The following is a 112,781-nucleotide window of genomic DNA, read 5'->3' on the forward strand; positions in this document are numbered from 1 at the left end:
TGCGGGCGAAGGGCGCCTATTTTCGCTCGATCAACGACCCGATCGACACTTCGAGCGCCCAAGGCATGCTGATGACCCAGATGCTAGGCGCCTTTGCCGAATTCGAACGCGCCCTTATCCGAGAACGCACGCGGGCAGGGCTTGCCGCGGCGATGGCGAGGGGCGCCAAGCCCGGCAATCCCAAGATGCGCGCGCGCGATCCGGCGGCAATCGCTGATATTGGCTACGCGCACAAAGAGCGCTATCTGCACGCCTTAATCGATGATCGCCACCGTTGGCTGCCGACCGTAGAGCGCCTGCGACCACATCTTCCCTGGTCGATAGTCTTGCGCCAGATCCGCGCGATAAAGCCCCCCGTGCGCTCATTTAGTGAGCGTACGCTGGTGAAGGCCTGCAGGGCTCTGGTCAAAGTCGGTTATGCCGACGATGTAATCCTCCAGTCCGCGCCGCGGCTGCCACCGGATACCCGCGTCGCGCGCCTGGTGGCGGACAGGTTGAAGACCTATCCGGAATCGTCTCTGCGCGACCTTGCGGGCTGGCTCAGCAAAGACTTGCGCGAACCTACGCCACGCGGCGGCATACACTGGTCGGCCGAGGGCGTGCGGCGTGTTCTGGAACGGGCGAGGGGGCTTGGGCTTCTCGTAGATCGCGAGGCGTCTTCGGACCCGTGTCTGATCACCTAATGGAGCGCGATAATGTGCCGCGTCTTGTGGGGCGCGGCACAAGGCGCGGCACTTAGAAGCTGAAGTGGTGCGCCGTGCGCTCTGCGGCGACCGGATTGTTCAGTCGGAGTGGAGTTTTAAGCCCGTTAGGCCAAAAAGGAAGCTCGGGCCTGGCTGTTGCCTGACAGCTTTGGGCGGACCCTATCAAGCAGCCGAGCGGCCTTCAGGCCGCTGCTGGCTTGTGCCGACGAGCAGCTAGGCCAGCAGTCCAACCGGCCCACACTGTGAGCCCACCGACGATCGTCGCGACAGCCAGCACCGGCAGCGAAGGCAGTTTTCCAAGCCCGACAAATACCGTCTGTCAAACACTGCTCTCCCCCAGGGTCTCGACCAGGACGGCCTGGGCGACCATCGCCATGCCGACGATGAAGAACGGCCGCCCGTAACGTGGTGCCGTCGCGTAGAGGCACGCCGCGGCAACAAGCCCCCCAAGCTCTGCAGCACGCACAGTCCACGCGAAGTGAGCGGGGTCGAACGACGTGAAAGGCGGGGCCAGATGCCCGAGCAGCCGTTCGATAATGGGCTCGACGAGGGGCAGGGCTGTCGCGAGCATATAGCGGGCGTGCAGCTGCACTTTGCGCCTTTCTTTCAGCGCGAAATAGAAGAGGACCATCAGAAGGATGGGTGTCGCGGCATCCAATATACCCAGGCGTCCGCCGTTGATCTGGTAGAAAGGGTCTGACGGCGTGTTGCGCGCCATGCTCAAAAGGACAGCGACGCTCCCCGCGAGAAAAAGCGGAAACAGAAACAAACTCACGATCCCGAAAATCCGGTGCGCACCGCGTCGCTGATGATGAATGGTCCAGCTCTGGAGCGCCAGCAGCAACATCCAGGCGGTGGCCGTTACTCCATGAAGATGAAGTTCTGTCCGCGCGGTCCGCAAAACAGCGAAGTAGGTTGGCCAGAATGCCACGACTGTGGCGCGCACCATTGCCAGGACGAGATAATGGGCGCGGCGAAGCGGCATCCGATGATCCTGACAGACAGTAATTTCGCGGCGCCCCTTCCGTAGGGACCGCGTGGGTCCTTAGCAATTGCGCAATCCGCCGAGCGGCATTTCGTTGGCTGGAACCGGCAACGACTTCCTCGACGACCGAGCGCCCGGATTGGCTGCGAGCGCTGCCGATCACAGGTCAGGCATTGACGACGAAGTTCTGTAAGAAAGTGTGTCCCCCAATCGAAACCGTGACGGGCCCATTGATAAACTCGATCTGAGGCCTAGCTTTGGGATGCGTACCGGGCCCCTCTGGCGAGAATGTCTCGTGATGTCGGACGTATCGAACTCAGGGGCCGTCTCAATCATACTCCCTGAGCTCGATCCATTGTTTGGAAAGAGGAGTATGTTGTGATCTTGTCTTTGCTTGCCTTGGCAACCGCTTCCGCTGCCCCCTTCGCTGATCAGGTTCATCGGACCAGCGTGGATCATCAAGGAAGATCCCTGGATGTGACCTATCGGGCCGATGCCAAGGTATCTACCCGCCAGATCGGCATGTCCGCGGGAACACGACCCACCACGGAACGCTGCCTCTGGGCCGCCCGGGTGGCCGTCGTTCGCGATGTGGCAGGTACCAAGGGCGCATCTTTGAGTCATCGCCTGGATGCCGATCAAATGATCCGGGGCAGCCATTTTGGCAAATGCTCGGAGAATAGGGCGCAGGTTGCGTCATTAATTGCGCGTCGCAGTGATGAGGTGAAAGCTCATCTTGCGGAAGTTGCGCGAGAGGATGCACCTCAGTTGGCGAACGTTATCAGCTCAGCCAAGCATTTCGCAGCCAACTAGACGCGGATTATAATAGGTAGCAGGGAGCCCGGCGCGTGGGTCGCGTCGGGGCCCATCTGATGAATATCTGAGTTGTACGCCGTCCGCTGAGCAGCACGACAGCGAAGGCGGCACCGCAGTTTGCATTGCGAAGCGAGCGGGTCGACCTTAGCCCTTCAGGTGCTGCTCGACAGCGTCCGCGCCGTTTCCGACAGCCTTCACGGCCGCTTCCAGCGTTTCCTTGCTGACACCAAACTTGCCGGTCCAGTAATCGACCTCATAATCCTCTCCGAGCGCGATACGCGCCCGGTCCTGGGGCCCGCGAGCGTCCTTGTCGTCTGCCATTGCTCATCTCCTTCGTCGGTGGCCTAGGTCCGCAACGCCGGGGGGACGATGCGGTTGCCGCGATCGGTGAGACGCGGGGCGTCGCTCGGCGAGCCGAGTCCGCGGCGCGCTGGAACGAGTCCGCCGCTCACGCACTTTGGTCTCCATGAAGAACAACGGCCCTCCATCATGGCGCGCGTGAGCTCAGCGCCAGGGAAAGCGGCTTCAATCAGCCGCGCGCCGCCTTTCCGCCCTGTGCAACTCGCAACGCTGGTCGACACCGTTCCCACCGGCAACCGCTGGCTGCACGAGATGAAGTATGACGGCTACCGTGTGCTGCTGAGCGTCGGCGGGGGCGAGGCCGTTGCCTATACCCGCTCGGGACTCGACTGGTCGGAGAAGTTTAGCGGACTGGTTGTCGACGCCCTGAAGCTGAAGGTCTCCTCCGCGCTCATCGACGGCGAGGCGGTCGTGCTCGATGCCGACGGCCGCTCGAGTTTCCAGGCTTTGCAAAACGCGCTCAAAGGGGCGCCGGCTTCGATCGATTATTTCGCGTTCGACCTGCTGGAGCTCGACGGCGAGGATCTAACCCAGCTGCCGCTCACCGAGCGCAAGGCGAAGCTCGCGAAGATCCTGCCCAAGGGCAAGTCGCGGTTGCGCTATTCGGATAACATTGCCGGCAATGGCGAGAAGTTGCTCAACCAGTTCTGCGCGGCGGGCCTCGAAGGGGTCATCTCGAAGCGGGCCGACGGCCGCTATGTAAGCTCGCGATCGGGCGGCTGGCTGAAGACCAAATGCATCAAGCGGCAGGAGTTCGTCGTGGTCGGCTGGACCCCTTCAGACAAGTCGCGGTTATTCCGATCGCTGATCCTGGGTGTCCACGAGGACGGCGTCCTGCGCTATGCCGGCAAGGTCGGCACCGGCTTCGATACCCAGGAGATTATCGACCTGATGGCGGTGATGGCGCCGCTCGAGCAGGAAGCGCCGGCCGTCAAGGCGCCGCGCGCAGAGGTGCGCGGCGCGCACTGGCTGCGGCCCAAGCTGGTCGCAGAAATCGCGTTTACTGAAATGACAAACGAAGGGACCCTCCGGCATCCGTCCTTTCTGGGCCTACGCGAAGACAAGAAGCCCGAGGCTGTGGTCGTCGAGACCGAGGCGCCGGTTGGGGCGGTGGCGGCCGAGACGTCGTCGATCAAGATCACCAACCGCGACCGTGTCATTTTTCCCGAGGGGAAGCTTACCAAGGGTCAACTGGCCGACTATTATTCGCAGGCCGCCCCGATCATGCTGCCCTGGATCGGGTCTCGGCCGATCAGCCTCGTGCGCTGCCCGCAAGGCCGGGCCAAGAAATGCTTCTTCCAGAAGCATGACGCGGGCAGTTTTGGCGACGCTGTCCGGCATGTCGCCATTCGCGGGAAGGACGGGCATGACGAGCCCTATCTCTATGTCGATACCGCGGACGGCCTGCTCACCTGCGTACAGATGGGCACGATCGAGTTCCATGGCTGGGGCGCCAGGATCGAGGAAGTCGAGAAGGCCGACAGGCTGGTCTTCGATCTTGATCCCGACGAGGGTCTGGATTTCGAGAATGTGCGCAGCGCCGCCTTCCACTTTCGCGAGATCCTGCAGTCGATCGGGCTTGAGACCTTCCCGATGGTGACCGGCGGCAAGGGCGTCCATGTGATCGCGCCACTGGTCCCGCAAGCGGAGTGGCCGGAGGTGAAAGATTTTGCGCATCGGTTGGCCCAGGCGGTTGCCCAGAGCGACCCTGAGCATTTCACGGCCGCGCTGCCGAAAGCGCAGCGCAAGGGCCGCATCTTTGTCGACTATCTTCGCAACCAGCGCGGTGCGACGGCGGTCATGCCCTATGGGGTCCGCGCGCGCGAAAGCGCGCCGGTCGCCGTACCCATCACATGGAAGGAAATGGAGACGATCGACAAGCCCTCGCACTGGACCATTCGGGATGGCACCGAACTGGTGAAGCGGGCCGGCTCCAAGGCGCTCAGCGGTTGGGGCCGCGCCGACCAGACCCTGCCTGACCTGTGAAGATCGCCACCTATAATGTGAACGGCGTCAATGGCCGGCTGCCGGTGCTGCTGCGCTGGCTTGAGGAAGCGCAGCCTGATGTGGTCGTGCTCCAGGAATTGAAGGCGCCGCAGGAGAAGTTTCCGGAAAGTGCGATCCGCGATCTTGGCTTTGATGTCATCTGGCACGGCCAGAAGTCGTGGAACGGCGTTGCGCTGCTCAGCCGCGTCGGCGAAATCCACGAGACGCGGCGGGGGCTTCCGGGCGACCCCGACCCGAGCCAGAGCCGCTATATCGAGGCGGCGGTCAACGGCATCCTGATCGGCGGGCTTTATTTGCCCAACGGCAATCCGCGGCCCGGCCCCAAATTCGACTACAAGCTGCGCTGGTTCGACCGGCTGGTCGAGCACGCGGCTGGGTTGCTGGAGAGCGGACTGCCGGTGATGCTGGCGGGCGACTTCAATGTCATGCCGACCGATCTCGACGTCTACAAGCCGGAGCGCTGGCTCGACGACGCGCTGTTCGCACCCGAAGTAAGGGCGGCCTATTTCCGGCTGCTGGATCAGGGCTGGACCGACGCGCTGCGCACGCTGCACCCGGGCGAGGTCATCTACACCTTCTGGGACTATTTCCGGAACGCCTATGGCCGCAATGCGGGCCTGCGCATCGATCACCTGCTGCTCAGCCCCCCGCTTGCCGACCGGTTGCTCGATGCTCAGGTCGATCGCCATGTGCGGGGCTGGGAAAAGACCAGCGACCATGCCCCGGTCTGGATCGAACTGGCCGACAAGCCAAAGCGCAAGCGAGTCCCCAAGGCGAAAATATGATGGAGATCGAAAGCTTCCTGCTCGGCGAGAATGACTGGGTGCCGAACAATGCGCGGTTGCCGGTTGTCATCTATCGCGCCGCGCTGGACGGCGAGGGCGAAGACCTGGCCGGCCGGTTCGAGGCCTTGTTCGAGGACCATGGTTGGCCGCCGGATTGGCGCGACGACATATTCGACTATCACCACTATCATTCGACCGCGCACGAGGTTTTGGGTGTGTTCGCAGGGAAGGCGAGCCTCGAGCTTGGCGGGCCAGACGGGCACAAGGTGTCCGTCGCAGCCGGCGATGCGCTCATGCTGCCGACCGGTACCGGCCACCGCGCGATTCATGCGAGCCAGGATTTCGAGGTTGTCGGCGCCTATCCGCGGGGACAGGGCTGGGACATCTGCCGCGAAGCGCCCGACGATGCGGCACGCGCGGATGGAGGCGCTTCCTGATCCGAAGCAATACCCCGTTACCGGCGAGACGGGGGCAAGGACTGGCGCCTGATCATGACAGGCGCATAGGAGGATCGAGTCTTGCTCTTGGACAGTGCGAACCAGAGTCCGGCCTGGGTGGGGAACGCGAACCCGTGCTGGACGCTTCAGCGGTTATGAAAACACAAGAGGATGGGCCGGCTGACACCGGCGAGGCAGGAACGATCGTCGATGCGCAGGAAGCCGCGGAAAATGCGGGTCTCGTCTACGTAACCGACGACAGCCCGGGAATCGTCCGCCAGCCCTACCGCGGCAAGTTTCGATATCGCGATGCCCGGGGCAACGTCGTGACGGACGAAAAAACTCTGAAGCGAATTGCTTCGCTCGCCATCCCCCCGGCCTATACCGATGTCTGGATCTGCCCCAAGGCAAACGGGCACATCCAGGCGACCGGCCGTGACGCAAAGGGCCGCAAGCAGTATCGTTGCCATCCGCGTTTCCGCGAGGTACGCGACAGCACCAAGTACGAGCACATGCTGGACTTCGCAAAGGCCCTTCCTGGCGTGCGCGAGCGCATCGATGCCGATCTCAAGAAGCGCGGGCTACCGGGGGTGACTACACGAAAGTGACGTATCTGCACGCTAAGGGCGAACGGATGACGAACATTACGCGGCGAGCAGGGAACTGACGGTGCGAAGCGGTCGCAAGGCATCCGGATCGGGGCGATCATCGACATTCCAGCTATAGTCGCCAGTCAGCGAGATATGCTCCCACCCCAAAGGTGCGATATGGCGCGTGATCTCGTCAGGCGTGCCGATGTCCGCCAGCGCCATTTCGAGATAGCGGGTGTTCCACAGGATGATGGCGGCCACGAGCAGGTTGAGGCCGGATGCGCGATAGGTCTGGTTCTCGAACCGCCGATCGCGCAGTTCGCCGAGCTGGTTGAAGAAGAGCGCGCGGGCGAGCGCGTTGCGGGCCTCGCCCTTGTTGAGTCCGGCCTGGGTGCGGCGTCGCAGGTCAATGTCGCGCAGCCAGTCGAGCATGAAGATCGAGCGTTCGAGGCGACCAAGCTCGCGCAGCGCGAGGGCCAGTCCGTTCTGTCGCGGATAGGCGGACAGCCGGCGCAGCATGGCCGAAGCAGTGACGGTGCCGGTGCGGATCGACGTGACGAACCGCAACAGCTCGTCCCAATGGGCACCGACATGGGCCATAGCGATCGGATCGCCCGTCATCCCGGCCAGCAGCGATCCGGCTTCCTGACCCGGCAGCAGGTGCAGGCGCCGGTCCTTGATGTCGCGCAGACGCGGCGCGAAACGGTAGCCGAAGAAGGGCATGAGCCCAAATACATGGTCTGATGCCCCGCCCGTATCGGTGTAGTGCTCCTCGATCGTGAGGCCGGTCTGGTGATAGAGCAAGCCATCCAGAACATAGGGCGCTTCGCCGGCGGTCGCCGCGATCACCCGGCTTGCGAAGGGATCATATCGATCCGAGACATGCGTGTAGAAGGCGACACCCGGTTCGTTGCCGCTGCGCGCGTTGATGTCACCGATTGCGGCCCCGCGACCGCCGGCATGAAACTGTTGCCCGTCGCTCGACGAGGTGGTGCCGTCTCCCCAGAGTGCGGCGAGCGGCATGGTACGATGGGCATCGATCAGCCGCGCTAACGCCGCACCATAGGCTGCCTCGCTGATATGCCAGTCGTGAAGATGGGCGAGTTGACGCAGACTTGCGCCCCGGCAGGTTTCCGCCATGCGGGTGAGGCCGAGATTGATCCCATCGGCGAGGATGACGGTGAGCAGGGCATTGCGATCGTCGGCCTCCCGGCCCGAACGCCGGTGGATGAAGCACTCGCTGAACCCGGTCCAGGCATCGACCTCAAGCAGAAGATCGGTGATCTTCACGCGGGGCAGCCGATCATAGGCGGCGCGACGTGCAACCTCGGTTGCGGGAGGCGTCACCGCCTTCAACGGCGAGATGAGAAGGCCGTTTTCGTCGAGCCGCACCTGGGGCAGCTCGCCCTGTCGAGCGAGGATTGTCACCTGTTCGATCGCCGTGGCGAGTCTGGTGCGCCTTTCCTCGATATGGCGCTCGAAGTCAGTTTCGATGGCGAGCGGCAGCGGCCCCTTCTCGCGAAGCGCCGCAAAGGTGGCTGGCGGGATGAGATAGCTGTCGAAATCGCGGAACTGGCGGCTTCCCGAGACCCATATGTCTCCGGCTCGCAATCGCTCGCGTAGCTGCGACAAGACACATAGCTCATAGGCGGCCCGATCGACGATGCCATCCCGCAGGACGAACGGCCGCCATGCGGACGGCACAAAGCGCAGGGGCACGCGATCAGGCAGGCGTCGTTTGCCGGTCCGGTACAGTTCCGCGATAATTGCCAGCGCCGAGAGAAGTCCCTGCACCGCACCGGCGCCGCGAAATTCGAATGCGTTGAGAAAAGCACCGGCAAAGAGCTTCACCGTGCGATGCCGCTCGATCAATTCAGCGGTGCGATCGACGGTTTCCGGTCGCCCAAGCACTTCCGCTTGCTCGACCGCCACGGCGAAGCGCTGCCAGTCCAGAGCATCAATCTGCGCCAGCGAATCCACGCCTTTGGTGCGCGCGTCGATGAGGATACGGCAAGACCCGGTGAGTGTCCGAAGATGGCCCTGCAACTCCCGCACCGTCTTGAGGGCTTTATCGCGGGTCCGGTTCTCGGCGCGGCGCACCATGCTGCCCAACAGCTTGTCGAACATCATCAGGGTCGCGTCGGTCAGGCTTTCCTCAAGGCGTATGCCGGTTGCCGCAAGCGTCGCGTGTCGGCGCAGGGCATTGAGTTCGCCAAGGTGCTGGGGCGTAATGCGGCTGCCCTCGTCCGCCAGCCTGTCAAAAGTCGAAGCCGGGATCATGTCGGCGCGAGCGCGATCGAGGCACAGCGCGCGGATGGAGGCAAGCCGTTCGATCAGCCGCAGAATGTTGCGCGCTGCCGGCGACTGTGGCGCATTGCGCAGCCAGGATAGCCATGTCGTGGCTTGCCCCGTGCGTCGGGCCAGCAGATCGTCCAGACCCTGTAGCGTGTCGGGCTGCAGGCCATTCGTGAGCACTTCATAAGTAAGCTGCTCGGCTTGCTGACGAGCCCGCCGCAGCACAGCTTCGAGAAGCGACGGGGAAGGCAGGAGGATCTGTCGACGCCGGAGTTCGTCGACAATGACCCCTGCCATCTGACCCGGGTGGACGATGGTCTGCGCGATCGGGATCGCGAAGGCCACGATTTCCCGAAACGCGGGGCGATCGAAAGCCCTGAACCCGTGCGATCGTCGGATATCGACGAGATGCTCGCGGCGCGTCTGGTCCCGATGAGCATAGTCCGCGAAAGCTTCCGGCGAAACACCGAGTTGCTGGCCCACATAGGCGAGCACCGGGGCGGGCGGGAGTTCGCCCGCTTCAAGCGCGCGGCCAGGCCATCTCATGTAGAGCAGCAGCATCGCGAAGCCGAGCCGGGTGGCTTCGCCGCGACGGCGGCCGACAATTTCCAGGTCGTCGCCGGTCAGCGTATAATGACGCACAATCTCGCGCTCATCGAGCGGCGCGTCATAATGCTCCGCCCAGATTTCCGGGCTCACCAGTCGCCGCCTCGCCAAGCATCATCTCCTTCGCCGCTGCTGTCCGTCAGACGACCGTTGAGCGGTCACCGGGAATGTGTCCGTTTACTCTGGACCTGCAATGGCGATTCGGACAAGGTCACGTAATGATGGGAAAACGGACACAATCGGACAGAACGTGGCGCTGATCGGCTATGCGCGCGTCTCCACGCCGGACCAGAAGCTATCGCTCCAGCATGACGCACTGGAGCGAGCGGGATGCGAACGTGTTTTCGACGATTTGGCCTCCGGTGCCAAGACCGACAGGCCCGGCCTTACCGAAGCACTGGCCTATCTGCGCGCCGGCGATACGCTCGTGGTGTGGAAGCTCGACCGGCTCGGCCGCTCGATGAGCCACCTCATCGAGAAGGTCGGCGAGCTGGCGGCGCGCGGCATCGGGTTTCGCTCGCTTACCGAGAACATTGACACGACTACGCCGGGGGGCATGCTGGTGTTCAACATCTTCGGCTCGCTCGCGCAGTTCGAGCGTGATCTGATCCGCGAACGCACTCAGGCTGGCCTGCGCGCCGCGCGCGAGCGCGGCAGCAAGGGTGGCCGCCGGCCCGTCGTTACTCCCGATAAGCTGCGCAAGGCACGGGCGCATATCGCAGCCGGGCTCACCGTGCGCGAGGCAGCCGCCCGTCTCAAGATCGGAAAAACCGCTCTGTACAAAGCGCTGGAAAGCACATGACACCGCTGCCGATCAGGAACTCGTGGGTGCTGGTTACAGGAGCCTCGACCGGTCTGGGCAAGGCATCCGCCCTCCGTTTGGCGGCATCGTACCAGGCTAAACCCCTGATTGTCGGGCGACGGCTCGACAACTTGCTAGAGCTACAAACTGAAATTGGCGCGCGGTTTGATGTTCCGTGCGAGATCATAGTGGCCGATCAACGCGAAGCCGATGGCAGGGAGAAGATTGCAGCCAGAGTTGCAGAATTGGAAGTAAAAGCGGCTTTGCTCGCTGCCGGACTGACGAGCGCCGGTCCGTTCGATGCTGACCGCGCCAACGCTTATGCCGAGGTGATTGAAACAAACATACTCGGCTTCACGGATTTGCTGGCCCGCCTGGTCGAAATCTTCAGACGGCAACAGTCCGAATCCTCAATAATCGCGGTGTCGAGCCTGGCAGGCGAAACATCCGTACCGTTCCAGGCGGTTTACGGCGCGTCGAAAGCCTATGTGAGTAATCTCATGCGGGCACTTTCCGTCGAGCTTGCCGGGACGGGGGTGAGCGTCGGATCCCTCGCACCAGGGGGCATCGACACCGACATGGCTGCCCTCAGCGATTTGAAGTGGGGGAAGTTGGGTTTGATGGACGTTGATCGGTGCGCGGCCCATGCGGTCCACGCCTTGGTTCATCGACGATCCTTCGCCGTACCGGGGATGGGCAACAGGCTCACATATCTGGCAAGCCGGGCTCTACCTCGATCGTTGGTCAGCCGGCTTGCCGCACTCCCGTACAGGCGTCCGCAATAGGGGGCGTCACATAAAACGGGCACAGATATACGCTAAGGCCTGAGGGCGTCGGGAAACACCTGTTTGTCGTACACCACGTTGATTGACGTGGTCTGGGACTTTGCCGCCATTCTCCGATACGCCCGAGAACGTCCAGCTAGGCCGAAACCCGCCATTTACCAGGCCGTGACGGCCACCTCTACTATGTCCAAGGTTGAGGGACAGTCCGGTTAGTCTCCTGCGGGGCGTCGATCAGCCTGAGCTGCCCTTCATTCACAGTGCTACTCTACGTGACCTCACCGCCAGCTATGCGCCAAACGTTTCGCCGAAGGACAGCACGAGAGGGATGGCTCCGTTTGATCCAGATAGTTTCAAGACACTGCAACGCCCATCAAGTGTCCTGCGCCGTAAGTTACACCTGCCGCTGCTGCGCCAACAATTACCTGCCGCATTGCCGAAAACGTGGGGCTACGGCCGTTGAAGAGACTGGTCACGACGCCAATCGCGGCAAGCGCCAAAACCGTCAGCCCGACACTCAGGGCAACGGCGATTAGGCCTTGGGTGAACAGATAGGGCGCGAGCGGAAATATCGCCCCCAGCGCGAATAGGCCGAACGATGATCCCGCCGCTGTCCACGGATTGCCACCCAATTCATCCGGATCGATGCCCAGTTCTTCGCGCGCCAGCGTGTCGAGCGCCTTGTCCTTGTTTTGCATGATCTGTCCGGCAAAGCTCGTGGCGGCCTCGCGCGGCAGGCCCTTGGCCTGATAGATCAACGCCAGTTCGCGCGCCTCTGCTTCTGGGGTTTCCTCGATTTCCTGTGCTTCGCGCGCCATCTGGTTAGCTGCCAGTTCGCGCGCATTGGTTACCGATAGCCATTCACCCAGGGCCATCGAACAGGCTCCGGAAATCAGCCCGGCAAGACCGGTCAGCAGGATCGTGCGTCCTGACAGCCCGGCACCGGCAACGCCCATGATGAGGCAGAAATTTGATACCAGCCCGTCATTGGCCCCCAGCACGGCGGCACGCAAGGCATTGCCCGAGGCGCCGCGATGCCACTTCTCCGCTTTCGCAATATCGGCTCCGCTGACACCTGTCTCTTTCGATGCAGCGCCAAGCACCGCCTGCACGATCGCGGCATGGCCGCGTTCGGCCGCCATCAGATCGGCGGCGTCGGCTTGTCCGGCATATTTGTTTTGATCAGCAACTTCGGCAGCCGCGATCGTCGGCAGGACAAAGCCTACTCCCACCCACCGCGTGAAAAACATCAGCATCCGGGTGCGGAACGAGAGGCGATGCGGTGTTGCGGCCACGCCGAGCGCGGCTAATCGGTCCCGCCACAGGTCGCCGTGCTCCGTTTCGGTTTGCGCCAACTGGCGATATAGATCGGCCCGCACCGGGTCGGCTTCTGCCTTCGCCAACGCATGGTAGAGCGCCGCACTGTCTCGTTCGTCGTTGAGGTTCGCCTTCAGTCTGGCGATTTCCGATTTGTTAGCAGCCACATGCTCGCTCCTTGTCTCATTATTATTATTCGGCAATGAAGCCACGGCTGTCGACAAAAATCACGCTCCACGACCAATTGCCCGACTCTATTCCCTGCTGGCGGAAAGCTGGGGGTCACGTCACGGCGTACACCGACGTTCCCGGCATTGAATCGGAACGGCGCATTTTAGTCGGGGTATGCCGATAGCGAACGCGGCGTCGTGGGACTTTCCGACCGTTCAAGCGCGGCGTTGCCAACGGCAGCTTCTGCGACAGAACCGGACGATTACGCACCAGGGCCTCTCTGGGGATCAAAGCGGCAGCGGGCGATGGCTCACAACGTCCTTCATGACTAGCGTGGACGAGAGTTTCTGCACGCCTGGCAGTGTGGACAATCGCTCGTCATAAAGGCGCTGGAATGCCGGTAGATCCCGGCTGACGACATGCAGCATATAGTCCGGATCACCGAACAATCGCTGCGCCTGCACGATGTGCGGCACTTCAACTAGCGAGCTCTCGAATGCTTCCAGAGTGCCTCGATCGCTGGTGAGCAAGGTGGCGAAAACAATCGCTGAGAAATTGAGACCAAGCATGCCGGCATCGAGCTCAGCCCTGTAACTCGAGATGACGCCCGACTCTTCCAGCGCCCGGACACGGCGATGGCACGGTGAAAGGCTGAGCCCCACCCGTTCGGCGAGATCGGTAAGCGTCAGGCGACCATCCACCTGGAGCGCAGAAAGAATCTTGCGATCAAAGTCATCCATTGCTAAAAATCTACTCGATCGCCCCCATAATACCAGAACTTAGGAAGCTTTTTTCGACCGCTTTCCGCTATTTCTCCCTACTGGCCCGCCAATCGGCCGAGCCTGAGTTTCACACGAACATCCTGTTGCTCAACCCGGAGAAAGGTCAGCGCCTATGTGGTCCCCTGTGAAACTATCAAAGGCGTGGCGACCATGATGGGAAGTGCGATCATTGCGTTCTGGGGCGTCTCGCTAGCGCTGGTCATGACACCTGGTGCAGACTGGGCTTATGCCATTACTGCGGGGATGCGTGATAAGGCGCTGGCTCCTGCAATTGCCGGTCTGCTGCTTGGTTATGTGGGCATCACTCTCGTGGTTGCGGCCGGCGTTGGATCGCTGGTGGCTGAACACCCGATGGTCCTGACATGTGGAGCGGCATGCAAAATTGGGTCTGACTCATATTCCGTGCAATTCGGATCATGCGGGTGCCATCACCCGGGCCTTGAGCAGATCGATTTTGGCGCGCCCATACATCTGTCGCTTGATTGCTTTCAAGCGGTTGACCTTGCCCTCAACCTGGCCGCTGGACCACGGCGTTGAGATCGCGGCAGCAACGGCATCCCTGTCGGCCTCGACGCCAGCGGCGAATGCCGCAAGCTTGGTCTCGGCCGCCATGGCGATCCATGGATCGAGCCGTGCCTTGTCTTTCGAGCGCATCATCGCGTGGAAGCGGTCGAGAGCCTCGCGTGCGGTGACCAGCGCCGGCACAGCCTTTTCAATTACCGCGTTGATCAGAGCGGTCTGAGCCGAGCCGGTGTCGCGCTCGGTGGTCATGCTGCGCGCTATGGTCCGTGCACTCAGCCCCGCACCGCCGGTGTGGCCGAGTTTCTCGTCGCGACGCCGGCGGGTGGCCCATTCGCTGACCACGCGTAACGAACCTCCAAAACCACATGCTTTCAGCCGCCGCCACAATTCGGCGCCGACCCGGCAACCGGCGTTCCACTCCGCTTCGAGGGTCAGCGACCAAGCATCGAGCGAGTTCTGACGTGCGCGGAAGGTGTCGTGACGCTGACCGCGAAGGATCTTGCGGATAGTCTGGCGCGACACGCCGGTTATGCGTGCCATGGCTTTAATCGGCACGCCTTGCCCGGCCAGATCAATGATCTGGAGGTTGAGTGCCTCGCGCAACTGAGCGCCATTCCACTGGATGCGCTCCGCGCGGGTCAAGGTGGCGGGATCGATCGGCCCCGTCGGCGCCAGCGCACGCCGCAAACATGGCATTTCCGAACGTACTGCAGCCAGGAACGCCGCCGAGGCATTCTCGAACAGATGCCAGCGGTCGGCCACCTGCTGCGCCTGCGGCGCCGCCTCACTGGCGGCTGCGCCATAGCCCGGACCACGGTCCCGACAGATTATCTCTACCTGCGGGTTCTGGCGTAGCCAGGCGATCACTGTGTCGCGCTGGCGATCGGGCAGCAAATCGATGACCTCGCGGCGCTCGAGATCGACCACGATGCTGCCGTAGCTGTGGCCACGGCGCCATGCGAAGTCGTCGATGCCGACGACTCGCGCAGGTGGCGGCGGCATGGCTGCAGGATCACCGCGTCGAAGAACCCGCAGCATTGTATCACGCGACCACGGCACCGACAGACGCGCCATCATCCGCGAACCCGGCCGGCCTCCCAAAGCCACCGCCACCGCACGCACCAGCGCGTCGCAACGCCCCACCCTGCGGCCATATCGGCGGCCAACAGGCGGAGCCAGCGGCTCGCTGAATGTGCGCCGTGGGCAAGGCGTGTGCAGACAACGAAACCGTCGAACCGACAGCCGCAGCCTGACGGTGCTGCCGCTGACCGGCAAATCCGACAGCGTGCGGTCGTATCGGCTGTGGAGTGACTTCGAGGGCATCGCGCAGTCCGGGCAGTTCGCCCCCTCCGCCGCCAATCGGCCCGACATCTCGACAGTCCCGTCGATCACAGTTCGGCTTTCCAAGATCAGACCTGGTAGCCGCAGGCTACTGTCCCATGCTTTCGAGGCCATCGACGTTCACTCCTTGCTGAACCCCGGTGGAGGGGGCCGGACACAGCGCGGAAATGTCAAATTTGCACGGAATTTGAGTCAGACCCAATGTTCAACGCCGATTGACAGCTTTTCACCCTCGATTGGATCGAAAAGCCGGAAGAACGGCGCCGCGCCACACGTGAGCTGAACAAGGGCGAGGCGCAGAACGCCCTCAAGCGGGCGATCTTCTTTCACCGCACCGGTCGGATTCGCGACCATGGGATTCAGGCCCAGGGACACCGGGCAAGCGCCCTCAACCTGGTCGCCGGAGCCATTGTCCTGTGGAACACGACCTACATGGAGGCGGTACTGCACCATCTGGAGCGGCATGGGAAACAGATCCAGCCCGAGTTGCTCCAGCACTTGTCGCCGTTGGGTTGGCAGCACATCAATCTTACGGGCGACTACCTGTGGACGGACGCCAGCACAACGGGCGGAACGCTGCGGCCGCTGCGCCAAAAGATCGGCGTTTCCGATGCCCAAAATGCTTAGCGTATATCTGTGCCCGTTTTATGTGACGCCCCCAATAGCGACACATGTTTGCGGACAGGTTCAGCGCTTATCGAAAGCCTATGCTGGCAGCGGACCCCATTTGTTCGCCCTTAGCGTGCAGATACGTCACTTTCGTGTAGTCACCCCTACCGCGTGAGAAGGTCCTGGCCGCCGTCGTGCATCTGCTCGAGACCACGATGATCCGCATCGGCAACGCGGATTATGCTAAGCAGAACAAGAGTTATGGCCTCACGACCCTCCAGGACCGCCATGTCGCGATTGAGGGCGCTGAGCTCCGATTCAATTTCAAGGGCAAGAGCGGAAAGCAGTGGCGGCTGAAGCTGAAGGATCGGCGCATCGCGAAGATCGTCAAGGCCAGCCAGGATCTGCCCGGACAGCATCTGTTCCAATATGTGGGCGAAGACGGCGCGCAGTACGAAGTCACCTCGAACGATATCAACGCTTATCTTCGGGAGATCTCCGGGACGGACATCACCGCCAAGGATTTCCGCACCTGGAATGGCACGGTGCTCGCCGCCCTGGCGCTTTCCGAATATGAAAAAGTCGACAGCCAGGCTGCGGCGAAACGGAATGTCCGGACCGCAATCGAAGCCGTCGCTTCGCGGCTGGGCAATACGCCCACCGTGTGCCGCAAGTGCTACATTCATCCCGAAGTCTTCGAAAGCTACCTGAGTGACGAATTGGTCCTGGAGGCGCGGGACGCCGTCGAGAAGGAGCTTCGGGAAGACCTGTCCCGGCTCCGTCCGGAAGAAGCTGTCGTGCTGGCGTTCCTCCAGCGTCGGCTCGCCGAAAAGGCAAAGGTTCCGGCCCTGTAGCCATATGATGAATGGCGGGGCGATGGCCCGTCTCGATCTTTCCGTGAGCCCTGAAGGTCCCTCGCACAGATGCTCAGCGTCGGTTGCTTCAGCCGTTCACGATCGTGCCGCCATTGGGATGGAGGACTTGGCCCGACATGTAGCTGGAGTCCTCGCAGGCTAGGAACAGGAAGGCCGGAGCGACCTCATTGGGCTGTCCGGGCCGACCCATCGGGGTGTTTTCGCCAAAATGCTCGAGCTTCTCCGGGCTGGCGCCGCCGCAAGGGTTGAGCGGGGTCCAGATCGGTCCCGGCGCCACTGCGTTGACGCGAATGCCGTCGCTGACGAGGTTCTCGGACAGCGAGCGGGTGAAGGCGGTGATGGCGCCCTTGGTTGAACTGTAGTCGAGCAGCTCCTTTGAACCCTGGTACATGGTGACCGAGGTGCAGTTGATGATGGCCACGCCCTCCTTGAGATGCGGCCGCGCCGCCTGTACGAGGAAAAACATCCCGAAGATGTTGGTCTGGAACGTGCGCCGTAGCTGTTCCTCGGTAATGTCGGTGATGTCCTTGTCGGGATGCTGCTCGCCGGCATTGTTGACCAGGATGTTTTGCCGAACGCGCTGAGCGTCTCGGCGACGATCCGCTCCGAAGTTTCCTGTTCTCCGATATCACCCCGAATGGTGATCGCCTGGCGGCCTTCAGCCTCGACGATGCGCTTCGTCTCGGCGGCGTCGTCATCTTCGCACAGATAAGCGATCGCGATGTCGGCGCCTTCCCGGGCATAGAGAGCCGCCACCGCCCGGCCGATCCCGCTGTCAGCACCGGTTATGATCGCGACCTTGCCCGCGAGGCGATCGGAACCCTTGTAGCGCGGTTGCCACTCTGGCCGCGGATCGAGACCGCTCTCGTGACCCGGAAGCGCATCTTCGTGAATCATCCCCTGGGTATCGCTCATGGACATCTCCTTCTCACAAGAGAACTCGCCCACCGCGGATCGGTTCTTCGCCTTGGCGACGGAGCGAAACATTAGGAGCCCAGGCGCCGGTACAGGATGGAGGAAGCGACCGGCGCGACGACGCGGCGATGAGCCGTCATCGCGAGAAGTCATCCCGGGCAACACCGTTCATAGTCGCGCGTTCTCGTCCCGTGCCTCCAAACAGTCGAGGAGCCCATCTTGCCCGGACGCGCGTCGGGAAGGCAGATCAGCAGGAGATTATCGCATGACCGACATCGTCTTCGTCCACGGCATGTTCCAGAACCCCAAAAGCTGGGAAAACTGGATCCGTATGTTCAGCGACAAGGGGTACAACTGCCACGCCCCGGCCTGGCCGCTGCATGAAGGTGATCCGCGCTCGCTGCGCGATAATCCGCCGCCGGGTCTGGGCGAACTTCGCCTCAAGGATGTCATCGCATCTATCGAGGCTACGGTGCGTGGCCTCGACCGCCCGGTGATGATCGGCCATTCGGTGGGCGGTCTCATTACCCAGATCCTGTTGAGCCGGGGAGCGCTGTCGGCCGGGGTGGCGATCGATTCCGTCGCGCCCAATGCCATGGTCGACTTCGACTGGGGCTTTCTCAAGAACAGCGCGATCATCGCCAACCCGCTGAAGGGTGACGAACCGATCTACATGGATGCCAAGACCTTCCACGGCGCATTCGCCAACAGTTTGAGCGAAGGGGAGGCAGAGCGCGCGTTCGAAGCGACGGCGACGCATGACAGCCGCAATATCCTGCGCGACTGTATGGGCGAGGATGGCCGGATCGATCTCGACGCACCGCACGCGCCCTTGCTGCTGATCGGCGGTGAGGAGGACGAGATCATCCCGGCGCATCTGACCGAGAAGAACCACAGGGCCTATAAGGATGAGGGGAGCGTTGCGGAGTTCGTGTCCTTTCCCGGCCGGAGCCACTTCATCTGCAACGAGCCCGGCTGGGAAGAGGTCGCGCAGACGGCGCTCCAGTTCATCGAGCGCAACGGCGTCCGTGCCGGATCTGGCGCCCGCAGCATTGAACCGATGAGCCCGTCCTGATTTGACGGGGGAGGGGCTGTCTCGTTGAGAACGGCCCCTTCCATTGTCCGACGGTTGCGGAGGGCCGGGCGAGCCCTTCCGCCGATTATCAAGGACGCCCCTTGGTGCCTCTCAGGATAGCCGCGCGATCGTGACCATCCGGACGAGGTCGGACAAGGTCTTTGCCTGCATTTTCATCATGACATTGGCGCGGTAGACCTCGACCGTCCTCGCGCTGATCTCCAGGTCATAGGCGATCGCCTTGTTAGCTTGGCCCGCGACGAGGCCGTCCATGACCTCGCGCTCGCGCGGGCTGAGCGTGGCGATGCGGTCGAGGATGGCCTGCCTTTCCGCGGCGGAGGCGGCATCTCCCGCGGTGCGAGCCAGCGCGTTGCGGATCGCGCTCAGCATGACCTCGTCATCGAACGGCTTCTCGATGAAGTCCGCCACGCCGGCTTTCATCGCCTGGATCGCCAGCGGGACGTCGGCATGACCGGTCACCACGATGACGGGGACACCTGCGCCGGCGAGCTGCAGCTTTTCGGCCAGCTCGATGCCGGTCATCCCGGGCATGCGCACGTCGGTCACGAGGCAGGCGCCGGCGAGGGGCGGCGATGATTTGAGGAAAGCGTCTGCCGAAGCATAGGAGCGCACCCGTATCCCGGCCACATCAAGGAGAAATTCCAGTGAATGCCGGACGCTATCGTCGTCATCGATCACATAAACGATCGGGTCACTCGCCATCGCCTGGCCCTTCCTTGTCCGCCTTGGGCAGCGTGAAGCCGAACACGGCCCCGCCCCCGTCATGAGATTCCGCCCAGATGCGCCCGCCATGGGCCTCGACGATCGTGCGCGAGATCGACAGGCCTACACCCATGCCGGTGCGTTTCGTCGTGATGAACGGCTGAAACAGCCGGTCGGCCACATCGGCCGCGATGCCCGGGCCGGTATCGGCGACCGTCACCCGCGCCATGTCGGCGTCGGCCGGCGCGATGGCGATGGTCAACGCACGTGGCCCCGACCCAGTCCCGGCCATGGCGTCGATGGCATTGCGAACGAGGTTGAGCACCACCTGCTGGATTTGCACCTTGTCCGCGAGCACGAGATCGATCTCTGGGCTGAAGTCATGCTGGATGCGTATCCCATGCTCCTTGGCGCCGACGAGCGCCAGCGCGCTCGCCTCCTCGACAAGCTTCGGCAGGCTTTCGACCGCTCGTTCGGTCTCGCCGCGCGCGACGAAATCGCGCAGCCGGCGGATGATTTCCCCGGCGCGCAGCGCCTCGACGGCAGCGCGGCCGACCGCATCGATAACCCGGTCGTTGCGATCTTCCTCGCGTTCGAGCAGCATCTTGCTGCCCTTGAGATAGTTGGCGATGGCGGAGAGGGGCTGGTTCAGTTCATGGGCGAGGGCCGAGGCCATTTCACCCAGGGCGGTTAGCCGCGAGACGTGAACGAGTTCGCTCTGCAGTTCCTGCAGCCTCGCCTCGGCATGCTGGCGCTCGGTAAGATCGCGGATGAAGCCGGTGAAGAAGCGCTGCCCGTTGGCCTGCACTTCGCCGACAGCGAGTTCGAGCGGAAAGGTCGATCCGTCGCGGCGTTCGCCTACGACGACGCGGCCCTTACCGATGATGCGGCGCTCTCCCGTCTGGTAGTAGCGATCCAGATAGCCATCATGGGCTCCGCGGTAGGGCTCAGGCATCAGGAGCCGCACGTTGCGGCCCGCGATTTCCTGCGCCGTCCAGCCGAACATCCGTTCCGCCGCGGGGCTGAAGTCGCGAATGAGTCCCGCAGCATCGATCACCACCATGGCGTCGGGGACGGTGTCGAGGATCGAGCGCAGATGGGCTTCTCGGCTGGCGAGGCCGGCAGCGGCCTCGTCCGAAGCAAGTCGGGCTCGCTGAAACCACTCGCCCCCTAGCGCGATGGCGAGCCCGATCGCCACGAAGGCCACCGCGGCAATCACGCTGCCTTCCTCGATCGGGCCTGTCAGGTGGTCGCACCACAGGCCGGCGGCTGCGCCGGCCAGCGAAGCCATCGCGCCGACGCGAAGGCCTGACAGGGCGCTTGCAGCAACCACGCCGGGGACGAAGAAGATGAAGGTCGCGCGCGCGCCGAGCTGATCGGCAAACAGGAGCCGTATGGCGAGGCCGCCGGCGATCGCGAGCAGCGCGACGCCCAGGGCAGCGGGCAGGGCGAGCCGCGGCAGGAGCCGGCTTGCACCATTGCGGCGAGCCACCTCCGGTAAGTCCCTTAGGGGCACTGCGGTAGGGACATCATCCAAATTTTCGTCCTTCCTTTCCCCGTCTACATACGGCCCATCAGCGGCGCCCCGTCAATCGCGTCGCCATCGGAGACACGACAATGACTGCACCGTTCATCGATCTGGGCGTTCACCACAAGGCCAGCGGACTCTCCGACAAGGTCGCGCTCGGCTTCACCAAGGTCCTGCGCTGGTGCGCGGACACCTTTTTCGCCCAGCGCTACGGTCACCGGGCCGTCGTGCTCGAGACCGTCGCCGCGGTGCCCGGCATGGTCGGTGCGACGATCAACCACCTCGCCTGCCTGCGCCGCATGTGTGACGACAAGGGCTGGATCAAGACGCTCATGGACGAGGCCGAGAATGAGCGCATGCACCTCATGACCTTCATCGAGATTTCGAAGCCGACCTGGTTCGAGCGGGCCGTGATCATCGGCGTGCAATGGGTGTTCTATGTGTTCTTCTTTGCTCTCTATCTCTTGAGCGCCAAGACCGCTCACCGCGTCGTCGGCTATTTCGAGGAAGAGGCGGTGATCAGCTACACGCACTATCTCGCGGAAATCGACGAGGGCCGCAGCGCCAATGTGCTGGCGCCCGAGATTGCCAAGCGGTATTGGGGGCTGCCCGAGGAAGCCACCTTGCGCGACGTGGTGCTGGTCGTCCGCGCGGACGAGGCGCACCACCGCGACGTCAACCACGGCTTCGCCAATGAACTGGGCGGGTTGCCGGTTGGAGCCGTCGCGCAATGCCCGCCCCACGCCGAGCTCGTCCCGAACTGGAAGAAGGCCGCCTGAGCCTCGGCCTGACTGCGGAAGGACACGACATGGTCTTGGATCGCCCGGTCCTGCTGTTCGAAAGCGATCAGCCCGTCCTGTCCTCCCTGCAGTTCGCCCTGAGCCTCGAAGGGTTCCTGCCCGCAGATGGCAGTGTGCTGGACGCGGACCCTGCGACGGCCGAATGCCTCGTCATCGACCAGCGATATCGCGCCGATGGGATCGGCTTTTTGCAGGAGCTGCGGGACAAGGGCGTCGTCGTACCGGCAATCCTGCTGGCGACCAATCCCTCGCGGGAACTCCGGCGACGGATGAAGCCGCTCGGAGCGGTCCTGATCGAAAAGCCGCTGCTCGGCAACGAGCTCACTGATGCCCTCCTGACCATCATCGCTTCCTCCAAGGCCGCCTGACATGTCTGCTTGCTTTATCGACGAAACCGCCATCGACCTGCTCGTGCCTGCCTTCTGTGCCCGCGTCCGGGCGGATGCGTTGCTCGGGCCGATCTTCGAGAGTGCCATCGACGACTGGCCCCATCATCTGGCGAAGCTGAAGGATTTCTGGTCGTCGGTGATGCTGGCAAGCGGGCGCTACAAGGGCCAGCCGATGCCCGCCCATATCCGTCACGAAACGGCGTTGAGTGAGGAGGCCTTTGCTCGCTGGCTCGCGATCTGGCGAGAGACCACGGACGAACTTCTCGCGCCGGCCGTCGCCAGGGCGTTCCAGGACAAGGCGGGCCGTATCGCCGAAAGCCTTCAGCTGGGAATGCAGTTTCATCGGCAACGGAGCGCCGCATGACTGTCGCGATCCCAGCGAACGCCAAACCGTACAAGCGCACCGCGACCTTTACCGAAACCACCATCCCGGCAGGCCTGCTGGGCGACCATTCGACCAAGGAGGGCACCTGGGGCCTGATCCGGTTGGAAGAGGGCGCGCTTCGCTATGTGGTGACCGACGAGCGCCGGCCGCCTTCGGAGCAGGTCCTCACCGTCGCCGGCGAGCCGGGCGTGGTCGAACCGACCATCCTGCACCATGTGGCGCCGGTGGGGCCGGTTCGCTTCCACGTCGAATTTCTAAGGGTGGATTGATCGCCTGACCGGCACCTCCCCTCGTTCCCAACCTCAATAGCCTATCAAGGAGTTCCCTTATGCGTACAGCCTCACCCGCCGCCATGGAGATCGTCAAGGCTACGGCCCCCGCTCTTGAGAAGCATGGCGTCGAGATCACCACGGCCATGTATGCCCGGCTGCTGCAGGACCCCGAGATCGCCGCCATGTTCGATCGCGCGGCGCAGGAAAGCGGCGAGCAGCCGCGCCGGCTGGCCGGCGCGATCCTGGCCTATGCCAAAAATATCGACAAGCTCCAGAACCTTGGGAGCGCCGTGCAGCGCATGGTCGCCCGGCACGTCGAGACCGGCGTCAGGCCCGAGCATTATCCCCATGTCGCGGCCGCTCTCCTCCCGGCGATCCGTGAAGTTCTGGGCGCCGAAGTCGCCACGGACGACGTGCTGGCTGCCTGGGGCGAAGCCTACTGGATGCTTGCCGACATTCTCATCGCTGCCGAAACGCAGGCTTATGAAGAGGCCAGCGCCGCCTGATCGATAGCTTTGACACGGCCTATCCCGAGGTGACCGGCAGGAGAGCCTTACCACGTTGCGATATCGCGGGCCCTGGCCGCCGCTGTCGGACTCCTGCTGGTGATCCGGATCATACCAGCCAATAGGGCAAGCATCTCCCTATGGGGCCACCAGGGACCTTAAGGCCCGCTCGTGTCAGGTTCCGGAAGCGCCTTGCGTTTTCGTGAGGTCGACTGCGGGCAGGGCGTTCAATTGTTCCTTTGTCATCGTCGTCGAAAGGTCGGTGTCATTGCCCTTGCGAACGACCTGCAATCCGGCCACGGGAACGTGGACGAACTTGTCAGGATGGCTGTCCTCGATCTCGATCAGAAGCTGTGACACCGAGCCGTCCGGGCCGCGCACGAGCGACTTCACGTCTCCGAGTTCCACGCCGTTGCCGCCGACCAGGTCCGCTTCCAGCAATTGGACCTCGGTGAGACCGAGCGCGGCCGGAGTCGGGCCGGCGGCGGCCGCCGCCGCTTCGGCGTCGCGTTCGACCTTGTCCTCGGCGATATCACTGGGGGAATCGGCCCTGTTGCAACCTGTGATAAGGACAGCCGAGCAGGCCAGAGCGAACAAGGCGCGCTTCATTAGTCTTCTCCGGATTTCAAGCTGCCATCGCCATAGAAGGCGCTTGGGGCCTTACGGTTCCCTGATCCGCGGGCCGGCAACGCACCCATTCAGGCGGACGTAGGTGGATGTAAAAGGCGAAATGTTCTATCTTCAGCAGCTTGGGGGGCGAACCGAAAGGAGCGTCGTTTGACCGAGCCTGTTGCAGCCACGATCAGGAAGATCCTCGTGGCGACGGATCTTACCCCGCGATGCGATCGCGCCCTCGACCGCGCCGTCCAGTTGGCGAGGGAGAGCCAGGCCGAACTGGTGGCGGTTCATGTCATGGACGCGGCCGACCAGTCCGGCTCGATGTTCGATCGGCAAGAGCGGTCCTGGCGGCGCGTGCCTGACCCCGCCGAACGGATGCGCTGGCGGTTGCAGCGCGACCTTGCCGAGGCGTTCGAAGGGATCAGGGTCATCGCGGCCCAGGGCGATCCGGCTGAACAGTTGGTTGCCCATGCACGCAGCGAAGCCTGCGATCTCATTGTGACAGGGGCGGCGAGCGCGGAATCGATGGGCCGGATCCTGTTCGGTAGCACCGTCAACCGCGTGGCTCGCGAGGTCGAGCAGCCGATCCTGGTCGTTCACGACCGCGCCTTCCGGCCTTATCGCGAGATCGTCGTGGCGACGGACTTTTCCGATGCGTCGATTGCGGGACTGCAGACTGCCTGGGACCTGTTTCCCCAAGCGGCATTTACGCTATTTCATGCCTATGACGTCCCCAGTGCCGCGCTCGCCGACGCGCGGCAGGACGGGCGCGCGCTTCTGACGATGCAAGAGGACATGATGGCGAAGGTTCGCGCCGATGACCGCCTCGACGCCCGTCTGCGCGGCAAGGTTTCGGTGGTGGCCGATTACGGCGCGCCCGAGGCCCTTCTCCCCGACTATGTTGAGGACCAGCGCGTCGATCTCACGGTCGTCGGCAGCCACGGACATGGCGCCCTGTTCGACGCGCTGATCGGCAGCACGGCCAAGCGTCTGGTCGAAGCGCTCGAGGGCGACCTTCTGATCGTGCGCAATTCTGCGGACGCGTGAGAAAAGGGCCTAGACCATATCCGGCGGGGAGCCAGTCGCGCGCCGCCGTGTTTCACAGGAGGAAAGACCGTCCAAGCCGCGGCAGGGGATATGAAGGGGTGCAATCGGTTTTGATATCAACCAAGCGCGCCTGGCGCCCGGGACAGATCATGATCCGACATCGGCGGCACCAGCGTCGCGCCTTGCGGGAAGGCGAGGGGTTGGTCTCGTGATCAAGCCGCACCTTCTCTACCTGGTGCTCGCCTTGCCGTTTCTCGCGAGCCTGGCCGCAGCCTTTCTACCCTCGGTGACCCGCAATCTGGCTTCGAGCTTGGCAGGGGTCGTCACCCTGCTGGCGATCGGGGCGCTCCTCAGCTTCTATCCGGCCGTGTCGCAAGGGGAGGTGGTGCGCATCGACCAGCCCTGGCTGCCGTCCCTGGGGCTCGATCTGATCCTGCGTCTGGACGGCTTTACCTGGCTGTTCGCGCTGCTGGTCCTCGCGATCGGAGCCTTGGTCGTTCTCTATGCGCGCTATTACATGTCGCCCGGCGATCCGGTGCCGCGCTTCTTCAGCTTCCTGATGGCCTTCATGGGCTCGATGCTGGGCATCGTGTTGTCGGGCAATCTCATCCAGACCATATTCTTCTGGGAGCTCACCAGCCTCTTTTCCTTTCTCCTCATCGGCTATTGGCATCACAATCAGAGCGCGCGCGACGGTGCGCGCATGGCGCTAATAGTGACGGCCACGGGCGGCGTCTGCCTGCTCCTGGGCTTTCTGCTTATCGGGCACATCGCCGGCAGCTATGATCTTGACGTCGTCCTCTCTTCGGGCGGATTAATCCGCGCCCATCCCCTTTATCTTCCCGCGCTCGTGCTGGTGCTGATCGGCGCCTTTACGAAAAGCGCGCAGGTCCCGTTCCACTTCTGGCTGCCACATGCGATGGCGGCGCCCACCCCGGTCTCGGCCTATCTCCATTCCGCGACGATGGTGAAGGCCGGCATCTTCATACTCATCCTGCTCTGGCCGGTGCTGGCCGGCACGCAGGCCTGGTATCTGATCGTCGCGACCACAGGCCTTGCCACATTGCTGGTCGGGGCCTGGGCCGCGATCTTCCAGCATGATCTCAAGGGCCTGCTCGCCTATTCGACCATCAGCCATCTCGGGCTCATCACGCTGCTTCTGGGGCTCGGCAGTCCGCTCGCGGCTGTGGCGGCGATCTTCCACACCGTGAACCACGCGACCTTCAAGGCGTCGCTGTTCATGGCGGCAGGGATCATCGACCATGAGACGGGCACACGCGATCTGCGGCGGCTGAGCGGCCTCTTTCGCTGCATGCCGGTCACCGCGACGCTGGCAATGGTGGCGGCGGCGGCGATGGCCGGTGTGCCGCTGCTCAACGGCTTCCTGTCTAAGGAGATGTTCCTGGCCGAGGCGCTCGGGGCGCATAGCGGCACCGTGCTCGACAAGGCGCTGCCCGTGCTGGCGACGCTCGCCAGCATGTTCAGCGTGCTTTATTCGGTGCGCTTCATCCACCAGACCTTTTTTGGCCCGCTGCCCAGCGGCCTGCCGCACCAGCCTGGCGAGGCGCCCCACTGGATGCGGCTGCCGATCGAGGTGCTTGTGCTGCTCTGCCTGGTCGTGGGCGTCGCGCCTGCCGCGACGATCGGCCCGCTGCTCGGTGACGCTGCTCGCGCCGTGCTGGGCGCGCGCACGCCGGCTTATGACCTTGCGGTCTGGCATGGCTTCACCTTGCCCCTGCTTATGAGCGGGATCGCACTGGCCGGCGGCCTCCTGCTCTACCGGATCTTCGGACGGCGGCTCAACAGCGTCGAAGCGTCCCCGGTCATCGGCCATCTGAAAGGACACCGCCTGTTCGAGCGGACGCTGACCGGTCTCATTCAGGGTGCGCGGTCCGCCTATGGGGCGATCAGCTCGGGCCGGTTGCAGGTGCAACTGCGCCTCCTCATCGTGACCGCGCTCTGTGCCGGCGCCTTGCCGGTCTTCCTCCTGGGTTATAGCGCCGGGACCGCGCCGCGCACGCTTCTGGATCCCATATTCGCTCTGCTCTGGCTGATCGGCGGGGCCGCTGCGATCGGCGCGGCCAACCGCGCGAAGTTCCATCGGCTGGCCGCCCTCGTGATGGTCGGCGTCGCCGGGCTCATGACCTGCGTCAGCTTCATCTGGCTGTCGGCGCCGGACCTGGGACTCACGCAGCTACTGGTCGAGACCGTGACCCTGGTCCTTCTCCTGCTTGGGCTGCGTTGGCTTCCGCTGCGCCGTCCGGACGTCTGGCCGGGCGCGCAGACACCGCTCGCCGTTCGTCTGCGCCGCGGTGGCGACCTGCTGTTGGCAGGCATAGGGGGCGTCGGCATGGCGGCGCTATCCTATGCGATGATGACGCGCGTGCCCCCCGAAGGCGTCGGACGCTTTTTCCTGGAACAGGCCTATCCCGGCGGCGGCGGCAAGAATGTCGTCAACGTCATCCTGGTCGATTTCCGCAGTTTCGACACCCTGGGCGAGATCACGGTGCTGTCGATCGTTGCTGTGACCATTTTCTCGCTGCTGCGTCGGTTCCGGCCCGCTGCGGAAAGCGTCGAAGCGCCTGACCAGCAGAAGGTCCAGAATGCCTTCGACGACGCGGGCTTGGAGCGGGAGCGAGGCGACACGGCGCGCCACTATCTCATGGTCCCTCGGGTCCTCATGGAATGGCTGTTTCYGATAATCGTCACGTTCGCGCTCTATCTCCTGGTGCGCGGCCACGACTGGCCGGGCGGCGGCTTCGCGGCGGGGGTGACCGCTTCGATCGCACTCATCATCCTTTATATGGCGGGCGGCACGCGCTGGGTGGAAGCCCGGCTCAATGTGCAGCCGCTGGTCTGGATCAGCGCGGGCCTGGTTTGCGCGGTAGCGACCGGCGCCGGAGCGCTCCTGTTCGGCGCGCCGTTCCTCACCACCTATTTTCAGTATTTCGAGGTGCCGCTGGCAGGCGCGGTGCCGGTGGCGAGCGCGCTGCTGTTCGACATTGGCGTGTTCATGGTGGTGGTGGGGACGACAGCGCTGATCCTGATCGCGCTTGCCCATCAATCGATCCGCGCGCCGCGGGCGCGTCCCGCGGCCGGGTCTTCGCCCGACGATTCTGCCGAGGGTGAGAGTTGATGGAGGCGGTGCTGGCCCTCGCGATCGGCATCCTCGTTGCCAGCGGCCTGTGGCTGCTGTTTCGTCCGCGCACGTTCCAGGTGGTGCTCGGGCTGTCGCTCCTCTCCTATGCGGTCAATCTCTTCATCCTGGCCGCAGGTCGGCTGCGAACCGACGCACCGCCGATCCTGGACGGCAAGGCCGTCGATGCGGCGCTTTATGTCGATCCCGTGCCCCAGGCCCTGGTGCTGACGGCTATCGTCATTTCGTTCGCCACGACGGCGCTGCTCCTGGTGGTGCTGCTTGCCGCGCGCGGCCTGACCGGAACCGACCATGTCGATGGCGAGGATGAAGAGCCATGAGCGCGGCCCCCCTCTGGCTCCAGCATCTGCCCGTCCTGCTCGTCGTCCTGCCGATCGTGGCCAGCGCGCTGCTGCTGGCGGTGGCCGAGCGGCGACGCAGGCTCAAGCGGGCGATCAGCCTCGTGACGGCTGTCACCATGGTCGCCGTCGCGGGGCTGCTGGTGCTGAGCTGCGATGGACAACTGGGGGGCGGCACCGGGGGGCCGCAGGTCTACCGTCTTGCCGACTGGCCGGCGCCCTTTGGCGTCGTTCTGGTGGCGGACCGCCTTTCGGCCCTGATGGTTCTCCTGACCGATCTCTTGGGAGTGACGGCGCTGGTCTATGCGCTGGCGCGGTGGGACCGCTCGGGTCCGCGTTTCCATGCGCTGTTTCTGCTGCTGCTGGCTGGGATCAACGGCGCCTTCCTGACCGGCGACATCTTCAATCTCTTCGTATTCTTCGAGGTGCTGCTGGCCGCGTCCTATGGCTTGATCTTGCATGGCTCGGGGGAGGAGCGCACGCGGGCGAGCCTTCACTATATCACGATCAATATCGCGACATCGCTGCTGTTCCTGGTCGGGGTCGCGATGATCTACTCAGTGACAGGATCGCTCAACATGGCCGACATCGCGGTGAAGACCCCGCAGGTCGCGCGCGGGGATCTCATGCTGCTCGAGGCGGGCGCCGCGGTGCTGGGCGTCGCCTTTCTCGTCAAGTCGGGCATCTGGCCGCTCAACTTCTGGCTGCCGCGCACCTATGCGGCGGCGGCGCCGCCTGTCGCTGCGGTTTTCGCGATCATGACCAAGGTCGGGGTCTACATCATCCTGCGGCTCAGCTCTTTACTATTCGGCGAAGGGTCGGGCGCGGCGGTGGGCTTTGCCGATCATGCGCTGGTTCTCCTGGGCTTCGCGACGATGCTGTTCGGAACTTTGGGCATTCTGGCGACCCGCCAGTTGACCCGGGTCGCGGGTCACTATGTGCTGGTGTCTTCAGGTACGCTGATCGCGGCGATCGGGCTGGGCGGTCAGGCGCTGGTGGCGGCGCTGCTCTTCTATCTGGTGAGCTCGACGCTCGCGGTGGGCGCGCTCTACCTGCTCATCGAACCGGTGGAGCGCAATGCCGACGAGGAGGATCTGATCGCGGGGATCGCCGAACCCGTATTCGACGACGAATATGTGGGCGCGGTCAGCGAGGAGGCGGACGAGGTCGGGATTATAATCCCGGGCACGATCGCGGTCCTGGGCGGCGCTTTCATCTTCTGCACGCTCCTTCTCGCCGGTCTGCCGCCGCTTTCCGGCTTCATCGCCAAGTTCGCGATCATTTCCGCCCTGTTCGACCAGGACGCCATTTCCCCCTCCGCGTGGACGCTTGCCGGCCTGATCATCCTCTCGGGCCTGGCGACGCTGGTCGCCATGACCCGCGCCGGCATCGATCTTCTCTGGACGCCGGGCGAGGATGCGCCAGCCCGCCTGAGCGTGATCGAGGTTGTCCCGATCGGGCTGCTGCTGGCAATCTGCCTGTCCCTCATGGTCGCGGCGGGTCCGATTTACCGCTATGTCGAGACGACCGCCGGGGGGCTGGGTGCGCCACGTGCCTATATCGAGGCGGTGATGGGATCTCACGCGGGCGCGCCGCGATGATCGGGCGTCTCTTCCCCTATCCGCTTCTGGCGGCGGCAGTTTGTCTCCTGTGGATCCTTCTGAGCGGCGTCTCTGCGGGGCAATGCCTTCTGGCTGCAGCGGCGGCGCTGCTCGTGCCGCAGGTGATGCGGCCTCTCGGGCCAGCGTCGGCCCAGATCCGGTGGGGGAGGGCGGTGCCGCGCCTCGTCGGCCTGGTGCTGCTCGATATCCTGCGCTCCAATCTGGCGGTCGCGCGCATCGTTCTGTTCGGTTCGCGGCGGCGGCGGTCGGGGTTCATTGAAGTGCCGCTCGAACTGCGTAATCCCTATGCGCTTACCACTCTGGCGGTCATCATCACGGCGACGCCCGGCACCATCTGGCTTCAGCATGACCCCGATCGGCAGACAGTCCTCATCCATGTCCTCGACCTGAAGGACGAGGCGGACTGGATCGCGCTCATCAAGGGCCGCTATGAGCGCCTCCTGAAGGAGATTTTCGTTTGAGCCACCTCCTCCTGGGCCTGGCGATCACTGCAGCCCAAATCCTTCTGGGCCTGGCCATGGCCTGCGCAAGCTTCCGGATTCTACGTGGACCGCGCGCGCAGGACCGGGTGCTGGGCCTCGACGCGCTTTATCTGGCCGCAATGCTGCTCTTGCTTACATACGGCATCCAGACCGGACGCACCCTGTTCTTCGAGGCCGCGTTCATTATCGCCTTGCTGGGCTTTGCGGGAACCGTGGCATTGGCGAAATTTCTGATGCGCGGCGAGGTGATCGAATGATCCAGGCGCCTGACCTTCCGCCCTGGGCGGCCTTGATCGTAGGTATCTGCCTGCTGCTCGGCGCGAGTGTCACGCTTATCGGCACGGTCGGCCTCGTGCGGATGAAGACCTTTTATGAGCGCCTCCATCCGCCGACGCTCGGCCCGACGCTGGGCACGGCCTTCATCCTCATGGCGTCCATCACCTGTTTTTCCGCGATGCAGTCCAGGCCCGTTGTGCATGAGATCCTCATTGCGGTGTTCGTGACTTTGACGACGCCGCTGACCCTCATGCTGCTGGCCCGTGCCGCCCTCTATCGTGACCGGCTGGCAGGCGACATGTCCGTGCCGGGCGACGATGACAACGGGCCATCTTCGCCCGCTGTCACGCGGGATGCACAGGGATCGCCTCCTCCAAACTGAGATCGGTCGGCTTTGCAGCGAAGCAGCAACACTGGGCGCCGGAGGTCTGGAAGGCTCGTCAACCGGCCGTTCGATCTTGACCGAGGCAATCGGCAGGAGAGCCTTAACCAAGTTGCGATATCGCGAGTCCATGGCCGTAGCTGTCCGACTTCTCCGCGTTTCTGTGCCACGGCAGTATCTTTGGCCGCTCCTGTCGCTGCTCAGCGTATGCTTCGGTTTCATCTTCCTTCTCATTTTCCTGAGCACTCGTGCCCAGGATGCTCAGCAGCTCGAGCGGGAGCGGCAAGCGCTCGGGGGCGTGTTCGCCACCGCTTCCGCGATGGTACAGCACGATCTGCAGGATTACGCGAAATGGGACGATGCCGTGCGTCACATCGGTTCGAGCTTCGATGCGGCCTGGATGGACGACAATGTCGTGGCCTATCTGGGCCGCACCCAGGGATATTCCGACATCTTCGTGCTCGGTGCGGACGATCGGACCCTTTACAGCTTCAAAGACCGAAAGATCGCCGCGAACACCGCTCACTTGCGTCTTGGCGCCAACTTCGTTCGCTCGATCGCCGAAGTCCGGCGCTTGCCGTCCGAGGGCAGTCCGATCGTCAGCGGCTTCACGCACTCAGGCAACCAGGTCATGGTCTATGCCACGGCCGCCGTGGTGCCCTTGACGGGTAAGATCGCGGCGCCCCGAGGGCCGACCCGCCTTCTGGTCATCGCCCGTCACGTCGACGAGGCGTTTTTGGCGGACCTCACGCGCGAACTCAATGTACATGATGTGCGGCTGACGCTGGGGAACCGGACAGCCGGAATGGACGCCATCGCCATCAAGGGCCGGTCGGGCGAACGGATCGCCTGGCTGGAATGGCGGTCGCATCATCCGGGTGCATCGCTGAGGCAGCATCTGGTGCCGGCGATCCTGGCGGTGGCCTTCGTCGCCTTTGTGGCGGCCGGTCTTATTCTTCGTCGGGGCGGCCAGTCGATCGAGGCGCTGCGCGCAAGCGAACTTATTGCCCGGCATCTGTCGGATCACGATACCTTGACCGAACTGCCCAATCGCCGCGCGTTTGGGGAACGACTGGGCGAGCTTGTCGCGGCAAGGCAAGGACTGGCCCTGCTGTTCCTCGATCTCGACGGGTTCAAGGACGCCAATGACGTCTACGGCCATAGTGCCGGCGATCTTCTGCTCAAGGAAGCCGCTGGTCGCTTGAAAGCCGCGGCGGGCGAAGCTTTTATCGCACGCGCGGGCGGCGACGAGTTTGCCGTTCTCCTGGGATCGCCATCGCCTGGCGTGGCGGCCGCGACATGTGAGGCCATTCTCGAAGCGTTCTCGACGCCGTTCAAGGTTGGCGCCTACAGCATCACAATCGGGACCAGTATCGGCTATTTCGAGAGCGACACATCCTGCGATAGCGCGGAAGAGCTCATTCGCAAGGCGGACGTTGCCATGTATGCCGCCAAGGATGCGGGCAGGAACTGCGCGCGGGTCTACCACCCCTCGCTCGACGAAGGCCATGAAAGGCGCCAGCGGCTCGAGCAGGATCTCAAGCACGCGGTCGAGAACGAAGAGATCTACGTCCGCTATCAGCCGATCGTCGATGCCCAGTCGGGCGAGGTCGTCGCCGTCGAGGCGCTGGCGCGCTGGTCTCATCCCGTCCATGGCGATGTCCCGCCGGACGTGTTCATTCCCATCGCCGAGATCAGCGGGCTGATCAACGCGATCGGCCGCCAGGTGCTTCTCCATGCCTGCCGGGAAATGCGCGAGACCGGGCTCGATCTGGCCGTCAACCTGTCGCCAGCGCAATTCTGGGATGGCAATCTCTACGACGAGGTTCAGCAGGTCCTGGAACGGACCGGGTTTCCTCCCGAGCGGCTTGAGCTGGAAATCACCGAAAGCTTGCTGCTGCGCCGTCCCCAGGTCGCCGCGGCGGTGATCGACCGGCTGCGCTCACTCGGTATCCGCATGGCGCTCGACGACTTTGGCACGGGGTTCGCGAGCATCGCCTATCTACAGCAACTCACGATCGACCGGCTCAAGATCGATAGGTCGTTCCTTGCTCCGCTGGAATCGCAGCCTGACATGCGAGAAGTGCTGATCTCCATCGTCGGCCTGGCGAAGGCCTATCATCTTGAAGTCTGTGCCGAAGGGATCGAGACGCCGGGACAGGCGCAGCTTGCGCGCATCGCGGGTTGCGGCCGCTTGCAAGGTTGGCTGTTCGGGCGTCCGCAAGCCGCGAGCGCGTTCCAGACCGTGGCGTTGCGAGCTTAGGAGCGCGAGGGAAGCGGTCGTCCGGTCAACGACCGCGCCGACCCTGCGGAACGATCATGGCCGAACGACGGGCGAGCAATGGGCCGCCTCGATGCGCCACTGATCGCCCGGCAGCCGGTGCCAGCAGCGCGTATAGGCGAAGGTGCCGCTGAAAGGTTGGGCGTCGTAGGATCCCGACAACTGGACCGTGACGCAGACCACCGCGCTGTCGCCCAGGAGGCGAATGAGGGGTGGCTCGATGGGGTTCAGTTGTTCGATGCGAAGCAGGCCGGACTGGTGAGCGCCGAGATCATCGCCCTTGTCGAGCCGCACGCCGACCTGGTTGGTAAAAATCAGATCGGGGCTGAGCAGGGCATCGAGGGTCGCCACATCGCTGGCGAGCAACGCCGCGCGAAGCCGGCCTTCGGCATGCTCGATCTGCGCGCGGTCGTCCATAAGCAGGCCTGTCCCAAAGTCGTTTGAAAGGGAGGGCGGTCAACGGCCGCCCAGGATCGATCCCAATATGCCGCCGAGTCCGCCGGCTGATGCGGCGCTCCCGGAGGACCCGCCGCTACCGGCGAGCGCACCGGCAATGCTGCCGAGAATGGATTCCAGTCCGCCCTGCTGCCCCCCGGAGCGCTTGGCGAGGTGCCCCGCGACAAGCATCGCGAGGATAGGGAGCATCTTCTTGAGGATCGCGGGATCGAGGCCAGCGGCTTGCGATGCTTTCCCGGCGACCTCCCGGCTGACGTCCTTCGAGCCGAACAGGCTCGCCAGCAGTTGATTGCCAAGGCCGGTGTCAGTGGGGCTGGAGCCGACGACATTATCGATGAGCCCCGAGCCGCCCAGCGCCTGGACCTGGGCCGCTAGACCCGCCGGTTCAACCGGGGCCGCCGTCTTGCCGTTGATACTGCCGATGAGCGAGGGAAGAAGAGCCTGCGCCCCGCGTTCGGCATCTTCGCGTGAAATGCCAAGTTGCTGGGTCAAGGCGTCGAGGCTTCCTTCGGGAAGCAGATCGGCAAGGTTCATGTCACGTCTCCAATTTGCATGTGGGGCGGGGCAGCGTTGCACCAAGGGGTGGGCATCATCGGTCAGGGCGTCAACAGGCTTTCAGCCGCGCCGATACTTGCGTAGCGATGAGGCGGACAGTTCGCCGCAGGCCCGCGGCGCCAAGAGCAAGCGCCGGCCCTGGGATCAAGGGCTACCGCGACGATTTCGACGCGCCCTCGGCCCTCGAGGCTGCCAGCCAATAGAGGACCGCGGCGATAAGCCAGAGGCCGGCGAACAGGGCGCTGAATGTTCCGCCGCGCGCATCAATCTGTGCGCCCATCGCCGCGATGCCTGCCTGGGCAGCGGCAGCCGCGCCATGGGAGATCGCCATGCCCAGCGGTCTGAAGCGCGCCATCGCCGGGCCGATGAAGGCGATGATGGGCACGCCAGCGAAGAGGAGGTTGAAGGGATTGTCTTCCGACCCGATCATGCCGACCGCGAGATTTGCCCAGATCGTCAGGAAAACGGTGAGGACCGATACCACACTCGCCGCGCGGTACCATGGATTGGGCGAGCGCCGGACCAGCCATTCGGCGGCGAGCCCCGTTCCGCCGAGCATGAGGCCCATGACGAGGAAGTCGGTTTCGTCCCAGCGCACCTGCGGGGTGTAGTGCATCGCGATGGCGGGGAGCACGAGGAGGAGCAACGCGAGCCCCCAGGCCGAGATCCGCCACGGGTTGAGCGCCTGCTTGAGCCTGCCATTGTCTGGTGCTGCGTAACTATCGTTCCGATGATCATCCATGATATCGCCTCCATTCGAGATGAGATCATCAGGGTCCCGGAAAGACCGATGAGCGTCATGAGAAGCATATGAGGTTTTGCTGAAAAGTGCCGCCGCGTGGATATCATTTCGGCCAGTTCGTCCTCGATCCCGAGGATCGGCGCCTGCTGCGTGACGGCGTTCCGGTCGACCTCAACGCGCGCTATCTCGACGCACTGGCGCTTCTCGTGCGCAATGCCGGGTCGCTCGTCGGCAAGGACCGTTTTCTAAGTGAAGTCTGGAAAGATGTGCCTGTCACCGACGAGGCGCTGACCCAGTGCATCCGGCTCCTTCGCCAGCGCCTGGGTGACGATGCGAGCCGTCCGCATTTCATCGAGACGGTGCCCAAGCACGGCTACCGCTTCATTGCCGAGGTCAACTGGCGCGAAGGCTCTGCCCCGGCCGAAGACTCGGCCCCCCACACGCTTCACCCGTCGGCCGCGCTCTCGGCGCTCCGCCGAGTAGCGATGATGGCGGGAGCCGGAACGCTGGGTGCTGGGGGCGCCGGATTGATCGGCGGGCTCGCATACGGCTTTATCGCCGCGACGCCGCCGCTCCCAGGCGGAGGCGGCGCCGCGTCCTCCGTCTTCGTGTTGCTCTGGCTCACCCTGGCGGTGGCGCTCGTGGGCGGCGCGGGTGTCAGCCTGGGGATCGCTTGGGCCGAGGCCGCTGGAAAACGCCCATGGCTTACTCTTGGCGGCGCAGTCGGCGGAATGATCGTCGGCGGCGTCGTGAAGTTGCTTGGGATCGACGCGTTCAATCTCTTGTTCGGCCAGTCACCGACAGGGATTACGGGCGGGCTCGAGGGCTTTTTTCTGGGGGCCGGGGTGGGCCTTGGTGCTACCTTGTCCGGCATGGGCGGTTCCGATCGTTCCCTTCGCTCTGTGGCGGCGCGCGCGGCGCTTTGCGGCGGTGCTGCCGGGAGCGTTGTCGTTCTTCTTGGCGGCCACCTCATGGCCGGGAGTTTCGAGCAACTCGTCCAGACATTCCCGCGATCGCGGATCGGCCTCGCGCAGATCGGCGGCCTGTTCGGTGAGCAGGGTCTTGGCCCGGTGGCCGAGGCGGCCTCTGCGTTCGTTGAGGGCGCGCTGTTCGCGGCGGGCGTGGTCGTTGCCATGACGCTGGCGCGCCGTGAGTTGGACAGGCCTGAAGGCCGCTTGGCGTCGTCGTCCGGCCTGGTTGCGAGCCGCAGAGGCGGCGCGCCTCGGTTGGGTTAGAACCCGCCAGCCGGGGCATGGGCAGCGAGCGCCGCCGGCCTCATCGGCGGCTTCACCACCTGGTCGACGTTCAGCCTTGACGCGTACAGCCTGTGGGAACGCGGCGAACAGGCCGCGGCGATAGGCTACGTCCTTGGCAGTCTCGTCCTGTCGTTCACGGTTTTGGCGGTTGTCGTGGTGGCGGCTCGCCGCTTCGGTTGATGCAGATTAGAGGTTGGATTGAGTGTCAGCGATCATTTGCCGGCGGCCCCGACGGTGGCACGGAGCCAGAAGAAAATCGTGCTGCCAGCCCCAACCGAAATCTTGTTTTTGTCCCGACCGCAACAAAATTGGATGAGCGCGGCTATGCCGCGCTGGGCCAATGATACAGGAGCGAGGGCACGACGTTGAGCAGTCCTTATGAGGTCTTGGGGGTATCGCCGACAGCCTCGGCGGATGAAATTCAGAAGGCCTACCGAAAGCGCGCCAAGACCCTCCATCCCGATCTCAATCCTGGCGACCGGACGGCTGAAGACAAGTTCAAGGCCGTCGCGGGAGCCTATGATCTCCTTCGTGATCCCGAAAAGCGGCGTCGCTTCGACGCCGGCGAGATCGACGAGACCGGCGCCGAGCGACCGCCGCAGGGCTATTACCGGGACTATGCCAGCAATGATTACGGCCGATATGCCAATAGCGGCGGCTTTGCGGATTTCGACGAGGACCTGTTCGCCGACTTGTTCCGGCAACGCGGGAGAGGGCAGCCCAATCGGCGCGGCGAGGATCTCCAGTTCCGCCTGGGTCTGACCTTGGCGCAGGCGATCACGGGCGGCGAACAGCGATTGACCCTGCCGGGTGGTGGTACGCTCGACGTCAAGATTCCCGCCGGGGTCGCCGATGGCCAGACATTGCGCCTCAAGGGCAAGGGCGGGATGGGCTTTGGCAGCGGCGGCCCCGGTGACGCCTACATCATGCTCGAGGTTCTGCCCGATCCGCGATTTGCGCAAGAAGGCGACGATCTCGTTCTCGAGGTTCCGATCTCGCTGAGCGAAGCGGTGCTCGGCGGCAAGATCCAGGTCGCGACACCGACGGGCCAGGTGTCGATGACGGTGCCGGCCGGTTCGAACAGCGGCAGCACATTGCGGCTGAAGGGGCAGGGGGCCCCGCGTGCAGGCGGCGGCCGCGGCGACGAACTGGTCAGGCTCAAGATCGTACTGCCCAAGCCGACCGATCCGGAGCTCGAAGCCTTCGTGAAAAGCTGGGAGGCGGGCAGGGCACACAATCCGCGGGAGACAAGCCGATGATCGACCTGGACGACTTCGTGCAGCGCACGGGTATCGCACGGAAGGTTCTGACGACCTGGATCGAGCGCGAATGGCTGGTCGCCGAGCACTCCGGCACGTTGCAGCTCTCGGAAATGGATGCCGCCAGAGCACGGCTCATTCATCAGCTGGAAGGCGATTTCGGGATTAACGACGAAGGCATCGAGATCGTTCTCCACCTGCTCGACCAGATCCATGGCCTACGCCGCGCGCTCGAGACCATGCAGCGAGCAGGACCTGCCGGGCAGGGCAGGGTGACCCGGCGTGGGAGCCGCCTCCGCCAGCGCTACTATCGCCTGGGCAAGCGCCGGCCCTAGTTGGCCAGTCGCCGCCCGCCCTTAGGCGCGAGCAAGATGGGGATTATCGCCAAAGGCACACCAGTGACGCGCCTGGTTCGCGCGCAGTGGGAAAGTCGGCGGAAAGAGCGGGGAAGACTGTGGAACGCCTGTGAAAAAGAACAGGACTCACTGCGATACAATTCGGCGTGTCGTGGAGCATCGGCGACAAATCGCGTGGTCACAAAATCGAAGTTAACGACGAGAGTGGCGCAAATCTGTAAGGGTTCGCTTCTGGAGTAGACAGATGCCTTACAGCTTTTCCCCCGTGTGCGTCGACACGGGCTGCGAGGATGTTCAGGGTCTGCAGGTCTTTCGGGACGATCGCCTGATTGCCCTGTTCGTTCGCCTGGAGTCGGATTGTCACAGTGACCACCAAGGTTGCTGGTTTCTGGAGGCCGGCTTTGGCCGCTGCGCGGCGATGTCCGCCGGACCCTTTGGCAGCGTGTTCGATGCCTTTCGATGGACCGCGGAACAATATGAAGGCCGTCGTATAGGGGACGGGCCCTTGCACAAGCTTGGTATCCTGGCCGAGCAAGTCGCAAACTGCATCCATTAGCGCTCCGAAGCGACCGCAACACCGATCCTGGCTCCGAGGAGACGTGACCGGACACATTTTAGACCGGCGTCGACGGCGGGAGCCTTTAACCCTCGGCATCCCCGTCGCCGCGACCACGTCTCCGCAAGATGATTCCATGGGTATAAATCTTCATTTGTCCGCATTCATAAATCAGAAGTGATGTCTGCGGCATCATATCGCTGCATGCATGTCAGCGGCTCGCTGAAAGGAGCGATCGTGGAAGACGTTGTGATTCTGGCCGGTACGCGAACCGCGATCGGCGACTTTGGTGGTAGCCTGAAGGACGTCGCGCCCTGGCAGCTTGGCCGTATCGTCATTTCCGAGGCGATCGCTCGCGCGGGCATCGCGGCCGAGGACGTCGGCCATGTCGTCATGGGCCAGGTAATCCAGAGCGAGCCGCGCGACGCCTATCTGGCTCGCATCGCGGCGATCGCGTCCGGCATCCCCGACCGGACGCCCGCGCTCACCTTGAACCGGCTGTGCGGCTCGAGCGTGCAGGCGATCATTTCCGCAGCGCAGATGATCGCCCTTGGAGAATGCGAGATTGCTGTGGCCGGGGGCGCGGAGAGCATGAGCCAGTCGCCTTATGTCACCAAGGCAATGCGCTGGGGGCGGCGCTTGGGCGACGTGGTGATGGTCGACGCACTGAGCGCGGTTCTGACCGATCCGTTCGGCGCCGGGCATATGGGGGTCACCGCCGAGAATGTCGCCGAGCGCCACGCGATCAGCCGCGAGGCGCAGGATGCGCTAGCCGCCCAAAGCCATGCCCGAGCGGCCCGGGCGATCGCGGAAGGTCGTTTCAAGTCGCAGATCGTGGCGGTCGAAGTTAGGGAGCGGGGAAAGTCAGGTCGTTCGAAGTCGACGAGCATGTCCGTCAGGACGTGTCCTCCGAAAGTCTGGCATCGCTCAAGCCGATTTTCAAACCGGACAGCGGTACCGTTACGGCCGGAAATGCGAGCGGCATCAACGACGGCGGCGCGGCGGTGATCCTCGCTTCGGAGCGGACGGCGCAGGCACGCGGTTTGCAGCCCATGGGGAGGGTCGTCGCCTGGGGGCATGCGGGCGTCGCGCCGGAAGTCATGGGTCTGGGCCCGGTCGAAGCCGTACCGATCGCGCTAGCCCGTGCCGGGCTAACTCTGGCCGACATGGATGTCATCGAGGCGAATGAAGCCTTCGCCGCCCAAGCCTGCGCCTTGAGCAAATTGCTGGGTTTCGATCCGGAGAAAGTCAATCCCAACGGAAGCGGGATCGGTCTTGGCCATCCGGTGGGCGCGACCGGGGCCATGTTGACGGTAAAGGCGCTCTACGAGCTGACCCGCACCGGCGGCCGCTACGCCCTCGTGACTATGTGCATCGGCGGCGGGCAGGGGATCGCGATGATCATCGAGCGGCTTGGTCCAAGGCTCTCCTGATCCACTCGCTCGGCGGCTCTGTTTGGCAGCGGCAGGCTAGGCATTTGATGGAAAAAGGCCGGCGCGCTTCCCCCCTTAGGCGGAACCGCCCGGAGGGGCGGCGTCTTGCGCGCTCGCGTCAGCCTCTGCGGCGCCGGCCTTCGCGCCTTCTTCAGCGGCTTCGGCCACCGACTTTTCGAACATCTTCTTGAGCACCCAGCCCACCGCGAAAGTGACGGTTGCTGTGACCACTGCCCGTGCGGCGGTCTCCTCGAGCGACCGGATGAATTTCCGGCGCCGGCTCGGGGCCGTGGCGCGTTCGATGATACTGTCAACTGCTTTCATGTCCTGCCTGGCATGTCCTTGTCGGTCGTGGAACGCCCTAGGCCTGGCGGCGCTCCCGGCGCTTATGGATCATGCGCAAGAAAATGACGTCCAGGAGGTCCAAGTAGCTCCCGTCCGCAGGAGGAGTGCGCCTGGCTGCCAGGGTTGTCGTGCCAGTTGCCGACGTTACTTGCCGGTGATCTTGACGCCGATTGTGTCAGCGAGGTCGATGAGCGCTGCGAAGGTGTCGGCATCCGCGACGATGTCGACCGGCGCTTCGATATGGCTGAACGGCGCGGCGGGCAGACGGTCCTCGAAGAGAATAAGGGCGCGCGCGCTATCATCCTGGCGCGATACCCATCCCAGCCCCTGAACGTCCGTACATTGAGCGTGGATGGCCTCTGCCCAGGCGCGGGTCTGCGGATAGATGTCCTTGTCGCTGTCGATGAGGTCGACGCGCGGGATTCCAAGCTTGCGCAGCGCGGTACTACCCAGGTCTTCCAGTGTCAGGTCGGCTGCTGGCTGCAACCGGGAATAGTGGTGCTTTCTGAGTTTCCTCTTGGCGACGCTCTTCAGGCCGGGCGCGTGCGGCACATCGTGGAATACCGTTTCCATGGCAGCGCATTCGAGCGTGGTGCCGCCATAGATGGTAGGGATCGCGTTACCCGCGGCATCGCGGATCGGGCTGAAGCGGGCATTGCCGCCCGGCCCGGGATTGAATGCATCCGGCGCGTACTCATCGGGGTGGATGCGATGGATGGTCTGGCTTGCTGGCCAGCTCGTGCGTTTGACGAGCGCATCGAGATTGTCGGGCGGCGAGGCGATCGTGCGAGAAGGGATCGCTCCGGCAGGGGCGGGAGCCGGAGCGACAGGCGCCGTCTTGCGCGTTCGCGGCTTGGCTGGATCGGCACCCGCGTCGCGGGGTTTGGGTCCTTTAGCCATGACGCACGCCTGCGACCTCGTCTTGCGCGGCCGCGAGTACGCGGTCGGGATCGCTGATGAGGAGATCCTGTGGCAGAGCGCCGCCCAGGAAGCTGTTGGCGGACGCGAACCAGATCGCGATGTCCCAGGCATCGAGCTCATCCCCGAAGACCTGGAGTATGGGAGCGAGACCCTTTACCGGCCGATATTGCGCGTCGGGATCGAGGGCATAGGCCGGATAGAGATCATTGCCATCGTGGCGCAGCGCAAAGATCCGCCTCTCGCGCTTCCATTTGTTTGGCTGGGCGCTCGAATTTTGCCCACTGAACCCGGCGATTTCAGACAGCTTGGCGGCATTGACCCATTCCGCGCTTTCCAGCACAGCCTTACGGGCTTCGGCGTTCATCCGAGCTTGGGTGAGCAGATGTTCGGGCGGCGAAACGGCGGGGACGAGCGCGTCGACCAGCTTTTCGAGGGTTGCGGTCTCACGCTCCGCAAGGTTGCGCAGGATCATCGGCGCGATCAGGCGAACCGCCTCGGCGAAGGCAGAGGCCGCAGCTTCGCCAGCATGTTCCAACTGAAAAGCGATGATGGGTCCGTCATTGTCCTTCAGGCGCGCTCGCACGTCGCGCGCGGAGCCGGTAAGGGGCTTGATACGGACGTCCGAAAAATCCGGCGCTGTTGCGGTGGCCATGATCGCCTCACTGGATATGATGGATATCCATATAGCATGATATCTTAAATAATCAATGAGAGGTTGAATTCAATCAACATGTGCCGCGCTTAGTGCCGCGCGGCACATTCTCGCTTCGACAAGTGAGTTGATCGCCAGCATGCCCGCCTCAGAAGAAGGGTAAGACCGTATGTCCGCTGAGCGACTGAGGGCGACCCTACGCTTACACTGTGGTGGCGAGGGCGGCGCAGGTGCCGAGCCTTCGCTATCGCGGAGAAGGTGTCATGGTCGAGCAGAGAGAGGCATTTGTAGGCATTGACGTTGCAAAGCTGCGCAACGCTGTAGCCGTCGCCGACGGCGGACGCATGGGCGAAGTGAGGTATCTGGGCGAGTTCGACGCCGACGAGGCGAGCATGCGTCGCTTGGTGAAATGGCTTGCCGCAAAGCACGAAAGTGTCACCTTTTGCTATGAGGCAGGGCCGACGGGATACGGACTTCATCGTCTGATCAAGTCGATGGGCTTCGAGTGCACGGTCGTCGCACCCTCGCTCATTCCACGACGTCCAGGCGATCAGGTGAAGACCAACCGCCGGGATGCGATCGGACTGGCTCGGCTGTTGCGCGCGGGCGAGCTTACTGCGGTATGGGTGCCGGACGAAAGCCATGAAGCTATGCGCGATCTGGTTCGCGGCCGCTCGGCAGCTGTCGAGACGCAGCGCGTCCACCGCCAGCACATCACGTCGTTCATGCTCAAGCATGGCAGGATCTTCCCACGGAAGAAGACGTGGTCGATGCGATATCTGCGATGGCTGCAGGAACAGCGGTTCGACCATCCGGCTCACCAGATCGCCCTTCAGGAGATGGTCGATGCACTGCGGCTGGCGAGCGAGCGGATCAAACGCATCGAAGCGGCGATCGAAGAGTTCCTGCCAGGCTGGTCTCTCGAACCCCTCGTACGCAGCCTACAGGCCCTTCGTGGTGTCGATCTGATCGTCGCCGTCACCTTCGCTGCGGAGGTCGGCGACGTGACGCGCTTCGAGAATCCCAGGCAGCTCATGAGCTATCTGGGCCTCGTGCCTAGCGAACGATCAACGGGCGCATCCGTGCGGCGTGGCGGCATCACCAAGGCTGGCAACAGCCGTGTGCGGCACATGCTCGTCGAAAGCGCATGGACCTACCGCCATCCACCGCGCATTGGCGTGAAGAAGCTCTACATCCATGAGCGGGTCTCGCCCGTCGTGCGTGAGATCGCCTGGAAAGCACAATCTCGCCTTACCGCCCGATATCGGCGGCTGGCGGCAACCGGCAAGCGAACGACGGTCGTTTGCACCGCGATCGCACGCGAGCTTGCCGGCTTCATGTGGTCGGTCGGACGCGTCGTGCAGCCAGTCTGATCGACCCATCCCACTCGCGCACAGGCGGGGGCAGGATCACGGCAGGGGAACGCCCGACAGACGCTTTGTGGCCGGCTATTGGCCGACGCCCGTAGTAAGACAGGGACAGCCCCAGACGCTTAATCGGTAATGCGGTATCCAACCCGCGCATCAGAGCTTGATCACCGACGTCCTTCAGGTCCTGCCTCCACCTGTGTGCGATTATCCAAATGGCTCCGGCTGGACCGGTCGCTGGCGCACGCCCGAAACGTTGACAGCGGACATCAGAGCGCTAAAACACCCCCACAGGGGAGCGCTCAGGCGGCCTGATCGATGACGGGGCTGGCGGTGGCGCGACTATCTACCCAGTTGTAGGGGAGCAGATCATCGATGGGATCTGTGTCGCCGCACAGGACGATGCGTGCGAGGACATCGGCGAGGTAGGCCTGCGGGTTGATACCGCCCAGTTTGCATGTTTCGATGAGGCTGGCGAAGGTTGCCCAGTTTTCAGCCCCCAGGTCATGGCCTGTGAACAGGGCATTTTTCCGCTGGAGGGTAATTGGCCTGATTGAGCGCTCGACGGTGTTGTTATCCAGCTCGATCCGTCCATCCTCAAGGAAACGGACGAGGCCTTTCCAGTGGTTGAGGGTGTAACCGATGGCCTCGGCTGTATGGGAGCCGCGGGGTAGTTTGGGCAGCATTTCCTTGAGCCATGGCAGCATGTCCGCGATGATCGGAGCGGCTTCAGCCTGGCGCACCGCCAGTCTGTGTTCGGGGCTGGAGCCTCGGATACGAGCCTCGATCTTGTAGAGCCCGGCGATCCGCCGCAGCGCCTCATCGGCGACCGGTGCGTTGCCGCCCTTGGCATCGTCGAAGTAGCCCCTCCTGACATGTGCCCAGCAGAAGGCGAGCGTTCCGGGACCGGCCCTTCGGTCCGGCGCCTCGATGTGCTTGTACGCGCCATAGCCATCGCACTGGACGATGCCGGTGAAGTTCCCGAGCAGCTTTTCCGCCCAGACTTTCCCGCGACCTGGCATGTAGGTGTAGGCGACAGCCGGTGGATCGGTGCCGCCATGCGCCCCATCATCACGAGCGATCGCCCAGAGATATCCTGTCTTCACCTTGCCAGTGCCGGGAGCCAGGACCTTCGCGGTGGTCTCATCCACGAACAGCCTCGCGCCCGACAGGAGGTCGGCCCTCATCCGGCTGGTCAGGCGGCCGAGCCAGGCGGCGGCTCTGCCTGCCCAGTTACACATTGTCCCCCTGTCGATCTCGATACCCTGGCGCCGCAGTGCCTGTGCCTGCCGGTAGAAGGGAGTGTGATCGGCATATTTCTTGACGAGAACATCGGCGATCAGCGCCTCGGTGGGCAGGCCGCCTGGCACTACATGCTTGGGCGCAGGCGCCTGGAACACGCCATCGCTGCATGCCCGGCACGCCATTTTCGGACGGGACGTCACGATGACGCGATACTGGACAGGGATGACATCGAGCCGGCTTGATATGTCGCTGTCGATGCAGTGCAGCACGCCTCCGCAGCAGGGGCATTCCGTCTCGTCAGGGAGGATCACTTCCTCGACACGGGCCAGATGTGCCGGCAGCGACGCCCGCGCTGTCCCGGGCTCCCTTCGCGCCCGTTCCTTCTTTTGTCCTGCGGCAGCCGCTGCCTGCTCGGCCAAAGCCTCCAGTTCAGCGCGGGCAACATCGAGATCGTCGAGGCTCAGCGCCAACTGATCTTCGTTCAGCTTCTCCGACCGTTTTCCGAATGTCGTCCGGGTGATCTGGTCGATGATATGCTGCATCCGAGCTTCACGCTCGAGGCCGGCCAGGACCATCGCCTTGAGAATGGCGACATCGTCAGGAAGGTCGGCTGCCGTGGCGGACATGCCCTATTTCTGGCAGTTTCCGGGCAGTCCGCAATGGCATTTCGATCAGGGGAATCAGGCGTGCGACCTATCGCGTCGTCACCGGAGCCTGAGCGCGCGGCGTGTGCATTTTCGACCATTGCAGCCCTTCGAACAAGGCCGACGCCTGCGATGCTGACAGTCGCATCACGCCATCATGCGCCCGGGGCCAATGAAAGCCTCCGGTCTGCAAGACCTTGCTCACAAGTACCAGGCCGGTGCCGTCCCAGACCAGCAGCTTGATCCTGTTCGCCCGCTTCGAGCGGAAGATGAAGACCACCCCCGAAAAAGGCTTGAGTCCGAGTTCATGCTCGACCAGCGCCGCCAGGCTGACGGCACCTTTCCTGAAGTCGACCGGCTTTGTCGCCACCATCACCTTGAGCGGCCCTGGCGGGATGATCATCCCGACCGGCTCCCCGCGGCAAGCACACGGGCGATATGATCCTCGCTCGCCCCTGGCGGCACGTGGATCGCCAGCCTTGCCGTGCGGATCACGATCTCATCGCCTCCACCATCAGCCGAGCCGGAGCCGCCCGCATCGTCAATCACCGCCGGGACAAAGCCCAGCTTCTTGCTGGCCAGACGCTTGCCCGGAATGCTGTCATGCCGCCACGCATAAAGCTGCTGCGGCAGTAACCCATGCGTCCGTGCGATTTCTGCGATGATGGCGCCGGGCTCAAAACTCGACGCTATGATCCGGGCCTTGGCCTCGGCCGACCAGCGGCGACGCGAAGGTCCCGCTGGAATGACATCCATACGCGAGGGCCGCTGGCCCTCCTGCCTTTCGAAACCTGTTTCGAATGTTCTTACATCATCAGCCACTACGATACCCCTCGGATGAGGGGCAAAACATAGACAGATCAGCAGCTACGAAAATGTGGGGAGGTTTTGGCGCTTACGAAGAAGGGCGGAGCGAGGCTTGTTAACCAAGCTATGTCACAGCGCTTTAACCAGGCTATCAACGTAGGGACATTGCATGCGGGTTTTGTTGATCGAAGACGACACTACGGTCGCGAGTGCCCTCGAGCTGATGCTGAGTGCCGAGGGGTCAATGTCTATTCGACCGACTTGGGCGAGGAGGGCCTCGATCTCGGCAAATCCTATGATTACGATCTCATCTGTCTCGACCTCAACCTGCCGGACATGCACGGTTTCGACGTCCTCAAGAAGCTGCGGATGGGCCGAGTCGACACTCCGGTGCTGATCCTCTCGGGGATTGCGGAACTGGATTCCAAGGTCCGTGCCTTCGCCATGGGCGCGGACGAGTATCTGACCAAACCCTTCCATAAGATCGAGCTGGTCGCGCGGATCAACGCTGTCGTCCGCCGGTCGAAGGGTCATGCCGAGTCCGTCATACGTATCGGCAAGATTGCCGTGAACCTCGATGGGAAGGTCGCCGAAGTCGACGGGGCCCGCATACATCTGACAGGCAAGGAATATGCGATGCTCGAGCTGCTGGCCCTGCGCCAAGGCTCAACGCTCACCAAGGAAATGTTCCTGAACCATCTTTATGGCGGCGTTGACGAACCGGAGCTCAAGATCATCGATGTTTTCATCTGCAAGCTACGAAAGAAACTGACCCTCGCATGCGGCAGCGAAAACTATATCGAAACGGTGTGGGGCCGCGGCTACCTGCTCCGGGCGCCAGGCGGGGAGGCCTTTGAGCAAGCGGCCTAAAGCTTCGGGTGTTACACAAGCCTCGTATCTTTCGGCAGGGTGGATGTGCTGATGCCGTCCCTTTGAGCGCGGCAGTCCGCGCTTTCCCCTTGGGTGCACCGCTCGGCTATGACTAGATCGGCCTCAGGCTTCGTCCCATCAAGCTTCGAGCAGTCGCTCGAGGCCCTTGGCGACGCATTGCGCGGGCTCATCGGCCGTCATGACCTCTAGACCCGTTGCGTCTGCGATCATGGTGCGCATCAAGGGCACCAACGCGCTGCCGCCGGTCAACAGGATGCCCTTGTCGTGGATGTCCTGACTGAGGTCTGGCGCGGTCTGCCCGAGCACGTCGCGCACGACCTTTACGATCTGGGCCACATGTTTTTCGACGACCCGGTCGAGATCGGCCATGTTGATCGCAATCGTCTTGGGCAGGCCGGTGCGCAGGCAGCGTCCGCTGACGGGTATCGCATCGTCTTGCGCGCTGCGTGACCCCTTATGCGCGACATAGTCGAGCTTGAGCTGTTCCGCCGAGCGATCGCCGATGAGGAATTTGTGCTGGAGATGGACCTGGTCGGCGAGCGCGCGATTGAGCGTGTCGCCGCCGATCCGCACCGATCCGGTGCCGCAAATCCCGCCAAGCGAGAAGACTGCAACCTCGGTCGTTCCCGCGCCGCATTCCACGATCATCGATCCGGCGGGCTCATCGACGGCAAGCCCGGCCCCGATGGCCGCGGCGAGCGGCTCGGTCAAAAGCGTGATCGGGCCGAGCCCGGCGTCGGCGGCGGCGGTGAGCATGGCTCCGCGCTCCGCCTGGGTCGCATCGGCGGGCACGCCAATGATGGCGGCGGGCGTGCGCCAGCGGCGCCGGCCCCTGGCCTTCGACAGGGCATAGCGCAACACCCGTTTCGCGGCATCGATGTCCTGTAGCACCCCGCGACATAGCGGCCGCGCAATGCGCAGGGCCGCTGGCGTGCGGTCGATCATCGCATAGGCCTCGCGGCCGGCGGCAAACAGGCTGGTCGTGTTATGCTTGCCCGCGACACAGCAAAGCGATGGCTCGTCGAAAACGAGACCGTCGCCGCGACGCAGAACGCGGATGTTCGCGGTTCCGAAATCGATCGCGATCTCAGGTCGCCGCTGGAGCAGGAAGGACGTCATAGGATCGTCCTACCCGTCCCTGGCCGCATTGTCTTGCAACTACTGCGGTGCCTAGCTCTACAGTGTCATCGAGATCGCTTCAAGTTGCTGTCTCGGCTTCGCCCGAGAGCAAGCGGTCGTCAATCAAGCAGATCCCGCGCCGTTAGCTTGGTGGTGCCGCGAATTGAGGATAAAGCACCGCAAGTCTGGGTGTCCATTTTTGTCACCCTCATCGCCGATTGTAGTGTTGTACAACCGAATCGGAGACGACAGGATGAAATGCGAAAATAGTACCGCGATCGGCTGCCACATCATCGACATCGACGGCTGCTTGCGGGCAACCAATCAACCGTCTGTGTCCACTGAGGACATTCTCGCGCTCAGTGGATTGCCGACACGAAACTCGGATGTTTGGCTGGAAATCTATGGTGAGAGCTGGCTACTGAGCCCTCTTGACCGTGTTGAACTCCACGCCGATACGGTCGCGTTTTTCCGGACGCGTGCCAGCGCGCCGGCAGGTTTCGCTTTCAATCGTGCGCAGCGCACGACCATCGCTCTGGCGGCCTGAGGCGATATCATGAAGCTGGTTTCTCAATTCACGTCGTTTCTCAAAGACACGGTCAACCTCAATCAGACCCGCATCGACCTGCTTGAATCCAATGTCGAAGCGATCAGGAATTTCATCCGTCAATGCGAATGGTCTCCCCGTGTCCGTGGATTTGAAGAGCAGGGCTCGTGGGCGCATGACACGATTATTAAGCCGGTTGATGGCGGCGAATTCGATGCCGACGTGCTGGTTGTGGTGGACCCTGTCGATGGCTGGAGCGCGAAGGACTATGTTGCGAAGCTGGGAAAGGCATTCGCTGACAGCTCCGTTTATGGCTCTAAGGCCAAAACCTGGGATTATTGTGTCACCGTCACCTATCCCGGCGAACGCAAGGTGGATATCGCCCCGCTGGTTCGATCGCGGAAATATGACGGAAGCATGGAAGTCTGCAATCGTGCGGCCGACCGCTTCGATGCGAGCGAACCGGTCGAATTTACGGCATGGCTTCGTGAGCGCAACACGCTGTCGGGATCAAACAGCTTCCGCAAAGTGACGCGGTTGATGAAGTATCTCCGGGACATCAAGACCACGTTCACCTGCCCTTCGGTTTTGCTCACAACTCTGCTGGGCATGCAGATTCACTGGTATGATAAGGATTCCGACGCATTTTCTGATGTACCTACCACCTTGCGGACGGTCATCGGACGGCTTGATGATTGGCTGCAGGATAGGCCGACCAAGCCGCGCGTGGAGAACCCGAAGCTTTCGAGCGAGGATTTTGCCGCTAGCTGGACCGATACCCAGTACCTGAACTTCAGGTCCTTCATTCACAAATATCGTGGATGGATTGACGAGGCCTATGTCGCGGAAGATCGCGCTTCCAGTATCACCGCGTGGCGCCGTGTTTTCGGGGAAGCCTTTGCCAAGGGAGAAGTGGTAGAAGCTTCCAAGACCAATGTGGAGGGCGTGTCGCGAGTGCGAGCTTTGCTGACCAGTACAGCTGCTCATCTCGACAGCTTGGTAGAGGTCGTTCGTGATTATGGCGTGTCAATCCTCCCGGACTTCTTTTACCGGCCCCCGCATATGCTCGAGCCCAGCTGGCTCAAGGCGGCGCACGTGTCGCGCGACGTCCATGTCACGGCGACCTGGCATCAATCCCGCAATTCCACGCCAATTCGGGTGGTGACGCCAGGAGAGGTGCTGCCTCGTCGGGGAGGCCTGTGGTTCGAAGCAAGGATCGGCGGAGGACAGCTGTTGCCCGCCGGGTTTCGGGTACAGTGGCGCATCACCAACACCGGCGCTGCGGCGCTGTCACTGCGGCAGGGGCGCGGCGACTTCTATACGCCCCAGCAAAATGGACGGCGGTGGGAGGAGCTTCATTATCGTGGCGTGCATCTCGCAGAGGCCTTCATCATCAGGATGGCTGACGATGTCCTTGTCGGGCAAAGTCAGCCGTTCCATGTGGTGATTGAATGACTATGAACGACATAGCTGAGCGTCAGAACGCACCGCATTTCTTGCGTCTGCTGCGCGCCCGGTCAGAAATCTATCGGCGTGCCACCCATCTGCAGTTGATGCAGGTCACATTGACTGTCGTTGTCCCGGTTGTGATGGCGATTGTCGCGCTATTCATGCCAGCGATACGCCCGATCGCCGCCGCGGTATCGGTCAGCCTCACGCTTATCGACATCGGATTTCTCGACAGAGCCTTGAAGCGCCGCTTGAAGACTGCGGCTCTGATCTGCGAGCGGTTCGACTGCGACCTTCTAAAACTGCCATGGAGCAAGTTCGCCGCCGGCAAGCCGCTTGAGCCGGAGATTATCGCCGAGGCTGATCGGCGATGGCCCAAGGGCGATGCAAAGCTCATCGATTGGTATCCGGCCGCTGTTGGACGGGCGCCATTGCATTTGGCGCGGATAATCTGCCAGCGAACAAATCTGTGGTATGACGCAAGGTTGCGCGAAAACTACAGTTTCTTGTTGGTCGCTGGGGCGGTGGCAATTGTGCTTGCACTGGTAGTCGCTGGGCTAGCCCTCAATCTGCCCTTCACCGATTTCGTTGTTACAGTCTTGGTTCCAGCAACCCCAGTACTGTCCTGGGCGGTGCGCGATGCTTTCCGGCAGCGTGACGCTGCCGATGCTCAGAAATTGGCCCGCGCGGAGGCGGAAGCATTATGGGAACTGGCGCTCGCGGGAGGTTGCGACGACAGCGAGTGCGAAAGACGGTCACGCGAATTTCAGAACAGCATATTCCAGCGCAGAACCAGCAATCCGCTGCTCCTGCCTTTCGTCTATCATTGGCTCAGATCCGGAATGGAGATCGACATGAACCTAGGGGCCGCTGATTTTCTGCGTCAGGCGGGGATATCAGAGATCAATCAACCCTGAAGGTGATCTTCCGTAAGCCTTCCCACGGGGCGGCGGCAGCTTCTTCGCCGAATTCAATTGAAAACCGTCATCACTGAGGACGGTACAGTTGAGCCCCTAGGGCAGAGCCGGGAAGTCGGAACGCGCATGGCCTTCGACCAGCGCCCGCAATCCAGGTGGCTCCAAAACCTCTACCTTGTCGCCCCATTGATAGAGATGCCATGCCATTTCCAGCCAACCCGCCGCCTGAAATCGCACGATCAAACTGCCATCATCCTGATAGTCGGCCGACTGGTTGGGGTGGAATTGGAACTCCGCCGCGCGCGACGCTGCCTCGGGAAGAAACCGCCAGACGATCTCACCATATTGGGCGGGGTCCTGATAAGCGCCGAAGGCCTGCGCCGCATGATCGTTCAAGGAAAACCCGGACTGGATGGGAAAACTCTCATCGARACATTCGGCGCTGTGAATGCGATCGAGACGAAAATGGCGGAGATTTTCACCTCGGTCAGCCTGGCGCGCCACGAGATAGCTGCGCAATCCCAGTAGGAGCCCATGCGGCTCGACCGTTCGGGTTTCCGCGTCGGTCTCGCCATAGACAATGCGCATCTTGAACGGTCCGCGCAGCGCCTCGATCAGAACATCGGTGACCTCCGGCTTCATCGCGACCTTTGGACCTGGCCGCGCCACTTGGCCCAAAGCCGATAGCACCGCCTCCGCATCGGCTTCGGAGCGCAGCGCATCTCGCGGCGAGAGGCGCGTGATCAGGCTGTCTCTGAGATCTTCCAGGGCGCGGGCATGGCGGAGCCGGTTCTCATCGCGGGCCGCGCGGGCGGCGATTTCCAAAGCCTCGATGGTGTTTTCCTGGCGCGGTTGCAGTCGCTCGGGGATGGGACTTTGGATGCGCCAGCGCCGGCGGCGATCGTCATCTTCTACGACAACGACATTCGCGAAATTATCCTCCATCGCACTTGTCATGCGCTGCGCTGTGCGGTGCGAAATGCCGAATTCCTGAGAGATTTCCTCAAGACTGATTCCCAAACGCCGCGAGGCGGCGAGCTGGGCGAGGCGCAGAAGATCGTTGGCCTTGGCGAAAGTCATTATACGTCCATGTCAGAGATTGACACCCTTGCATGCTAAGGAACAGGGTAGCGCCTGTCGAGGTGATTCCCTCGTGGGCGGCGTTGGGCAATCAAGGGGGCCAAGTGAGGACGATCGGGAACACCATCCTGTTTTCAGCGACGGACCTGATGCGTTTCGTCGGCTGCGCGCATGCGACAGCGCTCGACCTTGCCTATATGCGCGGCGAGCCGCTCACGCCCCGGGAAGATACCGAGGATGCCGCGCTGCTTCAGAAACAAGGCGATGCCCATGAGGCCGCCCATTTGGAGAAGCTGAAGGACGCGGCCCATAGCGTAGTCGAGATCGCGCGTGGCGACCTTGCTCAGAATGCGGACGAGACGCGAGCTGCCCTGGCGAAAGGCTCGCAGATCATCTTCCAAGGGGCTTTTCTCGCCGAGCGGTGGGGTGGCTGGTCCGATTTTCTCGAGCGGGTCGAGCGACCATCGTTGCTGGGGCCATTCAGCTACGAAGTGACCGACACCAAGCTCAAGCGCAAAGCCCATCCCAAGCATGTGCTGCAGCTCGTGCTCTATTCCGACCTTTTGGCGGAGATCCAGGGCGTGATGCCGGTGCACGCACATGTGCAGCTAGGCGATGGGACGCGCGCGACGCTGCGCTTGGCCGACTATGCCCACTATGCACGTGGTGCGCGGGCGAAGCTCGAGGCATTTGTCGCTTCCCCTGTGCCGACGCGGCCAATCCCTTGCGCGGATTGTTCGCTGTGTCGTTGGGCCGATCATTGCGACGCTATCCTCACCAGCCAGGACAGCCTGTTCCAGGTCGCCAATATCACCCGCGGCCAAGTGAAGAAGCTCGAGGCGTCGGGTATCGAAACCATGGCCTCGCTGGCTCGGCATGACGGCCCGGTGCGCGGCGTTGCGAGTGCGACGGCGGAGAAGCTTGTCGGCCAGGCTAGACTGCAGCACGCGCGCAAAACCGGCGAACCCGCCTTCGAGTTGCGTCCGGCACAGCCAGGTAAAGGCTTTGACCTGCTCCCTCGGCCGCAGGCGGGCGATCTCTTCTACGACATCGAGGGCGACCCCCATTATGAGGGGGGCCTTGAGTATCTACACGGCGTGCGGGCCGATGATAAGTTCCATGCCTTCTGGGCTCATGACCATGCCGCCGAAGCGCAAGCGCTCGAACGGTTGCTTGCGTTTTTTCGTGATCGCCTCACGGCTTATCCAGAGGCCCGCATCTATCATTATGCGCCCTATGAGATCACCGCGCTGCGGCGTCTCACCACACGCTATGGTATCGGCGAGGCCTTTCTCGACCGGCTCATGCGCGAACGGCGCTTTGTTGACCTCTATGCGGTCGTGCGCGGCGCGCTGATTGCTTCCGAACCGAGCTACTCCATCAAGGCGCTGGAGGCCTTTTATGGCTTGAAGCGCGAGGGCGAGGTCAAGACAGCGGGCGGATCGGTCGTTGCTTATGAAAATTGGCGCGAGACGGGCGACCAGCAAATCCTCGACGAGATCGAGGACTATAACCGGATCGACTGCCAATCGACCGAGCTTCTGCGCGATTGGCTGGTCAGCATCCGACCCGATGGTCCCTGGCCCGTGCTTGCGCAGGACGCGGCCGAGCAGGAGTCCGTCGAGGAAGAGGAAACGACGGCGCTGCGCGGTCGCTTGGCCGCATCCTCTCTGGCACCAGCGCGTCAGGAATTGCTGTTCAACCTCGGGCTGTTCCACAAGCGTGAAGCCAAGCCTGCTCAATGGACGGTTTTCGACAGCGCGAAGCGCGATGACGAAGAGCTTGTCGACGATCTCGATGCCCTGGCGGGACTCGAGGCGATATCCGGGATCGAACCCATTAAGCGCTCGGTGATGCGCACCTATCGTTTTCCCCCTCAGGAAACCAAATTGCGCGAAGGCGGCAAGGCGACTGTGCCCGGGATTGATGGGCCGCCGTCAACCGTTGCGATTGAGGCGCTGGATCGCGATGCGTGCACGATCACCTTGAAGGTCGGCGTGGCAAGGGCTGAACTCCTCACCGATCGGCTGACCCTGCATCCGGATTGGCCGCTCGATACGAAGGTGCTGGCCGCAGCGGTGCGCGACGTCATCGAGGATCAATGCGGGCCGCGGCGCTATCGTGCCGTCGATGATCTGCTGTCGGGCGCCGCCCCGCGCCTGAACGGCATAACCGGCGATATTCTCGGTGGTGGGGAACCGGTGGCGGGCGCCATCGCCGCGGCGCAAGCCATGGATCAGACATTGCTCCCGATCCAGGGGCCGCCGGGAACGGGAAAGACGCACGTCACGGCCCGGGTGATCCTGGCGCTGGTCAGAGCGGGACATCGGGTCGCCGTCGCCTCGAACAGCCACGAAGCGATCCGCAATGTCCTTCTGGGCTGCCTGCGCGCGCGTGAGGAAGAAGAAGGCGGCACCTTTCCCGTGTCGTTTGCCCACAAGGTTTCCGGAGGCGATGATGGCTATGCCAGCGATTGTCCCGTTCACCGCGCCACGGCCAATGATGACCTGATCCTCGCACGCGCCAATGTAGTGGGCGGTACGGCCTTCTTCTTTGCGCGCGATGAGAATGTGCAGCGCTTCGATTGGTTGTTTGTCGATGAGGCGGGGCAAGTGGGCCTCGCCAACATGGTCGCGATGGGTCGTGCCGCGCGCAATATCGTGCTGGTCGGCGATCCGCGTCAGCTGCCTCAGGTCATCCAGGGCGCGCATCCTGCGCCCGCCAACCTGTCATGCCTGGAATGGATGTTGGGCGAGCATGCCACCGTCCCTCCCGATCGGGGCATATTCCTTGCCGAGACCCGCCGGATGCATCCGGCGGTTTGCGACTTCATCTCCGATCAGGTCTACGAGGGGCGGCTAGCCAGCCATAGCGATACCGAGCGCCAGAGCGTTAACGGAACGGCCTGGCCCCGGGCCGGCGCGTTCTGGGTGCCGGTCGTCCATGACGGTAATGCCCAGATCGCCGCCGAGGAGGTTGCCGCGATCGGTGCTGCGGTCGAAGAGTTGCTGAAGGGTAGCTGGACCGACAAGAACGGCGCCGCGCGCCCTATCGGCCCCGGCGACATCATCGTCGTCGCCCCCTATAATGCACAGGTCAACGCGCTGCGGGCAGGGCTGCCGACCAGCATCCGCGTCGGCACGGTCGACAAGTTCCAAGGCCAGGAAGCCCCTATATGTCTGGTCTCCATGACGGCCTCCTCGGCCGACGAGTCCGCCCGCGGCTTGGAGTTTCTCTTCTCGCTCAACCGCATCAATGTCGAGGTTTCACGGGCCAAAGCGCTCGCCCTCGTGTTTGGCAACGATAGGCTGCGCGAGGCGAACTGCAGCAACATCGAGCAGATGAGACTCGTCAACACGCTCTGCGCCCTTCCGCCGGTTTACCGTTCGTGCCATGCTGTACAGGGCAGGGGGTTAATAGATTGACCGAGTTCACTTTTCTACATGCCGCGGACCTTCACCTTGACAGCCCGTTACTTGGGCTAGCGGGTAAGTCTGCAGAATATGCCGCACGCGTCGAGGCGGCGTCTCGCGAAGCTTTCGATAATCTGGTTGCCCTCGCGATCGAGGAAGGCTGCCGGTTCATGCTGCTGGCCGGTGACATTTTCGATGGCGATCTGCGTAATTTCCAGACCGGGCTCTACTTCATGGAGGGGATGCGCCGATTGGACGATGCGGGGATCTCTGTTTTCATGGTGCTGGGGAACCATGATTCCGCCAACCGCTTCGCTGATAAGCTCGCCCTGTCGGGCAATGTCTATGTCTTTCCCAAGGCCCGCGCCGCAACGCACGTCCTCGACGATGTGAGGGTCGCGATTCACGGTCGCAGCTTTCCGCGCCCCGATGTTTCGGAAGATCTGGCACGCGAGTACCCGGCAGCGACCCGGGCGCTGTTCAATATCGGTGTTCTCCACACGGCATGTGCGGGCAGTGAAGGACATCATGCCCGTTATGCCCCCTGTACACCCGAACAGCTCACCAATCATGGGTATGACTATTGGGCGCTGGGCCACGTCCACGCCCACGCCGTGCTCGGCGAGCACCCGCACATCGTTTATCCCGGTAATCTTCAGGGGCGACATCCGCGTGAGACAGGCCCCAAGGGGGCCGTCCTAGTCAAAGTCAATGACGGCAGGGTTACTAGTCTCGAGCATCGCGCGCTGGATGTGGTGCGCTGGGCATCGATCACAGTTGATGTGTCGGGAACGAGCGAATACCCGGAGTTGCTGGATTTCATTCGCGGCCATATCGCCCAAGGCGCTGAGCAGGCCGATGGACGACCCATTGCCCTTCGCTTGACCGTGACTGGAACGACACCGCTTCATTCCAGATTGATTCTCGAGCGTGCCTCCTTCCGGGAAGACGTGGAAACATTGCTGGCAACGCTTTCGGATGATGTGTGGTTGGAAAAGCTGAAGCTGGAAACTGAACATCCGGCAGTTCCTGACAAAGTCGACCCTACGGTTGCTGGAAAGCTGGATCAGGAGGTGACGCGACTCAGCCAGGACGGCGCGATTTCACAAGTGCTAGAAGCGCGACTTGCCGAGATCCGGACGAAACTGCCTGCTGGCGCGCATGCCGATGCCTTCATCGAGCAGATGCGCGCCGAAATACCCGAACGCGCGGCAGCCCTTGCCCGCAGTCTAGTCAGCGAGGCTGGCTATGCGCCTGACTGAACTTAGCCTCGAGAAATATGGCGGCTGCGCCAGTCGCGAGCTCGCCATCCCGGACGCGGCAGGACTGACGGTCGTGTTTGGTGCCAATGAGGCTGGCAAAAGCACTTGCCTCGAGGCGATCAGCGACTTTCTGTTCTCGATCCCCAAGAATACGCAGCGCGGCAGCTTGTTCGGATATGATGGCATGCGCCTCGGGGCGTCGATGCTGATGGCTGATGGCAGCACGCTGACGCTCAAACGCCGCAAGGGCAACGGCAAGACACTGGCTGACCTGTCTGGCACGGCACTCGATGACACTGTCCTTGCGCCGGTGCTGGGGGCCACCACACGAGAGCGGTTCGAAACGCTCTTCGGTCTGAACCACGAGACCTTGCGCAACGGCGGGGAACGATTGCTTCACGCAGATGGCGACATTGGGCGTCTGATTGTCGAAGCAGGCGGCGGCTTGCGCACGTTGGTATCTCGCCTCGAAGGCATTGACGCCGAAGCGGACAAGCTCTTCGATACGAGGCGGTCGGTGAACCGTGTCTTTTACCAGCAGCTGACGGCATTCGAGGCAGCTGAAAAAACTGCACGCGGCGCGCAACTGACTCGGGAAATCTATGAGCAGACGCGCAAGGCATTGCTCGCAGCCGAGGAAAAGCTCGAGGCCCTACGCACCGAGAGGCGCAGCCTTGGTGCATCGACGTCCCGGCTGGAGCGCGTCCTCCGCGTCGCGCCACACCTGCGTCAGCTAGCCAACTTTACACTGGATCTGGTCGGCTACGACGATGTCGCGTCCTTCCCGGATGATTTCGCGGCGAATATGCGGACTGCTCTGGACCAGCGCAACGGGGCTGAAAAACGGCTCGAGGACGCGACAGAGCGGCGGAACCGCCTGAAGGCACGGCTTGATGCGCTGGTGGTGAACCCGGGTCTCAAAGCCTCCGAACAGCGGGTGCGTGACCTGGCCGAACGCGCCATTCACGTAAGCAAGGCCCGGTCAGATCGTGCCAATCGGCAGCGCGAGATTGACGACGGCGAGGCTCAGCTGGCGGCGCTGCGCCGGATGCTTGGCCTGCCAGCCGATGCGGATCTTGCGCCACTGATCCCGGACCAGTCTGCCCTCAATCTTGTGCGCTCGCTTGCGGATGAGATGGTGGAGCGCCGTCCAAGTCTTGCCTCTGCCAGAACGCGCCTTGGCGAACTGGCGGCTTCACTTGCGGCGATTGACGATCGTTTGGAGGCGGCGCGCCTGGCAGGGCATGATGCTCCTCCCGAGGCGTCGTCATCGGCCTTTGCCAGCCTTGCGGCGCAGAAGTCGGCGCACCAGGCACGTCAGCAGGCATTGGATGCTGACAGCGCAACATTGATCGGACGGCTCAAGGCGCTTGGCTTCGATACTATCGATGCGCTTGCCACTCTGCCATGCCCCAGCATCGACGATATTCGCAGTGAGCAGGCCGCGCGCGTGACATTGACCTCGCAGATCGAGGATCAGGCGAAGCTAAAGCGACAGGCGGAGCGTGAGATTTCAGCCGGTGAGGCTGATATTGCCGCGCTTCAGGCATGCGGGACCATTGCGAGTGATACGTCACTTGCCGAAGCGCGCACCCAGCGCGCCGATGCCTGGAGGCCGATAAAGACGGCCTATGTCGCGGGACAGCTACCCGATGACGGCGCTGCTCGCCTTTCCGTTGCTGACGGCCTGGAAACGGCAATCATGTCTGCAGACGAACTTGCCGATCGCCGCGCCGCAGAGGCAGAACGGGCTGCCTCGCTCGCACTCGCGTTGCGGCGCGTAGCAGAGGCAAGGGACGCGATCAAGGCGGCAGAAGCAGAGACGACTGCGCTTGTCGCGCAGTCGGAAGTCAAAATCGCGCAATGGGAGAACAGTTTTCCGCGAGTGTTGGCCCAACATCCTGAACTCGCATCGCTCCTCCAATTTGGCCAAGCTCGGCAGCTGGTGCTGGACGAATCCGAACGGCTGCGCGCTTTATCGAATGCACTGGCTTTGGAGGAGGCCCAGCTTGCGCCGACCGTTGAGTTGCTCGAACGGATCGAACAAAGCCGCAACCTCGATTCGAAACTGTCGTTCGCGGCCCGGGTCAGTGCGGTGCAAAATGCCATCTCCCGGCACGAACAAGCACATGCCGAATATACAAGGGACATGCGCGAACGCCTGGACATCGAACGGCAACACAAGCTGGTCGAGGCGGAAGTGCAACAATTGTCGAACGCACAGGGTGCCTGGGACGCGGCATGGCCTGCTGCAACAGGTGCGCTGGGGCTCAAACCCGACATTTCGCCGACAGATGCCAACAGTGCAGTGACCGAATGGGTCGGCGCACGCGGTGTGCTTTCGGCAATAGGGCAGTCTCGCCAGCGGCTAAAGCGCATGGACGAAGACGAAGCGGGCCTTACGACGGATGTCCGCAGCCTCGCGGCCGTACTCACCATCGAGATTGGCGAAGACTGTGTGGTTGCAGCGCAGATGCTGCTGGCCCGGTTCAGCGACAACGCCACGACGCAGACCCAATATGATGGGGTACTGCCCGACTTTGAGGAGGCGAAGGTCGAGGCCGACCAGGCGCAAGAGGCCCTCGGCACCGCGCGGGAGGAGCTGGCTACACTCGCGGCTTCGGCAAAACTCGATGTCGGTGATGATGCGGCCCTTATGGACGCAGCATCACGGTGTGAAGCACGCAGGCGTTTGTGCGATGAGATCGCTCTGGCGGAACGCACCGCAACGGACGTGGGCGACAAGCTCGATCTCACTGTATTGCGGGCGGAATGGGATGAACGCGACCTTGACGAGGTGCGCGCGGAACTGAACGAGCAGAAATCGCGTGACGCCGAGATCGAGACGGAAATCGAGGCAGCCATTCTCGCCGAGAAGGCGGCAAAGGACGACCTTGTTGCCTATCTAAGCCAGAGCGAGGTCAATCACGCCGTTGCCGAACGCGAAGCGGCGGCCGCGCAAATGCAACTCGCCCTCGAACGTTATCTCGAGTTATCAGTTGCGCGCGAATTGGTGACGTCGGCAATGGCAACGATCCGCGCAGAACAGCAAGATCCGCTCATTGCGCGGGCAGGCGAACTGTTCACGGCCACGACACTCGGTGAATTCGCCGGAATCGAGACTGATATCGATGACAAAGGCCATCCGGTCGTGGTTGGACGGCGAGCCGATGGCGGTGTTGCTGCGGTCGCTACCATGAGCGACGGCACACGCGACCAGCTTTTCCTCGCCTTCCGGCTGGCTAGCCTTGAGAATTACGCCAGTGCGACGGAGCCGCTGCCCTTCATCGCGGACGATATTCTGGTGCATTTCGATGATGAGCGCAGCCGTTCCACGCTCGACCTGCTCGCCGAGTTTGGCAAGAGCAACCAGGTCCTGCTTTTCACTCACCATCGCAGCGTCCGGACGCTTGCTGAACCATTGGCGAAACAAGGCCTTGCCAACATCATCGATCTGGATCGTGCGGCATGAGGTCTGTGCGAACGGAGGCTGGTTGCGCATTTCGCCAAACCATTGGTCGCATTACGGCCCTCTTCAGTCTTTGCGAATCTGGTGACCTTTGCAGATAATCGATAACATCAATGTCCTCCTCGGGGATGAGCTGAAGAAGGACCTCAAGCGAGGGCAACGCCTTCGAATTGCTGCGTCCAGCTTTTCAATCTTCGCGTTCGAGGCTCTCCGCAAGGAGTTGCAGCTGATCGACGAATTGCAATTTCTGTTTACCGAGCAGACGTTCACTGCCGAACGCGTAACCGACGGAAAAGCCCGGGAGCGTCGCGAATTTTTTATACCGAAAGCCAAGCGCGTCGCCGGGCTGACAGGGTCTGAGTTTGAAATCCAGTTGCGCAATCAACTGACGCAGCGCGCTGTCGCACGTGAGTGTGCAGAGTGGATCCGCAAAAAGGCTCGTTTCAAGTCGAATGCATCGACCTCGCCTATGCAGCAATTCCTTTCGGCAGACGGCTCGGCAGGCGCGGTTGCCTATATGCCTCTATCGGGCTTCACGGCTGTCGACCTTGGCTACGCTCGCGGCAATGCCGTTTCGAACTTCGTGAATCGGTTCGATGAGGCGTCTCACACGCAGAGCTACATTCGGCTGTTCGACACAATCTGGTCGGACCCGACCCGCGTCGAAGATGTAACCGATGCGATCTGCGATCACATTGCCTCGGTATACCAGGAGAACTCCCCCGAACGCGTCTACTTCATCATGCTCTACAATATCTTCCATGCGTTTTTGGAAGACATTGACGAGGACGTCCTGCCGAACGACCGCACCGGCTATCAGGAGAGCTTGGTCTGGCAAAAGCTGTTCAACTACCAGCGCGACGCGGCCACCGGCATCATCAACAAGCTGGAAACCTATAATGGCTGCATTCTCGCAGACAGCGTAGGCCTTGGTAAAACCTTTACCGCGCTGGCGGTGATCAAATATTACGAGCTGCGCAATCGCTCGGTTCTCGTGCTTTGCCCGAAGAAGCTGACGGACAACTGGCTCAACTACAACACTAATCTCAAAACCAACCCCTTTGCGCGGGACCGATTCAACTATGACGTCCTGTGCCATACCGACTTGTCGCGGATATCGGGCACCTCCAACGGGATCCCACTCAACCGGGTAAACTGGGGCAATTACGACCTTGTCGTCATCGACGAATCCCACAATTTCAGGAACAACGACGCCTTCAAGGAGAAGGAAACCCGCTACCAGAAGCTGATGAACCAGGTCATCCGGGCCGGGGTTAAAACCAAAGTTCTCATGCTGTCGGCAACCCCGGTTAACAACCGCTTTAATGACCTGCGCAACCAGCTGGCCCTCGCCTACGAAGGCCAATCCGACATCCTTTCCGAAAAGCTGAACACCACATCCAGCGTTGAGGAAATCTTCCGCAGAGCGCAGGCTGCGTTCAACCGCTGGTCCAAACTGCCGCCGGAACAACGGACTGCCGAAACAATCCTGACCGAACTCGATTTCGACTTCTTCGAATTGCTCGACAGCGTCACGATCGCCCGATCGCGCAAGCACATCACGACCTTCTACGACATGACGGACATCGGGCACTTCCCCGAGCGCCGCAAGCCGCTGTCATTTCGTCCGCCGCTGACAGAACTGTCTGGCACTATGGATCTCAACACCATTGTTGCGCAGCTCACATTGCTGAAGCTCTCGGTTTACGCCCCGACCAGCTACATTCTGCCCAGCCGTCTTGCCAAATATGAGGATCTTTACGACACGGACGTGTCGAGCGGCGGCGGCAAGCTGCGGCAGGCCGACCGTGACAAGAGTTTGCAGGCGTTGATGACCGTCAACCTGCTCAAGCGTCTTGAGAGCTCGATCCATGCGTTTCGTCTCACGCTTGGTTCGCTGGCTGAAAACATCCGCAACACATTGGACGTGGTCGACAGCTACCGCTCGGGCGCAGGCACTGGCGCCGTCGTTGATTATGCCGACAACATTGACGCGCTAGAGCCGGAAGATGACGAACTCGAAGGGCTTGGGGCCTTCCGCGTCGGCGGCAAGATCCGGATCGACCTGAGTGATATGGACGTCTCCGGCTTCGCCCACGATCTGCAAGCAGACCTTGCTCTGATCGAGGCGCTGCAGGCCGATATGGCGAGGATCACGCCCGAGCACGATGCCAAGCTCCAGCATTTGAAGGCGCTCATTGCGCAAAAGCTGGCGGAACCGATCAACCCCGGGAACCGAAAGTTGATCATCTTCACGGCGTTCGCCGATACCGCCCATTATCTCTACGATCAAATCGCGGCTGAGGCTTTGTCGCAGCAGAAGATCCACACTGGCCGTGTCACCGGGTCAGATGCCCCCAAATCGACACTGGGCAAGGGCCATGATTTCCAGACCCTGCTCACGCTGTTCTCGCCGCGATCCAAAGAGAAGGCGGCCATTTTGCCCGATGAACCGGGCGAGATTGATATCCTGATCGCCACGGACTGCATCTCGGAAGGCCAGAACCTCCAGGACTGCGACTTTCTGGTGAACTACGACATTCACTGGAACCCGGTGCGGATCATCCAGCGGTTTGGGCGGATCGACCGCATCGGCTCGTCCAACGCGCAGATACAGCTGGCAAACTACTGGCCCGACATCACGCTCGACGACTATATCAAGCTCAAAGAGCGCGTCGAAAACCGCATGATCATTGCCGATGTGACCGCAACCGGTGACGACAATGTGCTGACCGCAAAGGCGAGCGACACGGCCTACCGCCGCGAACAGCTGCGGCGCCTACAGGATGAGGTCATCGAGCTGGAGGATGTTCGCACCGGCATCTCCATCACCGACCTTGGCCTCAACGATTTCCGTATGGATCTGCTCAACTATGTGAAGGAACATGGCGATCTGGCAGCGGCACCCAAAGGGCTGCATGCAGTCGTGCCCGCTGATCCCGGCAAGGGGCTCGAGCCCGGCATAATCTTTGCGCTGAAGGCCGTCGGCGGGGATGCTTCGGCCAACCGGCAGAACCGTCTGCATCCATACTATCTCATTTACATGGCTGACGATGGCAGCGTCGTTGCCGATCAGACCCAGGTGAAACGCGTCCTGGATCTTGTGCGGACGGCTGCCAAGGGGGTTACTGCCCCGGTCGCGCCTGCTTTCCGACCCTTCAATGCCCGCACGCTGGACGGCCAGAACATGACGGGGCCTTCGCAACTGCTCAATGGGGCGATCAGCGCCATGATCGATGGCAAGGAAGAGCGTGACCTCGACAGCTTGTTTTCCATCGGCACCACGACCGCGCTGTCGCATACCATTCGCGGTCTGGAGGATTTCGAGCTGATTGCCTTCGTTGTCGTGGAACCAGTAGAGGCAGGAGCTGCGGCGTGACGCTTTATGCGTGGCCGGCGCGAACCGTGTTTGGCCGCGCTATTCCAAAGAGCCGGATATACAGCGCCGCGCAGCTTGCGCGCACCATGCAGGCCAAGTTTGTCGAACAGGTCGAGCGCATAGAGTGGACCCATGTGCTACGCGCCGACCGGATGAACCTGAAGCCATCCCCTGATGTCGAGGAAATAGCGGTCATCGCGATCAATCTGCACCAGTCCGATGTCGATCTTGCGGTGTTGGCGGCGATCGAAAAGGCAATCCCCCGGCCGCTCATCCTTGAGCTCCGACATGGGGGTCGCGCCCGAATGGCGGTGGCATGGAAACGCCCCAGCCAGGCGGAAGCGGGCAAATGGGTAACAGCACCACATGCCTTCACCGCTTGGCAAGCTGGTGACATGCCGCGCGAGGCCCTGCCAACAGCCCTGGACATGGCGACATTTTACGCCCGGCTCCTCGACCCCTTGCTTCCGCCAAAGCAAAGCCCGGAGGAGCCAATCGCCGCACGCGTTGCTAGGGCCGAAGAGGCTGTTCAGCTCGAACGTGAGATCACTCGATTGGAGGCTGGCCTTATGCGTGAGAAACAGTTTAACAGGAAGGTCGAACTCAATGCCGAATTGCGTGCCGCCAAATCGCGCCATGCGGCGCTGGGCAAGAACTGAAATATCGTAATAGAGATTAGATGCCGCATGGATAAGTTAGAGATGCACAGCCCCGACCTTAGCCAGGAAAACATTGCCAAAATCCGTGCGCTTTTTCCCGATTGTGTGGCAGAAGCTGCCGATGATCAAGGAAATATCCGGCTCGCCATCGATTTCGACCAGCTTCGCCAGGCGCTATCTGACCATGTAGTCGAAGGCCCGCAGGAGCGCTACCGGCTCGACTGGCCGGGCAAGCGCGAGGCCCTGCTAACCGCCAACGCCGCGATCGCCAAAACTATCCGCCCTTGCCGTGCGGATAGCGTGGACTTCGACACTACCCAGAACCTTTTCATCGAAGGCGATAACCTCGATGCTCTGAAGCTGCTGCAAGAGAGCTATCTGGGCAAGGTAAAGCTAATTTACATTGATCCACCATATAACACCGGAAACGATTTTATATATGATGACGATTTCTGCGAGGATTCTCTAGATTTTCTTATCCGCACCAATCAGGTTGATAATAATGGGGGCCGCTTGGTGGCCAACAGCGAGAGCAATGGCCGCTTTCACTCTGACTGGTTGAGCATGATGTTCGCCCGACTTCGTCTCTCTCGCACACTGCTGCAAGATTCGGGATTTATCTTTATCTCTATCGATGTTCTTGAACTTGGAAATCTAATTTCCATAGGGAAGGAGGTTTTCGGGCACGATTGCTGTGTGGGCGTGATTTCGCGCGCGACTGGTACGCGCATGGGGAGCGGCAGTCGAGGAATTGCCCGCGAGCTAGATTACATCGTTGTCTTCTCCAAAAGCCCAGACAGTTCTCTATTGGGATTGCCGATGTCGCCAAGCGAAATGTCTCTTTACGATCAAGAAGACGAGAAAGGCCGATATCTAACCCGATCACTCCGACGAACCGGTGGGGAAAATCGTCGGGAAGATCGACCCACAATGTTTTATGCTGTCCAGGATCCAGAGGGTAACGATATATACCCGATTGCACCCGAAGGATATGAAAGCCGATGGGTTTGCGGGAAAGATACTTACAAGGCTCTCGTCAAAGATGGCATGATCGAATGGAAGCAAGTCACCCGCTCAGGTACGACGAAGTGGCAGGTTTACCAAAAGCACTACCTAAAGGGCGGCCGTAAGGAGGTCTCCGACCTTTGGAATAGCGAGTCTGGAAACAAGAAGGCAACTAAGGAACTAAGCGCCCTATTCGGCAGAGTGAAAGTTTTCGATCACCCTAAGCCTATCGACCTTCTGAAGAAAATCATTCAAATTGGAACGAAGGCAGATAGCGAGCATATCGTTTTAGATTTCTTTGCGGGCTCCGGCACTACTGGCGCAGCCGTCTTGGAGCAGAATGCTCAGGACGGGGGAAACAGGCGATTTGTGCTTATTCAGTTCCCAGAATTTTCTGCTGAAGGCACGGAAGCCCGCAAGCTCGGCTTCGAAAGTATCGCGCAGATCACGATGGAGCGCATCCGCCGCGCTGGTCGACGGATTGTTGCTGGAGATTGCGCTGAAAGCTGGAACCGCGACGTTGGCTTTCGCGCGCTCAAGGTCGACAGTTCGAACATGATGGACATCTACTACCGTCCGGACGAGGTGAAGCAGGACGAGCTTTTCGGTCAGGTCGAGAGCGTAAAATCTGATCGCAGCGCTGAGGATCTGCTGTTCCAGGTGCTGATCGACTGGGGTGTGGAGCTGACCCTGCCGATCAACCGAGAAACCTTGCATGGGAAGACTGTGTACTCGGTTGATGGCAATGCGCTGATCGCCTGTTTCGAAACTGGCGTTACCGATGATCTTGTGAAGGGCATAGCGGCCCGCGCGCCTTTGCGCGCCGTATTCCGCGACACCAGCTTCGCTCGCGATGCCGACCGCATCAACGCCGAACAGCTTTTCCGCCAGCTCTGCCCCGGCACCGAGCTGAAGGCCATCTGACCTATGGCCATGAAGCTCAAATTCAAGGTTCAGCCTTACCAGACGCTGGCCGTTGATGCCGTAGTCGATTGCTTTGCGGGCCAGCCGTATGCCAGTGGCCCAACCTATCGGATCGATCCTGGCAAGCGCAATCAAGCGGAAGCGTTCGACGATGAGGGGTTTCGCAATACCGACTTTGCGCTGACCGAAGCGCAGTTACTCGACAACATCAAGGTCGTGCAACGCCGTCAGAATCTGCCTCAATCGGCCTCGCTCGCCAGCTTTGTCACGCGCGATGCTAAGGGCAAGGCTGTTCCTGCCCCGGCTGCCTATCTCAAAAACATGGCTGCAGCCGCAGCTCTGCATCTCGATGTTGAGATGGAGACCGGCACCGGCAAGACCTACTGCTACATCAAGTCGATGTTCGAGCTGAACCGCCGCTATGGCTGGTCGAAGTTCATCATCATTGTGCCCAGCATCGCCATCCGCGAAGGCGTGGCGAAATCGCTGGCGATCACGGCAGAGCACTTCACCGAGAGCTACGGCAAGAAGGCGCGCTTCTTCATCTACAACTCGAAGCGTTTGCACGAGCTGGAGAGCTTTTCGTCAGATGCCGGGCTGAATGTGATGGTAATGAACATCCAGGCATTCAACGCCAGCGGCAAGGAAAATCGCCGGATTTACGACGCGCTGGATGATTTCCAGTCTCGCAGGCCGATCGATGTGATCGCTGCCAACCGGCCAATCCTCATCCTCGACGAGCCGCAGAAGATGGAGGGCAAGGCCACTGTCGAGGCGTTGCCCAAATTCCGCCCGCTGTTCGTATTACGCTATTCCGCAACACACCGGACCGAACATACCAAGATCCATCGGCTCGATGCGCTGGATGCTTATAACCAGAAGCTGGTAAAGAAGATTCAGGTGCGCGGCATCGCGCTCAAGGGCCTGACTGGCACGACGGCATATCTCTATCTCGAAGGCATCGAGACCGTCGGCCGCGGCATGGGCGGCCCCTTTGCCCGCGTCGAAATGGAGATGAAGGACGCCACCGGCACGATCAAGCGCCGCATGAAGCGCCTGAAGTTTCGCGATGACCTCTATGACCTTTCCGGTGGTTTGGATCAGTATCGCGATTTCGTTGTGTCACAGATCGACGCCACCGCGGACATAGTGGAGTTTACGAATGGCATCATCATCAAGGCCGGCGAGGCTCATGGTGACCTGTCCGAACGCGACATCCGCCGCATCCAGATCCGTGAAACGATCCGCGCTCATCTCGAGAAGGAAAGGCAGCTTTTTGCCCAAGGGGTGAAGGTGTTGTCGCTGTTCTTCATCGATGAGGTGGCCAAATACCGGGATTACAGCCGCGACGATCAAAACGGCGAGTACGCCCGGATGTTCGAGGACGAATATGCCGAGGCCGTCGCCGACATGCTGGCCGAACTCCCGCTTGAAGAAGCGGCCTGGCGGAAGCATCTCGAGGCGATCCCGGTTGCCAAGACGCACGATGGCTATTTCTCAATCGACAAGAAGACCAAGCGGCTGAAGGATCCGGAGGTCGGCGCTCGTTCGACCGATTCCGACGATAGCGACGCCTACGACCTTATCCTCAAGGACAAGGAGCGGCTACTCTCGTTCGACGAGCCTGTCCGATTCCTGTTTTCCCACTCCGCGCTCCGGGAAGGTTGGGATAACCCGAACGTGTTTGTCATGTGCATGCTCAAGCAAAGCCTCAACATGATTTCACGGCGGCAGGAAGTTGGCCGTGGCCTGCGCCTGGCAGTTGACCGGTTTGGCGATCGGCTCGACCATCCGGCTACCGTCCACGACATCAATATTCTCTCGGTTATCGCAAGCGAGAGCTACACCGACTTCGTGGGCGGGTTGCAGAAGGAGATTGCTGAGAGTCTGTCGGCACGGCCCCGCAAGGCCAGCCAGGCGTACTTCGCGGGCAAGCAATTGCAGACGCCTGAAGGGCCGGTCACGGTCACCGATCAAATGGCGACGCAGATCCACAGGTATTTGATCAAGAACGACTATATCGACGATTCCGACCAAATCACCGATGTCTACTACGCAGCCAAGGCCGATGGGACATTGGCCGCGCTGCATGAAGATTTGGTGCCATATCAGACTGAAGTCTTTGGCCTGATAGACAGCGTCTACAGCGATGCAGCGCTGCCCAAGTTCGAAGATGGACGTAAGCCCAAGCGGAACCCGCTTAATGACAATTTCCACAAGGGTGCCTTTCAGGAGCTTTGGGGCAGGATTAACCGCAAGGCTGTTTACCGCGTCGAGTTCGACACTGCAGAACTCATCCAAAAATGCATCGGCGCGTTGAACCGCGAACTGCGAGTGACCAAGCTACAATATTCCGTGCAGACTGGGATTCAGACGGATCAGGTCACCGACGAGCAGCTCAGGGACGGCACCGGTTTCAGCATCACGCGGAATGAAACCGTCAGGGCGGCGTCGGCACATTCGTCGGTGAAGTATGACCTGTTGGGCAAAGTCTCAGCGGCAACGGACCTCTTGCGTCAAACGGCGGCTGAGGTTTTGGCTGGCATCGAGCCGGCAATCTTCGACCAATATCGTGCAAACCCTGAGCACTTCATTTCTGAGGCGGCGCGGCTGATCAAGGAACAGAAGGCAGGTCACCTTATCGAGCAGCTGGTCTACGACCCGATTGACGAGCGCTATGATGCCGACGTCTTTACGGCGGCCGAGATCGGGCAGGATTTTTCGCGCGCCTCCGAGAGGCTCAAGAACCACGTTTTCGACTACTGCATCACCGATTCCGGCGTAGAACGTGATTTCGTGAGTGAGCTGGATACGAGCGCAGAGGTCGACGTTTATGCGAAATTGCCAAGAGGGTTTCTGATCCCGACGCCCGTCGGGGACTATAACCCTGACTGGGCCATCGTATTTCGCGCAGGCTCGGTAAAACACATATATTTCGTTGCCGAGACTAAGGGATCCATGTCTTCGCTTGCTCTGCGGGATCTCGAACGGGCGAAAATCGATTGCGCCAAGAAATTTTTTGCGAAGCTGGCGGAGTCCAATCCCACGCCAAATGTGCGATACGGGGTGGCTGACAGTTATCATAAGCTGTTGGAGATCGTTACGACCTAATCCTGCTGTTATGGCGGCTTTTTGGGCCTGGGGACGAGTGGACGCGGCGAGGCCCGCAGAAACTCCCAACCCCCTTCTGAAGGTCTGCGGGTCGCGAGGGCGACCTTGCGGCCGGCCTTCGCATCTCATGGATCTGCGCCCGCTCGTGCGCCGTCGGGAATGGCGGTCTTGTTTTTGCGTGATCAGGCCCCATATCGCGCATGCTACAGTCGCAAATAGACGGTCTTTCGGTGCTTTGCGGCTCTGCTCTTCCTTCTTTCCCTGCCCCTCGCAGCACGAGGGTTCCCGATCTCCGGGAGCCCGATCCTAGAAGGATATCTTACATGAGCACCATCACTGGCACCGTCAAATTCTTCAACGCCGACAAGGGTTATGGCTTCATCGCCCCCGAAACCGGCGGACAGGATGCGTTCGTCCACATCTCGGCTGTCGAGCGCGCGGGCTTTAACACGCTCAACCAGAACCAGCGGCTCAGCTATGAACTGGAAACCGACCGCCGCGGCAAGACCAGCGCGGTCAACCTGCAAACGCAGGACTGAGCGACAAGGAGGGCGGCATGAAATGCCGCCCTTTGGTTTTGTATTCGAAAGGATTGTTCATGGCGAATGACGCCGAGCATTATCGCGGGCTGGCGGCCCGCGCCCGGGCGGAAGCTGACGCGGCGACCCTCAGCAACGCCCGCGACCGCGCACTGAGGTCCGTCGCGGCCTTCGAGACCATGGCGCTTCAGCACGAACATACCGCCAAGCGCCGAGYGGAGCGCGAGGCCTCCACTGCGGCGGACCGGTTGGTCGCATTCGGCCCCCCTGTGTTGCAATAGCGGGCAGACTGCCCGTGCGCGCCGTTATGGAAGCGCATCCGCCCTCTCTTTTTCCTTAGCGTGCAACGGACCTCGGCACGTCGGATACTCGTTCCGGCGGCAGTGCCGATGCGCTGCGCGCCGGTCAGCCTGCTTAGCTGTCGAGCGGCATGGCGGCGATAAGCGCCGCGCTTCTGGGATCGATGTCCTCGAGCCCGCCTTTGGCGAGCGCGGTGTCGATGGCATGCTGAAGCCTCGCGATCACCATATCGTCGTCGATCTCGTCTAGGAAAGTCAGCGCCAGGCGCATCAGGCCAACTGCCACCGCCCGGCCCCGCGTGTCACTCGCATCCATCGCCTGACCTTCCTGTCAAACTGTCGAAGCGAAAGCGTAAGGAGCGATCTCCCGAACTCCCGCGCACTGGACGCGGGAGCCGCCGGAGCTGCTAACATGCGAACACACATGCGCCGCCACCTTTAACCCTGAGGTCTGGACATGCGCAGCGGCACCCCGGGAACCGATGGTTCCGAGTTGCTCGCGTTCGCGGGATTAGCAGTCCCGGCGCCGCCCTTTTCGCAGCGCGTTGGCGGTCTACCAAAGCTGGCCGGTAAGGCCAAGCTATGTTACCCGGCCGCGCTCTCATCAACGGTTCGCGACGTCATCTTTCGTCGTCGGGCGAATAATCACGTCTGTCAGAATATGCGCCGCCCGGATGCTCCGCCTTTAGGTCATTGCTAACCGCGCCCCTCTATGTGTCAAAGGGAACAGAGCGGGGGCTCAAGCGGCTCGCGGCGCCGACCAGCGCTGCGGGCCGCACACACCAGCTCTTCTGTTCGTGGTGATCCAGAAAGACCCTTCCGCGTCATCCGCCGTTCGCCGCGCCATTTTCGACGATTTCCCGCTCAAGCCAGGCGACGAAGCGCCCATCCGCGAAATTCGCTGGTGTCAGGGCGTACGCCCCGTCCTCGGCCATCGCAGCCCCCATCTCCCCATCCTCCGCGATCCCCACGTCGCCGGGAAGCACGATCCGCAGCTGGCCGATTGTCGTCGCCTCACGGCGCAGACCGACCTGCCATTCACGAGCGAAGCCCTCCTCGCCAAGGTCGCGCATGATCGTGCACTCCACACCATGACAGTCGAGCTTTTCGCGGAGCGCGATGAGCGCCTCGAGCGCGTCCCGCTCGAAGGCCGATCCCACAGGCATGAAGCAGCGCGCGCTCTTGATGGCCTGCGCATAACCGCGCCGTGCCACCGCCTTGCCTGTGGGATCGACGGTACAGACGAGCAGCACGAGATGCGGACCTGCGAGGTCCAGATCACCCTCGATGCCGAGTTCGACGACCAGCGGCGAGGCATGGCCGAAAAGGACGGCGCGCGGCGTTACCGACTGGGCGAGTAGCAGAAGAAAGCCTTGGCGCGCCTGCTGCAGGATGAGCGTGCGGGCTAGTGCCCCTTTCCAGTAGGGGCCGCTGCGTGTCCAGAGGAGTTCGCTCAGGCGGTGGCCACTGGTGAGAACCACCTGGCCGGCAGCCTCCACGAGCGCGTCGAACTCGTCCGTAAGGCCAAGTTCGCTTCTGTGGACGGGCCCGGGCAACACATTGCGGCCGGCGCGCGCCATCAACGACCACAGGCCGCGCCCAAGATCCGAGGCGATCCGCTCAGGCTTCTCGCCGGGCAGCGGCGGAAGCGCGTTGTCCAGGGATATGGAAAGAAATTCGGGCGCGGAGGTCCGCGCAATGCCGTCCTGCATGATCGTCGCCCCCTCCTGCAAGTCTGCCGTCTCTCTCCTCGTTCAGCAAGTCATGGTGACCACCGAGAGTCGAACCTCGACGCTGTGACTACCCAGCCATCTAGCTGCGTGCCGGCGTCGTGCCCGTCGCCTCGGGCGCCGCGGGCCAGTCGCCATCGGCGAGCCCAGGCAGCGCCTCGAACCATGTCTTCTCATGATGCAGGGTGAAGCCCTCGCAGCCAAAGTCGAGATCGCTGCGTGCGACTGCGCGCAGTGTCTCGCCGATGCCGCCCACGCCGCCCGAGCGTATGACCACGTAGCTCACGGTGCCGTCCGCGCAGGTCACCAGGGCCTCGACCACGGTGCCGACCACCTCGCCGTCCGCTGCCGTGACGGGGAGGCCGGTGATCCCGGTGGCCGTAAAGAGCGTGGGCAGCGCCGAGCGTCGGCTCGCTTCGCTGGCGGATTGGCCGCCATCTTCATAGGCGCGCTGCCGGCCGAGCCAGCGCCAGATGCCGATCAGGTTGACCAGCGTCAGGAAGCCGTTGGTCGCCAGCAGATTTGTCTGCCCGGTCGAGAACCCGACAAGTGACCAACAGATCGAGCCTAGCGTGAAGACGACGAAGCCCCAGCCAGTCACGCGAGCACCAAGATTGGCGGCTGTCATCATGGCGGCGATCATCGTCGCGATCGGGGCGATCCATCCGGCGGCGTCTTCCAGCTTGCTCTCCTATCGCTTGGCCAGACGTCCGATCGGTCGGTTGGGAGGTCTGTGATCCTGGCATCGATCGGAACCCGCGCTCCGCGGTGACGTTCCCGAATGAAGGAGATCCGCAGCCATGACAGATTCTGAAATGCGCAGTCGCACCGCCGGACAGGATGACGCCCCCGTCACCGCGTCGAAAACCGCCGATCCCGATCGCAAGCTGCTGGCCGAGGCGGTGACGATCAACCGACCGGCGCGCGAGCTCTATGATTTCTGGCGCGATCCCACGAACCTGGTTTCGTTCATGGACAATATCGTCTCGATCGAGCCGATCGACCGCGATCGGTCGCGCTGGACCGTGAAGGCGCCGGCGGGCCGCGAAGTGTCCTGGGAGTCGGTCATCACCAAGGACGTGCCGGGCGAGGAGATAACCTGGCAGTCTGCCGAGGGCGCCGACGTCGCCAATAGCGGCCGGATCGAGTTTCGCGATGCCGGGCGGCGCGGCACCGTCGTGCGCGCCGTGATCGCCTATGATCCGCCCGGCGGCGTGATCGGCGAACTGGTCGCCAAGCTCTTCCAGCGCGAGCCGAGGATCCAGACGCGGCGCGACCTGCGCCGGTTCAAGCAGCTTATGGAAACTGGCGAAATCGCTACCAACGCGCGCAATCCGCGCATCCTCGCAGAAGAAGGAAAGTAAGCGCGATGAAGGCGATCACCTGGCACGGCAAGCACGACGTACGCTGCGACACTGTCGACGATCCCGCGATCGTCAATCCGCGCGATGCGATCATCCGCGTGACCTCCACCGCGATCTGCGGGTCGGACCTGCATCTTTACGACGGCTATATCCCGACGATGCAGAAGGGCGACATTCTCGGCCACGAGTTCATGGGCGAAGTGGTCGAGGTCGGGCCCAAGAGCAGCCTCAAGACCGGACAGCGCGTCGTCGTGCCGTTCACCATCTCGTGCGGCAGCTGCTACCACTGTTCGAAGACGCAATATTCGGCGTGCGAGAATGCGAACCCGGCCGATAACCAGGATATCGGACGCGAGGGCTATGGCCATCCGATGCCCGGCCTGTTCGGCTACAGCCACATGACCGGAGGATATGCCGGCGGGCAGGCCGAATATGTCCGCGTGCCCTTCTCCGATGTCGGCCCGCTCGTCATTCCCGACGAGAGCATCCCGGACGAAAAGGTGTTGTTCCTCTCGGACATTCTGCCGACGGGCTGGATGGCGGCGGAGAATGCCGAGATCGAGCCGGGCGACACAGTGGCGGTCTGGGGCTGCGGTCCGGTCGGCCTGTTCGCGGTGCAGTCGGCCTTCCTGATGGGTGCCGAGCGGGTTATCGCGATCGATCATTTCCCCCGCCGCCTCGAACTTGCGCGTAAATTCGGTGCCGAGACCGTCAATTTCGAGGAGAGCAAGGTCTATGAGGCGCTGATGGAGATGACGGGCGGGATCGGCCCCGACGCGGCGATCGATTGCGTGGGTCTTGAGGCGCACGGCGCCTTTGCTGACAATATCATCGACCAGATCAAGGCTTCCACTTTCCTGGGAACCGATCGCATCCACGCCATCCGGCAGGTGATCCTGGCGACCCGCAAGGGCGGGCGTGTCTCGATGCCCGCCGTCTATGGTGGCTTCGTCGATAAGTTCCCCTTGGGCGCGCTGATGGAGAAGGGCCTGACCCTCAAGACCGGCCAGACGCATGTGCAGCGCTATCTGCAGCCCCTTTATGCCGCGATCGCGGAGGACAAGATCGATTCAACCTTCCTTATCAGCCACCGCATGGCGCTCGAGGACGGGCCACTTGGCTATCAGAAATTCCACGACGAGCAGGACAGCTACACGAAGATCGTCCTGAAGCCCGGGCAGGCGGCGGGGGCAATGGCTGCCTGACGCTGCACACACGTGTTTGTCAGACGCCCGCGAGCGCGTCGATGGAAGCCTGTACGTTCTCGTAAGTATAGGGCTTGGTCAGGGTCCGGGCGCCGGCATGGCGCTCGGACGGCGCCTGGAGGTCGCCACCCGTGGCAAGGACGAACGGGATGCCGCGATCCTGAAGCGCGTCGGCGACCGGCCAGGAGGTTTCGTTGCCTAGGTTGAGGTCGAGGATGGCGAGGTCAAAGCTCTGCGCTTCGATCTCGGCGAGCGCGTCGGAGACGCTTCCTACGGCCGCGCCGATCCGATGACCCATCATGTCGATGAAATCTTCGAGCATCATGGCGATGAGCGGTTCATCCTCAACGACCAGAATGTTGCGTGTGTTTGTCATGGGGTCGGCAATATGCCTCCCTTGTAGGCGCGCCAAGCTTTATCCGGGACCTGCCCGGCCTGCACGCCTTCGCAGCCGTCGTCACTCGCTGGATCGTCGTTGCGGCAATGCGGCTGCTCCGTTGGAACAGCCGCGATGCGCAACCGCCTAATTGCGCATGTCGTCGGGAACAATGCCGCCATTTTCGGCAAGCTTGTCCATGACGGCGCGGTGAAGCGCGATATTCTGTTCGGCTGAACCGGGTTCGCCGGCATTCACCCCGAGTTCCTCGGCCAGCTCCTTTCGGGCGGTGAGACTGGAATCGAGATCGAGAAGCTTCAGGAGATCGACGATCGAGTTCTTGTAGTTGCCGCCATGATCGTCCTTCATTGCGGCCATAGCCTCCAGGACGGGCCCGACGTCGACCGATGTTTGCGCCGGTGCAGCGGCGGCGGGAGCCGGAGCAGTTGTCGTGGGCGCGGCCTTGGCCGCGTTCGGGTGGAAGATCTTGCTCAGAATGTTGCCGAAGATGCTCATCGTCTCGTCTCCTTGGGTCTCATGCCGCGCGACGGGCGGGCAGGGGTGAAACGTCCCGCGTTCGAAAAGGTCCGCCGCTGGAACGATGAAGCCTGGTCCGCGTTGAGCAGGCGTCCTGCTCGAATGGGGGAGTCATTCATGAAACCGCTTCTTTTGGTATCTCTTTCGGCCGCCGCGCTCTGCCTTTCAGCCTGCGGCAAGAAGGCCGAGCCTGTCGAGAATACGGGAGCGACCTCCGCGGCCGAACCTGCCGCGCCGGCACCTGCGGTCCTGAGCCCGGGACAGGCCTTTGCAAACACGGCGGCAGCAAGCGACGCTTTCGAGATCGAGACGTCGAAACTCGCGGCGAGCAAGGCGCAGTCCGCAAAGATCAAGTCCTTCGCCGAGCAGATGATCAAGGCCCACACGGACTCGACTGCGAAGCTCAAAACGGCGGCCGCGGCCGCGACGCCGGCGATCGCGCCTGATGCGGCGTTGACCCCGGCCCAGCAGCAGGAGCTCGCCGATCTGCAAACCAAGTCGGGCGCCGAGTTTGATCGCGCCTATGCGCGCCTCCAGGCCGATGGCCACCAGAAGACATTGGATGCGCTCAAGGCCTATGCGGCAAGCGGCGACGTTGCGCCCCTCAAGGCTTTCGCGTCCGAGCTCGTGCCGATCGTCACTGCGCACCTCAATATGGCCAAGGGCCTCTAACGCCAGCAGCTTCACGAGCCGGGTGTCTGGTGGACGCACCAACCCGCGCATCATGAGGCGCCAGCGCTCCGAACGGGCGCTGTGCGCTCGTCAGTAGCGTTTGAGCAGAGTTTCCACGGTGCGGGTGACGGTCCGATCCTTGTCGTCGTCTGCTTCATTGCGGATATCGTTTTCCAGGGCTTCCCGAATTTTGGCGATCTGGGCGTCGGTCAGATGCTCGATGCCCACGAACTCGACGCGCGCCTTGTCGAGCGCGCGGATGATTTCGTCGAGCTTGGCCTGCATTGCGGCGCCATCGCGGTTCTGGCTGTTCTGGATGAGGAACACGGCGAGAAATGTCAGGACGGTCGTCGCGGTGTTCACGATGAGCTGCCAGGTGTCGGAGTAATTCAGGAATGGTCCACTGACGGCCCAGAGGATGATGAACAGGGTCGAGAGAATGAAAGCCAGCGGCTGGCCCATGATTGTGGCGGAACGTGTTGCGATGGCGGTAAAGAAACGATCCATGGGAGATTTTCCAAATCTTTGCTGAGACGATAGCGGTGCTTTGACGACCAGGCGGTGTGTTGCTGTACGATTGCTGTGGCGCCAGACCAAGGCCATCCTGATGTCGACCGCAGGCCTCGGGAATCACTGGAAAAAGAAAGGGCACGCACCTATTCTCAGGCTGTGCGCGAGCACGCGCACATAGTCACAACCTGGCATGGAGAAGACGATGTCCGACCATTATCTGAACCATCTGCGCGAGGAGCACGCCCGTCTGGAGGCAGAGATCGAGCAGGAACTGCGGCGGCCTGTACCCGACCAGCTTCTGGTCGCCCGTCTCAAGAAGCTCAAGCTCGCCGCTAAGGATCGACTGACGGCCATGGATCGCGGTCGCGACCAGAGCACGGCGGCCTGACGACAGGACGGCGGAGCCGAGAACGTCGGTTCCGCCTTTCCGCTGAAGCGGGCATAACAAGTACCTTGGGTCAGTGTGGTGGGAATTGACTCGCGGGTGCTACAAATGTCCCGTCGATCGCGTTAGACGTGGACCATGTATGTGCGTTGTCTTCTGGGTCGGCATAAGCCGTCTTCCGCTTCCATAGCGCGCGACAAGCAGGGCCAGTACAAAGCGTTCTGCGAGCGATGCGATTTGCCGATCGAAATGGATCACAAAGGCGCCTGGCGCGTGCCGCCCCCCATTTACGACCGGCCCCAAGAGAAAGATAGCGTCGCAGCTGACGATTAGCGGCGGGCGTCAGGCAGGACCACTGTGCCGGCAGCAATCGGCAGGAGAATTTCACCCAGCCACATGACGCCTGCCAGGCCCCCGCGACGGATTTGAGGCTCATCATCCCGCCGAACTGGTGCGTCACTTGGGTCCTGCCCCGCGATCACGCCGGTTCCCCGGGTTGAAAAACCGGGCGGTGCCAACCAGATTTCGCCCGCCATTCTAAGGAGAGCGAAATATAGCGATGAGCACGATTACCGACGCTTCCCCCGACACGCGGTCCTTTGAAGCCGATGTCGCCAAGCTGCTGCACCTGATGGTGCACTCCGTTTATTCGGACAAAGATGTCTTCCTTCGCGAACTGGTGTCCAACGCCGCCGACGCCTGCGAAAAGCTGCGCTACGAAGCGATAGCGGCGCCGGCACTGCTGGGTGACGACCCTCAGCCGCGGATCACGATTACGCTCGATCCCGATGCGCGCCAGTTGACCATCGAGGACAATGGCATCGGCATGACCCAGGCCGAAATGGCCGAGGCGCTCGGCACGATCGCCCGCTCAGGCACCAAGGCCTTCATGGAACAGATCGCCGCCAAGAAGGATGGCGAGGGCGGCCAGCTCATCGGCCAGTTTGGCGTCGGCTTCTATTCCGCTTTCATGGTCGCAGACAAGGTCGACGTGCTATCGCGCCGCGCTGGCGAGGAGGGTGCTGGCCTGTGGACGTCGGATGGTTTGGGCACCTACTCGATCGGGGATGCTGATCCGGCCGAGGCTCCGGCGCGCGGAACGCGCGTCATTCTTCATCTCAAGGAAGATGCGGCCGACTATACTCGGCGCTTCAGCGTGGAGCCCAAGATCAAGGCGCAGTCGGGCCATGTCCCGGTCCCGATCGTCCTCAAGGACAAGCCCGATGCGGAGCCGGCGCAGATTGCCGATGGCGCGGCGCTGTGGACGCGGTCCAAGTCCGAAATCAGCGAGGAAGACTATACTGACTTCTATAGGACCAACGCCGGACAGTTCGACACGCCGGCACTGACGCTGCACTACCGCGCCGAGGGCGTGCACGAATATAATGTGCTCGCTTTTGTGCCTGAGATGCGACCCTTCGACCTGTTCGACCCCGATCGGTCGGGGCGGATGAAGCTCTATGTCCGCCGGGTGTTCATCACGGGCGAGGCGCAGATCCTGCCCCGCTACCTGCGCTTTGTGCGCGGACTGGTCGACTCGCAGGACTTGCCGCTCAACGTCTCGCGCGAGATGATCCAGGAGAGCCCGGTTCTGGCCGCCATCCAGAAGGGTGTGTCCAACCGCGTGCTGAGCGAATTGGAAAAGCTCTCGAACAGCGATGGCGACAAGTATCTCAAGATCTGGGATAATTTCGGGTCCGTCCTGAAGGAGGGTCTCTACGAGGATTACGCCCGGCGCGAGACGCTGCTGGGGCTCGCCCGCTTCAAGACCAGCACGTCGAACAATGAATGGCGGTCGCTCAAGGACTATGCTGCCGATCTAAAAGAGAACCAGACCGCGATCTATTATGCGGTGGGTTCCGACATCGAGCGGCTCGCCTCCTCGCCGCAGCTCGAAGGCTTCCGCGCGCGCGGCATCGAGGTGCTCCTGCTGACCGACCAGATCGACGGTTTCTGGGTGACCGGAGCGCCGGATTTCGAAGGCAAGCCGTTCAAGTCGGTGACACAGGGCATGTCGGATCTGGGTCTCATCCCCCTCGCCGATGGCGAGCAACCGCCGGCGGAAACGTCGGACGAGGTCGCCGGCTTCATCGACTTCGTCAAGGCGACGCTGGGCGATGTGGTGTCCGATGTCCGCGCGTCGGAACGGCTGACCGACAGCCCGGTCTGCCTGGTCGCGCCCGAACACGGCATGGACCGCCAGATGGAGCGGCTCCTGGCGGGCGCGGGGCAGCTTGCGCAAGTGAGCAAGCCGGTCCTCGAGATCAATCCCCGGCACGCGCTCGTTACCCGGCTCAGCGCGGTAGGCGCAGAGCAGGCGGATTTGCGCGAGGATGCAGCGCATCTGCTGTTCGACGAGGCCCGCGTCGCCGACGGCGAACTGCCGCTCGATCCGCGCGCCTTTTCTGAAAGGCTTGGCCGGGTTCTGCTGCGCGGCAGCGGCCCGATCTGAAGGCCTGTTTGGGCGTGTCGCAGGCGGCCGCGACTGCCAAGACGAATGGCCAAGGCGCGCCGCCGAGGCCAAGATGTACGGCCCGGGTCCGCTTCTTAGCGGGTCCGGGCCGTACCGCTTTTCTTCGGCGCGCGGGCGCCGCCGCTGATGTATAGAACATCAAATCTCTATATTCACAGTCTCTATCGATAGATGGTACTTACATGAGCGAGGCGCCATGCCGCTGCGGGTTGTAAGCTTGTCTCCCGCAGGGAGCAGGTCCGACGGAATCCAAAAGGGCCGGCACGCATTATGATCATCGCAGCGATCGTCATCATTTCCCTCGTCCTGATGGTGCTGTTCTTCGCCGTGACCGTGGCCGGAGGCCGCGCCCATGATCGGCAGAACAGGGAAGCGGCGCGTCGGGCTGATCAGCAGCCCAGTGCGGCCGAGGACCGCCGGTCATGATTTGTCGCTCTCTGGCTGTCTCGCGCCGCGCGCCGCCGCGCTTAAGCGGGGCTGGCATGACGCGGGGGCGGGCAGCCCGCGATGTCCTGGATCAAACTGCCTTTGGGCCCATCCCCAAAAGCGAAACGGCTTTGCGCGGCCACGGCGGCCTAAAGTGTCCTGTCCGCCACGGGCAGATATTCTGGCTCTCGTCCATGGCGCGGGGCGGCTTTCCATTCGCGTGACGCCCAATGCCTCCGCTGATGTCATCATCCTGCCGACCGGAGGCGGCATCTTGCAGGTCCGGACGACAGCGACGCCTGAATGTGGCAAGGCGAACGAAGCCGTGCTCAGGCTTTTGGTAGCAGCGCTCGGTGAACCAGTGTCTGCACTGGAATTGCTGCGCGGATCGACGGGCCGAAACAAGATTGTCCGGGTGATCTAGCTACGCGCGGGGCCGCAGGGGGGCGCGGCGAGTATATGCGCCAAATCCTTTCACGGGCTGGAAAAAAGGGTATGACAGCCACCTTTGGCGCGGTCGGGACAGGATACGGGGTTGGCGGAAATGTTGGGGAATAAGGGCACGGCCGTTGGCACGCCGCAGCGGAAGAATTATGGGCTCATCGCGGGTCTGATCTTGGGGCTGGCTTTCTTCCTGATCAGTACGTGGCTTGCCTATTCGAATATCCAGGCGCTGCGCGAGGCCGACAAGGCCGTTCGCCATACCCATGAAGTGCTGATCGCACTCGACGAAGTTCTTTCCACCGCCAAAGACGCAGAGACGGGCCAGCGCGGCTATCTGCTGACCGGGACCAACGCTTATCTTGAGCCCTACCGGACCGCAGTCGCCGCCTTGCCCGCGCGGCTCGCGGCGCTGAAGGCGCTGACCGCCGACAATCCGGTGCAGCAAGCGAGCCTGGAACCGCTCAACCGTCATATCGATTCCAAGTTGGCTGAACTGCGAGAGACGATTGAATTGCGGCGCACGCAGGGCCTGACCGCTGCCATGGGGATCGTGACAACCGACCGCGGCAAGGGCGAGATGGACGCCATCCGCGCCCAGCTTGACGGCATGGCCCGCGAAGAAGTGCGGCTGCGGGAAGAGCGCATGGGCGACATGACGGACGCGGCGCGTGCCGCCATCACCAGCGGCGTTGTTTCGGGTCTGCTGGGCTCCGCACTCACCATCGCGATCTTCGTGCTGCTGCTCCGTAATGGACGGGCGCGCGCGCGGCAGGAATGGCTGCAGTCCGGCGAAGTCGGCCTCTCCGAGGCGATGCGCGGGGACAAGTCCGTCGAACAGCTTGGCGAGGACATCTTGGCGTTCCTGGCCGAGCATACGGGGCTCTCGGGCGGCGCCCTGTTCAAGGGCGAGAGCGGCCACTTTAGGCGGGCGGCCGTGGTCGGGGTTCCGGCCGACGCCAATATGCCCTCCTCCTTCAACATCAAGGAGGGTTTGCTGGGCAAGGTCGCAGTCGATGGCAAGGCGCTGGTCCTGGAAGACGTGCCGGAGGGCTATCTGACGATCGGCTCGGCTTTCGGTCGCGACAAGCCGCGTCATCTGGTCATCGTGCCGGCCAAGGCGGACGCGCAGGTCAATGCGGTCTTGGAGCTCGGCTTCTTCAAGCCGATCGATCCCTTGGTGCTCGATCTCTTGGAGCGTGTCTCGCCGGCGATCGGCATCGCCCTGCGCTCGGCGCGCTTCCGGGCCCGGCTCCAGGACGCGCTCGAGGAAACGCAGCGCCAAGCCGGCGAGCTCCAGGCCCAGAGCGAGGAACTGCGCGTCTCCAACGAAGAGCTCGAAGAGCAGGGTCGGGCGCTACGGGAATCCCAGGTTCGTCTGGAACAGCAGCAGGTCGAACTCGAACAGACCAACAGCCAGCTTGAGGAACAGGCGCAGACGCTGGAAACCCAGCGGAACGAACTGGAGCGGGCCGGCGCGGCGCTAGGCGCCAAGGCGCACGAACTCGAGCAGGCCAGTCAGTATAAGTCGGACTTCCTGGCCAACATGAGCCACGAACTGCGCACGCCGCTCAATTTGCTGCTGATCCTTTCCAAGCTTCTGGGGGACAATCCGAAGGGCAATCTCTCCGACGAGCAGATCAAATATGCCAATACGATCGAGTCCTCGGGCAATGACCTCCTGACCCTCATCAACGACATCCTTGATCTGTCCAAGATCGAGGCCGGGCACATCGAGATCCGTCCCGAGACCGTCGCGCTGCAGCGGCTGACGGGCGACCTGCGGCGGACCTTCGACCCGCTTGCCGAGAAGAAGGGCCTTGGTTTCGACATCAGGCTTTCCGATGACTGTGCCCGCACGATCGAGAGCGACCGGATGCGGCTCGAGCAGATCCTCAAGAATCTCCTGTCCAACGCCTTCAAATTCACCGAGCGCGGACAGGTGAGCCTCGCCATTGAGCGCGTGGATGATGCGTCCATCCGCTTCGCCGTCAGCGACACGGGCATCGGCATTTCGGCGGAGCAGCAGGCCTCGATCTTCGAGGCCTTCCACCAGGCCGACGCGACGATCAGCCGGAAATTCGGCGGGACGGGCCTTGGCCTTTCCATCTCTCGCGAGCTCGCGCGCCTGCTCGGCGGCCGGATTGCGCTGGAGAGCCGCCCTGGCGAAGGCAGCACCTTCACGCTCACCATTCCACTGGCCTATGAGACCGTCGCCCAGCCGACCCGGCGGCGTTCCGACCCGGGTCCCGCGCCGGTCGCGGCCGCCCCCGCCATTCCCCTGCGTCCGGCGCCCGCGTCATCGGCATGGAGCCTGGAAGACGACCGGGCGAGCCTGACCGAGGGCAACCGGGTCCTGCTCGTCATCGAAGATGATGCGGTGTTCGCACAGATCGTGTGCGAGCTTTCACGCGAACTCGGCTTCCAATGCGTCATCGCCGGCAATGCGGAGGACGCGATCAAACATGCTCACGAGTTCAAGCCGAGCGCGATTGTTCTCGACCTGGGTCTGCCGGACCAGTCCGGGCTTACCGTCCTTGACCGGCTGAAGCATGACGATGAAACGCGCCATATTCCGATCCATGTGATTTCGGCGGCCGACCAGAGCCAGACCGCGCTGTCGCTCGGTGCGGTCGGCTACCACATCAAGCCGGTCAAGCGCGAAGAACTCGCGCAGGTGCTCGAGGGCCTGCAGGCGAAGCTTGCCTCGCGCATGCGCCGGGTCCTCATTGTCGAGGACGATGCGGTTCAGCGCGACGCCGTGGGTAAGCTTTTGGGCTCGGACGATGTCGAGACGATCGGCGTGGGCACGGCCGCCGAATGCCTGGAACAGCTGCGGCGCGAGACGTTCGACTGCATGGTGCTAGACCTGACCCTGCCGGACACCTCGGGGTTCGATCTGCTGGAAACGCTGAGCCAGGAGGGAGAGCACGGCTTCCCGCCGGTCATCGTCTATACCGGGCACGACCTCTCCGCCGACGACGAGCAGCGGCTGCGGCGGTATTCGAGTTCGATCATCATCAAGGGCGCCAAATCCCCTGAGCGGTTGCTCGACGAGGTTTCCCTGTTCCTCCACCAGGTCGTCTCCGAGCTGCCGCCCGAGCGGCGGCGCATGATCGAAAAGGCGCGTCACCGCGATGCCGCGCTCGAGGGTCGGCGCATCCTCATCGTCGAGGATGATGTCCGTAACGTCTATTCCCTGTCGAGCGTGCTCGAGCCGCGCGGCGCGATCGTCCAGATCGCCCGCAACGGGCAGGAGGCGATCGATGCGCTCGCCCAAGCCGGGGACGATGTGAAGAAGGCCGTCGACCTTGTGCTCATGGACGTCATGATGCCGGTCATGGACGGGCTGACCGCGACGCGCGAGATCCGGGCCGATCCGCGCTGGACGAAGCTGCCGATCGTGATGCTGACCGCGCAGGCCATGCCGGACGATCAGCAACGCTGCCTGGAAGCGGGCGCCAACGACTATATGGCCAAGCCCATAGACGTCGATAAACTTTTGTCGCTGGTGCGCGTCTGGATGCCCCGATGAGGAGATCTCGGTGACAGGCGGCCTCGAGGATCTGGAGATCGGCCTCCTGCTGGAAGCGCTCTACCAGCGTTATCATTACGACTTTCGCCCCTATGCGCGCGCCTCGATCAAGCGGCGCCTCGTGCAGGCGCGGAGCCAGTTGGGCTTTGCGAGTTTTTCGGCGATGCAGGAAAGCCTGCTCCATGATGAGCAGACGCTGCCGCGCCTGCTCAATTACCTGACCGTGCAGGTCAGTGAGATGTTCCGCGACCCGGCCTACTACAAGGCGCTGCGCGAACGCGTCATCCCGCACCTTAGAACCTATCCCTCGCTCAAGGTCTGGGTAGCCGGCTGCAGCAACGGCGAGGAGCTCTATTCGCTTTCCATCCTCTTCCGCGAGGAGGGTCTCGGCGCGCGGACGATCTTCTATGCGACCGATATCAATCCCGATGCCTTACGGGCGGCGCAGGCGGGGATCTATCCGCTCGACCAGATACAGAAATATACGGCCAATCACCAGAAGTCGGGCGCGCGCACGTCGCTATCTGACTATTATACGGCCGACTACGGGCATGCCGTGTTCGACAAGACGCTCAGGAGCCAGGTCGTCTTTTCCGACCATAGCCTGGTGACCGACGCGGTGTTTGCGGAGATGCATCTCATCTCGTGCCGCAACGTGCTCATCTATTTCGATCGCGAGCTCCAGGATCGCGCCATCGGACTGTTCCGCGATTCCCTCGCCCGCAAGGGATTTCTGGGGCTCGGCTCGAAGGAGAGCCTGCGCTTTTCCCGGCACGCGGCGGCCTTTGCCGATTTCGATACAGCAGAGAAGATCTATCAGCGGGTGGACGGATGAGCCGGGATCCGATCAGGGCGGTCGTCATCGGCGCCTCGGCCGGCGCGGTGCAGGTCCTGCTGGAAATCCTGCCCGCGCTCCCGCCAACGTTCCCCGTCCCGATCTTCATCGTCGTGCATATACCGCCAGATCGCACCAACGCCCTCACCACCCTTTTCGCGGATCGCTGCGGGCTGACAGTCAAGGAGGCGGAAGACAAGGAGACTCCTGTCCCGGGCACGGTCTATTTCGCGCCGGCCGATTATCATCTGCTGATAGAACAGGATGGCCGCGTGGCCCTGGCGATGGACGAGCCGGTTCATCATTCGCGGCCAGCGATCGACGTCCTCTTCGAGACCGCGGCCGACGCCTTCGGCCCCAATCTCGTCGCCATCGTTCTGACCGGTGCGAACGAGGATGGCGCCGCGGGCCTGCGAGCCGTCGGGGAGGCGGGCGGCCTGACCCTTGTCGAAGACCCGACGAGTGCTTCGAGTTCCACCATGCCGGCCGCCGCGCTTGCGGCGTGGCCCCAAGCGCGGACTCAAGATGTGCCCGGCATCCTCGCTTACCTTCAGACCCTGGTGGCTCCATGACGAGTGAGAACCCTCTGCCTAACTGCCTTCTGGTCGATGACCTGGAAGAAAATCTTCTGGCGCTCGAGGCGCTGCTGGGCGACCAGGGTGTGTCGATCCTCAAGGCCCGATCCGGGGAGGAGGCGCTGGAGCTTCTCCTCCAGCATGATGTGGCGCTCGCCCTGCTCGACGTGCAGATGCCCGGCATGGACGGCTTCGAGCTTGCCGAATTCATGCGCGCAAGCGAGCGGGCGCGCGATGTTCCGATCATCTTCCTGACCGCCGGCAGCGCCGACCAGCAACGCCGCTTCCGGGGCTATGAGGCGGGGGCGGTGGACTTCCTCCAGAAGCCGATCGAGGCCGATATCCTTCGCTCCAAGGCGCGCATCTTCTTCGACCTCTATCGTCAGCGCCAGAAGATCGGGGCGCAGCGTGATGCGCTTGAGGAGCTGACCGGCGTGCTGCAGACCGCAGATCGCCGCAAGAATGAGTTTCTGGCGGTTCTCGCCCATGAATTGCGCAATCCCATCATGGCAATGGGGGCCGGGCTGCACCTGATGGAACGCAGGCCCGATCCCGAGACAGCCACGATGGTGCGCGGGCAAATGAGCAAATATGTGCGGCATCTCGGCAGCCTGGTCGAGGACCTGCTCGACATCGCACGCATCGACCAAGGCAAGATCGCGCTCAAGAAGGAGCATCTGTTGCTCCAGGATCTGCTGACATTTGCCGTCGAAGGATCACGCCATCATATCGACGCAGCCAGCCATGAGCTGATCCAGGATGTCGCGCCTGAGCCGATCTGGTTGGAGGCCGATCATGCCCGGCTTGCGCAGGTCGTCGGCAATCTCCTCACCAACGCCGCCAAATACACGCCTGCGGGCGGAGAAATTCGCCTCTCCGCGAGGCGCGAGGAGGATCAGGTCCGCATCGAGGTCGCCGATACGGGCGTCGGCATCCCGGCCGAGATGCAGGCCCGGATCTTCGATCTGTTTGCGCAGATCGATGGGTCCAACCAGCGCACGCAGGAAGGACTTGGGATCGGGCTGGCGCTCGTCAAGCAGCTGGTCGAGCTGCACGGCGGCACGATCATGCTCAAGTGCAGCGCGCCAGGGGAGGGGAGTGTCTTCGAGGTCTCTCTGCCGCTTTGATGCCGTTCGGCCCGCACTGTTGCCGTTGGACGTGAGAAGTTCGCTGCCTTCCCATTAACGGGTGGGCCAGTTGTCGGTAAACCACCCCGCTGACGTTATGCTTCGCGCATGCATGCGCTGGCGGGACCATGTAAGGTGCGCGAATGTCGAGCGTCAGGGAAACGCGGGAGGATCGGCGGATGATTACCGTGTGGGGTGGACAGACATCGCGATCGATCCGGGTCGTCTGGCTGCTCGAAGAGATGGGCCTTCCTTACCGCATCCGGCAGGTTGACATGCTGGCCCCCGAGCGGAATCCCGAGTTCCTCGCGGTCAATCCGGCCGATTACATCCCGGCGATCCAGGACGGCGACGTCGTCATGGTCGAGTCAATCGCGATCATGGAGTATCTCATGGCCCGCTACGGGCCGACGCCGCTCGCGCCAGATCCGCACGATCCGAATTTCGCCGCCTATCAGCAGTTTCTACACCTGGGCGAGGCCGGCCTCGCTACCTTGATGATGCCCGTCGTCGTCAGCCGCTTCCTGGCGCCCGAAGCCGAACGCGAGAACTGGGGTGCGACGTGGTGCCTAGGGGCATTCCAGAAGCGGCTGAAGCTGGTCAACCAACGCCTAGCGAGTTCACCTTACCTCGCGGGCGAGGATTTTACTGCTGCCGACATCTCGGTGAGCTACGCGCTGAACCTGGGCCAACGCAACTGCGGCATCACGCTGGGCGAAGCCGAACAAGCTTACCTGGCTCGTACCACCGGCCGCGATGCCTACAAACGCGCAATGATGCGTTCCCACGACGGTATTAACGCGTAGGCCTGCCTCCGTCGGACGCTCCCTCGTCCGCCCATCAGCGATCAAGTTGCTCTGCAATTAGCGGGAGGAGGGCCGGGATGCGTGCTTCATTCCGTTCAAGGTAGGCCATCCCCGGACTTGGCGGACGGTTCAGGACGCTCCCTTACGAACCCATGCATGCCCCACCACCATTGCAACGCGATGATCGCGCCTTTGGCGGGCTGCAACAGGCTAAGGAGCAGAACAAGCGCCAGCGGTACGATGATTGCCATCATGGCGGTGACCGAGAGCGCGAAATCGCGGGCCAGCGCGATGATGAGGGGCGCCATGAGGTGACCGGTCACGATGATCGCCACATAGGCGGGAAAGTCGTCCGCGCGTTGATGGCTCCAATCCTGGCGGCAGTGTGCGCAGACGGCCACGGGTTTAAGGAACCGGTGGAATAACCGCGCGTCGCCGCAGCGCGGACAGCGGCCGCGCAGGCCCCGCAGCGCGGCGCCACCCAGCGTTTCGGGCAGAGCGCAGTCTCGCCTTTCCGGCATCAGCGGTCCGGCGAGCGGGCCGGACGATCGCGGGGACCGGACGGCGTTCGGGTGAAATCAGGCAAGATCATCTCGCTGCTATCGAAGAGAGGCAAAGGGCTGGACGGTAGACAGCAGACCGCCCCAGGAATCATAGGGCTCTTACACTCAAATGTGAAGCTGCACTTATGATGTATGAAACATCACACGGATTTCGAGATCGTGCGATCGACTTACTATAGCGGCGAACCGAGAGCCTGCGCTGCGTCGCCCAGATCCGCCTCCGCAATAACATAGCTGTCGCCCTCTCCGGCAAAGAAGAGGTTCAGTTGCGCCTCGCTCCTGGCTTCTGGCGCGGGACCATGGTGCGCCTCGTCCCAGTGCGCGTCGACGAAGCTCCACAAGGCCGCGCTGGCCGCTGGCTGATCGTCATAGATGCCCACCTTTTCCGTCCCCTGGAAGACGATCACCAATACCGTAGCCAGCACAGCCTTCTTCGCCCTTGAACCGTTGCCTTTCGTGGGATTCCGCACGAACCCGCGACGCTTCAGGCACCCCGTGCGGCCTTCATTCACCCTCAAGGCAAGATGGGCAAAGAATGGGCGGGTTCAACAGGCTGAATTAAGACCATTTTGGAGCTAAACCATTTGCCAATATGCTTGTTCTAGGAAGTGTCGAACGCGCGGGAACAGGTGTCGTCTCAGGCGCGTACTGGACATGGCAAGAAAGACATAGAGAATCATGGCGCAGTTGACGCAGATGGAAATTGCCAATTGGCTTGCGATTTACGTTGGGGTCGGCCTGTGCTGCGCGCTCGCGGTTTCGCTGTCGGTCGCGGTGCTTCTCGGACAGCTGGTTCAAGAGCGTGCCTGGCGCCAAATCCACGATGTGCGTGGAGCAGCATTGTTCCTGCCCCGGACCTGGTGGCGCTGGCAGAAACTCTATTTGCTGTCGACGCCGGTCACCTTGGGCATCGTGGCATGGTTTGCCGCGACGCTCCGCTGGTCCTGAGCAGAGGCGAGGGCGCTCACCGGATCACCATTGCCTGATGCGCCGGGCTCACAGGCCTAAGGCGGTTCGCACGATATCCGGTACGGCACCGCGCTCAAGCGCGTCGGGCCCGAGGCTAATCAGCGGCGCGATCATCTCGAGGCGCGGATGGATGGCGGCTTTCACTGCCAGATAGTTCTCGTCGAGCGCGCTCTGCGCCGCAACGACCAGCTGCCGGATCTCGCCGGTCTCTCTCGATAGCGCTTCAAGCAGGAAGTCGGGCCGACAGGCGCCTTGCGGGGTCAACTGGTCGAAGAGCGGCTTTTCGATCACGAGATCGATACCGAGGCGATCGAGCCCTCGTCGCGCGTCGAGCAGGCCGCGATAGAGAGATCGCTCGAATTCGGAGGCAACCGGGACGAAACGCTGGCCTGAGACGATGGGCTGCGCATAGGCGCGCAGCGCCGCATAGCCGTCGGCCTCGGGATATTCGCCGACCACGACCAGCACCAGGTAAGGACCTTTGATCGGGTTGCCGCGGATCGATGGCGACTGCACCCGATTGGCGAGCACCAGCGGCTCGGCGCCCGCGACATGGATGGTCGCGCCCTGCACCGCTGTTGCATAGAGCGTGAGGAACGCCTGCGGCGCGTGACCAGGTGGCCACTGATGGGATAGCGCGCGCAGGCCTGCGAAAACGCGATTGCTGTGAAAGGGACGGGCGTGTGTCCATAAGGCGCGGCCGAGCTCGATGCCGGGTGCAAGCTCGATCCGCGCGGCCGCCGCGCTCAAGGCCCCGAATTCTTGCGCAATGGAGCGTTCGGGCGGCTCCGCCCCAAGCGGCGGCGTGCGCTGGACACCGGCCAGGGTCATAAGCCGCCAGAGAAGGCGGGCGAGACGCGGCACCGTCGCATTGCGCGTCCTGTCGTCGATACTGTCGGCCTGCGGCTTCTGCGCGAGCTTCTCAGGGGCTGGCCGCAGCACTTCGAAATAGCCTTCCGGGGGATCGGCCGGCGAATGGGGCGTGCGGATTTCCGAAATGCGATTGGTCGCCTGCTCGCGAAAGAAGGGGCATTGGGGACGGTGCTCGGGCCGGTCGGCGCCCGTCAGGCGCCGCAGATAATAGGTTTCAGCTTCCGATAGAAAGGCAGGGGTCAGGACCGGCGGCCGGGTGTCGGGCCCCAGGCAGTCGCACGCGATCCACTTGGCGCCGATCCGCGCTTGTTGGACAAGCGCGATCCCAACCTCTTCATCGCCGCGCGAGCCTTCGCCCATATACCAGCGCACCAGTGCGGACCGCACGAGGTCGGGAAGGGGGATGCGACGACCTTTTTGTCCGTCGCCCTGCCGGTCGATCAGCCACATGGAGGAGCCCTTTTGGAGCGCAATGGGCAAAGTCTGACCAGGCGCCACGGGATTGACAACGGGATTTGGGTTCACCTCCACTCGGGCAAGGACAGGTTTCGGGAGGTTTTATGAAGACCGCGCTCCTTGCTGCACCGCTGCTCACCATCACCCTCGCGGCCCCGCTTGCCGCCGCCAGCCCGCAAGGTTCGCCGCGCACTGTCCAACTCATCACGATGGGCGTGCCGGCGCCGCCACGCCTGTCGGCCGCTGCGGGAACAGATGGCATAGACGGCTCGGACAAGCCGGCGGTGGACGAAGGAGCTCCGCTCGCCGAGGCACGTCCAGCCGCGCTTCCAGCCTCGTTCAGCGTCCATGATCTCAGCCGCAATTGGGTGCAGTTCCAGATGGCGCAGACCTACGGGCAAGTGGCCCCCGGCGAGACCTCGCCGGTCGACGTGTCGGCTTCCGGGGCGGCGCCGCCAGTTGCGGCCGCGCCCGGCGTTTCTGCCGAGCCGACGCTGGAGGCGATACCCGTCCCTGCGTGGATGCGCGGCGGACTGGCCTTTGCCAGCGCCGCAACCCGATACACGGCAGGATGCTATGCCGGAGGCTATCGGCCGGCCGGTTTCCTCAGCGCCCAGGCGGAGATCCGGCGGGCGGGCTATTACGGGATGATGAGCGCGATCGCGTGCCAATATGGCATCCCGGTCGGCCTTTTCGACGCCATGATCATCCGCGAAAGCCGCTACAATGACCGGGCCGTTTCCCCGAAAAATGCCTATGGATTGACCCAGCTCATGCCCGGCACGGCCGCGGGGCTGGGCGTGGATCGCTACGATATCGAGCAGAATCTGCACGGCGGCGCGCGCTATCTGCGCAGCCAGCTCGATCGCTTCGGCCAGGTCCATCTGGCGTTGGCGGCCTATAATGCCGGGCCGGGACGGGTGCGGGGCGGCCAGATGCCGCGGATCGCCGAGACCCAGGCCTATGTCGACGATATCCTCCTCAACTGGCGGCGCTTGAGCGGTTTCACGCGGACGGCCAGTGTTACCGGCCCATCGTTGCCGCCGACTCCAACATCGCCGCGTTTCAATGGACGCAGCGCGGTCGTTTCGCGCTTCTGAGGGGAGACCCGAGGCACCCAGGTCGGTGCGAATCGCGCGGACGGCGTCCGACGATCAATCCAGGCGGAAGCTCTGCTCCATGCGGGCGCGACGCTCGATGATCGCTATGACCTCGCGTACCACCCGGTCAACGACGCCGTCGCGCAAGGGACCTGCCCATTCGCGGCGGATTTCGGTGCCATCCATGCCTTCCACTTCGTTGAGCGCATGGACAAGCGAGAGCGGCAGGCTCGCGAACACCTCGGAAATCATCTGCATCATCGTAGAGAATCGGCCGTCATGGAGAAGATCCAGATCGCGAAGAGTTTCGACACCGAGAACGGCCTGGATGAACCCGATTTGAAGGACGTGAAGGATCGTCTGGAACTCGACGAGCGTCATGCTCTCGCGGGTAGAAGGATCGGCGGTGGGCCGCAGAAGATTAGACAGGCGGTTGCGTCTGATGCCGGTCTTGAGCGCCAGTTTCCGCACGCTCACATTTTGATCCGACATCGCCTGAAGAATGTAAGGAATATAGTCCCTGAAGGGGATCGCAGCGCTCTCTTCAGCGGACTTGCTTTCGTCCGAGGAAGGTGCCCCGCTGCTGGCAAGGGATGTCATGAACCGGCCCCCTGATCCTGCTCCGTAAGAGCACCAAATCACAGCGGGAAACGCTTTGCAACAACCTCTGACCTGAATTTCTTTATAGGTATCGGCTAAGCCATTGGAACGGATGGACTTACCTGTTGCGAATCGCTCGCAATTTTTTCGGCGGCCTGGGTAGGCGGTAAATCGAGCCCCTGTTCGCGCAGCTTCGCTACGACGGCCTTCGCCTTCTGCTCGACGATATAGTCGAACAGGAGAAGCGACAGCATGTCGCCGGCGGACATGCCCTGCCCGAGTTGCTTGGCCAGAATATGCTGGGCCTCGCTGAGGTTCTCGGCGCTGCTCGCGGTAACGCGCAGTTTGATACGAATGCCGCCTTCGGTGGGGATCTTGTCCAGATGCGAGCGAAGCACATCGGAATCATGATCCATGGCCGCGGCGGAGGCGGCGCGGGCATTCACCAGCGTCGCGAGCGTCTGGTAAGAATGGGTTTCGTTCGAGCGCAGCCGCACGCTTTCGGTGGTGAGGCGGAAGAAGTGCTCGGAGATATCGATGCTGACCTGTCGGGGGAAACCTACTCCCGCCGCGTCCTGTCCCTGTGACGTTTTGTAACCCTGCCCCACTCGACCCCCCCCTGAGTGCCGGATCCCGCGTCCTTGCTACGCGGCACGAACCTCATGCCGATTCCACGGTAGAACTTAACCGTTAACCAATCTTATCGCAAATTTTCGCGAGTCGCGCGGGTGGCTCGGATTTCGGGCCAGCGTGGCGCGCGCTGGTGACCGTCCTGGTCTGCACGGCGGGCCACCCCGGCTCGCAGCGCGTACCGGAGCGGTTCGCGCGCGGCGCCAAGCGACTCGGGCTGGAAGAAAAATTCATGTCTCCCGCAACGCGCCGAGCCGGGGAAGGTTGCTCGGCCGGCGAGCGAGGGGACAGCCTTCGATTGGGCGCGGAACCGCCGCGTCTCAATCGGAAGGAAATGCTCATGCAACAGGTACTGAAGCATGGCGGGCGGGTAGAGCTTGCGATCCTCGTGATCGCGGCGCTGGCCTTCGCGCTGCTCATGTTCGCCGGACCGGCCTTCGCCGGCGCCGACACCACCTTCGACACCGCGCTCACCAAGTTCACCGACTTCCTCGAGGGATCGGGCGGCAAGATCATCACCGTGCTCAGCCTCGCCGGCGGCGTGGTCGCGCTCGCCTCGGGGCGCTTCTCGATGGGTCAGATCGCCATCCCGGTAGGCGTGGGCGTGGGCGCCGGCACCGGCGTGCCGATCGTCACCTCGACCGTCACCGCAACGATCTGACGTGGGTTCGGGCCGGCGGCGTAGCAGCGCCGACGGTCCAAATGGAGGGTGGTGCGATGTCTGCGGACAAATATGTCATTCCAACTCATCTGGATGATCCAGAACTGATCGGGCTGTGGACCCTGGATGAGTTCCTCGCGATGGTGATTCCGTTCACCTGGGGGATCCTGTCTCAGCATATCCTTATCGGCATTTTGCTCGCTGGAGCAGGCTGGTGGGGCTTGAAGCGCGCTAAGGCGGGACGGGCGGCATCCTGGCTGCTGCACATGGCCTATTGGCACCTTCCGGCCGGGTTCACCGGCATGAAGGCGACACCGCCCTCCTACCTTCGACTGATGGCCGGCTGACATGGAGATCGCCAACAGCCACGCGCAAAGCCAGCGCGTTCTCAAGCAGCGCAACCTCCTCGTCGCCATCGCCGGCGTGCTCGCAGCGCTTACCGCCATCCTTTTCCTGATGGTAGCGACCCGCGATCGGGAGATCGTCCTGCAGCCGATCCTGCGGTCGCCGCTCACAGTCAGCAGCGCCGGGGTCAGCCGCGAGTATCTGGAGATGGTCACGCGCGACGCCGCGGTGCTGACCCTCGATCGATCGCCGAGCAACCTGGAATACTGGATGAAGTCGGTTCTCGATATCACGGCGCCAAGCGCACAGGGGCGGCTCAAGGCGGACCTTCTCAAAATCGTCAACGAGCAGCGCGGATCCTCGATCGCGCAGTTCTTCGCGATCCAGTCGATGAAGCTCGATCCGGACAATCTGACCTCGGACGTGACGGGCGACCTGCACACGATCGTAGGCAGCAAGGTCATCTCCAAGGACCGCCGGACCTTCCGCTTCAAATGGAAATATTCGGGCGTCTCACTGCAGCTCGTCGGCTTCGGGATGGTGTCCAAAGCCGAGGAAGGAGATCAATGATGAGTGCTATCGCCATCGGCAGCACGGCTGCCGGCGCAGCCTTGTGCTCCCGATATTATTGCCACGCGAGCCGTTTCATGGGCGCGGGACTGGTCGCGGTCGGCCTGCTCCTGATCGCCGAACCCGCCTGGGCGGACCAGACGATCATGGCGTCCGACAGCAGCCAGGTCGACTGCCAGGCGTCGGCAAAGGACCTGACCCGCATCAGCCTCGTCGAGGACGAGTTCGCCAGCGTCTCGAAGATCTCCACCGGCAACCCGACAGACGATTTCAGCGTCGTCAACGAACCGGTGCGCGGCGACATCTATCTGTCGGTACCCGAGGGTTTCGGGCGGCCCGCGCTCTCCTTCTTCGGCACGACCAAGCGCGGCTATGTCTACAAGTTCGTTTGCCGCATTGGCGGCGAGCAGGCGGCGCAGGTCTTCGTTTCCAACCCGGCGATCGCGAAAGATCGGTCGGGTGAGGCGGTCGCCGCCACGATCAAGGCCGGCCCGCAGGATGCAGCCGTCGAACTCGTTCAGGCGATGTATTCCAACAGCATAGTCGATGGCTACGAGATGCGGCAGCGCACTTTGCGCCCGGTCTTCGTCGGCGGGCTCAAAGTCCAGATGATCGCGGAATATCGGGGGCAGGAGCTCACCGGCAAGGTTCTGCGCATCGAGAATATGAGCAACGCGCCGATCGCTCTCAACGAAGGCGCGGTCGCGCCGCGCAGCGCGCTCGCCGTCTCCATCGCCGAGCCGACGCTCGCGCCCGGCAAGGTCACCACGGCCTATCTCGTCTCGCAGATCGGGAGGTAGTCATATGGCACTCGCGGACATTTTCTCGCGCACCCGTCGCACCCTGGACGGTCCCGACGAAGAAACAGAGAATGTTTCACCGGTAACCGGCGAAATCGGCAGCAACGAGGCGACGCGCAAGAAGCAGCGGTTGCTGCTCGCGGGCGTTGCCGGCGCGGGGCTGGTGCTCTCCTCCTTCTGGATCTTCGGGGGCAACGACAAGGACGCGGCTGAAGACGACGACGGCGAAAAGGTCGAGGTGTCGACCAAGGATCTGGTGAACCGCAACCTCTCCCAACAGGAGTGGATGGGGATGTCCGAGAACCAGTTCCAGTCGATGGAAAACCAGCTGAAGTCGGTGAATGCGCAGCAAAACCGCGTCGACGCGCTGGCAGCCCAGGTCGAAGCGCTGAAAGGACAGAACCAGGCCCTTCAGGCTGATGGCCAGCGGGTCTTCTCCGCCTACCAGGCCGAGAACGAACGGCTCAAGCGCGAGGCGGCGCAGCAGCGGGCGGCACCGCCGCCCCAGCCAGGTCCAGCCGCGCTCTACGGCCCGGGCGGGACCCAGGCCTATCGGCGGCCCGATGGCACGCCGGGGGCGGCCGGGCCCGCCGGCGCGCCGATGGGCGGCGCGGAAGTCAAGATGGTGAACTTCCAGACCGCCGAGACCGGCAATGCCTCGCGCGTCGCCAAGGGCAACACGGTCTACACTGACAGCGTCAACTACCTGCCGCCCAACAGCTTCGCGTCCGCCAAGGTGATCGTCGGAGTCGATGCCAGTGCCGGCGTCAACAGCCAGTCCGATCCGCTTCCGGTCGTGCTGCGTGTGACGGGCCCTGCGCGCAGCGTCTTCCAGAACGGGCGCCTGCTCACCACCAAGATCGAGGGCTGCCTCATCAACGGGGCGGCGCGCGGCGACCTTTCGGCCGAGAAGGTCTACGTCAAACTGCAGAAGATGACCTGTCCCCAGCCCGGCGGCCGCTATGCGGTCTCGGAGGTCAAGGGCTTCATCGCCTTCGGCGGCAAGACCGGGGTGCGCGGCCGGGTGGTCTCGCGCGAAGGCGGGCTGGTGACGCAGGCCTTCATCGCCGGCCTCTTCGGGGGCTTTGGCCGCGGTTTCTCCGCAAACGCCAATTCGGTGTTCCAGGGCACCAACATCACCACAAACGGCAAGCGCGACAAACTCTCGGCGGGCGAGATCCTGGAGGGTGGCTTCGGGGAAGGCGTCGCCCAGACCGGCGACATGGTCTCGAAATATCTGATCGAGCGCGCCGAACAATATCAGCCGGTGATCGAGATGCCGACCGGCATCGATGTCGAAATCGTCTTTCTGGAGGGTGTCTATGTCCGTAACTGATCGCCTTCGCGCCGCTGTTGCGCGTACGCCCTGGAGCTATGGCCTCATCGCCCTGCCGGTGGTGGGACTGGGCGCCGCCGCCATCGCTGCCGCTGCCGTTCCGACCGAAGACAGCCAGGTCGCTGGCCTGCTCAAGGCCCGGCTGCCCAAGACCGAGATCAGCGCTGTCAACTGCGCAAAGGTCGCAGGACTGTGCGAAGTGACCGCCGGCGCCAATCTCTTCTATGTCGATAGAGGCGCCCGCTATCTCGTCATCGGCCGGGTCTACGATATGGAAACGCGGCAGGACGTGACGGCCGCACGCCTCCTGGAGATGAACCCCGACATGCTGGTCGGCGGCGCGGCCAAGGCCAATGCGACGGCCGCGCTCGGCGGCGAGGCGGACGCTTCTCCCGTCGCACCGACAGCCGGCGCGCGCCGTGTCTCCGTGCCAGTGCGCCCGGCCACGCTGTCGCTCGCTGGGCTGCCGCGCGACGGAGCGATCGTCTGGGGCAACAAGGCATCGAGCCAGTCGGTCACGGTCTTTACCGATTTTCGCTGCGGCTACTGCCGCGCGCTTACTAGCGTGCTGCGCAGCATGGACGTCAAGGTCATCGAACGGCCCATTTCGGTCCTGGGCAGCCGGGATCTGGCCGACCGCGTCTATTGCGCCAGGAACCGGGAAGAGGCGCTCCACGCCGCCTATTCCGGCGCGCCGTTCGAAAGCGAGGGCAAATGCGACACGCGTGGCCTCGACGCCAACGAGCAGTTCGCCCGCAGCCATGGCCTGAGCGGGACCCCGGTGATCGTCCGCAGCGACGGCGCGATGCTTGAGGGCTACCGACCCAAGGACGTGCTCGAAGCGTGGCTGAAGGGAGCCAAGTCGTGAAGGGCCGCGCCACTCGCTGGCATGCTGGCCTGGCGCTCGCCGTCCTGCCAGTCATGGGGGGCTGCGCCTCGTTCGGCAGCAATATCGCGGGGAGTTTTTCCTGCCCTGCGCCGGACGGAATTTGCGCGCCGTCGTCATCGATCGACGACCGGGCACTGGCCCTTATCACGGCTGAAGCGCCGGACGCCGTGCCGTCACCGGCGGGACCCTATCGCGATCCCGACATGGGAGCGGGGAAAGCTGCCCGGACGGCGGTGGCAAGCCCGCGGCGCATGCCGGTGTCGATCGGAGAGGCGGGCCGCACACGGGAGAAAGTGCTGCGGATCGTCTTCCAGCCCTATATCGACGAGCGCGGCCGGTTGCACGAGACGAGCGCCGTCCATGCCGTGGTCGCGCAAGGCGAGTGGCAGCAGCAGGCTATCGCGGACGCGTCTGGCCTCTCCTCCCGCAATGAGCGCGCCGCGGCCTATGCAGGCGAGACGCTCGCCGACGCGGTCGATCGGACCGAGACGGAGCGCTTCTCCCCCGCCGAAGGCCTGCCTGACCCGGCGGCTGTCGCTGCCGCGCGGGCGCGTGCGACGGCAGATCCGGTTGCCAGCATCAAGAGCGCTGTCGCGGCCCGGCTTTCGCCAAGGCCCGATGCGCGGGCGCGGCGCAAGGTCGCAGCGACGCCCCCGCAACCCGTCAGCGCTGCGGCCCCGTCCGCCGAACCGACTGCTCCTCCCGCGGCAGCGGCTGCACCGCCGACACGCGCGGTCCCGTCCGCTCCGCAGGCTGCGGCAGTCCCTGGCGCTCCCGCCAAGACGACCGCCGGCGCGGAAGCGGCGGCGCGGGTGAAAGCCGATAGCCGGTACCAGGCGGTGGCGTCGCAGGCACAGGATGGTGCACGGGCAGCGGCCACGGGCGCGCAGGCGCCCGACTTGCGGCCGGCGCTCAAGCCCACGGTGAATTCGGCCCCATTCCCCGGCGCCGTCGCGGAGGAGAACTGACATGGCGAAAGGCGGCTTTTTCGACAGCATGCTCTCGGGGCTCTTCGGCGATGCGGAGCGTCCCGATCATGACCGGCCCGCGCTCGGCGTTCCCATGCTGGCGCACTGGCTGCCCTATCGCAGCTATGATCCCAAGACGGGGATCTTCTACAACAGCGCCTCGCGCGGTTTCGTGATCGAGGCCGCTCCAATGGTGGGCGCTGACGAGCGCACCGCGGAGATCATCACGCAGTTCCTGTCCGAAGGCATTCCCGCGCCGGGCTGCATCCAGTTCCATCAGTGGATGAGCCCGCGCGTGGGGGAGGCGCTGAGCAAATGGTATCTGCCGCGCTATGCCGCACGCGGCGTCTACGAACGGATGGCCAAGCACCGGGTCGATTTCCTGAGCGACGGCGTATGGCAGTCGCTCTCGAAGGACGCGCCCTTTTGCCTGCGCCATCACCGCGTGGCGATCTCCTATTCGACGCCCGAGAGCTCGTCGGTGTCCGATGACGACATCGTCTCGGTCATGGAGGGCCTGGTCTCGGCGCTGGCTTCGGTGGGGGTCACGACCCGGCGCATGGATCCGGTCGCGCTGATCGCCTGGATCGACGACATCACCTCACCGACCACGGCTGCCGGTGAGGACGTCGTCAGCTACAATCCCTTCGATCCCATCGCCGACCAGGCCATTCGCCGCGACATCGAGCTCCGGGTCGAACCCGACCGGATGCTGCTGCGCACCGAGCGGTTCCGACCGACCGGCAAGGTCCACGAAGGCGCCCCGGAGATCGGCGAGATCTATCCCGATGTCTTCGACGTGCGCTCCTTCTCGGTGCGCAACCTGCCCAATCGCTGGGCGCCCTGGGACATGGCGAAGCTGGTGGGCGACATGTTCACCGACAAGCTGCGCATGCCGTGCCCGGTCGCGACGAACCTGTGCGTTGAATATCCGAACACCCAGGCCTCGTCGAACAAGGCGAGCTTCAAGTTCATGCGGACGACGAGTCTCGCCGATTCCAAGTCCGCGCGTTTCCTGCCGCAGCTGCGCGACCAGAGCCAGGAGTGGCGGTTCGTCAACGACGAGATCCGGCAGGGCCGCAAACTTGTGCGGGTATTCTTTTCCGTCACCTCCTTCTCGCCCAAGGGACGCGGCGACGCCAACGAACGCGTGCTCAAATCCGTCTACCGCGCGGCGGGTTGGGACCTGCTCGACGACCGCTACCTGCAGGTGATGGGCCTGCTCTGCGCCATGCCCATGACGATGGCCAACGGCCTGTCGCGCGATCTCGAGCGGATGAAGCGCATGCGAACGCTGCTCACCACCACCGCCGCCAATCTTGCGCCGCTCCAGGGCGAATATCTGGGCGGCCATGTGCCGCATCTCCTGATGGTGGGACGGCGCGGCCAGCCCTTCTTCTGGTCACCGTTCGAAAACGCGGCGGGCAACCATAATGTCGCTGTCTTCGGCAAATCGGGATCGGGCAAGTCGGTGGCCTTGCAGGAGCTGTGCGCCTCGCTGTGCGGCGCTGGCGCAAAGGTGGTCGTGATCGACGACGGCCGATCCTTCGAGCATTCGGCCAAATTGCAGGGCGGCGCCTTCGTCGAATTCACCATGAGCTCGGGCTTCTGCCTTAATCCCTTCTCGATGATCGACGAGGCCCAGGCGGCTGAGGACGAGGACTATCTGCTCGACTGCATGGCGATGCTCAAGGCCATCGTGAACCAGATGTCGCGCCACATCGACCGTCTCAACGATACCGAGCGCGGCCTCATCGATGGCGCGGTCAACACGGTGTGGGAGGCGCACGGCCGAAGAGGATCGATCGACCTTGTGATCGAGGCGCTCGATGCAACCGGCAACGCGCTCGCGCACGACCTCGGTATTGCGATGCGCCCCTTCTCGGCGGCGGGCACCTACGGCCGGTTCTTCCAGGGGGAGGTCAGCTTCGAACTGAAGGCGCAGCTCACCGTCTTCGAGCTCTCGGATCTCTCGGCGCGTGAAGAACTGCGCAGCGTGGTCCTCACCGCCATCATGTTCATGTCGCAGCAGGTGATGCGCAAGGTCGATCGCGCAATCCCCAAGGCATTGCTGCTGGATGAAGCCTGGCAGCTGCTGCGCGGCGGGGCCATGGCCGACTTCATCGAGACCTATGCGCGCACCTGCCGTAAATATGGCGCTTCGCTCGTCACCGCCACGCAGTCGCTCAACGATTATTACAAGTCGGCGGGGTCAATCGCGGCGCTGGAGAACAGCGACTGGTTCGTTATTCTCCAGCAGAAGCCGGAAACGATAGCCGATTTCAAGAAGCATGATCGCTTCGAGATGGACGATTATACCGATGCGCTGCTGCGCTCCTTGAAGCGTAACGGCTTCGAATATTCGGACATCATGATCAAGGGACCCGAGACGCTGGCGGTGGGTCGCCTGGTCCTGGATCCCTATTCGGCCACACTGTTCTCTTCGAGCCCGCAGACCTTCGCCCGGATCGAGGCGCTGATCGGCGAGGGTCTCAGCATGGACGAGGCGATCGAGCGCATCGCCTTTCCCGACAACCCCGAGAAATGGGCGGCGAACGCGGAGAGTGATCCCGACGTCGCAATCGCCGCGGAGTAGGTGCGGTGGCAACGATCCCGAGCGAAGAGACGCTTAAGCCCAGCTCATCGGCGGCGGCTACCCCGTGCATCCGGCTCGACCTGCGCACGATCCTCTATTGGTATCTCCACCTTTTCGGTTTCACTCTGTCGTCGCTGCTGATCAGCTGGGGACTGTTCTTTCTCTTTTTTCTGGCGATCGGCGGCTTCTCGATCGACGGCATGATGCACCAGCTGGCCAATATGGCGAGCCGCTATGTCGCCGCGGACCCGGCGCGCATCGCATCCTTCAAGCAGGTGCTGGCCGGCGCGCAGCTTCTCCTGGCCGGCGCGATCATCGTGCTGCGCCGACATCTCATCATTCCGCGTCATGTGTCTGAAGGGAACCGTTCCCATGGCTGAGCAGGCTGAACTCGATCTTCCTCCCGTCCCCGCGCCGTCGGGCAAAGCCACGCGCTCGCGCCGCCGGGCCCTCTTCGCAGGATTGACCCGCTGGCAGATGCTGGGCGGGCTCCTGCTGCTCGCGTCGCTCGTCTGGGCGATGTGGGTGACCCGGCAGGTGAGTGCCCGGCCCGATCATATCGTCTCGGTCAAGCTCTCCGAACTGGTCGGAGAATATGTCGAGGCGCAGCGCTACTCGGCATCGCCACCTGAGCGGGTCAAGGCCGAGATGCAGGCCTTCATGGCATCGCTCGACAAGGAGCTTGCGCGTCGCAGCGCCCATGGCGACGTCATCCTCGTCGGCGAGGCTGTGCTCAGCAAGAATGTCGATGACATCACGGAAACGGTGAAGAAGGCGGTCTACGCCTCGGGCGTGCCGATACCCAAGCGGATAACGGCCGAGGAGCTGCAGCGCCTGCAGCAAATGAGCCTGCAGGCCGCGCCCGAGATGCCCGTGCCGCAGGATCCGCGGACGGCCGCGCCGGCGAGCGCCGCACAAGCCACTGCCCAACCGGTTCCATCCGTCCTTCCCCCGGCCGTTGGTGCCCAGGGAGCCACCGTGTCGAGCTTTGGAGCGCCCGATGTCGGCCCTGCTCAGTGACAAGGGCGAAACCCCGATGGTGCCGGCGCACCCCGCAACGGCCTGGCGACCGCGCAAGCATCTCTGGGCAGCGCTGGGGCTCCTGTCGGTCGGCACAGTGGTTCTGGGCGCGATCGCGGATTGGCGCGATCGTCATGCCTTCCTCATCAACACGAGCGAATCCCTGCCGAACTGGGCGTTCCTCATCGATCGGGGCCGACTGCCGGGCCGCGGTAACTATGTCTTCTTCGACCCGCCCGCGACCGCTCTCGTGCATCGCCATTTCGGAGCGCGGCCCGCTATGTTCGGCAAGCTGGTTTATGGTCTCCCCGGCGATGTCGTTTCCCATAGCGGGAACGACGTCCTGATCGGCGGGCGCATGGTGGCGCGCATGAAGCGGGCCTCGCGCCTGGGCGAGCTGTTGACGCCCGGCGCGACCGGGCCGGTCCCGGCGGGCTGCTATTTTGTCGGGACGCCGCACAAGGACGGGTTCGACAGCCGCTATGCCGACATCGGATTCGTCTGCGCGCGCCAGATTATCGGGACCGGGGAGCCGCTACTATGAGGCGCACCATCCTGCTGGCGGCGACGACCGCATGCCTTGGCGGCACGACCCTGCTTCTTGCCGGCTCCGCCAGCGAGGCGCGCGACTATGGAACGGCAGGACAGGCCTTTCCGATCATCGAGCCTGACCTGCTCGCGACGATCGAGGCGCGGCTGCGCCGTGCCGAAGCGAGCGGCGAACTGGCCCGAACCAACGCGCTTTTCGCCAAGCGGGTCGAGGCCAAGGTGCGGCGGCCAGATCCCGTCGCCGGTATCTCGCCGGCCCAGGAGACGCGCAGCTGGGATTTCGATCCCTCGGTTCGCATCGACCATGATGTCCGCGACCAGAAGGGAAATATGATCGCAAAGGCGGGTCAGAAGGTGAACCCGCTCGATTTCGTCGGCATTCGTCAGGATCTTGTCTTCGTCGATGGGGATAATGCCGAGCAGCTGGCTTGGGCCTGCGGCAAATATAGCGACATGAAGGCGAAGATCATCTTCGTGAAGGGATCGCCGATCGAGGCGATGTCGCAGAGCAAGCGGCGCTTCTATTTCGATCAGGAGGGCAAGCTCACTGGCCGCTTCGGCATCGAGCACACGCCCGCCGTCGTCAGCCAGGCGGGCCGCGTGATGCGGGTCACCGAACATGCGCTCAAGGGGAGGGCGGGCTGATGCCCTTGTGGCTCGACCTCCTGCGCACGCCGATGGCCGCGCCCGAGACAAGCGACCTGCGCCGCATGCGCCGGACGTGGCAGGCGTTGTGCATCCTTCTCGCGCTCGTGGTCGGGGGGGTCGGCCCGCTGCGCCAATGGGTCGGCCGCCCGGCCGTCGCGGCGGTGGCCCTCGCGCTGCTCGTCGGCACGGCGCTCTGCACAGCGCTGTATCTGGCTCGCAAGCAGCGCGCTGACACAGCCTATCTCGATCAATTGGGAGAGCGAGAATGACGCGCGGTCTTCGATCCCTGCTCGGCGCTGTGTCGCTTCTCCTGACGCTGGTGCTTTTTGCGGCGCCAGCGCAAGCGGCCGGAAAGACCTGCAACGGCAAGTTCGTCAATCCGATCACCGACGTCTGCTGGTCGTGCCTCTTTCCCCTGTCGGTGGGCGGCCTCAAGATCTGGCCGAGCGGCCGGCCCGATACCAGCAATCCCGCCTCGCCGGTCTGCGCCTGCGCGGATCCGTTGCCGCGCATTGGCATTGCCGTCGGTTTCTGGGAGCCGGCTCGCCTCGCTGATGTGACGATGAAGCCGTGGTGCTTCCCCAACCTGGGCGGTATTCGCATCGCCCCCGGGTTCGATATCGGACAGGGCTATCTCGCCGGTCCCTCGATGGTCGGCGGGCGGTCGCAAAGCACGGCCAAGTGGCATGTGCACTGGTATGTGTATCCGCTGCTCTATTGGATGGAGATCCTGACCGACTTCGTCTGCTTCGAGCAGGCGAGCTTCGACATCGCCTATATGACCGAGATCGATCCGCTCTGGCAGGACGATGCCCTCACCACGCTGATCAACCCCGAAGCGATCATCTTCGCCAATCCGATCGCTCAGGCCGCCTGCGCGGGTGACTGCATTGCCGGAACGGTCAACCTACCGCTCGATCCGCTCTTCTGGTGCGCGGGCTGCCAGGGTTCGATGTACCCGCTCAACGGCAATGTCCCGGCCTCGATCGGCCATGTGCAGTCGTCGCGGCTGGCGGTCTCCCGCTTCGCCTACAAGATGCACCGCGAGGCGCTGGCCTGGGGGACGATGGGCTCGAAGGGCCTGTGCAAGAAGTACCTCATGCCGATCATGCGCAAGCAGCAATATCGCTTCCAGATGGTCAATCCGATCCCGACCGTGAGCGGGCGGTTCGCCTGCTCCGCAATCGGGGCTTCCACGATGCCGCCCGATGCGGGTCGCGCCTATCCCGCCGGCGGCGAGGACATGGGCTACCTCGTCTGGCGCAAGCGCAACTGTTGTGTCCTGTAGGGAGGGGTCGATGCGTTTCGCTGCCTGGGGCGTTACCGCCCTGCTTGCTACCGCCGGTGTATCGGCGCTGCTCGCTCAGACCGTCGATGGTCTCGACGTGCAGGCCATCAAGAAGCGCTCGGCCGATCTCGCCGCGGATGCGGAAGCCTTCGTGAACCACGTCAAGGATCGCGGCGACCAGTTCCGCGAGGAAGCCGTCGCGGTGCGTGAAGCCGGCACCGAAAACATGCGGCAGGTCGCGGCCAAGGATCTGCCCAAGGGGCCCGACGGCGCGATCGACTTCGATGAGATCGTGCAAGGCGCCGCCGGCAATGCCAGCGTCAAGAGCGGCGAGGCGCCGCAATTCATCGTCTTCGCCAGTCTCTCGATGCCGCCACAGTCCCTGAAACCGCTTATTCGCGATACGGCGCGCGCTGACGGCGTCGTGGTGTTCCGCGGCTTTCCGAACAACAGCATGAAGGAGTTTTCGGCTCGGCTCGGGCAGATCGTCGAGCGCCAGGACGAATTCGCCAATGTCGGCATCGATCCGCGACTGTTCCGAGCCTTCAATGTGCAGGCGGTCCCGACCTATGTTGCCGTGTCGTCCGATTTCGACCTGTGTGCCGGCTTTTCCTGTCAGACCAAGGTGCCGCCCTATGACCGCATGACGGGCAATGTCACCGTGGAATATGCGCTCAGCAGCTTTGCCGACGGTAATGGTCCCGGCGCCCGCGTTGCCGCCGTTGGCCTCTCGAATATACGGGCGCAACGCTGATGCGCCTCGCGATCGCAATCAGTCTGGCAGTCCTGGCCGGGGCCAGCTTCCCCGCGCAGGCGCAGACCACGCTGGAGGAAGCGCGCGAGCAGGGAAAGGCGATGGGAACCGCGGCGAAGGCTAATCCGGTCCTGGTGCCCAGCGACAACGCGCAGGCCGAAGCCGTGCCGGGGTTCTCGGGGACGACCCTCCCGCAGGGCAGCTATTTCGATGATCCGGACAAGCTGATCAACGATGCCCAGGCGCTCAAGTCGAGTAGCGAGCAGTACCAGATCACGACCGACAGCAGCCATGTGCGCCCGACATTCAGCAATGCCGAGATTCTTTCGACGACCAATCGCGCGACCATCATTGAGGAAGATCCCTCCACCTATCTGGCGGGAGAGGCTTATGGCGGGACGAGCGGAAGCTGCACCGCGCTTCCGCCTGGATCGGGCACGAGCGGCTATTATGAAGCGAGTTGCAACGCGGGCGCCAAGGTAACGACCAACGCCCGCAGTTGCGCCGTCAATCTGGATGTGCGCACCGATAAGCGGACGATCTACACCTATTACACCGGCCGTTTAAGTTTCCTGCAGAGCGATGGCGGCCCCTATCCGGCCCGTGCCGCGTTCGACGATGAAATCACCTCGGGAGTCTGCTGGGAAAGCCGACCCATCGACTATTGCGACAATATGGCGGCCTATGGCTACACGGCGGCCGACACCTGCAAGAGCCTGGGCCATACGGCCGTTGAGGTGAAGTGCAGCGCTGAGGCGCAAGGGATTACGGAGGGCGCCTATCACCCTGGCACGGTGATTTCGACCGGCAACTACTGGCTGACCAGGCAGGAGGAACCGGCGGTTCCCGTCATCACCCGCAACGAGGGTCTCTGCGCGGCCTATGCCGGCGACAGCAACTGCACGCTGGAATCGGAGATCTGCACGGCAAGCGATCCGGTCACCCGGATAGTCGACGGTGTGCCTGTCACGCAGCCGTGCTGGGCGTGGCAGCGCAGCTACCAGTGCCACACCATTTCGTCGGCCAACGACTGCTCGGAACTCGAAGCCAATGGCAGTTGCACCTATCAGCGCACCGAATGCCTGGACGAGGATCCTGACGGCGGACCCTGCAAGGTCCAGGAGAAGATCTATCGTTGCCCGACGCCGTCGGGCACCTCGGCCGACGCCCCACAATATATTTGCGGCGACGACGTCTATTGCATCAACGGCGACTGCGAGCCGATCGAACGGCAGGCCTCGACCGAATTCAAGGACGCGCTGGTGGCGCTGCACTCGATCGACCAGGCCGGCAAGGAGTTCGACGAGACCAATTATCGGGTGTTTTCGGGCACACGCGAGACCTGTCACAAACCGGTATTTGGCCTCATCAACTGCTGTGCCGGCAAGGTTTCGGGATTGGTGCCGGTAGCGGCGGGCGCCGCCGCACTGGCCGGCGGGCCGGCTGCGATCGCGGCCTTCGCCACGCCGTTCCTCGTGTTGTTCGCCTGTTCTCAGGACGAGATGAGGCTCGATATCAAGGACCGGATGGGCTTTTGCCACAATCTGGGCACCTACTGCTCATCGAGTTTCCTGGGCATCTGCAAGACCAAGCGCACCGCCTATTGCTGCTTTGAAAGCAAGCTTTCGCGGATTCTCCAGGAGCAGGGCCGCGTGCAGTTGGGAAAGCCCTGGGGGGCGCCCAAGAAGGAGCAGTGCCAGGGCTTCACGATCGAGGAGTTCGCCTCGCTCGACCTTTCGGTGATGGATTTCACCGAAATCTATTCGGACTTCCTGGATGCAGCAAAGCTTCCCGACGAAGTCCAGACGATGACGGACATTCAGTCGAAGATACAGGATTACTATGATCTCCACGGCAAATGATCCGGGGCTACCCCGCGATGCCGGGGACGAAAGCGCGATGACGGTTCTCGAGCTGTCGATCTTCGTCTGCGCCTTCCGCGCCCGCACCCCCCTCCGAGCAAGCGAGATCTTCGCGGTCATGCATGGCTGGTTCGGCGACATGCCCGCCGATCAGGTCGCGCTGCTGGTCCCCGGCATGGTGAGCCGTGGCTGGCTGACGCCGATCGGCGAGGCCGTGAGGGCGAGCGAGCAGGGCCGCCGCGCTGCGCGGCCGCTCGTGGAGGGAATTATCCGGATGCTCGATCAAGGCACCCGGCTCATCGACGTGGCGCTGATGATGTCGGTGCTGCGCCTTACCAGGGGAGAATTGGACAATGGCCCTGCCGATACTTGACCCCGTCATCTTCGCCTTGGTGCTGACGCTGACAAGCCCAGGCGCACAGCCGCCGCCCGAGCCTGCGACGACGAGAAGTTCGCCGTGCCGCGCAGCGAAGGACGCGGACCCGTCCGATTGCTGCGTCCACCCCCGGGCGCTCGACCTGACCGCCGCCCGCCCTTCCGCGCCTCACTTTGCCGCTGCGCCACAGCCGCAGGAAAGGATCCCGAGCCATGTCGAAGTTCACTAGGATTTGCGCAGTGGTTCTGGCGCTGATGCCCATGACTGTTAACGCGCAGGAGGCCGGGGCAAGCCGCGACACGATCGACGGGCAATCGCCCGACGACTTCTATTGTGGCGAGCGCCGCCTGGGGCAATGGTTCTATTGCTCGAAACCCAAGCCGCGCGAGACCCGCCCAGCGTCGCCGCAGGCGCCCGAGCCATCGGCTGCCGAACGCATGGCCGCGATCGCAAAGGAGCTCGATGAGCTCAAGGCCCGCGCGATCCTTGACCCCTCCGAAGAGAATGTCATCGCCTATGTGCGCTTCCAGCGCGAGCAGCTCGACCGGGCCTCGACTTTCGCCGATACGTGGCAGCGCGCTCTCTGGCAGCATCCCGACATCGACTACACGCTGCAACGCCCGGTTTCGACGGTCGGCAAACGAGCCTGGCTCGACAATCGCAAGGCGGATCGGGATGCCGTCCTGACGAGCCTCAGCCAGCGCTACGGGCTCTTCTATTTCTATGCGCAAAGCTGCGGCGCCTGCGAGCTCTTCGCGCCGATCCTGCGCTCGGTCGCCGACAGCCATCGGATGGCGGTCATGGCGGTTTCGATGGACGGCGGCCCAAACAAGGAATTTCCCAACTATGTCGTCGACACGGGCCAGCGTGCCCGCATGGGACTGACCGGCAACGAGACGCCGGCGCTGGTCCTGTTCGACACCCAGACGAAGCGGACGATCCCGGTCGGGTACGGCATCCTCAGCGCCGATGAGATCATGGACCGGATCTTCATGCTCACCAACACCAAGGTGGGGAGTGACTACTGATGGCACGCAAGAGTTCCGGACGGGCACGGGCGGCGATCCGGCGCCTCTCTCATGGCGCCGCCTTATTGGCGGCATCGCATTTCGCGCTGGTGGGCGTTGCCCATGCCGATGTCGCGGGCCAGATGAACAGCTTCTTCAACGACGCGGGCGGTGCGGCCAATGTGACGGGCCCAAGCGCCTTCCAGGGCCAGTCGGCCGGCTACTATTCGATGGGCAATGTCTGGACGCGCTTCCCGCAAAAGTCGGTGTCGCCGTTCAACCTGCAGTTGCCAAGCGCTCGAGCAGGCTGCGGCGGCATCGACCTCTTTTCGGGGTCCTTCTCATTCATCAACGCCTCCGAGATCGTGGCGATGCTCAAGGCCACCGCGAACAATGCGCTCGGCTTTGCCTTCAAGCTCGCGATTGACTCCGTCTCTCCGGAAATCGGCAAGGTGATGGACGAGTTCAGCCAGAAGGCTCAGCTCCTCAACCAGATGAACATCTCGAGCTGCGAGACCGCGCAGGCGCTGGTTGGCGGCATCTGGCCGCAGATGGACACCACCCGCTCGACCATCTGCGAAGCCATCGGCAACAGCCAGGGCATATTCTCGGACTGGGCCGCCTCACGGCAGGGCTGCAACAACGGCAACCAGCGCGATAACACGATCGCCGGAAACAGCGATGCGTCGATGAAGGACCAACTTGTTGGCGAGCCGCATAACTATACCTGGGAGGCCTTGAAGAAGGCAGGCAAGTTCGGCGCCTTCGACCAGAGCTTCTCCGAATTCATCATGACCCTGGTGGGTACGGTAATCACGAAGCCGTCGGACGATCCGAGTGTCGGCGGCAAGGTCGTGATGATCGGCCCGGCCGAAGACGCCGTGGTGACCGCGCTTCTGGATGGTACGGCCGATGCGCCGCCGGTGAAGCTCCTCAAATGCAATGACGAAAACTGCTACGAGGTCGGCGAGCAGACGCTGTCGGTGCCAGCATCGTCCGCGTTGCGCCCCCGGATCGAAGCGCTGATCCAGTCGATGAACGACAAGATCCGCAGCGATAAGCCACTCGATGCCGCGGAAAAGCAGCTTCTGAACATCGCGACGGTGCCGATCTTCAAGATCCTGAGCGTCCAGGCTTATGCGCATTACTCGCTGTCGCCCGGCGAGATCCAGGCAATGTCGGAAATCGTCGCGGTCGACCTGCTCACCGCTATGCTCGACAATATGATGGACCGGGTCGAGCAAAGCCAGGTCCACTACCAGACCTTCGACCAGGCTACCGCGGCCCAGTGGAAGGCGCAGATCGCCGCGGCTCGGGCCAAATACGCGCAGCGCGACGTCAAGCTCAACAACAAGCTGCAGGTCACGATGCAGCTCATCAATCGCAGCATGATGCTGGAGTCCACCCTGCAGAATTCGATGACGCCGGGCATGGCTTCGGCGCTGACCTTCTCGCGCGGGCTGAGCTCGCAGGGGCTGAACTGAAGCCGGGGAACAGGCGATGCTAGAGGTCTTCACGGTCGGTGGCGGCGAATATCTGGTCAACACCTTCAATGCTGTAGCGGCTTGGTCGGGAGGCGGGGGCTATCGCGCGCTGCTCCGGGTCGTGATGGTCATGGGCCTCATCTATTCGCTTCTCGTTGTGGCCTTCACGCTCAACTACAAAGCGTGGATGAACTGGTTTCTCCAGGCCACGGCGATCTACCTGTGCCTCATGGTGCCGACCGTCGACATCAAGGTAACAGACAGGGTAAATCCGTCGCTCGCGCCGGCGACGATCGACAACGTACCGTTGGGACTGGGCGTGCTGGCGAGCTTCACCACGCAGATCGGCGATTGGATGACACGCACCGCCGAGACCGTGTTCGTGATGCCCGGCGAGCTCAATTACACGACCAACGGCATGGTTTATGGCGCGAGGCTGTTCGATGCGACGCGCAACTTCGTAATCCGCGACGCCGAGTTTGCGACCAATCTCGAGAAGCATTTCAAGAATTGTGTGTTCGGCGACGTCATGCTAAACCAGAAATCGCTGACCGAGCTGTCGAAGGCGCAGGATCTTTGGGCCGCGATTGGCCCGGGCTCGGAAGCACGCTCCCAGGAATGGCTGGAAAAGGACGGCAGCGGCGCGGTCACGAGCTATATCGTGACGTGCCGCCAGGCCTATGAAGGTCTTTCGGGTCAGTGGGCCAACATGATCGAGGCTAACACCCCGATCTGGGCGAAAGAGGTCTACCCCAAGCTCAGCAACGCGCTTGCTGCCGACAAGCTGAAGCATGATGTTCCTATTGTGAACCAGGCTTTCACGGGGTCGGGAAGCAGCTACGCCGACTATATGCGGCAGAACACTGCGATCAACGCATTCATGCAGGCGCGCAGCTCCATGGCGGGTGGCACGGGGGCGGCGGCGATCGACACGTTCGCGCAGACCCGTGCCGACGTACAGGCCCGCAACACCTACAATTCGATTGCGCAACAGGCGATGGCCTGGGTGCCGATCCTCAACATCGTTCTGACAGTCGTGTTCTTTGCGATGTTCCCGGTCATCTTCCCGCTCTTCCTAATGCCGCAAACCGGGCTGAGCGCGCTCAAGGGCTACGCTGTTGGCTTCTTCTACCTGGCTGCCTGGGGCCCGCTTTACGTTATCCTGCATATGATATGCATGACGCGCGCCGAGACCGCGGCGACCGGCATCGCATCGGGCGGTGTTACGCTCGGCACTTTCGCAGGCATCGGCGCCGTGAACGGTGAGACTGCGACGATCGCAGGGTTCATGCTGATGTCGGTCCCGTTCCTCGCGGCGGGACTGGCACGCGGCGCGATGTCTATCGCCGGCCAGTCCATGTCCATGCTCGCGCCCGCACAGAACGCCGCCGAAGCCGCTGCCCTCGAACAGACGACGGGCAACTATTCCTATGGGAATGTCAGCTGGGCAAATTCGACGTCCAACATGCAGCAGAGCGACCAGTGGACCAAGGCGCCGAGCTATATGGGCGGCGCGCCGATGACAAGTTGGCGCCAGGACAATGGCGCGCTGATCAATGGCTTCGGCAACGGACAGGAGGTCTTCGATACGGGCGGCGCCATTTCGCGCCTGGCATTCACGCCGACAATGTCGTCGGGCGCCGTCGCCGAATGGCGCGAAATGGCGAACGAGGCGCACCGTCAGTCGCAGGCCTATGAAAACGCCGCAAACGACATCCTGACCTCAACCCATACCAATCGCAGCGCATTCGGAACCTCGACCGAACAGTCGTCGGGATGGGATTCGAGCAGCGGCCGCCAAGCCAACACTTCGATCGAACAGTTCGACCGGAGAACAGGAAGCAGTTCTCAGGGGCTGGAAGACAGATCTTCGATCGGGCAATCGCAGCGGGTCAGTGACACTCACGATCGAAGTGCAATAACGTCTGACCAAGTGGGCGGTAGGATAACCACCGGTATGGGAGGTCCGGCAGCCGCAGGTCCAGGCGGAGGTGGGCGCCGGGCGTCCGGCTTGCTGCCAGGAATTGAAGGAAGCGTAGGTAAGAGCGGATCACAACAAGATCAGCTGCAGCATTCCACGGGACAAACCAATTCCAGCGATAGCTCCAACACTGCTTCCAGTGGGGTACGCGACGAACATTCGAACGGAACCGGCGCAAGTTCTTCGGATGGCACCTACAGCCGGAGCGGCGTGTTCAGTCGCGCCTCGCAGACGTCGTCGGCTTCGGTGAGCACTGAGGACGCTCTCTCCCGCGCGCGCTCATATCAGGAGTCCGCGCGCAAGCTGGAGGAATTGTCGCAGCAGCTGTCTCGCGACGCCAGTTGGGCCGAGAGTCATGGCATGCAACTCAGCACAAACCTCAGTCAGGACCTCGCGAACTGGTACCGTGCGCAACAAGCGGCAAATCCTGGTCTGGATGCACCCGAAATCTGGGCGACAGACCTTTCCGAGCATCAGCGCAGTGTCCGGGATGAGATGGTCCAGCGGTGGATGTCGGAGAAGCGTGAAGCGATCTACGAGGAAATCCGTGGAAGCCTGAACGAGCCTGATCTCGTTGATGTGCACCGCACCGGCGTGTCCTCCGCAGCCGATGTCAGGGCGACCTATCATCCGCATGGTGCTGGCGGGATTCCGGCCGGGCCTAATCTAGGCGATCCGGGCGCAGCCGAAGCCATAATTTCGTCAGGTAAAGCCGCGATCGATGGAGACCGCCGCGCAGCTCAGGCCGGGCGACATGCTAATGTGCAAGGCAATGTGCGCATTCAATCGGAGGTTGGCGAAGGCCAGGACAAAGGGTTCTTTCTTGACCCCGATCTAAGGAAATGAGCTTACATCCAAAACCAATATGCGAGCGCACCAGCCGCGACTGCGTAAGCGATCAAATATGCAACCATTCCCGCCTTGGATACGTTGCCGCGCTCATCAGTCGCCGCCTCRATGTACCGCACGGGATCGTCGTACTTCACAGTGACGATCGGTCCGCCGGAGAGGTCCTTCGTCTGATTATACGTGTCCAGGTCGAACATACAAAATCCGCAACCTCCGCTGCAAATATGAGCCAATTCCTTACTGGAATTTGGATTTCTTCACAAGCCTGCGGGCGGGCAATCTAATGTTCCAGAAGAGAGAGCCCGCCGAAAATCCTAGGCATGCGGACCTAGACCTGTCGAGCAACCTCGCATTTATGTTTTCGTGGC

Annotated in this window: 107 protein-coding genes and 5 pseudogenes (2 of these 112 running past the window's edge); 79 read left to right on the forward strand and 33 right to left on the reverse strand. The window is 62.8% G+C overall.

The features are described from left to right. Positions 1 to 683, forward strand: the 3' portion of a protein-coding gene (locus AB4Z00_RS17915; RefSeq protein WP_036529372.1) for a recombinase family protein. Its footprint begins 241 nt before the window's first position; the window shows 683 of its 924 coding nt (coding positions 242–924); its start codon lies off the left edge, out of view; its stop codon occupies positions 681 to 683. Between the two features lie 340 nt (positions 684 to 1,023). Here the strand turns inward: AB4Z00_RS17915 and AB4Z00_RS17920 are convergent, their stop codons facing one another. Further along, positions 1,024 to 1,689: a hypothetical protein gene (locus AB4Z00_RS17920; protein WP_442046771.1), complete on the reverse strand. Its 666-nt coding sequence runs from the start codon at positions 1,687 to 1,689 to the stop codon at positions 1,024 to 1,026. A gap of 378 nt (positions 1,690 to 2,067) precedes the next feature. Here AB4Z00_RS17920 and AB4Z00_RS17925 point away from each other — a divergent pair, with 378 nt between their 5' ends. Beyond that, positions 2,068 to 2,502 (forward strand): hypothetical protein, encoded by a 435-nt coding sequence (locus AB4Z00_RS17925; protein WP_303761942.1) that lies wholly within the window; start codon positions 2,068 to 2,070, stop codon positions 2,500 to 2,502. A 147-nt stretch (positions 2,503 to 2,649) separates the two neighbouring features. On the opposite strand, the gene AB4Z00_RS17930 is transcribed toward AB4Z00_RS17925, so the two are convergent. Next, positions 2,650 to 2,826, reverse strand: a complete 177-nt coding sequence (locus AB4Z00_RS17930) for a DUF3606 domain-containing protein (RefSeq protein ID WP_081799188.1) — start codon at positions 2,824 to 2,826, stop codon at positions 2,650 to 2,652. A 168-nt stretch (positions 2,827 to 2,994) separates the two neighbouring features. Here AB4Z00_RS17930 and ligD point away from each other — a divergent pair, with 168 nt between their 5' ends. The 4 genes from ligD to AB4Z00_RS17950 all read left to right on the forward strand — a co-directional run bounded on the left by ligD (position 2,995) and on the right by AB4Z00_RS17950 (position 6,702). Then, positions 2,995 to 4,851, forward strand: a complete 1,857-nt coding sequence (gene ligD / locus AB4Z00_RS17935; protein WP_442046772.1) for a DNA ligase D — start codon at positions 2,995 to 2,997, stop codon at positions 4,849 to 4,851. After that, complete coding sequence (xth, locus tag AB4Z00_RS17940; RefSeq protein ID WP_442046773.1) at positions 4,848 to 5,657, forward strand: exodeoxyribonuclease III; 810 nt, start codon at positions 4,848 to 4,850, stop codon at positions 5,655 to 5,657. The genes ligD and xth overlap by 4 nt, the downstream gene beginning before the upstream one ends. Further along, positions 5,654 to 6,094, forward strand: a complete 441-nt coding sequence (locus AB4Z00_RS17945) for a cupin (RefSeq protein ID WP_442046774.1) — start codon at positions 5,654 to 5,656, stop codon at positions 6,092 to 6,094. The genes xth and AB4Z00_RS17945 overlap by 4 nt, the downstream gene beginning before the upstream one ends. Positions 6,095 to 6,228: 134 nt before the next feature. Continuing rightward, entirely contained in the window at positions 6,229 to 6,702 is a 474-nt protein-coding gene (locus AB4Z00_RS17950; protein ID WP_442046775.1) for a hypothetical protein, read from the forward strand. Positions 6,703 to 6,738: 36 nt separating this feature from the next. Here the strand turns inward: AB4Z00_RS17950 and AB4Z00_RS17955 are convergent, their stop codons facing one another. After that, entirely contained in the window at positions 6,739 to 9,696 is a 2,958-nt protein-coding gene (locus AB4Z00_RS17955; protein WP_442046776.1) for a Tn3 family transposase, read from the reverse strand. Between the two features lie 139 nt (positions 9,697 to 9,835). Here AB4Z00_RS17955 and AB4Z00_RS17960 point away from each other — a divergent pair, with 139 nt between their 5' ends. Both AB4Z00_RS17960 and AB4Z00_RS17965 read left to right on the forward strand, forming a co-directional pair. Continuing rightward, positions 9,836 to 10,387, forward strand: a complete 552-nt coding sequence (locus AB4Z00_RS17960; protein ID WP_442046777.1) for a recombinase family protein — start codon at positions 9,836 to 9,838, stop codon at positions 10,385 to 10,387. Next, positions 10,384 to 11,172 (forward strand): SDR family NAD(P)-dependent oxidoreductase, encoded by a 789-nt coding sequence (locus AB4Z00_RS17965; protein WP_442046778.1) that lies wholly within the window; start codon positions 10,384 to 10,386, stop codon positions 11,170 to 11,172. Before AB4Z00_RS17960 ends, AB4Z00_RS17965 begins: the two co-directional genes overlap by 4 nt. Before the next feature lie 350 nt (positions 11,173 to 11,522). Here the strand turns inward: AB4Z00_RS17965 and AB4Z00_RS17970 are convergent, their stop codons facing one another. From AB4Z00_RS17970 to AB4Z00_RS17980, 3 genes are all read right to left on the reverse strand, one after another. Next, positions 11,523 to 12,653, reverse strand: coding sequence for a VIT1/CCC1 transporter family protein (locus tag AB4Z00_RS17970; protein ID WP_442046779.1), 1,131 nt, complete (start codon positions 12,651 to 12,653; stop codon positions 11,523 to 11,525). A gap of 291 nt (positions 12,654 to 12,944) precedes the next feature. Continuing rightward, the gene (locus AB4Z00_RS17975; protein ID WP_442046780.1) at positions 12,945 to 13,397 is read right to left on the reverse strand and encodes an Lrp/AsnC family transcriptional regulator; all 453 of its coding nucleotides are present in this window, start codon (positions 13,395 to 13,397) and stop codon (positions 12,945 to 12,947) included. Between the two features lie 456 nt (positions 13,398 to 13,853). After that, entirely contained in the window at positions 13,854 to 15,416 is a 1,563-nt protein-coding gene (locus tag AB4Z00_RS17980; RefSeq protein WP_442046781.1) for an ISL3 family transposase, read from the reverse strand. 108 nt (positions 15,417 to 15,524) lie between these two features. Between AB4Z00_RS17980 and AB4Z00_RS17985 the strand changes: the two are divergent. Both AB4Z00_RS17985 and AB4Z00_RS17990 read left to right on the forward strand, forming a co-directional pair. Then, a pseudogene (locus tag AB4Z00_RS17985) lies at positions 15,525 to 15,929 on the forward strand (Tn3 family transposase); the annotation flags it as partial. A gap of 161 nt (positions 15,930 to 16,090) precedes the next feature. Next, positions 16,091 to 16,765, forward strand: a pseudogene (locus AB4Z00_RS17990) (DNA topoisomerase IB); the annotation flags it as partial. An 88-nt stretch (positions 16,766 to 16,853) separates the two neighbouring features. On the opposite strand, the pseudogene AB4Z00_RS17995 reads toward AB4Z00_RS17990, so the two are convergent. After that, positions 16,854 to 17,701: pseudogene (locus AB4Z00_RS17995) on the reverse strand (SDR family oxidoreductase). 265 nt (positions 17,702 to 17,966) lie between these two features. Here AB4Z00_RS17995 and AB4Z00_RS18000 point away from each other — a divergent pair. Then, complete coding sequence (locus AB4Z00_RS18000) at positions 17,967 to 18,776, forward strand: alpha/beta hydrolase (RefSeq protein ID WP_442046782.1); 810 nt, start codon at positions 17,967 to 17,969, stop codon at positions 18,774 to 18,776. Between the two features lie 111 nt (positions 18,777 to 18,887). Here the strand turns inward: AB4Z00_RS18000 and fixJ are convergent, their stop codons facing one another. Together fixJ and AB4Z00_RS18010 are read right to left on the reverse strand one after the other, a co-directional pair. Continuing rightward, complete coding sequence (gene fixJ / locus AB4Z00_RS18005; protein ID WP_442046783.1) at positions 18,888 to 19,499, reverse strand: response regulator FixJ; 612 nt, start codon at positions 19,497 to 19,499, stop codon at positions 18,888 to 18,890. After that, on the reverse strand, positions 19,489 to 20,991 hold the full coding sequence (locus tag AB4Z00_RS18010) for a sensor histidine kinase (protein ID WP_442046784.1): 1,503 nt from the start codon (positions 20,989 to 20,991) through the stop codon (positions 19,489 to 19,491). The genes fixJ and AB4Z00_RS18010 overlap by 11 nt, the downstream gene beginning before the upstream one ends. Before the next feature lie 125 nt (positions 20,992 to 21,116). Between AB4Z00_RS18010 and AB4Z00_RS18015 the strand changes: the two genes are divergently transcribed. From AB4Z00_RS18015 to AB4Z00_RS18035, 5 genes are read left to right on the forward strand one after another with little or no spacing between them, the layout of a single operon-like run. Then, complete coding sequence (locus AB4Z00_RS18015; RefSeq protein WP_442046785.1) at positions 21,117 to 21,806, forward strand: alternative oxidase; 690 nt, start codon at positions 21,117 to 21,119, stop codon at positions 21,804 to 21,806. A gap of 29 nt (positions 21,807 to 21,835) precedes the next feature. Further along, a complete protein-coding gene (locus AB4Z00_RS18020; RefSeq protein WP_442046884.1) occupies positions 21,836 to 22,195 on the forward strand; it encodes a histidine kinase in 360 nt (119 codons plus the stop codon). A gap of 1 nt (position 22,196) precedes the next feature. Beyond that, entirely contained in the window at positions 22,197 to 22,580 is a 384-nt protein-coding gene (locus tag AB4Z00_RS18025) for a group III truncated hemoglobin (RefSeq protein WP_442046786.1), read from the forward strand. After that, positions 22,577 to 22,870: a DUF1971 domain-containing protein gene (locus AB4Z00_RS18030; RefSeq protein WP_008831957.1), complete on the forward strand. Its 294-nt coding sequence runs from the start codon at positions 22,577 to 22,579 to the stop codon at positions 22,868 to 22,870. Before AB4Z00_RS18025 ends, AB4Z00_RS18030 begins: the two co-directional genes overlap by 4 nt. Before the next feature lie 59 nt (positions 22,871 to 22,929). After that, entirely contained in the window at positions 22,930 to 23,379 is a 450-nt protein-coding gene (locus AB4Z00_RS18035) for a globin domain-containing protein (protein WP_442046787.1), read from the forward strand. Between the two features lie 174 nt (positions 23,380 to 23,553). Here the strand turns inward: AB4Z00_RS18035 and AB4Z00_RS18040 are convergent, their stop codons facing one another. After that, entirely contained in the window at positions 23,554 to 23,988 is a 435-nt protein-coding gene (locus AB4Z00_RS18040; protein ID WP_442046788.1) for a PRC-barrel domain containing protein, read from the reverse strand. 168 nt (positions 23,989 to 24,156) lie between these two features. Between AB4Z00_RS18040 and AB4Z00_RS18045 the strand changes: the two genes are divergently transcribed. The 8 genes from AB4Z00_RS18045 to AB4Z00_RS18080 all read left to right on the forward strand — a co-directional run bounded on the left by AB4Z00_RS18045 (position 24,157) and on the right by AB4Z00_RS18080 (position 33,564). Beyond that, positions 24,157 to 25,044, forward strand: a complete 888-nt coding sequence (locus tag AB4Z00_RS18045) for a universal stress protein (RefSeq protein ID WP_442046789.1) — start codon at positions 24,157 to 24,159, stop codon at positions 25,042 to 25,044. A gap of 208 nt (positions 25,045 to 25,252) precedes the next feature. Further along, positions 25,253 to 28,180 carry a monovalent cation/H+ antiporter subunit A gene (locus tag AB4Z00_RS18050; protein ID WP_442046790.1) on the forward strand — a complete coding sequence of 976 codons (2,928 nt, stop codon included), beginning with the start codon at positions 25,253 to 25,255 and terminating at the stop codon, positions 28,178 to 28,180. After that, positions 28,180 to 28,521 carry a Na+/H+ antiporter subunit C gene (locus AB4Z00_RS18055; protein WP_442046791.1) on the forward strand — a complete coding sequence of 114 codons (342 nt, stop codon included), beginning with the start codon at positions 28,180 to 28,182 and terminating at the stop codon, positions 28,519 to 28,521. Before AB4Z00_RS18050 ends, AB4Z00_RS18055 begins: the two co-directional genes overlap by 1 nt. Next, positions 28,518 to 30,140: a monovalent cation/H+ antiporter subunit D gene (locus AB4Z00_RS18060; RefSeq protein WP_442046792.1), complete on the forward strand. Its 1,623-nt coding sequence runs from the start codon at positions 28,518 to 28,520 to the stop codon at positions 30,138 to 30,140. Before AB4Z00_RS18055 ends, AB4Z00_RS18060 begins: the two co-directional genes overlap by 4 nt. Then, positions 30,137 to 30,622 (forward strand): Na+/H+ antiporter subunit E, encoded by a 486-nt coding sequence (locus AB4Z00_RS18065; RefSeq protein WP_313326596.1) that lies wholly within the window; start codon positions 30,137 to 30,139, stop codon positions 30,620 to 30,622. The genes AB4Z00_RS18060 and AB4Z00_RS18065 overlap by 4 nt, the downstream gene beginning before the upstream one ends. After that, positions 30,619 to 30,900: a K+/H+ antiporter subunit F gene (locus tag AB4Z00_RS18070; protein ID WP_036529339.1), complete on the forward strand. Its 282-nt coding sequence runs from the start codon at positions 30,619 to 30,621 to the stop codon at positions 30,898 to 30,900. The genes AB4Z00_RS18065 and AB4Z00_RS18070 overlap by 4 nt, the downstream gene beginning before the upstream one ends. Beyond that, on the forward strand, positions 30,897 to 31,301 hold the full coding sequence (mnhG, locus tag AB4Z00_RS18075) for a monovalent cation/H(+) antiporter subunit G (protein ID WP_048938887.1): 405 nt from the start codon (positions 30,897 to 30,899) through the stop codon (positions 31,299 to 31,301). Before AB4Z00_RS18070 ends, mnhG begins: the two co-directional genes overlap by 4 nt. 130 nt (positions 31,302 to 31,431) lie before the next feature. Next, the gene (locus tag AB4Z00_RS18080) at positions 31,432 to 33,564 is read left to right on the forward strand and encodes a putative bifunctional diguanylate cyclase/phosphodiesterase (RefSeq protein WP_442046793.1); all 2,133 of its coding nucleotides are present in this window, start codon (positions 31,432 to 31,434) and stop codon (positions 33,562 to 33,564) included. A 54-nt stretch (positions 33,565 to 33,618) separates the two neighbouring features. On the opposite strand, the gene AB4Z00_RS18085 is transcribed toward AB4Z00_RS18080, so the two are convergent. From AB4Z00_RS18085 to AB4Z00_RS18095, 3 genes are all read right to left on the reverse strand, one after another. Continuing rightward, positions 33,619 to 33,999, reverse strand: coding sequence for a nuclear transport factor 2 family protein (locus AB4Z00_RS18085; RefSeq protein WP_442046794.1), 381 nt, complete (start codon positions 33,997 to 33,999; stop codon positions 33,619 to 33,621). A gap of 39 nt (positions 34,000 to 34,038) precedes the next feature. Beyond that, positions 34,039 to 34,572, reverse strand: coding sequence for a DUF937 domain-containing protein (locus AB4Z00_RS18090; protein WP_442046795.1), 534 nt, complete (start codon positions 34,570 to 34,572; stop codon positions 34,039 to 34,041). Positions 34,573 to 34,744: 172 nt separating this feature from the next. After that, a complete protein-coding gene (locus AB4Z00_RS18095) occupies positions 34,745 to 35,335 on the reverse strand; it encodes a hypothetical protein (protein ID WP_442046796.1) in 591 nt (196 codons plus the stop codon). A gap of 86 nt (positions 35,336 to 35,421) precedes the next feature. Between AB4Z00_RS18095 and AB4Z00_RS18100 the strand changes: the two genes are divergently transcribed. The 6 genes and pseudogenes from AB4Z00_RS18100 (at position 35,422) to bktB (ending at position 40,195) form a co-directional block, all read left to right on the forward strand. After that, the gene (locus AB4Z00_RS18100) at positions 35,422 to 36,570 is read left to right on the forward strand and encodes a winged helix-turn-helix domain-containing protein (RefSeq protein ID WP_442046797.1); all 1,149 of its coding nucleotides are present in this window, start codon (positions 35,422 to 35,424) and stop codon (positions 36,568 to 36,570) included. A 42-nt stretch (positions 36,571 to 36,612) separates the two neighbouring features. Further along, positions 36,613 to 36,771: a fluoride efflux transporter FluC gene (locus tag AB4Z00_RS18105; protein WP_442046885.1), complete on the forward strand. Its 159-nt coding sequence runs from the start codon at positions 36,613 to 36,615 to the stop codon at positions 36,769 to 36,771. A gap of 206 nt (positions 36,772 to 36,977) precedes the next feature. Next, the gene (locus AB4Z00_RS18110; protein ID WP_442046798.1) at positions 36,978 to 37,850 is read left to right on the forward strand and encodes a DnaJ C-terminal domain-containing protein; all 873 of its coding nucleotides are present in this window, start codon (positions 36,978 to 36,980) and stop codon (positions 37,848 to 37,850) included. After that, positions 37,847 to 38,185, forward strand: a complete 339-nt coding sequence (locus tag AB4Z00_RS18115) for a chaperone modulator CbpM (RefSeq protein ID WP_395395881.1) — start codon at positions 37,847 to 37,849, stop codon at positions 38,183 to 38,185. Before AB4Z00_RS18110 ends, AB4Z00_RS18115 begins: the two co-directional genes overlap by 4 nt. 265 nt (positions 38,186 to 38,450) lie before the next feature. Then, complete coding sequence (locus AB4Z00_RS18120) at positions 38,451 to 38,762, forward strand: hypothetical protein (protein WP_442046799.1); 312 nt, start codon at positions 38,451 to 38,453, stop codon at positions 38,760 to 38,762. A 237-nt stretch (positions 38,763 to 38,999) separates the two neighbouring features. Further along, positions 39,000 to 40,195, forward strand: a pseudogene (gene bktB / locus AB4Z00_RS18125) (beta-ketothiolase BktB). 75 nt (positions 40,196 to 40,270) lie between these two features. Here the strand turns inward: bktB and AB4Z00_RS18130 are convergent. From AB4Z00_RS18130 to AB4Z00_RS18140, 3 genes are all read right to left on the reverse strand, one after another. Then, on the reverse strand, positions 40,271 to 40,519 hold the full coding sequence (locus AB4Z00_RS18130) for a hypothetical protein (protein ID WP_442046800.1): 249 nt from the start codon (positions 40,517 to 40,519) through the stop codon (positions 40,271 to 40,273). 165 nt (positions 40,520 to 40,684) lie between these two features. After that, a complete protein-coding gene (locus AB4Z00_RS18135) occupies positions 40,685 to 41,440 on the reverse strand; it encodes an RES family NAD+ phosphorylase (RefSeq protein ID WP_442046801.1) in 756 nt (251 codons plus the stop codon). After that, complete coding sequence (locus AB4Z00_RS18140) at positions 41,433 to 42,044, reverse strand: hypothetical protein (protein WP_442046802.1); 612 nt, start codon at positions 42,042 to 42,044, stop codon at positions 41,433 to 41,435. The genes AB4Z00_RS18135 and AB4Z00_RS18140 overlap by 8 nt, the downstream gene beginning before the upstream one ends. Positions 42,045 to 42,376: 332 nt before the next feature. Here AB4Z00_RS18140 and AB4Z00_RS18145 point away from each other — a divergent pair, with 332 nt between their 5' ends. Then, positions 42,377 to 43,486 (forward strand): IS110 family transposase, encoded by a 1,110-nt coding sequence (locus tag AB4Z00_RS18145; protein ID WP_442046803.1) that lies wholly within the window; start codon positions 42,377 to 42,379, stop codon positions 43,484 to 43,486. Positions 43,487 to 43,782: 296 nt separating this feature from the next. Here the strand turns inward: AB4Z00_RS18145 and tnpC are convergent, their stop codons facing one another. The 3 genes from tnpC to AB4Z00_RS18160 all read right to left on the reverse strand — a co-directional run bounded on the left by tnpC (position 43,783) and on the right by AB4Z00_RS18160 (position 46,191). Then, complete coding sequence (gene tnpC / locus AB4Z00_RS18150) at positions 43,783 to 45,351, reverse strand: IS66 family transposase (RefSeq protein WP_442046804.1); 1,569 nt, start codon at positions 45,349 to 45,351, stop codon at positions 43,783 to 43,785. Between the two features lie 67 nt (positions 45,352 to 45,418). Next, positions 45,419 to 45,772 carry an IS66 family insertion sequence element accessory protein TnpB gene (tnpB, locus tag AB4Z00_RS18155; protein WP_442046805.1) on the reverse strand — a complete coding sequence of 118 codons (354 nt, stop codon included), beginning with the start codon at positions 45,770 to 45,772 and terminating at the stop codon, positions 45,419 to 45,421. Then, a complete protein-coding gene (locus tag AB4Z00_RS18160) occupies positions 45,769 to 46,191 on the reverse strand; it encodes a transposase (RefSeq protein WP_442046806.1) in 423 nt (140 codons plus the stop codon). The genes tnpB and AB4Z00_RS18160 overlap by 4 nt, the downstream gene beginning before the upstream one ends. A 154-nt stretch (positions 46,192 to 46,345) precedes the next feature. Here AB4Z00_RS18160 and ctrA point away from each other — a divergent pair. Further along, positions 46,346 to 47,046, forward strand: a pseudogene (gene ctrA, locus AB4Z00_RS18165) (response regulator transcription factor CtrA). A 138-nt stretch (positions 47,047 to 47,184) separates the two neighbouring features. Here the strand turns inward: ctrA and AB4Z00_RS18170 are convergent. Continuing rightward, a complete protein-coding gene (locus AB4Z00_RS18170) occupies positions 47,185 to 48,186 on the reverse strand; it encodes a rod shape-determining protein (RefSeq protein WP_442046807.1) in 1,002 nt (333 codons plus the stop codon). A gap of 253 nt (positions 48,187 to 48,439) precedes the next feature. Here AB4Z00_RS18170 and AB4Z00_RS18175 point away from each other — a divergent pair, with 253 nt between their 5' ends. The 3 genes from AB4Z00_RS18175 to AB4Z00_RS18185 are packed head-to-tail and all read left to right on the forward strand — an operon-like array spanning position 48,440 to position 51,099. After that, a complete protein-coding gene (locus AB4Z00_RS18175; protein ID WP_442046808.1) occupies positions 48,440 to 48,733 on the forward strand; it encodes a hypothetical protein in 294 nt (97 codons plus the stop codon). A gap of 9 nt (positions 48,734 to 48,742) precedes the next feature. Next, positions 48,743 to 50,188 (forward strand): SMODS domain-containing nucleotidyltransferase, encoded by a 1,446-nt coding sequence (locus AB4Z00_RS18180; RefSeq protein WP_442046809.1) that lies wholly within the window; start codon positions 48,743 to 48,745, stop codon positions 50,186 to 50,188. After that, a complete protein-coding gene (locus AB4Z00_RS18185) occupies positions 50,185 to 51,099 on the forward strand; it encodes an S-4TM family putative pore-forming effector (protein WP_442046810.1) in 915 nt (304 codons plus the stop codon). The genes AB4Z00_RS18180 and AB4Z00_RS18185 overlap by 4 nt, the downstream gene beginning before the upstream one ends. A 96-nt stretch (positions 51,100 to 51,195) precedes the next feature. On the opposite strand, the gene AB4Z00_RS18190 is transcribed toward AB4Z00_RS18185, so the two are convergent. Beyond that, complete coding sequence (locus AB4Z00_RS18190; RefSeq protein ID WP_442046811.1) at positions 51,196 to 52,179, reverse strand: helix-turn-helix transcriptional regulator; 984 nt, start codon at positions 52,177 to 52,179, stop codon at positions 51,196 to 51,198. 104 nt (positions 52,180 to 52,283) lie between these two features. Between AB4Z00_RS18190 and AB4Z00_RS18195 the strand changes: the two genes are divergently transcribed. The 9 genes from AB4Z00_RS18195 (at position 52,284) to AB4Z00_RS18235 (ending at position 70,221) form a co-directional block, all read left to right on the forward strand. Next, positions 52,284 to 55,604: a TM0106 family RecB-like putative nuclease gene (locus AB4Z00_RS18195; protein ID WP_442046812.1), complete on the forward strand. Its 3,321-nt coding sequence runs from the start codon at positions 52,284 to 52,286 to the stop codon at positions 55,602 to 55,604. After that, positions 55,601 to 56,854, forward strand: a complete 1,254-nt coding sequence (locus tag AB4Z00_RS18200) for a metallophosphoesterase family protein (RefSeq protein ID WP_442046813.1) — start codon at positions 55,601 to 55,603, stop codon at positions 56,852 to 56,854. Before AB4Z00_RS18195 ends, AB4Z00_RS18200 begins: the two co-directional genes overlap by 4 nt. Then, positions 56,841 to 60,326: an AAA family ATPase gene (locus AB4Z00_RS18205; protein WP_442046814.1), complete on the forward strand. Its 3,486-nt coding sequence runs from the start codon at positions 56,841 to 56,843 to the stop codon at positions 60,324 to 60,326. Before AB4Z00_RS18200 ends, AB4Z00_RS18205 begins: the two co-directional genes overlap by 14 nt. An 88-nt stretch (positions 60,327 to 60,414) precedes the next feature. Further along, positions 60,415 to 63,702, forward strand: a complete 3,288-nt coding sequence (locus AB4Z00_RS18210) for a helicase-related protein (RefSeq protein ID WP_442046815.1) — start codon at positions 60,415 to 60,417, stop codon at positions 63,700 to 63,702. Then, entirely contained in the window at positions 63,699 to 64,361 is a 663-nt protein-coding gene (locus tag AB4Z00_RS18215) for a DUF4391 domain-containing protein (protein ID WP_442046816.1), read from the forward strand. The genes AB4Z00_RS18210 and AB4Z00_RS18215 overlap by 4 nt, the downstream gene beginning before the upstream one ends. A 27-nt stretch (positions 64,362 to 64,388) precedes the next feature. Then, on the forward strand, positions 64,389 to 66,290 hold the full coding sequence (locus tag AB4Z00_RS18220) for a site-specific DNA-methyltransferase (protein WP_442046817.1): 1,902 nt from the start codon (positions 64,389 to 64,391) through the stop codon (positions 66,288 to 66,290). A gap of 3 nt (positions 66,291 to 66,293) precedes the next feature. Beyond that, positions 66,294 to 69,401, forward strand: coding sequence for a type III restriction-modification system endonuclease (locus AB4Z00_RS18225; protein WP_442046818.1), 3,108 nt, complete (start codon positions 66,294 to 66,296; stop codon positions 69,399 to 69,401). Between the two features lie 323 nt (positions 69,402 to 69,724). Next, positions 69,725 to 69,940, forward strand: coding sequence for a cold-shock protein (locus AB4Z00_RS18230; protein ID WP_011950600.1), 216 nt, complete (start codon positions 69,725 to 69,727; stop codon positions 69,938 to 69,940). A 17-nt stretch (positions 69,941 to 69,957) separates the two neighbouring features. Continuing rightward, entirely contained in the window at positions 69,958 to 70,221 is a 264-nt protein-coding gene (locus AB4Z00_RS18235; RefSeq protein ID WP_442046819.1) for a hypothetical protein, read from the forward strand. A gap of 133 nt (positions 70,222 to 70,354) precedes the next feature. Here AB4Z00_RS18235 and AB4Z00_RS18240 read toward each other — a convergent pair whose 3' ends face one another. The 3 genes from AB4Z00_RS18240 to AB4Z00_RS18250 all read right to left on the reverse strand — a co-directional run bounded on the left by AB4Z00_RS18240 (position 70,355) and on the right by AB4Z00_RS18250 (position 72,612). After that, entirely contained in the window at positions 70,355 to 70,555 is a 201-nt protein-coding gene (locus AB4Z00_RS18240) for a hypothetical protein (protein ID WP_011950602.1), read from the reverse strand. A gap of 508 nt (positions 70,556 to 71,063) precedes the next feature. After that, the gene (locus tag AB4Z00_RS18245) at positions 71,064 to 71,951 is read right to left on the reverse strand and encodes a hypothetical protein (protein ID WP_442046820.1); all 888 of its coding nucleotides are present in this window, start codon (positions 71,949 to 71,951) and stop codon (positions 71,064 to 71,066) included. A 100-nt stretch (positions 71,952 to 72,051) separates the two neighbouring features. Further along, positions 72,052 to 72,612, reverse strand: a complete 561-nt coding sequence (locus AB4Z00_RS18250; protein WP_442046821.1) for a PRC-barrel domain-containing protein — start codon at positions 72,610 to 72,612, stop codon at positions 72,052 to 72,054. A gap of 157 nt (positions 72,613 to 72,769) precedes the next feature. On the opposite strand from AB4Z00_RS18250, the gene AB4Z00_RS18255 reads away from it, so the two are divergent. Both AB4Z00_RS18255 and AB4Z00_RS18260 read left to right on the forward strand, forming a co-directional pair. Beyond that, positions 72,770 to 73,333 (forward strand): SRPBCC family protein, encoded by a 564-nt coding sequence (locus tag AB4Z00_RS18255; protein ID WP_379481073.1) that lies wholly within the window; start codon positions 72,770 to 72,772, stop codon positions 73,331 to 73,333. A gap of 5 nt (positions 73,334 to 73,338) precedes the next feature. Next, entirely contained in the window at positions 73,339 to 74,538 is a 1,200-nt protein-coding gene (locus tag AB4Z00_RS18260; RefSeq protein ID WP_442046822.1) for a zinc-dependent alcohol dehydrogenase, read from the forward strand. 19 nt (positions 74,539 to 74,557) lie between these two features. Here AB4Z00_RS18260 and AB4Z00_RS18265 read toward each other — a convergent pair whose 3' ends face one another. Next, positions 74,558 to 74,914 carry a response regulator gene (locus AB4Z00_RS18265; protein WP_442046823.1) on the reverse strand — a complete coding sequence of 119 codons (357 nt, stop codon included), beginning with the start codon at positions 74,912 to 74,914 and terminating at the stop codon, positions 74,558 to 74,560. Between the two features lie 147 nt (positions 74,915 to 75,061). After that, positions 75,062 to 75,430, reverse strand: a complete 369-nt coding sequence (locus AB4Z00_RS18270) for a DUF3597 domain-containing protein (protein WP_442046824.1) — start codon at positions 75,428 to 75,430, stop codon at positions 75,062 to 75,064. Positions 75,431 to 75,568: 138 nt separating this feature from the next. On the opposite strand from AB4Z00_RS18270, the gene AB4Z00_RS18275 reads away from it, so the two are divergent. Further along, complete coding sequence (locus AB4Z00_RS18275; protein WP_442046825.1) at positions 75,569 to 76,123, forward strand: DUF4142 domain-containing protein; 555 nt, start codon at positions 75,569 to 75,571, stop codon at positions 76,121 to 76,123. 90 nt (positions 76,124 to 76,213) lie between these two features. Here the strand turns inward: AB4Z00_RS18275 and AB4Z00_RS18280 are convergent, their stop codons facing one another. Continuing rightward, positions 76,214 to 76,630 (reverse strand): low affinity iron permease family protein, encoded by a 417-nt coding sequence (locus AB4Z00_RS18280; RefSeq protein ID WP_008832008.1) that lies wholly within the window; start codon positions 76,628 to 76,630, stop codon positions 76,214 to 76,216. Positions 76,631 to 76,838: 208 nt separating this feature from the next. Between AB4Z00_RS18280 and AB4Z00_RS18285 the strand changes: the two genes are divergently transcribed. From AB4Z00_RS18285 to AB4Z00_RS18325, 9 genes are all read left to right on the forward strand, one after another. Further along, positions 76,839 to 77,024, forward strand: a complete 186-nt coding sequence (locus AB4Z00_RS18285) for a YdcH family protein (protein WP_442046826.1) — start codon at positions 76,839 to 76,841, stop codon at positions 77,022 to 77,024. Between the two features lie 556 nt (positions 77,025 to 77,580). Continuing rightward, positions 77,581 to 79,473, forward strand: coding sequence for a molecular chaperone HtpG (gene htpG, locus AB4Z00_RS18290; protein WP_442046827.1), 1,893 nt, complete (start codon positions 77,581 to 77,583; stop codon positions 79,471 to 79,473). Between the two features lie 291 nt (positions 79,474 to 79,764). After that, a complete protein-coding gene (locus AB4Z00_RS18295; RefSeq protein ID WP_395395855.1) occupies positions 79,765 to 79,920 on the forward strand; it encodes a hypothetical protein in 156 nt (51 codons plus the stop codon). Beyond that, positions 79,847 to 80,344 (forward strand): DUF167 domain-containing protein, encoded by a 498-nt coding sequence (locus tag AB4Z00_RS18300; RefSeq protein ID WP_442046828.1) that lies wholly within the window; start codon positions 79,847 to 79,849, stop codon positions 80,342 to 80,344. Before AB4Z00_RS18295 ends, AB4Z00_RS18300 begins: the two co-directional genes overlap by 74 nt. Positions 80,345 to 80,464: 120 nt before the next feature. Then, on the forward strand, positions 80,465 to 83,896 hold the full coding sequence (locus AB4Z00_RS18305; protein ID WP_442046886.1) for a response regulator: 3,432 nt from the start codon (positions 80,465 to 80,467) through the stop codon (positions 83,894 to 83,896). Positions 83,897 to 83,906: 10 nt separating this feature from the next. After that, complete coding sequence (locus tag AB4Z00_RS18310) at positions 83,907 to 84,731, forward strand: CheR family methyltransferase (RefSeq protein WP_379481069.1); 825 nt, start codon at positions 83,907 to 83,909, stop codon at positions 84,729 to 84,731. Beyond that, positions 84,728 to 85,303, forward strand: coding sequence for a chemotaxis protein CheB (locus tag AB4Z00_RS18315; RefSeq protein ID WP_442046829.1), 576 nt, complete (start codon positions 84,728 to 84,730; stop codon positions 85,301 to 85,303). The genes AB4Z00_RS18310 and AB4Z00_RS18315 overlap by 4 nt, the downstream gene beginning before the upstream one ends. Beyond that, positions 85,234 to 86,433 carry a sensor histidine kinase gene (locus AB4Z00_RS18320; protein WP_442046830.1) on the forward strand — a complete coding sequence of 400 codons (1,200 nt, stop codon included), beginning with the start codon at positions 85,234 to 85,236 and terminating at the stop codon, positions 86,431 to 86,433. The genes AB4Z00_RS18315 and AB4Z00_RS18320 overlap by 70 nt, the downstream gene beginning before the upstream one ends. Positions 86,434 to 86,612: 179 nt before the next feature. Beyond that, positions 86,613 to 87,239 (forward strand): glutathione S-transferase family protein, encoded by a 627-nt coding sequence (locus tag AB4Z00_RS18325; RefSeq protein ID WP_442046831.1) that lies wholly within the window; start codon positions 86,613 to 86,615, stop codon positions 87,237 to 87,239. Between the two features lie 95 nt (positions 87,240 to 87,334). Here the strand turns inward: AB4Z00_RS18325 and AB4Z00_RS18330 are convergent, their stop codons facing one another. Then, entirely contained in the window at positions 87,335 to 87,760 is a 426-nt protein-coding gene (locus AB4Z00_RS18330) for a DUF983 domain-containing protein (RefSeq protein ID WP_442046832.1), read from the reverse strand. Positions 87,761 to 87,975: 215 nt separating this feature from the next. Further along, positions 87,976 to 88,227, reverse strand: coding sequence for a hypothetical protein (locus tag AB4Z00_RS18335; protein WP_442046833.1), 252 nt, complete (start codon positions 88,225 to 88,227; stop codon positions 87,976 to 87,978). A gap of 253 nt (positions 88,228 to 88,480) precedes the next feature. On the opposite strand from AB4Z00_RS18335, the gene AB4Z00_RS18340 reads away from it, so the two are divergent. Next, positions 88,481 to 88,750: a hypothetical protein gene (locus AB4Z00_RS18340; protein ID WP_442046834.1), complete on the forward strand. Its 270-nt coding sequence runs from the start codon at positions 88,481 to 88,483 to the stop codon at positions 88,748 to 88,750. A 48-nt stretch (positions 88,751 to 88,798) separates the two neighbouring features. Here the strand turns inward: AB4Z00_RS18340 and AB4Z00_RS18345 are convergent, their stop codons facing one another. Next, on the reverse strand, positions 88,799 to 90,094 hold the full coding sequence (locus AB4Z00_RS18345; RefSeq protein ID WP_442046835.1) for a hypothetical protein: 1,296 nt from the start codon (positions 90,092 to 90,094) through the stop codon (positions 88,799 to 88,801). Between the two features lie 110 nt (positions 90,095 to 90,204). Between AB4Z00_RS18345 and AB4Z00_RS18350 the strand changes: the two genes are divergently transcribed. Further along, positions 90,205 to 91,200 (forward strand): lytic transglycosylase domain-containing protein, encoded by a 996-nt coding sequence (locus tag AB4Z00_RS18350; protein WP_442046836.1) that lies wholly within the window; start codon positions 90,205 to 90,207, stop codon positions 91,198 to 91,200. A gap of 54 nt (positions 91,201 to 91,254) precedes the next feature. On the opposite strand, the gene AB4Z00_RS18355 is transcribed toward AB4Z00_RS18350, so the two are convergent. Further along, on the reverse strand, positions 91,255 to 91,800 hold the full coding sequence (locus AB4Z00_RS18355) for a hypothetical protein (RefSeq protein WP_442046837.1): 546 nt from the start codon (positions 91,798 to 91,800) through the stop codon (positions 91,255 to 91,257). 95 nt (positions 91,801 to 91,895) lie between these two features. Beyond that, a complete protein-coding gene (locus AB4Z00_RS18360; RefSeq protein WP_442046838.1) occupies positions 91,896 to 92,408 on the reverse strand; it encodes a hypothetical protein in 513 nt (170 codons plus the stop codon). A 362-nt stretch (positions 92,409 to 92,770) separates the two neighbouring features. Here AB4Z00_RS18360 and AB4Z00_RS18365 point away from each other — a divergent pair, with 362 nt between their 5' ends. The 20 genes from AB4Z00_RS18365 to AB4Z00_RS18460 all read left to right on the forward strand — a co-directional run bounded on the left by AB4Z00_RS18365 (position 92,771) and on the right by AB4Z00_RS18460 (position 112,410). Continuing rightward, entirely contained in the window at positions 92,771 to 93,091 is a 321-nt protein-coding gene (locus AB4Z00_RS18365; RefSeq protein WP_008832026.1) for a TrbC/VirB2 family protein, read from the forward strand. A gap of 56 nt (positions 93,092 to 93,147) precedes the next feature. Then, entirely contained in the window at positions 93,148 to 93,438 is a 291-nt protein-coding gene (gene traL / locus AB4Z00_RS18370) for a type IV conjugative transfer system protein TraL (RefSeq protein ID WP_008832027.1), read from the forward strand. Position 93,439: 1 nt separating this feature from the next. Further along, positions 93,440 to 94,006: a type IV conjugative transfer system protein TraE gene (locus tag AB4Z00_RS18375; RefSeq protein ID WP_303761832.1), complete on the forward strand. Its 567-nt coding sequence runs from the start codon at positions 93,440 to 93,442 to the stop codon at positions 94,004 to 94,006. Beyond that, on the forward strand, positions 94,003 to 94,806 hold the full coding sequence (locus tag AB4Z00_RS18380) for a type-F conjugative transfer system secretin TraK (protein ID WP_379481060.1): 804 nt from the start codon (positions 94,003 to 94,005) through the stop codon (positions 94,804 to 94,806). Before AB4Z00_RS18375 ends, AB4Z00_RS18380 begins: the two co-directional genes overlap by 4 nt. A gap of 4 nt (positions 94,807 to 94,810) precedes the next feature. Then, positions 94,811 to 96,142, forward strand: coding sequence for a TrbI/VirB10 family protein (locus AB4Z00_RS18385; protein ID WP_442046839.1), 1,332 nt, complete (start codon positions 94,811 to 94,813; stop codon positions 96,140 to 96,142). Continuing rightward, the gene (locus AB4Z00_RS18390) at positions 96,129 to 97,010 is read left to right on the forward strand and encodes a DsbC family protein (protein ID WP_442046840.1); all 882 of its coding nucleotides are present in this window, start codon (positions 96,129 to 96,131) and stop codon (positions 97,008 to 97,010) included. The genes AB4Z00_RS18385 and AB4Z00_RS18390 overlap by 14 nt, the downstream gene beginning before the upstream one ends. Next, the gene (locus AB4Z00_RS18395; RefSeq protein WP_442046841.1) at positions 96,986 to 97,999 is read left to right on the forward strand and encodes a TraV family lipoprotein; all 1,014 of its coding nucleotides are present in this window, start codon (positions 96,986 to 96,988) and stop codon (positions 97,997 to 97,999) included. The genes AB4Z00_RS18390 and AB4Z00_RS18395 overlap by 25 nt, the downstream gene beginning before the upstream one ends. Position 98,000: 1 nt before the next feature. Further along, positions 98,001 to 100,595: a type IV secretion system protein TraC gene (gene traC, locus AB4Z00_RS18400; protein ID WP_442046842.1), complete on the forward strand. Its 2,595-nt coding sequence runs from the start codon at positions 98,001 to 98,003 to the stop codon at positions 100,593 to 100,595. 5 nt (positions 100,596 to 100,600) lie between these two features. Beyond that, a complete protein-coding gene (locus AB4Z00_RS18405) occupies positions 100,601 to 100,975 on the forward strand; it encodes a hypothetical protein (RefSeq protein WP_442046843.1) in 375 nt (124 codons plus the stop codon). Continuing rightward, positions 100,968 to 101,615, forward strand: a complete 648-nt coding sequence (locus AB4Z00_RS18410) for a TrbI F-type domain-containing protein (RefSeq protein WP_442046844.1) — start codon at positions 100,968 to 100,970, stop codon at positions 101,613 to 101,615. The genes AB4Z00_RS18405 and AB4Z00_RS18410 overlap by 8 nt, the downstream gene beginning before the upstream one ends. Beyond that, a complete protein-coding gene (locus tag AB4Z00_RS18415; RefSeq protein WP_442046845.1) occupies positions 101,596 to 102,159 on the forward strand; it encodes a S26 family signal peptidase in 564 nt (187 codons plus the stop codon). Before AB4Z00_RS18410 ends, AB4Z00_RS18415 begins: the two co-directional genes overlap by 20 nt. Next, positions 102,156 to 102,809, forward strand: coding sequence for a type-F conjugative transfer system protein TraW (gene traW, locus AB4Z00_RS18420; protein WP_442046846.1), 654 nt, complete (start codon positions 102,156 to 102,158; stop codon positions 102,807 to 102,809). The genes AB4Z00_RS18415 and traW overlap by 4 nt, the downstream gene beginning before the upstream one ends. Continuing rightward, positions 102,809 to 103,081, forward strand: coding sequence for a hypothetical protein (locus AB4Z00_RS18425; protein WP_442046847.1), 273 nt, complete (start codon positions 102,809 to 102,811; stop codon positions 103,079 to 103,081). Before traW ends, AB4Z00_RS18425 begins: the two co-directional genes overlap by 1 nt. Next, positions 103,078 to 104,100, forward strand: a complete 1,023-nt coding sequence (gene traU / locus AB4Z00_RS18430; protein ID WP_442046848.1) for a conjugal transfer pilus assembly protein TraU — start codon at positions 103,078 to 103,080, stop codon at positions 104,098 to 104,100. Before AB4Z00_RS18425 ends, traU begins: the two co-directional genes overlap by 4 nt. Positions 104,101 to 104,110: 10 nt before the next feature. Next, positions 104,111 to 104,854 (forward strand): type-F conjugative transfer system pilin assembly protein TrbC, encoded by a 744-nt coding sequence (trbC, locus tag AB4Z00_RS18435; protein WP_442046849.1) that lies wholly within the window; start codon positions 104,111 to 104,113, stop codon positions 104,852 to 104,854. Beyond that, positions 104,854 to 106,716: a conjugal transfer protein TraN gene (locus tag AB4Z00_RS18440; protein WP_442046850.1), complete on the forward strand. Its 1,863-nt coding sequence runs from the start codon at positions 104,854 to 104,856 to the stop codon at positions 106,714 to 106,716. The genes trbC and AB4Z00_RS18440 overlap by 1 nt, the downstream gene beginning before the upstream one ends. Before the next feature lie 37 nt (positions 106,717 to 106,753). After that, on the forward strand, positions 106,754 to 107,089 hold the full coding sequence (locus AB4Z00_RS18445) for a hypothetical protein (protein ID WP_442046851.1): 336 nt from the start codon (positions 106,754 to 106,756) through the stop codon (positions 107,087 to 107,089). 215 nt (positions 107,090 to 107,304) lie between these two features. Beyond that, positions 107,305 to 108,120, forward strand: coding sequence for a conjugal transfer protein TraF (locus AB4Z00_RS18450; protein ID WP_036528767.1), 816 nt, complete (start codon positions 107,305 to 107,307; stop codon positions 108,118 to 108,120). Further along, positions 108,120 to 109,583 carry a conjugal transfer protein TraH gene (locus AB4Z00_RS18455; RefSeq protein ID WP_442046852.1) on the forward strand — a complete coding sequence of 488 codons (1,464 nt, stop codon included), beginning with the start codon at positions 108,120 to 108,122 and terminating at the stop codon, positions 109,581 to 109,583. The genes AB4Z00_RS18450 and AB4Z00_RS18455 overlap by 1 nt, the downstream gene beginning before the upstream one ends. 16 nt (positions 109,584 to 109,599) lie before the next feature. Next, positions 109,600 to 112,410, forward strand: coding sequence for a conjugal transfer protein TraG N-terminal domain-containing protein (locus AB4Z00_RS18460; protein WP_442046853.1), 2,811 nt, complete (start codon positions 109,600 to 109,602; stop codon positions 112,408 to 112,410). Positions 112,411 to 112,412: 2 nt separating this feature from the next. Here the strand turns inward: AB4Z00_RS18460 and AB4Z00_RS18465 are convergent, their stop codons facing one another. Then, a complete protein-coding gene (locus AB4Z00_RS18465) occupies positions 112,413 to 112,610 on the reverse strand; it encodes a hypothetical protein (protein WP_313443403.1) in 198 nt (65 codons plus the stop codon). A gap of 86 nt (positions 112,611 to 112,696) precedes the next feature. Here AB4Z00_RS18465 and AB4Z00_RS18470 point away from each other — a divergent pair, with 86 nt between their 5' ends. Continuing rightward, positions 112,697 to 112,781, forward strand: the 5' end (the start) of a protein-coding gene (locus tag AB4Z00_RS18470; RefSeq protein ID WP_442046854.1) for a hypothetical protein. It continues 230 nt past the right edge of the window; the window shows 85 of its 315 coding nt (coding positions 1–85); the start codon lies at positions 112,697 to 112,699; its stop codon lies off the right edge, out of view.

Source organism: Novosphingobium sp. YAF33 (assembly GCF_052113265.1).
GTDB lineage: Bacteria > Pseudomonadota > Alphaproteobacteria > Sphingomonadales > Sphingomonadaceae > Novosphingobium.

Coding starts and splice junctions, on each gene's coding strand:
- traC (WP_442046842.1), top strand. CDS start 98,001: ATGGCGAAAGGCGGCTTTTTCGACAGCATGCTCTCGGGGCTCTTCGGC.
- AB4Z00_RS18055 (WP_442046791.1), top strand. CDS start 28,180: ATGGAGGCGGTGCTGGCCCTCGCGATCGGCATCCTCGTTGCCAGCGGC.
- AB4Z00_RS18325 (WP_442046831.1), top strand. CDS start 86,613: ATGATTACCGTGTGGGGTGGACAGACATCGCGATCGATCCGGGTCGTC.
- AB4Z00_RS17920 (WP_442046771.1), bottom strand. CDS start 1,689: ATGCCGCTTCGCCGCGCCCATTATCTCGTCCTGGCAATGGTGCGCGCC.
- AB4Z00_RS18255 (WP_379481073.1), top strand. CDS start 72,770: ATGACAGATTCTGAAATGCGCAGTCGCACCGCCGGACAGGATGACGCC.
- AB4Z00_RS18145 (WP_442046803.1), top strand. CDS start 42,377: ATGGTCGAGCAGAGAGAGGCATTTGTAGGCATTGACGTTGCAAAGCTG.
- AB4Z00_RS18295 (WP_395395855.1), top strand. CDS start 79,765: ATGATCATCGCAGCGATCGTCATCATTTCCCTCGTCCTGATGGTGCTG.
- AB4Z00_RS18250 (WP_442046821.1), bottom strand. CDS start 72,612: ATGATCGCCGCCATGATGACAGCCGCCAATCTTGGTGCTCGCGTGACT.
- AB4Z00_RS18315 (WP_442046829.1), top strand. CDS start 84,728: ATGAGCCGGGATCCGATCAGGGCGGTCGTCATCGGCGCCTCGGCCGGC.
- traW (WP_442046846.1), top strand. CDS start 102,156: ATGAGGCGCACCATCCTGCTGGCGGCGACGACCGCATGCCTTGGCGGC.
- AB4Z00_RS18030 (WP_008831957.1), top strand. CDS start 22,577: ATGACTGTCGCGATCCCAGCGAACGCCAAACCGTACAAGCGCACCGCG.
- AB4Z00_RS18275 (WP_442046825.1), top strand. CDS start 75,569: ATGAAACCGCTTCTTTTGGTATCTCTTTCGGCCGCCGCGCTCTGCCTT.
- AB4Z00_RS18460 (WP_442046853.1), top strand. CDS start 109,600: ATGCTAGAGGTCTTCACGGTCGGTGGCGGCGAATATCTGGTCAACACC.
- AB4Z00_RS18020 (WP_442046884.1), top strand. CDS start 21,836: ATGGTCTTGGATCGCCCGGTCCTGCTGTTCGAAAGCGATCAGCCCGTC.
- AB4Z00_RS18170 (WP_442046807.1), bottom strand. CDS start 48,186: ATGACGTCCTTCCTGCTCCAGCGGCGACCTGAGATCGCGATCGATTTC.
- AB4Z00_RS18390 (WP_442046840.1), top strand. CDS start 96,129: ATGTCCGTAACTGATCGCCTTCGCGCCGCTGTTGCGCGTACGCCCTGG.
- AB4Z00_RS18265 (WP_442046823.1), bottom strand. CDS start 74,914: ATGACAAACACACGCAACATTCTGGTCGTTGAGGATGAACCGCTCATC.
- AB4Z00_RS18380 (WP_379481060.1), top strand. CDS start 94,003: ATGATGAGTGCTATCGCCATCGGCAGCACGGCTGCCGGCGCAGCCTTG.
- traL (WP_008832027.1), top strand. CDS start 93,148: ATGTCTGCGGACAAATATGTCATTCCAACTCATCTGGATGATCCAGAA.
- AB4Z00_RS18060 (WP_442046792.1), top strand. CDS start 28,518: ATGAGCGCGGCCCCCCTCTGGCTCCAGCATCTGCCCGTCCTGCTCGTC.
- AB4Z00_RS18425 (WP_442046847.1), top strand. CDS start 102,809: ATGCCCTTGTGGCTCGACCTCCTGCGCACGCCGATGGCCGCGCCCGAG.
- AB4Z00_RS17930 (WP_081799188.1), bottom strand. CDS start 2,826: ATGGCAGACGACAAGGACGCTCGCGGGCCCCAGGACCGGGCGCGTATC.
- AB4Z00_RS18180 (WP_442046809.1), top strand. CDS start 48,743: ATGAAGCTGGTTTCTCAATTCACGTCGTTTCTCAAAGACACGGTCAAC.
- AB4Z00_RS18340 (WP_442046834.1), top strand. CDS start 88,481: ATGGCGCAGTTGACGCAGATGGAAATTGCCAATTGGCTTGCGATTTAC.
- AB4Z00_RS18065 (WP_313326596.1), top strand. CDS start 30,137: ATGATCGGGCGTCTCTTCCCCTATCCGCTTCTGGCGGCGGCAGTTTGT.
- AB4Z00_RS18440 (WP_442046850.1), top strand. CDS start 104,854: ATGCGCCTCGCGATCGCAATCAGTCTGGCAGTCCTGGCCGGGGCCAGC.
- AB4Z00_RS18085 (WP_442046794.1), bottom strand. CDS start 33,999: ATGGACGACCGCGCGCAGATCGAGCATGCCGAAGGCCGGCTTCGCGCG.
- AB4Z00_RS18015 (WP_442046785.1), top strand. CDS start 21,117: ATGACTGCACCGTTCATCGATCTGGGCGTTCACCACAAGGCCAGCGGA.
- tnpB (WP_442046805.1), bottom strand. CDS start 45,772: ATGATCATCCCGCCAGGGCCGCTCAAGGTGATGGTGGCGACAAAGCCG.
- AB4Z00_RS18385 (WP_442046839.1), top strand. CDS start 94,811: ATGGCACTCGCGGACATTTTCTCGCGCACCCGTCGCACCCTGGACGGT.
- htpG (WP_442046827.1), top strand. CDS start 77,581: ATGAGCACGATTACCGACGCTTCCCCCGACACGCGGTCCTTTGAAGCC.
- AB4Z00_RS18300 (WP_442046828.1), top strand. CDS start 79,847: ATGATCGGCAGAACAGGGAAGCGGCGCGTCGGGCTGATCAGCAGCCCA.
- AB4Z00_RS17945 (WP_442046774.1), top strand. CDS start 5,654: ATGATGGAGATCGAAAGCTTCCTGCTCGGCGAGAATGACTGGGTGCCG.
- AB4Z00_RS18080 (WP_442046793.1), top strand. CDS start 31,432: ATGGCCGTAGCTGTCCGACTTCTCCGCGTTTCTGTGCCACGGCAGTAT.
- AB4Z00_RS18350 (WP_442046836.1), top strand. CDS start 90,205: ATGAAGACCGCGCTCCTTGCTGCACCGCTGCTCACCATCACCCTCGCG.
- AB4Z00_RS18455 (WP_442046852.1), top strand. CDS start 108,120: ATGGCACGCAAGAGTTCCGGACGGGCACGGGCGGCGATCCGGCGCCTC.
- AB4Z00_RS18240 (WP_011950602.1), bottom strand. CDS start 70,555: ATGGATGCGAGTGACACGCGGGGCCGGGCGGTGGCAGTTGGCCTGATG.
- AB4Z00_RS18220 (WP_442046817.1), top strand. CDS start 64,389: ATGGATAAGTTAGAGATGCACAGCCCCGACCTTAGCCAGGAAAACATT.
- AB4Z00_RS18355 (WP_442046837.1), bottom strand. CDS start 91,800: ATGACATCCCTTGCCAGCAGCGGGGCACCTTCCTCGGACGAAAGCAAG.
- AB4Z00_RS17975 (WP_442046780.1), bottom strand. CDS start 13,397: ATGGATGACTTTGATCGCAAGATTCTTTCTGCGCTCCAGGTGGATGGT.
- AB4Z00_RS18090 (WP_442046795.1), bottom strand. CDS start 34,572: ATGAACCTTGCCGATCTGCTTCCCGAAGGAAGCCTCGACGCCTTGACC.
- AB4Z00_RS18260 (WP_442046822.1), top strand. CDS start 73,339: ATGAAGGCGATCACCTGGCACGGCAAGCACGACGTACGCTGCGACACT.
- AB4Z00_RS17980 (WP_442046781.1), bottom strand. CDS start 15,416: ATGGCCTCGAAAGCATGGGACAGTAGCCTGCGGCTACCAGGTCTGATC.
- AB4Z00_RS18245 (WP_442046820.1), bottom strand. CDS start 71,951: ATGCAGGACGGCATTGCGCGGACCTCCGCGCCCGAATTTCTTTCCATA.
- AB4Z00_RS18095 (WP_442046796.1), bottom strand. CDS start 35,335: ATGGATGATCATCGGAACGATAGTTACGCAGCACCAGACAATGGCAGG.
- tnpC (WP_442046804.1), bottom strand. CDS start 45,351: ATGTCCGCCACGGCAGCCGACCTTCCTGACGATGTCGCCATTCTCAAG.
- AB4Z00_RS18415 (WP_442046845.1), top strand. CDS start 101,596: ATGTCGGCCCTGCTCAGTGACAAGGGCGAAACCCCGATGGTGCCGGCG.
- AB4Z00_RS18040 (WP_442046788.1), bottom strand. CDS start 23,988: ATGAAGCGCGCCTTGTTCGCTCTGGCCTGCTCGGCTGTCCTTATCACA.
- AB4Z00_RS18285 (WP_442046826.1), top strand. CDS start 76,839: ATGTCCGACCATTATCTGAACCATCTGCGCGAGGAGCACGCCCGTCTG.
- AB4Z00_RS18035 (WP_442046787.1), top strand. CDS start 22,930: ATGCGTACAGCCTCACCCGCCGCCATGGAGATCGTCAAGGCTACGGCC.
- AB4Z00_RS18205 (WP_442046814.1), top strand. CDS start 56,841: ATGCGCCTGACTGAACTTAGCCTCGAGAAATATGGCGGCTGCGCCAGT.
- mnhG (WP_048938887.1), top strand. CDS start 30,897: ATGATCCAGGCGCCTGACCTTCCGCCCTGGGCGGCCTTGATCGTAGGT.
- AB4Z00_RS18225 (WP_442046818.1), top strand. CDS start 66,294: ATGGCCATGAAGCTCAAATTCAAGGTTCAGCCTTACCAGACGCTGGCC.
- AB4Z00_RS18025 (WP_442046786.1), top strand. CDS start 22,197: ATGTCTGCTTGCTTTATCGACGAAACCGCCATCGACCTGCTCGTGCCT.
- AB4Z00_RS18120 (WP_442046799.1), top strand. CDS start 38,451: ATGCCTTACAGCTTTTCCCCCGTGTGCGTCGACACGGGCTGCGAGGAT.
- fixJ (WP_442046783.1), bottom strand. CDS start 19,499: ATGGCGAGTGACCCGATCGTTTATGTGATCGATGACGACGATAGCGTC.
- AB4Z00_RS18130 (WP_442046800.1), bottom strand. CDS start 40,519: ATGAAAGCAGTTGACAGTATCATCGAACGCGCCACGGCCCCGAGCCGG.
- AB4Z00_RS18330 (WP_442046832.1), bottom strand. CDS start 87,760: ATGCCGGAAAGGCGAGACTGCGCTCTGCCCGAAACGCTGGGTGGCGCC.
- AB4Z00_RS18115 (WP_395395881.1), top strand. CDS start 37,847: ATGATCGACCTGGACGACTTCGTGCAGCGCACGGGTATCGCACGGAAG.
- AB4Z00_RS18135 (WP_442046801.1), bottom strand. CDS start 41,440: ATGGCTAAAGGACCCAAACCCCGCGACGCGGGTGCCGATCCAGCCAAG.
- AB4Z00_RS18450 (WP_036528767.1), top strand. CDS start 107,305: ATGTCGAAGTTCACTAGGATTTGCGCAGTGGTTCTGGCGCTGATGCCC.
- AB4Z00_RS18270 (WP_442046824.1), bottom strand. CDS start 75,430: ATGAGCATCTTCGGCAACATTCTGAGCAAGATCTTCCACCCGAACGCG.
- AB4Z00_RS18445 (WP_442046851.1), top strand. CDS start 106,754: ATGACGGTTCTCGAGCTGTCGATCTTCGTCTGCGCCTTCCGCGCCCGC.
- ligD (WP_442046772.1), top strand. CDS start 2,995: ATGGCGCGCGTGAGCTCAGCGCCAGGGAAAGCGGCTTCAATCAGCCGC.
- AB4Z00_RS18365 (WP_008832026.1), top strand. CDS start 92,771: ATGCAACAGGTACTGAAGCATGGCGGGCGGGTAGAGCTTGCGATCCTC.
- AB4Z00_RS18345 (WP_442046835.1), bottom strand. CDS start 90,094: ATGTGGCTGATCGACCGGCAGGGCGACGGACAAAAAGGTCGTCGCATC.
- AB4Z00_RS18280 (WP_008832008.1), bottom strand. CDS start 76,630: ATGGATCGTTTCTTTACCGCCATCGCAACACGTTCCGCCACAATCATG.
- traU (WP_442046848.1), top strand. CDS start 103,078: ATGACGCGCGGTCTTCGATCCCTGCTCGGCGCTGTGTCGCTTCTCCTG.
- AB4Z00_RS18175 (WP_442046808.1), top strand. CDS start 48,440: ATGAAATGCGAAAATAGTACCGCGATCGGCTGCCACATCATCGACATC.
- AB4Z00_RS18185 (WP_442046810.1), top strand. CDS start 50,185: ATGACTATGAACGACATAGCTGAGCGTCAGAACGCACCGCATTTCTTG.
- AB4Z00_RS18230 (WP_011950600.1), top strand. CDS start 69,725: ATGAGCACCATCACTGGCACCGTCAAATTCTTCAACGCCGACAAGGGT.
- AB4Z00_RS18000 (WP_442046782.1), top strand. CDS start 17,967: ATGACCGACATCGTCTTCGTCCACGGCATGTTCCAGAACCCCAAAAGC.
- AB4Z00_RS18375 (WP_303761832.1), top strand. CDS start 93,440: ATGGAGATCGCCAACAGCCACGCGCAAAGCCAGCGCGTTCTCAAGCAG.
- trbC (WP_442046849.1), top strand. CDS start 104,111: ATGCGTTTCGCTGCCTGGGGCGTTACCGCCCTGCTTGCTACCGCCGGT.
- AB4Z00_RS17965 (WP_442046778.1), top strand. CDS start 10,384: ATGACACCGCTGCCGATCAGGAACTCGTGGGTGCTGGTTACAGGAGCC.
- AB4Z00_RS18305 (WP_442046886.1), top strand. CDS start 80,465: ATGTTGGGGAATAAGGGCACGGCCGTTGGCACGCCGCAGCGGAAGAAT.
- AB4Z00_RS18410 (WP_442046844.1), top strand. CDS start 100,968: ATGGCTGAGCAGGCTGAACTCGATCTTCCTCCCGTCCCCGCGCCGTCG.